Source organism: Blautia sp. DFI.1.216, from assembly GCF_020594215.1.
Classification (GTDB): domain Bacteria; phylum Bacillota; class Clostridia; order Lachnospirales; family Lachnospiraceae; genus Blautia_A; species Blautia_A wexlerae.
The window spans coordinates 1-115343 of sequence record NZ_JAJDML010000006.1; the positions used below are offsets into that span (position 1 = coordinate 1).

General features: G+C 40.7%; 102 protein-coding genes and 1 pseudogene (1 of these 103 running past the window's edge). 12 read left to right on the top strand and 91 right to left on the bottom strand.

Going from position 1 to position 115343, the window contains the following annotated elements:
• Positions 1 to 99 precede the first annotated feature (99 nt).
• The 4 genes from malQ to LJE11_RS03620 form a co-directional block, all read right to left on the bottom strand.
• On the bottom strand, positions 100 to 1572 hold the full coding sequence (malQ, locus tag LJE11_RS03605; protein WP_173700694.1) for a 4-alpha-glucanotransferase: 1473 nt from the start codon (positions 1570 to 1572) through the stop codon (positions 100 to 102).
• A 375-nt stretch (positions 1573 to 1947) separates the two neighbouring features.
• Positions 1948 to 2475, bottom strand: coding sequence for a ribosome hibernation-promoting factor, HPF/YfiA family (gene hpf, locus LJE11_RS03610; protein ID WP_008706266.1), 528 nt, complete (start codon positions 2473 to 2475; stop codon positions 1948 to 1950).
• A 202-nt stretch (positions 2476 to 2677) separates the two neighbouring features.
• Positions 2678 to 3445, bottom strand: coding sequence for a phosphoribosylformimino-5-aminoimidazole carboxamide ribotide isomerase (gene hisA, locus LJE11_RS03615; RefSeq protein ID WP_008706264.1), 768 nt, complete (start codon positions 3443 to 3445; stop codon positions 2678 to 2680).
• A 279-nt stretch (positions 3446 to 3724) separates the two neighbouring features.
• Positions 3725 to 4237 (bottom strand): hypothetical protein, encoded by a 513-nt coding sequence (locus LJE11_RS03620; protein ID WP_055060079.1) that lies wholly within the window; start codon positions 4235 to 4237, stop codon positions 3725 to 3727.
• A 407-nt stretch (positions 4238 to 4644) separates the two neighbouring features.
• Here LJE11_RS03620 and LJE11_RS03625 point away from each other — a divergent pair, with 407 nt between their 5' ends.
• Entirely contained in the window at positions 4645 to 5904 is a 1260-nt protein-coding gene (locus tag LJE11_RS03625; RefSeq protein ID WP_227295538.1) for a D-alanyl-D-alanine carboxypeptidase, read from the top strand.
• Positions 5905 to 6051: 147 nt separating this feature from the next.
• Here the strand turns inward: LJE11_RS03625 and dapB are convergent, their stop codons facing one another.
• The 4 genes from dapB to LJE11_RS03645 all read right to left on the bottom strand — a co-directional run bounded on the left by dapB (position 6052) and on the right by LJE11_RS03645 (position 9440).
• Complete coding sequence (gene dapB / locus LJE11_RS03630; protein WP_055150696.1) at positions 6052 to 6813, bottom strand: 4-hydroxy-tetrahydrodipicolinate reductase; 762 nt, start codon at positions 6811 to 6813, stop codon at positions 6052 to 6054.
• Positions 6814 to 6878: 65 nt separating this feature from the next.
• Positions 6879 to 7772 (bottom strand): 4-hydroxy-tetrahydrodipicolinate synthase, encoded by an 894-nt coding sequence (gene dapA / locus LJE11_RS03635; protein WP_008706258.1) that lies wholly within the window; start codon positions 7770 to 7772, stop codon positions 6879 to 6881.
• Between the two features lie 79 nt (positions 7773 to 7851).
• The gene (locus LJE11_RS03640; RefSeq protein WP_022381314.1) at positions 7852 to 8343 is read right to left on the bottom strand and encodes a cob(I)yrinic acid a,c-diamide adenosyltransferase; all 492 of its coding nucleotides are present in this window, start codon (positions 8341 to 8343) and stop codon (positions 7852 to 7854) included.
• Between the two features lie 470 nt (positions 8344 to 8813).
• Positions 8814 to 9440: a single-stranded DNA-binding protein gene (locus tag LJE11_RS03645; RefSeq protein ID WP_008706256.1), complete on the bottom strand. Its 627-nt coding sequence runs from the start codon at positions 9438 to 9440 to the stop codon at positions 8814 to 8816.
• A 425-nt stretch (positions 9441 to 9865) separates the two neighbouring features.
• On the opposite strand from LJE11_RS03645, the gene typA reads away from it, so the two are divergent.
• On the top strand, positions 9866 to 11698 hold the full coding sequence (typA, locus tag LJE11_RS03650; protein ID WP_055053769.1) for a translational GTPase TypA: 1833 nt from the start codon (positions 9866 to 9868) through the stop codon (positions 11696 to 11698).
• 504 nt (positions 11699 to 12202) lie between these two features.
• The gene (adhE, locus tag LJE11_RS03655; RefSeq protein ID WP_227295540.1) at positions 12203 to 14860 is read left to right on the top strand and encodes a bifunctional acetaldehyde-CoA/alcohol dehydrogenase; all 2658 of its coding nucleotides are present in this window, start codon (positions 12203 to 12205) and stop codon (positions 14858 to 14860) included.
• Between the two features lie 89 nt (positions 14861 to 14949).
• Here the strand turns inward: adhE and LJE11_RS03660 are convergent, their stop codons facing one another.
• From LJE11_RS03660 to LJE11_RS03690, 7 genes and pseudogenes are all read right to left on the bottom strand, one after another.
• The gene (locus tag LJE11_RS03660) at positions 14950 to 16038 is read right to left on the bottom strand and encodes a class II aldolase/adducin family protein (RefSeq protein WP_227295542.1); all 1089 of its coding nucleotides are present in this window, start codon (positions 16036 to 16038) and stop codon (positions 14950 to 14952) included.
• An 80-nt stretch (positions 16039 to 16118) separates the two neighbouring features.
• The gene (gene cls / locus LJE11_RS03665; RefSeq protein WP_055053772.1) at positions 16119 to 17678 is read right to left on the bottom strand and encodes a cardiolipin synthase; all 1560 of its coding nucleotides are present in this window, start codon (positions 17676 to 17678) and stop codon (positions 16119 to 16121) included.
• 117 nt (positions 17679 to 17795) lie between these two features.
• Positions 17796 to 18860 carry an FUSC family protein gene (locus LJE11_RS03670; RefSeq protein WP_055053773.1) on the bottom strand — a complete coding sequence of 355 codons (1065 nt, stop codon included), beginning with the start codon at positions 18858 to 18860 and terminating at the stop codon, positions 17796 to 17798.
• Between the two features lie 101 nt (positions 18861 to 18961).
• Positions 18962 to 19477 carry a flavodoxin family protein BilS gene (gene bilS / locus LJE11_RS03675; protein ID WP_161275848.1) on the bottom strand — a complete coding sequence of 172 codons (516 nt, stop codon included), beginning with the start codon at positions 19475 to 19477 and terminating at the stop codon, positions 18962 to 18964.
• Positions 19478 to 19585: 108 nt separating this feature from the next.
• Positions 19586 to 19975 (bottom strand): hypothetical protein, encoded by a 390-nt coding sequence (locus tag LJE11_RS03680; RefSeq protein WP_227295544.1) that lies wholly within the window; start codon positions 19973 to 19975, stop codon positions 19586 to 19588.
• A gap of 135 nt (positions 19976 to 20110) precedes the next feature.
• Positions 20111 to 20215: pseudogene (locus LJE11_RS03685) on the bottom strand (VOC family protein); the annotation flags it as partial.
• An 80-nt stretch (positions 20216 to 20295) separates the two neighbouring features.
• Entirely contained in the window at positions 20296 to 21912 is a 1617-nt protein-coding gene (locus LJE11_RS03690) for a mannitol dehydrogenase family protein (RefSeq protein WP_227295546.1), read from the bottom strand.
• A 281-nt stretch (positions 21913 to 22193) separates the two neighbouring features.
• On the opposite strand from LJE11_RS03690, the gene LJE11_RS03695 reads away from it, so the two are divergent.
• Positions 22194 to 23327 (top strand): ROK family transcriptional regulator, encoded by a 1134-nt coding sequence (locus LJE11_RS03695; RefSeq protein WP_227295548.1) that lies wholly within the window; start codon positions 22194 to 22196, stop codon positions 23325 to 23327.
• 162 nt (positions 23328 to 23489) lie between these two features.
• Here the strand turns inward: LJE11_RS03695 and LJE11_RS03700 are convergent, their stop codons facing one another.
• The 18 genes from LJE11_RS03700 to LJE11_RS03785 all read right to left on the bottom strand — a co-directional run bounded on the left by LJE11_RS03700 (position 23490) and on the right by LJE11_RS03785 (position 44186).
• Positions 23490 to 24482 (bottom strand): Fic family protein, encoded by a 993-nt coding sequence (locus tag LJE11_RS03700; protein ID WP_227295552.1) that lies wholly within the window; start codon positions 24480 to 24482, stop codon positions 23490 to 23492.
• 83 nt (positions 24483 to 24565) lie between these two features.
• Positions 24566 to 24820, bottom strand: coding sequence for a hypothetical protein (locus tag LJE11_RS03705; protein ID WP_062808330.1), 255 nt, complete (start codon positions 24818 to 24820; stop codon positions 24566 to 24568).
• A 206-nt stretch (positions 24821 to 25026) separates the two neighbouring features.
• Entirely contained in the window at positions 25027 to 26835 is a 1809-nt protein-coding gene (locus LJE11_RS03710; protein WP_227295555.1) for a Na/Pi cotransporter family protein, read from the bottom strand.
• A 420-nt stretch (positions 26836 to 27255) separates the two neighbouring features.
• Entirely contained in the window at positions 27256 to 28584 is a 1329-nt protein-coding gene (locus LJE11_RS20035) for a sedoheptulokinase (protein ID WP_227295557.1), read from the bottom strand.
• Positions 28581 to 29768 (bottom strand): pyridoxal phosphate-dependent aminotransferase, encoded by a 1188-nt coding sequence (locus tag LJE11_RS03720; RefSeq protein ID WP_120062013.1) that lies wholly within the window; start codon positions 29766 to 29768, stop codon positions 28581 to 28583. Before LJE11_RS03720 ends, LJE11_RS20035 begins: the two co-directional genes overlap by 4 nt.
• 713 nt (positions 29769 to 30481) lie before the next feature.
• The gene (gene atpC / locus LJE11_RS03725) at positions 30482 to 30883 is read right to left on the bottom strand and encodes an ATP synthase F1 subunit epsilon (protein WP_008704958.1); all 402 of its coding nucleotides are present in this window, start codon (positions 30881 to 30883) and stop codon (positions 30482 to 30484) included.
• Positions 30884 to 30898: 15 nt separating this feature from the next.
• Entirely contained in the window at positions 30899 to 32293 is a 1395-nt protein-coding gene (gene atpD, locus LJE11_RS03730; RefSeq protein ID WP_008704959.1) for a F0F1 ATP synthase subunit beta, read from the bottom strand.
• Positions 32294 to 32324: 31 nt separating this feature from the next.
• On the bottom strand, positions 32325 to 33182 hold the full coding sequence (atpG, locus tag LJE11_RS03735) for an ATP synthase F1 subunit gamma (protein WP_055150651.1): 858 nt from the start codon (positions 33180 to 33182) through the stop codon (positions 32325 to 32327).
• Positions 33183 to 33202: 20 nt separating this feature from the next.
• Positions 33203 to 34732: a F0F1 ATP synthase subunit alpha gene (atpA, locus tag LJE11_RS03740; RefSeq protein ID WP_055201088.1), complete on the bottom strand. Its 1530-nt coding sequence runs from the start codon at positions 34730 to 34732 to the stop codon at positions 33203 to 33205.
• A gap of 124 nt (positions 34733 to 34856) precedes the next feature.
• The gene (atpH, locus tag LJE11_RS03745) at positions 34857 to 35396 is read right to left on the bottom strand and encodes an ATP synthase F1 subunit delta (protein WP_055053787.1); all 540 of its coding nucleotides are present in this window, start codon (positions 35394 to 35396) and stop codon (positions 34857 to 34859) included.
• Entirely contained in the window at positions 35393 to 35896 is a 504-nt protein-coding gene (gene atpF / locus LJE11_RS03750; RefSeq protein ID WP_008704967.1) for a F0F1 ATP synthase subunit B, read from the bottom strand. The genes atpH and atpF overlap by 4 nt, the downstream gene beginning before the upstream one ends.
• 118 nt (positions 35897 to 36014) lie before the next feature.
• Positions 36015 to 36293, bottom strand: coding sequence for an ATP synthase F0 subunit C (gene atpE, locus LJE11_RS03755; RefSeq protein WP_008704968.1), 279 nt, complete (start codon positions 36291 to 36293; stop codon positions 36015 to 36017).
• 130 nt (positions 36294 to 36423) lie between these two features.
• Positions 36424 to 37182 carry a F0F1 ATP synthase subunit A gene (locus tag LJE11_RS03760; RefSeq protein WP_020993166.1) on the bottom strand — a complete coding sequence of 253 codons (759 nt, stop codon included), beginning with the start codon at positions 37180 to 37182 and terminating at the stop codon, positions 36424 to 36426.
• A 56-nt stretch (positions 37183 to 37238) separates the two neighbouring features.
• Complete coding sequence (locus LJE11_RS03765) at positions 37239 to 37655, bottom strand: hypothetical protein (RefSeq protein WP_008704972.1); 417 nt, start codon at positions 37653 to 37655, stop codon at positions 37239 to 37241.
• A gap of 27 nt (positions 37656 to 37682) precedes the next feature.
• A complete protein-coding gene (locus tag LJE11_RS03770) occupies positions 37683 to 37952 on the bottom strand; it encodes an AtpZ/AtpI family protein (RefSeq protein ID WP_022380878.1) in 270 nt (89 codons plus the stop codon).
• 486 nt (positions 37953 to 38438) lie between these two features.
• Positions 38439 to 39548: a substrate-binding domain-containing protein gene (locus LJE11_RS03775; protein ID WP_008704974.1), complete on the bottom strand. Its 1110-nt coding sequence runs from the start codon at positions 39546 to 39548 to the stop codon at positions 38439 to 38441.
• A 279-nt stretch (positions 39549 to 39827) separates the two neighbouring features.
• Positions 39828 to 40529: an RluA family pseudouridine synthase gene (locus tag LJE11_RS03780; protein WP_022380879.1), complete on the bottom strand. Its 702-nt coding sequence runs from the start codon at positions 40527 to 40529 to the stop codon at positions 39828 to 39830.
• A gap of 1398 nt (positions 40530 to 41927) precedes the next feature.
• Positions 41928 to 44186, bottom strand: a complete 2259-nt coding sequence (locus LJE11_RS03785) for a hydratase (RefSeq protein WP_227295559.1) — start codon at positions 44184 to 44186, stop codon at positions 41928 to 41930.
• Positions 44187 to 44496: 310 nt separating this feature from the next.
• On the opposite strand from LJE11_RS03785, the gene LJE11_RS03790 reads away from it, so the two are divergent.
• The gene (locus LJE11_RS03790; protein WP_022380881.1) at positions 44497 to 44769 is read left to right on the top strand and encodes a hypothetical protein; all 273 of its coding nucleotides are present in this window, start codon (positions 44497 to 44499) and stop codon (positions 44767 to 44769) included.
• A 99-nt stretch (positions 44770 to 44868) separates the two neighbouring features.
• Here LJE11_RS03790 and LJE11_RS03795 read toward each other — a convergent pair whose 3' ends face one another.
• The 5 genes from LJE11_RS03795 to LJE11_RS03815 all read right to left on the bottom strand — a co-directional run bounded on the left by LJE11_RS03795 (position 44869) and on the right by LJE11_RS03815 (position 51062).
• Entirely contained in the window at positions 44869 to 45465 is a 597-nt protein-coding gene (locus tag LJE11_RS03795) for a hypothetical protein (RefSeq protein ID WP_025577784.1), read from the bottom strand.
• Between the two features lie 148 nt (positions 45466 to 45613).
• A complete protein-coding gene (locus LJE11_RS03800; RefSeq protein WP_118575535.1) occupies positions 45614 to 46984 on the bottom strand; it encodes a UDP-N-acetylmuramoyl-tripeptide--D-alanyl-D-alanine ligase in 1371 nt (456 codons plus the stop codon).
• Positions 46985 to 47069: 85 nt separating this feature from the next.
• Positions 47070 to 48122, bottom strand: a complete 1053-nt coding sequence (locus LJE11_RS03805; RefSeq protein ID WP_008705012.1) for a D-alanine--D-alanine ligase family protein — start codon at positions 48120 to 48122, stop codon at positions 47070 to 47072.
• Between the two features lie 12 nt (positions 48123 to 48134).
• Positions 48135 to 49514 carry a L,D-transpeptidase family protein gene (locus LJE11_RS03810; RefSeq protein WP_227295561.1) on the bottom strand — a complete coding sequence of 460 codons (1380 nt, stop codon included), beginning with the start codon at positions 49512 to 49514 and terminating at the stop codon, positions 48135 to 48137.
• A 258-nt stretch (positions 49515 to 49772) separates the two neighbouring features.
• Entirely contained in the window at positions 49773 to 51062 is a 1290-nt protein-coding gene (locus tag LJE11_RS03815; protein WP_227295562.1) for an aminotransferase, read from the bottom strand.
• Positions 51063 to 51573: 511 nt separating this feature from the next.
• Between LJE11_RS03815 and LJE11_RS03820 the strand changes: the two genes are divergently transcribed.
• Positions 51574 to 51720, top strand: a complete 147-nt coding sequence (locus LJE11_RS03820; protein WP_161280697.1) for a hypothetical protein — start codon at positions 51574 to 51576, stop codon at positions 51718 to 51720.
• On the opposite strand, the gene LJE11_RS03825 is transcribed toward LJE11_RS03820, so the two are convergent.
• From LJE11_RS03825 to LJE11_RS03910, 18 genes are all read right to left on the bottom strand, one after another.
• The gene (locus LJE11_RS03825; protein ID WP_161280699.1) at positions 51705 to 53033 is read right to left on the bottom strand and encodes a phosphodiester glycosidase family protein; all 1329 of its coding nucleotides are present in this window, start codon (positions 53031 to 53033) and stop codon (positions 51705 to 51707) included. The two genes, LJE11_RS03820 and LJE11_RS03825, sit on opposite strands and share 16 nt — an antisense overlap.
• 62 nt (positions 53034 to 53095) lie before the next feature.
• The gene (locus tag LJE11_RS03830; protein ID WP_226840077.1) at positions 53096 to 54073 is read right to left on the bottom strand and encodes a DUF2971 domain-containing protein; all 978 of its coding nucleotides are present in this window, start codon (positions 54071 to 54073) and stop codon (positions 53096 to 53098) included.
• 270 nt (positions 54074 to 54343) lie between these two features.
• Positions 54344 to 54529, bottom strand: coding sequence for a hypothetical protein (locus tag LJE11_RS03835; RefSeq protein WP_020993174.1), 186 nt, complete (start codon positions 54527 to 54529; stop codon positions 54344 to 54346).
• A gap of 117 nt (positions 54530 to 54646) precedes the next feature.
• Entirely contained in the window at positions 54647 to 55510 is an 864-nt protein-coding gene (locus LJE11_RS03840; protein WP_081017093.1) for a YitT family protein, read from the bottom strand.
• A gap of 136 nt (positions 55511 to 55646) precedes the next feature.
• A complete protein-coding gene (locus LJE11_RS03845) occupies positions 55647 to 56504 on the bottom strand; it encodes a class I SAM-dependent methyltransferase (RefSeq protein WP_118568989.1) in 858 nt (285 codons plus the stop codon).
• Between the two features lie 678 nt (positions 56505 to 57182).
• On the bottom strand, positions 57183 to 58205 hold the full coding sequence (locus tag LJE11_RS03850) for an ABC transporter permease subunit (RefSeq protein WP_008705029.1): 1023 nt from the start codon (positions 58203 to 58205) through the stop codon (positions 57183 to 57185).
• The gene (locus LJE11_RS03855; protein ID WP_008705030.1) at positions 58205 to 59260 is read right to left on the bottom strand and encodes an ABC transporter permease; all 1056 of its coding nucleotides are present in this window, start codon (positions 59258 to 59260) and stop codon (positions 58205 to 58207) included. Before LJE11_RS03855 ends, LJE11_RS03850 begins: the two co-directional genes overlap by 1 nt.
• Complete coding sequence (locus tag LJE11_RS03860) at positions 59260 to 60780, bottom strand: sugar ABC transporter ATP-binding protein (protein ID WP_008705031.1); 1521 nt, start codon at positions 60778 to 60780, stop codon at positions 59260 to 59262. The genes LJE11_RS03855 and LJE11_RS03860 overlap by 1 nt, the downstream gene beginning before the upstream one ends.
• Positions 60781 to 60969: 189 nt before the next feature.
• Positions 60970 to 62028, bottom strand: coding sequence for an ABC transporter substrate-binding protein (locus LJE11_RS03865; protein ID WP_227295564.1), 1059 nt, complete (start codon positions 62026 to 62028; stop codon positions 60970 to 60972).
• Between the two features lie 403 nt (positions 62029 to 62431).
• A complete protein-coding gene (locus LJE11_RS03870) occupies positions 62432 to 63883 on the bottom strand; it encodes a sensor histidine kinase (RefSeq protein ID WP_022381287.1) in 1452 nt (483 codons plus the stop codon).
• Positions 63884 to 63886: 3 nt separating this feature from the next.
• Positions 63887 to 65533 (bottom strand): response regulator, encoded by a 1647-nt coding sequence (locus LJE11_RS03875; RefSeq protein ID WP_227295566.1) that lies wholly within the window; start codon positions 65531 to 65533, stop codon positions 63887 to 63889.
• 262 nt (positions 65534 to 65795) lie between these two features.
• On the bottom strand, positions 65796 to 67145 hold the full coding sequence (locus LJE11_RS03880; protein WP_008705038.1) for a radical SAM protein: 1350 nt from the start codon (positions 67143 to 67145) through the stop codon (positions 65796 to 65798).
• Positions 67146 to 67218: 73 nt separating this feature from the next.
• Positions 67219 to 67800, bottom strand: a complete 582-nt coding sequence (locus LJE11_RS03885; protein WP_055060025.1) for an HdeD family acid-resistance protein — start codon at positions 67798 to 67800, stop codon at positions 67219 to 67221.
• A 255-nt stretch (positions 67801 to 68055) separates the two neighbouring features.
• Complete coding sequence (locus tag LJE11_RS03890; protein WP_022381285.1) at positions 68056 to 68613, bottom strand: TetR/AcrR family transcriptional regulator C-terminal domain-containing protein; 558 nt, start codon at positions 68611 to 68613, stop codon at positions 68056 to 68058.
• Positions 68614 to 68810: 197 nt separating this feature from the next.
• A complete protein-coding gene (locus tag LJE11_RS03895) occupies positions 68811 to 71576 on the bottom strand; it encodes a glycoside hydrolase family 3 protein (protein ID WP_195565304.1) in 2766 nt (921 codons plus the stop codon).
• Between the two features lie 162 nt (positions 71577 to 71738).
• The gene (locus LJE11_RS03900) at positions 71739 to 72629 is read right to left on the bottom strand and encodes a carbohydrate ABC transporter permease (protein ID WP_008705044.1); all 891 of its coding nucleotides are present in this window, start codon (positions 72627 to 72629) and stop codon (positions 71739 to 71741) included.
• 10 nt (positions 72630 to 72639) lie between these two features.
• Complete coding sequence (locus LJE11_RS03905) at positions 72640 to 73545, bottom strand: ABC transporter permease (RefSeq protein ID WP_025577755.1); 906 nt, start codon at positions 73543 to 73545, stop codon at positions 72640 to 72642.
• 62 nt (positions 73546 to 73607) lie between these two features.
• A complete protein-coding gene (locus tag LJE11_RS03910; protein WP_008705054.1) occupies positions 73608 to 75086 on the bottom strand; it encodes an ABC transporter substrate-binding protein in 1479 nt (492 codons plus the stop codon).
• 255 nt (positions 75087 to 75341) lie between these two features.
• On the opposite strand from LJE11_RS03910, the gene LJE11_RS03915 reads away from it, so the two are divergent.
• Together LJE11_RS03915 and LJE11_RS03920 are read left to right on the top strand one after the other, a co-directional pair.
• On the top strand, positions 75342 to 77075 hold the full coding sequence (locus LJE11_RS03915; protein ID WP_055053800.1) for a sensor histidine kinase: 1734 nt from the start codon (positions 75342 to 75344) through the stop codon (positions 77073 to 77075).
• Positions 77076 to 77111: 36 nt separating this feature from the next.
• A complete protein-coding gene (locus tag LJE11_RS03920; RefSeq protein ID WP_215680418.1) occupies positions 77112 to 78695 on the top strand; it encodes a response regulator transcription factor in 1584 nt (527 codons plus the stop codon).
• 68 nt (positions 78696 to 78763) lie between these two features.
• Here the strand turns inward: LJE11_RS03920 and LJE11_RS03925 are convergent, their stop codons facing one another.
• From LJE11_RS03925 to LJE11_RS03950, 6 genes are all read right to left on the bottom strand, one after another.
• On the bottom strand, positions 78764 to 80431 hold the full coding sequence (locus LJE11_RS03925; RefSeq protein ID WP_025577749.1) for a sensor histidine kinase: 1668 nt from the start codon (positions 80429 to 80431) through the stop codon (positions 78764 to 78766).
• A 160-nt stretch (positions 80432 to 80591) separates the two neighbouring features.
• Entirely contained in the window at positions 80592 to 81263 is a 672-nt protein-coding gene (phoU, locus tag LJE11_RS03930) for a phosphate signaling complex protein PhoU (protein WP_118633563.1), read from the bottom strand.
• Positions 81264 to 81265: 2 nt separating this feature from the next.
• Positions 81266 to 82024: a phosphate ABC transporter ATP-binding protein PstB gene (gene pstB / locus LJE11_RS03935; protein ID WP_022381180.1), complete on the bottom strand. Its 759-nt coding sequence runs from the start codon at positions 82022 to 82024 to the stop codon at positions 81266 to 81268.
• Positions 82025 to 82029: 5 nt separating this feature from the next.
• A complete protein-coding gene (gene pstA, locus LJE11_RS03940) occupies positions 82030 to 82935 on the bottom strand; it encodes a phosphate ABC transporter permease PstA (protein ID WP_008705064.1) in 906 nt (301 codons plus the stop codon).
• Positions 82925 to 83782: a phosphate ABC transporter permease subunit PstC gene (pstC, locus tag LJE11_RS03945; RefSeq protein WP_008705066.1), complete on the bottom strand. Its 858-nt coding sequence runs from the start codon at positions 83780 to 83782 to the stop codon at positions 82925 to 82927. The genes pstA and pstC overlap by 11 nt, the downstream gene beginning before the upstream one ends.
• 146 nt (positions 83783 to 83928) lie before the next feature.
• Positions 83929 to 84792 carry a substrate-binding domain-containing protein gene (locus LJE11_RS03950; RefSeq protein WP_008705068.1) on the bottom strand — a complete coding sequence of 288 codons (864 nt, stop codon included), beginning with the start codon at positions 84790 to 84792 and terminating at the stop codon, positions 83929 to 83931.
• A gap of 317 nt (positions 84793 to 85109) precedes the next feature.
• On the opposite strand from LJE11_RS03950, the gene LJE11_RS03955 reads away from it, so the two are divergent.
• The gene (locus tag LJE11_RS03955; RefSeq protein WP_118411261.1) at positions 85110 to 85502 is read left to right on the top strand and encodes a C-GCAxxG-C-C family protein; all 393 of its coding nucleotides are present in this window, start codon (positions 85110 to 85112) and stop codon (positions 85500 to 85502) included.
• A 129-nt stretch (positions 85503 to 85631) separates the two neighbouring features.
• On the opposite strand, the gene LJE11_RS03960 is transcribed toward LJE11_RS03955, so the two are convergent.
• Complete coding sequence (locus tag LJE11_RS03960) at positions 85632 to 86603, bottom strand: Rpn family recombination-promoting nuclease/putative transposase (RefSeq protein WP_227295567.1); 972 nt, start codon at positions 86601 to 86603, stop codon at positions 85632 to 85634.
• A gap of 196 nt (positions 86604 to 86799) precedes the next feature.
• Between LJE11_RS03960 and LJE11_RS03965 the strand changes: the two genes are divergently transcribed.
• On the top strand, positions 86800 to 87159 hold the full coding sequence (locus LJE11_RS03965) for an arsenate reductase family protein (protein ID WP_173699908.1): 360 nt from the start codon (positions 86800 to 86802) through the stop codon (positions 87157 to 87159).
• 18 nt (positions 87160 to 87177) lie between these two features.
• On the opposite strand, the gene tnpA is transcribed toward LJE11_RS03965, so the two are convergent.
• The 9 genes from tnpA to LJE11_RS04010 form a co-directional block, all read right to left on the bottom strand.
• Positions 87178 to 87324: an IS66 family insertion sequence element accessory protein TnpA gene (gene tnpA / locus LJE11_RS03970; protein ID WP_173681315.1), complete on the bottom strand. Its 147-nt coding sequence runs from the start codon at positions 87322 to 87324 to the stop codon at positions 87178 to 87180.
• Between the two features lie 384 nt (positions 87325 to 87708).
• On the bottom strand, positions 87709 to 88629 hold the full coding sequence (locus LJE11_RS03975) for a sugar phosphate isomerase/epimerase family protein (protein WP_173681314.1): 921 nt from the start codon (positions 88627 to 88629) through the stop codon (positions 87709 to 87711).
• Between the two features lie 13 nt (positions 88630 to 88642).
• A complete protein-coding gene (locus tag LJE11_RS03980) occupies positions 88643 to 89680 on the bottom strand; it encodes a Gfo/Idh/MocA family protein (protein ID WP_173681313.1) in 1038 nt (345 codons plus the stop codon).
• Between the two features lie 20 nt (positions 89681 to 89700).
• Complete coding sequence (locus LJE11_RS03985; RefSeq protein ID WP_119243580.1) at positions 89701 to 90537, bottom strand: sugar phosphate isomerase/epimerase family protein; 837 nt, start codon at positions 90535 to 90537, stop codon at positions 89701 to 89703.
• Positions 90538 to 90563: 26 nt separating this feature from the next.
• On the bottom strand, positions 90564 to 91586 hold the full coding sequence (locus tag LJE11_RS03990; protein WP_173681312.1) for a zinc-dependent alcohol dehydrogenase: 1023 nt from the start codon (positions 91584 to 91586) through the stop codon (positions 90564 to 90566).
• A 53-nt stretch (positions 91587 to 91639) separates the two neighbouring features.
• Positions 91640 to 92614, bottom strand: a complete 975-nt coding sequence (locus LJE11_RS03995; RefSeq protein ID WP_118411244.1) for an ABC transporter permease — start codon at positions 92612 to 92614, stop codon at positions 91640 to 91642.
• An 8-nt stretch (positions 92615 to 92622) separates the two neighbouring features.
• Positions 92623 to 94119 carry a sugar ABC transporter ATP-binding protein gene (locus LJE11_RS04000; RefSeq protein WP_173699914.1) on the bottom strand — a complete coding sequence of 499 codons (1497 nt, stop codon included), beginning with the start codon at positions 94117 to 94119 and terminating at the stop codon, positions 92623 to 92625.
• A 129-nt stretch (positions 94120 to 94248) separates the two neighbouring features.
• Positions 94249 to 95193: a sugar ABC transporter substrate-binding protein gene (locus LJE11_RS04005; RefSeq protein WP_118411242.1), complete on the bottom strand. Its 945-nt coding sequence runs from the start codon at positions 95191 to 95193 to the stop codon at positions 94249 to 94251.
• A 24-nt stretch (positions 95194 to 95217) separates the two neighbouring features.
• Complete coding sequence (locus LJE11_RS04010) at positions 95218 to 96036, bottom strand: sugar phosphate isomerase/epimerase family protein (RefSeq protein ID WP_118411241.1); 819 nt, start codon at positions 96034 to 96036, stop codon at positions 95218 to 95220.
• Between the two features lie 289 nt (positions 96037 to 96325).
• Between LJE11_RS04010 and LJE11_RS04015 the strand changes: the two genes are divergently transcribed.
• Positions 96326 to 97381, top strand: coding sequence for a LacI family DNA-binding transcriptional regulator (locus LJE11_RS04015; RefSeq protein WP_118411240.1), 1056 nt, complete (start codon positions 96326 to 96328; stop codon positions 97379 to 97381).
• A gap of 65 nt (positions 97382 to 97446) precedes the next feature.
• Here LJE11_RS04015 and LJE11_RS04020 read toward each other — a convergent pair whose 3' ends face one another.
• Positions 97447 to 97647, bottom strand: coding sequence for a hypothetical protein (locus LJE11_RS04020; RefSeq protein WP_119243584.1), 201 nt, complete (start codon positions 97645 to 97647; stop codon positions 97447 to 97449).
• A gap of 278 nt (positions 97648 to 97925) precedes the next feature.
• On the opposite strand from LJE11_RS04020, the gene LJE11_RS04025 reads away from it, so the two are divergent.
• Entirely contained in the window at positions 97926 to 98717 is a 792-nt protein-coding gene (locus LJE11_RS04025) for a carbon-nitrogen hydrolase family protein (RefSeq protein ID WP_227295577.1), read from the top strand.
• Positions 98718 to 98729: 12 nt separating this feature from the next.
• Here the strand turns inward: LJE11_RS04025 and LJE11_RS04030 are convergent, their stop codons facing one another.
• The 18 genes from LJE11_RS04030 to LJE11_RS04115 form a co-directional block, all read right to left on the bottom strand.
• Entirely contained in the window at positions 98730 to 99014 is a 285-nt protein-coding gene (locus LJE11_RS04030) for an alpha/beta hydrolase (protein ID WP_118411238.1), read from the bottom strand.
• Positions 99015 to 99224: 210 nt separating this feature from the next.
• Entirely contained in the window at positions 99225 to 100928 is a 1704-nt protein-coding gene (locus LJE11_RS04035) for an AAA family ATPase (RefSeq protein WP_118411237.1), read from the bottom strand.
• Positions 100929 to 101129: 201 nt separating this feature from the next.
• The gene (locus LJE11_RS04040; protein WP_118411236.1) at positions 101130 to 101981 is read right to left on the bottom strand and encodes an urease accessory protein UreD; all 852 of its coding nucleotides are present in this window, start codon (positions 101979 to 101981) and stop codon (positions 101130 to 101132) included.
• 9 nt (positions 101982 to 101990) lie between these two features.
• Positions 101991 to 102599 carry an urease accessory protein UreG gene (gene ureG, locus LJE11_RS04045; RefSeq protein ID WP_021925795.1) on the bottom strand — a complete coding sequence of 203 codons (609 nt, stop codon included), beginning with the start codon at positions 102597 to 102599 and terminating at the stop codon, positions 101991 to 101993.
• 150 nt (positions 102600 to 102749) lie between these two features.
• Positions 102750 to 103442, bottom strand: a complete 693-nt coding sequence (locus tag LJE11_RS04050; protein ID WP_119243585.1) for an urease accessory protein UreF — start codon at positions 103440 to 103442, stop codon at positions 102750 to 102752.
• Positions 103443 to 103490: 48 nt separating this feature from the next.
• Positions 103491 to 103967, bottom strand: coding sequence for an urease accessory protein UreE (locus LJE11_RS04055; protein ID WP_173700941.1), 477 nt, complete (start codon positions 103965 to 103967; stop codon positions 103491 to 103493).
• Between the two features lie 49 nt (positions 103968 to 104016).
• Entirely contained in the window at positions 104017 to 104523 is a 507-nt protein-coding gene (locus LJE11_RS04060) for an AmiS/UreI family transporter (protein WP_227295568.1), read from the bottom strand.
• 258 nt (positions 104524 to 104781) lie between these two features.
• Positions 104782 to 106503 carry an urease subunit beta gene (gene ureB, locus LJE11_RS04065; protein ID WP_008705097.1) on the bottom strand — a complete coding sequence of 574 codons (1722 nt, stop codon included), beginning with the start codon at positions 106501 to 106503 and terminating at the stop codon, positions 104782 to 104784.
• A gap of 12 nt (positions 106504 to 106515) precedes the next feature.
• Positions 106516 to 106875, bottom strand: coding sequence for an urease subunit beta (gene ureB, locus LJE11_RS04070; RefSeq protein ID WP_019163039.1), 360 nt, complete (start codon positions 106873 to 106875; stop codon positions 106516 to 106518).
• 14 nt (positions 106876 to 106889) lie between these two features.
• The gene (ureA, locus tag LJE11_RS04075) at positions 106890 to 107192 is read right to left on the bottom strand and encodes an urease subunit gamma (protein ID WP_008705098.1); all 303 of its coding nucleotides are present in this window, start codon (positions 107190 to 107192) and stop codon (positions 106890 to 106892) included.
• 238 nt (positions 107193 to 107430) lie between these two features.
• Positions 107431 to 108153, bottom strand: a complete 723-nt coding sequence (locus LJE11_RS04080) for an amino acid ABC transporter ATP-binding protein (RefSeq protein WP_173700942.1) — start codon at positions 108151 to 108153, stop codon at positions 107431 to 107433.
• Positions 108146 to 109627, bottom strand: coding sequence for an ABC transporter permease subunit (locus tag LJE11_RS04085; protein WP_173700943.1), 1482 nt, complete (start codon positions 109625 to 109627; stop codon positions 108146 to 108148). The genes LJE11_RS04080 and LJE11_RS04085 overlap by 8 nt, the downstream gene beginning before the upstream one ends.
• Positions 109628 to 109651: 24 nt before the next feature.
• On the bottom strand, positions 109652 to 110488 hold the full coding sequence (locus LJE11_RS04090; RefSeq protein ID WP_173704180.1) for a sugar phosphate isomerase/epimerase family protein: 837 nt from the start codon (positions 110486 to 110488) through the stop codon (positions 109652 to 109654).
• 66 nt (positions 110489 to 110554) lie between these two features.
• Entirely contained in the window at positions 110555 to 111541 is a 987-nt protein-coding gene (locus tag LJE11_RS04095) for an SIS domain-containing protein (protein WP_227295569.1), read from the bottom strand.
• Between the two features lie 143 nt (positions 111542 to 111684).
• On the bottom strand, positions 111685 to 112545 hold the full coding sequence (locus tag LJE11_RS04100; RefSeq protein WP_025577722.1) for a PfkB family carbohydrate kinase: 861 nt from the start codon (positions 112543 to 112545) through the stop codon (positions 111685 to 111687).
• A gap of 59 nt (positions 112546 to 112604) precedes the next feature.
• Positions 112605 to 113576, bottom strand: coding sequence for an SIS domain-containing protein (locus tag LJE11_RS04105; protein ID WP_025577721.1), 972 nt, complete (start codon positions 113574 to 113576; stop codon positions 112605 to 112607).
• Between the two features lie 36 nt (positions 113577 to 113612).
• Positions 113613 to 115034, bottom strand: coding sequence for a YfcC family protein (locus LJE11_RS04110; RefSeq protein ID WP_227295570.1), 1422 nt, complete (start codon positions 115032 to 115034; stop codon positions 113613 to 113615).
• A 35-nt stretch (positions 115035 to 115069) separates the two neighbouring features.
• A protein-coding gene (locus LJE11_RS04115) for an amidohydrolase family protein (RefSeq protein ID WP_227295571.1) crosses the window boundary here: on the bottom strand, positions 115070 to 115343 show its end. 1298 nt of this gene lie beyond the right edge of the window; 274 of the gene's 1572 nt are visible here — the last part of the coding sequence; the start codon falls outside the window, past its right edge; the stop codon is at positions 115070 to 115072.

Consider the following 115343-nt stretch of genomic DNA (forward strand, 5'->3'; position numbering starts at 1 on the left):
TTGCCTGCGGCAATGGAATTTTGGCTTGTATGTCTCGGGATTTTGGCATATTCATACCAAAACACCTCGCGGGATAGTGGTGTGTGAACAGTAACAAATTTATCGCTTTGTATCCACGATCAGTCTGCCAAATTTCTGCAGTTCCTTTTTGGCCTGTATAAAATCCGGTAAATGCCACTCCCAGTTCGGAGAACCAATGGTTCCCGGTGTGTTGATATGGCCCTCTTTTCCAAGTCCAAGAATATCTGCCAACGGAATGATCGCATATTCTGCCTGATTCTGCATGGTATACTGGAGAAATCTGTCCTTGACAGAGCCCTGTGATGCTCCCGCCTTCTTTAACATCCTGCGGATTTTTCTTCTGGCTGCGGCACTCATATTTCCATACCACTGCATGATCGTATCATTGTCATGCGTTCCTGTGTAAAAAATCATGTTTTCCACATCATGGAAGGTATCTCGGGCATATTTTCCACCTGTTTCTATGGAGAAGATCAGAATCTTCATTCCCTTCAGATGATAATGATCTTTCAGCATCAGAACCTCCGGACGAAGCAGCCCCAGATCCTCTGCTACCAGATCTAATCCCGGAATTTCTTTCTGAAGTGTATCAATGACCTCATATCCCGGTGCCTCGATCCATTCACCGTCAATAGCAGTCGGGCAGTCTGCCGGAATTTTCCAGTATGTATCAAATGCCCGGAAATGGTCGATCCTTATAATATCAAACAATTTGTTGCTATAGCCGATTCTGTCCACCCAGAATCTGTAATCCTGTTCCTTCATATGCTCCCAGTCATAGATCGGATTTCCCCATCTCTGCCCTGTAGCACTGAAATAATCAGGCGGTACTCCGGCGATGAAGATCGGACGTCCATCTGTATCAAGAAGAAAGTTATCTTTTCCACCCCATACGTCTACAGAATCCTGTCCCACATAGAAAGGAACATCTCCCATAATCTGGATTCCGGCATCGTTTGCAGCCTTCTTCACCTTCATCCACTGTGTGTAGAAAATATACTGAAGAAACATCTGATACTGTGCCTCTGTCTCCACCTCTGCCGGTAACTTCTGTCTGTTCTCCGGCCAGGTTCTGTATTCTTTCGGCCAGTCATTCCAGCATTCTCCGTTATTTGCTTTCTTTAATGCGCGGAACACACCATACTCATATACCCATTCCTGTGAAGCAAATTCTTTATATGCTGTTTCTTCCTGTCCCTTTTTCTCTGTAAAAACATCAAACGCAGTTCTTAAGAAAGGCTCTCTGTACTGGCGGACAGCCTCATAATCTACTCTTGTAGCTCTCTTCTGAAATTCCTTTGGATGTTCCTTTAACAGACCTTCCTCTGCAAGCGCATCAAGACTGATATACAACTCATCCCCTGCACAGGAGGAATATGGCTGGTATGGGGAATTACCATAGCCAACCGGATTCAGTGGCAGTATCTGCCATATCGTTACATGATTCTCCTTTAATAACTCGATAAATTGGAATGCAGATTCTCCAAGTTCTCCGGCACCAATACGGGACGGAAGTGCGGAAACTGGCATTAATACTCCGGCTTTTCTCATGATTTTTGTGCTCCTTCCTTCTTTTTACACTTCTTCATTTATAAAATTTCGGTAACTATTCTTCAGCAATCCATTCCAACAGAACGTTCCACCAGAATATACAAGTCAATATTCCATTGCCGCAGACAATCCGGAATGAATTTCAACTTGTAATTTTTTAACTGCTGAACAGTTACAAATTTCATAATATCTTTTGATATTTTAACATATTTAGGCCACTGCGTCAAAGCATTCCTTATGCGCTAAAGGTATATATTTTTCCTGACAAAAAAGCTCCCTTACAGGGGGCATTTTGTCTCTCTGTAAGGAAGCTTTTCTTTATGAAAACTTTTTTATGGCTGTCTATGTTTCATATTTTTGATCTTATAAGCAGATTTAGAATTCCGGTTCGATCAGACCGTAAGTATTGCCTTTACGTTTGTAAACTACATTTACCTGCTCTGTCTCTGCATTGTAGAATACAAAGAAATTATGTCCGAGCAGTTCCATCTGTACGCATGCATCTTCCGGATACATTGGTTTGATTCCGAATTTCTTGGTACGGATGATCTTAACTTCTTCATCCTCATCGTAGTCCTTGTCCAGATATGCTTTCTGGAAGTTGGCTGCTGCCTGCTGTTTGTCTACGATTTTATTTTTGTACTTGCGAAGCTGACGTTCAATGACTTCCTCTACCAGATCGATTGATACATACATGTCATTGCTTACCTGTTCGGAACGAATGATATTTCCTTTTACAGGGATTGTCACTTCAATTTTCTGTCTTTCTTTTTCAACACTTAAAGTTACTACAACTTCGGTGTCAGGAGTGAAATACCTTTCCAGTTTACTGAGCTTGTCCTGGACTGCTGTCTTAAGACCTTCTGTAACTGTAATATTTTTTCCGCTGATGATAAACTTCATGCTTCCATCCCCTTTGCTGTTTGATGAATCTATTATAACACACATTTTTGAATTTTAACACTATTTTATTAAAATTTCACATTTTTTCTGTTTACTTCAGAAATAACTTTAAAGTTCCTTTGTCATTATGGGGAAATAGCAAAAATTCTGTAATTGTTCTGTACATTTTCACTGTGATTCCTGAGATTACTATAAAAATTAGTTAAAGTTTAATCAGTTCTGAGAATGAAATATTTCCGCCAAAAAGATCCAATGCACTGCCTACTGTGACATCCAGTCTGTCTTTTCCATATTTTCGCAGATCCTCAATATCCTTCATGGAGCCAACTCCACCTGCGTAAGTAACCGGATTTCCTTTATACTCCCCCAGCAGAGATGCAAGTTCTGTTTCAACTCCACGTGCCTTTCCTTCCACATCTACTGCATGGACCAGAAACTCATCGCAGTAACTTCCCAGTTCTTTCATAATATCCAGTGTCATAGTGACATCTGTAAATTTCTGCCAGCGGTCTGTCACAATATAGTATTTTCCATCTTTTCTGCGACAGCTCAGGTCAAGAACCAGTTTCTCTTTTCCCACAGTCTCTTTCATTTTGTTCAGATTTTCCCAGGAAATCCTTCCATCTTTAAATACATAAGATGTAACGATTACATGACTGGCACCTGCACTAAGATATTCCCCTGCATTTTCCGGGTTCACTCCTCCGCCGATCTGTAATCCTCCCGGATAAGTATGTAATGCAAGAATCGCCTGTTCTTTTGTTGATTCATAGTATGGGGAGTCATGACCATTTAACAGAATTACATGTCCTCCTTTTATCCCTGCCTTCTTATATAATTCTGCATAGAAAGATGCATCCTGCTCAGATACAAAATTCTCACTTGCCTGATCCTGTACGTCCGTAAGGCTTCCACCTACAATCTGCTTTACTTTTCCATTATGTATATCAATACATGGGCGAAATTTCATAAAATCCATACCTCCATATCCGTTATATGTACTCTCAGAATCTTTTTGTACTTATAGCAAGCCTCTTAAATTAATGCATTTGAAACAGTTCAGCAGAGTGCGAAAGACAAGGAAGACGTTCACAGTAACGGATTTCACGCTCTGATGAGCTGAATCAATATGCATTATTTACAATGATTGCTATAGTTAGATGCAAAAACAAATACAATAAAACTTCGGGAGTACACTATTTAAATTTTACCGATTTAACACGATAATACCATAAATTATTCCTGATGTCTATCTTCCTTCTGCCGCATTGCCAACAGCATCACCCACATCTTCTACAGCATTACCTACCCCTTCGCCCAGATCTTTGACGCTGTTTCCCAGTTCACCGGATACTGTGCCGTCACCGTTGTTGTTTTCATCAATTCTGGTATTATCTGCAGTGTTATCTGTTGCATTGCTATTCTGTTTTGTCTCATTTTCTGCAGCTTCATCCTCTGCGGCAGTTCCATTGTCTGTGACGGTTCCACCATTATTTACATTATTATCTGCCGCATTGTTTCCTGATGTGCTATTTCCATTTGTATTGTTTTCTCCTGCGTTATTTTCCATGTTATCATCGTTTGCAGCATTATTATCCGTCATATTTTCTTCGTTTGTGTCTGCCTCATCAGCTGCTTTATTTGCATTCCCACATGCTGTGAACATGCATAGTGACATAATAAGTGCTGTACCTGTCAGAATCTTTTTTACCTTTATTCCCATATTCATCTCCTGTTCCCGGAAAGCATTCTGCCGGTCCATGCAGCAGAACCTCTCCGTCTTTTCATGTTTTTATATTATGTTTTTAATATGTACCAAAAACTCAATACTATTCTGGAAAAAATTTACTTTTCATGCTATGATTTAAATAACACAAAACAGATTACTCCGTACATATATACTCCTACAATCTAGTGTACCGACAAGTTGATTTCTCGAACAATCTTGCGTCTAAATTTCTTATTTCCGCGTTGTCGTCGGTCGCCGTAGCCACCGCTACGCCTCCTTCCTCCGCCTTGAAATAAGAAAATTTATCCTGCAAGATTGTTTCAAGAATCAACTTGTCGGCACACTAGCGCATTGCCATAGCAGGATTTCACTCATTGATGAGATGGATTGACTGCAGTATTTTACGGAATATCTATAACTCATATTTACAGGGGGTTATCATGAAAAGAAAAAGGAACCATTCACTTCGCGGCTCTGTTTTCATATTTCTGGCTGCACTTTTCCTGCTGTTTACCTGCAGTGTTTCTACTATCTATGCATCCACACTTCAGAAACCTGATATCGCAGCATCGGGAAAATTTGTAAAAGACGGCGATTACTGGATTTACCGCTATGATGATAAAACCATCGCCAAAAATGTATTTCTGAAAATTGACAAAAAGATCTATTATTTTAACAAACTCGGACACCGCTGGTGCAGCTGGCATACGATCAAAGGCAAAAATTATTATTTCGGAACCAGATCTCAGGGATATCTGATAAAGAATTCTCTTATCAAATATAAAGGAAATTATTACTATGTCGGTAAAGACGGTGCCATGGTTACCGGATGGTACACTGACAAATCCGGAAAGAAATACTATTTTGGCAAAGACGGAAAAGCAGTTACAGGAAAACACAAAATCAAGGGAACTTACTATTACTTTAACCAGAATGGTACTGTCACCCACACCGGATTAAATTATTCCCTTTCCTCTGACTGTGCACTTCTCATGAATGCAGATACCGGTCAGATTATTTATGGCAAAAATGAAAATGTTGCTCATGCCAACGCCAGCACAACCAAGATTATGACCTGTATCCTTGCACTTGAAAACTGCAAATTAAACGAAAAAGTAAAGTTCTCCCCTTACGCAGCATCTATTGAACCCAGCAAGCTTTATGCAAATGCAGGAGAAATATTTTATCTGAAAGATCTGCTTTATTCCCTGATGCTTCCCTCCCACAACGACACCGCAGTTGCCATTGCCGAACACGTCAGCGGTTCCACTGCAAAGTTTGTTAAATTAATGAATAAAAAAGCAGCAGAGATCGGATGTACGAATACACATTTCGCAACCCCAAATGGTCTGGATGCAGGGTATAACCATTACACAACAGCTTCTGACCTGGCAAAAATTGCCCAGTATGCGATCAAAAAGCCTATGTTCCGCAAACTGGTGAGCACCGGCTATTATTCTTTCTCTAATCTCAACACCGGCAGAAGCTATTCTATCGGCACCACCAACGCCCTGCTCGGCAATGTTCCGGGAGTTCAGGGTATGAAAACAGGCTATACCAACAAAGCAGGCTATTGTTTTGTCGGACTTTCTTATTCCGCAAGGGGAAACACCTATATTTCTGTTGTCCTGGGTGCAGATTCATCTTCTGCCCGCTGGCAGGATTCCAGAACATTGCTGACTTACGCATATAATCATTGATCAGAATTATTATAGCAGCATACAGGCCAATATTACAAAAAAGGAAAGTGTTCTGAAACATCAGATACACTTTCCTTTTATATATTTTATTTCACTGCTATGAAGATACTGAAAATTACCAGTTATCAATTTTTACTGCATTCCTGATTATTTTGCACTGATAACATCGCTCATATCATATCTTCCTGCCGGTTTGCCTGCAAGGAATTTCGCAGCTTCAACAGCACCCTTTCCAAATACAGCTTTGGAATATGCAGTATGCTTAAATTCAATCACTTCATCCGGACCTGCGAAGATCACTTCGTGTTCTCCTACGATTGTTCCACCGCGGACTGCTGAGATACCGATTTCCTTATCATCTCGCATCTCACGTCTCTGGCTGCGGTCATAGATATAATGATACTGGTTATCCATTGCCTCATTAATGCTGTCAGCCAGTGCAAGTGCTGTTCCGCTTGGTGCATCCAGTTTCAGTCTGTGATGCTTCTCAACAATCTCCATGTCAAATCCTGCTGTTGCCAGAACCTTTGCCGCATTCTGAAGCAGTTTCATCAGAGTATTGATTCCAAGAGACATATTTGCAGATTTCAGAACTGCGACATTCTTAGATGTCTCTTCCACCTTTGCGAGCTGCTTCTCGCTTAAACCGGTTGTACATAATACAACCGGGAGTTTGCGTTTCTCACAGTAAGCAAGAAGTGCATCTGTTGCTTTTGCAGAAGAGAAGTCGATAAGGGCATCTGCCTCTACCTGACATTCTTCCATATTTGTATATACAGGGTAGCTGTTCTTTCCCTGATCTGCCACATCGATACCTGCTACGATCTCAGCATCCGGATCCTTCTCCACAAGTCCGGAGATTACCTGACCCATGTGACCGTTACAGCCATGCATAATAATCTTTACCATTTGTCTATTCCTCTCAATTCCAGTATATCGGCAAGTTGATTTTCCGAACAATCCTGCGGTTATATTTATGCAAGTTTAATTCCGAAATTCTTCAGTTCTTCTGCGAGTTTTGCCTTGTTTGCATCTTCCATCTCGGATAATGGCATACGAAGTGGTCCCACTTCTTTACCCATCAGATTCAGAGCTGCTTTCACCGGAATCGGGTTTACTTCACTGAACAGTGCATGAATTAACGGGATTGCCTTTAACTGGATTTCTGCTGCACCCTTTGTATCTCCTTCAAGGAATTTCATAACCATATCATGTGTTTCCTTAGGAGCTACATTAGAAAGTACGGAAATTACTCCAAGTCCGCCAAGTGAAAGGATCGGAAGTACCTGATCATCATTTCCGGAGTAGAGTTCAATGCAGCCATCAGCCATGGACATCATGGTTGCAATCTGTGAAAGATCTCCGCTTGCTGCTTTGATACCAACAATATTCTTAACATTTTTAGCCAGAGCTACTGCTGTTGCAGGCTGAATGTTACAACCTGTACGGCTCGGAACATTGTACATAATGATTGGTGTTTCCGGAACTGCCTCTGCAATAGCTGTATAATGAGCGATCAGTCCTTTCTGAGTCGCCTTGTTATAATATGGAGTCACTATAAGAAGTGCATCTGCACCGTAAGAAGCAGCCTCCTTTGACATCATAATTGCAGTTTCCGTACAGTTGGAACCTGTACCTGCGATAACCGGAACACGTTTGTTTACCTTGTCGATTGCAAACTTAATTGTCTTAAGATGCTCTCCATGCGTCATCGTTGATGATTCTCCTGTTGTTCCGCAGATAATGATCGCATCTGTACTGTTTGCAATCTGATACTCCAGAAGTTCCTCCAGTTTATCATAATTAACCTTACCATCTTCATACATAGGGGTTACGATCGCAACACCTGCACCTTTAAAAATTGCCATTTGCCTTCCTCCTTTATTCTTCTGTAATTTCCATACAGATTACTGTCCATTCATAAACAATAATCAGGTTTTATACACCTTATACAATCTCTGTTGTCAGTGTAGTTATGCTGTCTGCATATTTACGCAGGCTGTCCGGTAACGTCCGTCCCGTAAGCAGAATATGCATACTCTCGTCCTTCATCTTCAGGATATCACCGATTGCCTCTGCAGTGGTGATCCCGTAATCCGGAAGTGCAAGAATCTCATCTAGGAGCAGAAAATCGCATTCCTGCGTTGCGATCACTTTGCGCGCAAAATTCAAAGCATTAAGAATATTGGTTTTCTCCTCTGCCTTCTCCTGCTCATTCAGTTCCTCATATCCTTCATCATGCTTCTCAAAACGGAATATCTTAATATCCAGATTATCCAGTTCCGCCAGAAAATCCAGTTCCCTGCGCTCTCTTCCTTTCAGAAACTGAATAATAATGACGCTTTTACCCTGTGCGGAAGCTCTCAGACACTGACCGATCGCCAGAGTTGTCTTTCCCTTTCCCCCGCCACAGTAAACCTCTGTAAATTCTTTTTCCATAACAAACAATTCCTCTTATCGTTATTGAAATTGTACCTTCTTCTCTGTGTCATTACAGACATGATAAACAGCAGTCTGTTTTCGACTTCTGCGATGAGCTTCCGGCATATTCACGCCGGAATGCTTCGTGGAACAGCAGGCTGCCATAGTTATCTGAATACGCTTATATTACCGCAGTTTATGAAGAATTGCAAGTGTTACTGTTTACAGTAATCGTTACTGTTCACTCCGTTCTCAGCAACACGCTTCGCGATGCAAAAAATATGAACCTCCTTGCGCAAAGCCCAAGGAGTATCGTTTGCTTTGCAAACTCAATTTATGCTAATCGCATAAATTCGCGCGGTATGTCTCGGGTTTTCTGTGACCTTCGCTCACAAAAAACACCTCGCGGGATATCACCAGTGAACAGTAACCACTCCGTTCACAGTAACGTGGCCAAAATTCATTCCAAATTGCCTGCGGCAATGGAATTATTCCATATATTCCAGCTTGCTTACAGATACTTCATACGCAACTCTCTTCTCTGTTTCATTTTCCCCGATCCGTTTCATATATTCTCTGCTCTGGATACGTCCCCAGATCAGGACATGACCGCCAACTTCAAACGCAGATGCATAGCGGGCATTTCTGCCCCAGCAGATGCATGGTATGTAATCTGATTTTCCATACGGACGATTTACTGCCAGCAGCACATCCGCAATTTCTCTTCCAAGAGGAGTTTTACGGTACACCGGAGGCTTACAGATATATCCGTCCAGAAAAATCTGATTTACCGGAACTGTTTCATCCTCTTCTTCCACAAACTTCAGTTCTCTGCTAAATACTGAAAGCACGAGACGGTTGTGCTTCTCCTCATGGCGGTTATATGAGCGGAACTGTCCATGGATTTCCACATATTCTCCGATATAATCCTGCGTTACATCCACTAGCCGTTCAGAAACCATCACCGGAATTCTGTCTTCCGAATCACTGAGCCTTTTGACCAGCAGCTCAGTCATATAGAAGCCTTCTCCAAAGACCTGATGACTGAATGTAAAGCCTGCTGCAATTTTGCCCATCATAGATACCTGATTGTTTTCAATAATTTTATCTGCCATAATGTGGTTCTCCTTCCCTGTAGAGCACCTGTGTCAGAATCCCTGCCTGCAGTGCAGACCGTAAATCGTCTCTGCTTTTTCAACGATCCCGCATATGCTCCTCTGTACCTTGTATTGTTCTTTATAAGGTTATGTACAGGCATTCTCATTTAGAACCAGAATCTGCAAAAATAAAAAAAATTATTTTAACACCTTGTAATCTGGCGAAAATGTGGTAAACTGAAAATTCGGGTAACTTATTGAAGAAAAAAACACATAATAATAGGAACAAATTCATCTGCAAGATTATATCGTGCTTGAAAAATGCTTTTGCAGCAAAATAATCCTGCTGATAACACATGAATATTAACAATTCCGGTAACTGTTCAGCCAGTGTGCCGAACAGTTACCCATTCAAAGCTTAAAGAGGAAAGGAAAATCATTTTATGAGAACAAAACGTGAAGATGTCCGTAACGTAGCCATTATCGCACACGTTGACCATGGTAAAACTACTCTGGTTGACCAGCTTCTGAAACAGAGCGGTGTATTCCGTGAGAATCAGGAAGTTCAGGAACGTGTCATGGACTCTAATGATATCGAACGTGAACGTGGTATCACTATTTTATCCAAGAACACAGCTGTTCATTACAAAAATACAAAAATCAACATCATTGACACACCAGGACATGCTGATTTCGGCGGCGAGGTAGAACGTGTACTTAAGATGGTAGACGGTGTTATTCTTCTCGTTGATGCTTTCGAAGGTGCTATGCCTCAGACAAAATTCGTTCTTAAGAAAGCACTGGAACTTGACCTTCATGTAATCGTATGTATCAACAAGATCGACCGTCCGGAAGCCCGTCCGGATGAAGTTGTAGATGAGGTTCTGGAACTTCTTATGGATCTTGGTGCTTCTGATGAACAGCTTGACTGTCCGTTCCTGTATGCTTCTGCCAAAGCAGGACATGCTGTGATCGACTTAAACGACACTCCTAAGGATATGGCTCCGTTATTTGAAGCAATCCTGAAATATATCCCGGCTCCGGAAGGAGATCCGGAGGCAGATACTCAGGTTCTGATCAGCACGATTGATTACAATGAATACGTTGGACGTATCGGTGTTGGTAAAGTTGAAAACGGTACAATCGCTGTTAACCAGGAACTGACTCTGTTAAACCATCATGATCTGGACAAACGTAAGAAAGTTAAGATCAGCAAGCTCTACGAGTTTGACGGTCTGAACAAAGTTGAAGTAAAAGAGGCCACTATCGGTGCTATCGTTGCTATTTCCGGTATCGCAGATATCCATATCGGTGATACTCTCTGCGCAGGAGATAATCCGGAAGCTATTCCTTTCCAGAAGATTTCCGAGCCTACTATTGCCATGAACTTCATCGTAAATGACAGTCCGCTGGCCGGTCAGGAAGGTAAATACATTACCTCCCGTCATCTTCGTGACCGTCTCTACCGTGAGCTCAACACAGATGTCAGCCTTCGTGTAGAAGACACTGATACAACTGAGGCATTTAAAGTTTCCGGACGTGGAGAACTTCATCTGTCTGTCCTGATTGAAAACATGAGACGTGAAGGTTATGAATTCGCAGTAAGTAAACCGGAAGTTCTGTATAAAACAGACGAGCGTGGCAAGAAGCTTGAGCCTATGGAAATTGCTTATGTAGATGTTCCGGAAGAATTTTCCGGTACTGTAATCCAGAAGCTGAGCGAACGTAAAGGTGAACTGCAGGGTATGAGTACTGCCAGTGACGGTACTGTCCGTCTGGAATTCCACATTCCTTCCCGTGGACTGATCGGATTCCGCGGTGAGTTCCTTACTTCCACCAAGGGTACCGGCATCATCAATACTATGTTTGACGGATATGCTCCTTACAAGGGAGATTTCCAGTACAGAAAGCAGGGATCTCTGATCGCTTTCGAGGCTGGTGAAGCTGTTACTTATGGTCTGTTCGCAGCCCAGGAGCGTGGTACTCTGTTTATCGGACCTGGTGCAAAGGTTTACAGCGGTATGGTTATCGGACAGAATGGTAAAGCCGAAGATATCGAGCTGAACGTATGCAAGACAAAACATCTGACTAACACACGTTCTTCTTCCGCTGATGATGCACTGAAATTAACTCCACCAAGAGTTCTCAGTCTGGAACAGGCCATCGATTTCATCGACCAGGATGAACTCCTTGAGGTTACACCGGAGTCTCTCCGTATCCGTAAGAGACTTCTGGATTCCAGAGAACGTAAGAGAGCCGCTTTCAGAAAAGCCTGAAACAAATAGAAACTTAAGAAAAATTAAGCCCCGCAGATTTTGCGGGGCTTAATTTTTCTTAATCATTACTGTTCACTCCGTTCACAGTAACTCTTAATCTCCTGCAAACATATGGAAAAACATAAATCCTTCTACAAATTATATTGTTATATTTTCACGAAATCCTCAGTTAGTATTTGTTAACTTTTTCATATGCTTTGTAATTGACAAATGATTAACAAAGTCATATAATAGCATCATCGAGGTTGTTAATTTATTAACGTTATTTTTTTAACTTTCTCTCAGTTGCCAACAGAACATATATTGTTAAATTTTTCTCATATATTCTGACAATTGATATTTTATTCACATTATTTACGTGATTATGCACAATTTTCACCACACTATTTCGTTATGCTCATATTAATGTTACTGTTGACCGAATAATCAGTTTATTTGTATAATAAAAACATAACAGGTCACGGTAAATACTTTTAACGAAAACACAAACAGGAGGATTCCCAAATGGCAAAAAAAGAGAACACTATCCCAACCATCATCGACACCCCTGAAGCCCTTACTGCAAAGATTGCAGCCATGAAAGAGGCACAGAAGATTTTCGCAACATTTACCCAGGAGCAGGTAGATAAGATTTTTAAAGCTGCCGCTACTGCTGCTGACAAAGCACGTATCCCGCTTGCTAAAAATGCTGTTGAAGAAACAGGAATGGGTATTGTAGAAGATAAGGTTATCAAGAACCATTACGCAGCCGAATATGTATACAACGCATATAAGAATACCAGAACCTGCGGTGTGATTGAAGAAGATACTGCTTACGGTATTAAGAAAATAGCTGAGCCGATTGGTCTGATTGCTGCTGTTATTCCTACAACCAACCCAACATCTACTGCAATCTTCAAAACTCTGATTGCACTGAAAACACGTAATGCAATCATCATCAGTCCGCATCCCCGCGCAAAGAAATGTACCATTGAGGCTGCAAAGGTTGTTCTGGAGGCTGCTGTAGAAGCCGGTGCACCGGAGGGAATCATCGGATGGATTGATGTTCCAAGTCTTGATCTGACAAATCAGGTTATGCGTGAAGCAGACATCATCCTTGCCACAGGTGGTCCCGGAATGGTTAAGGCTGCCTATTCTTCCGGAAAACCTGCTTTAGGTGTAGGTCCCGGAAATACTCCTGTTATCATTGATGACAGTGCAGATATCCGTCTGGCAGTTAACTCCATCATCCATTCCAAGACCTTTGACAATGGTATGATCTGTGCTTCCGAACAGTCTGTAACTGTTCTTGAGAGCATTTATAAGAAAGTAAAAGAAGAATTCCTTTACAGAGGATGTTACTTCCTGAAACCGGATGAATTAGAGAAAGTAAGAAAAACTATCCTTATCAATGGCGCATTGAATGCAAAGATCGTAGGCCAGAAGGCTGCCACTATCGCTGAGATGGCCGGTGTTGCAGTTCCTCCTGAAACAAAGATTCTGATCGGTGAAGTTGAATCTGTAGACATCAGCGAAGAATTCGCACATGAGAAGCTTTCCCCTGTACTTGCCATGTACAAGGCCAAGACCTTTGACGAAGCGATTGCCAAAGCTGAACAGCTTGTAGCTGACGGCGGTTATGGACATACCTCCGCTCTCTACATTGACACAAGAGAAAAGGAAAAAATGGAAAAACACGCAGCAGCTATGAAGACCTGCCGTATCCTCATCAATACTCCATCTTCTCAGGGCGGTATCGGCGACCTTTACAACTTCAAACTTGTTCCGTCCCTGACTTTGGGCTGCGGTTCCTGGGGTGGCAACTCCGTATCTGAGAACGTAGGTGTAAAACATCTCATTAACATCAAGACCGTTGCTGAAAGGAGAGAAAATATGCTCTGGATTAGAACACCGGAAAAAGTTTATTTCAAAAAAGGCTGCCTGCCGGTTGCTCTGGATGAACTTGGCACTGTTATGCACAAGAAACGCTGCTTTATCGTAACAGACTCTTTCCTTTATAAGAATGGATATACTAAAAAGATCGAAGATAAATTAGATCAGATGGGAATCGTACATACCTGCTTCTACGATGTAGAGCCAGATCCATCTCTCGCTTCTGCAAGAGCCGGTGCTGCTGCAATGAGAATGTTCGAGCCTGACTGCATTATCGCAATGGGCGGTGGTTCCGCAATGGATGCCGGCAAGATCATGTGGGTTCTCTATGAAAATCCGGACGCCAACTTTGATGATATGGCTATGGACTTTATGGATATCCGTAAGAGAATCTTCACATTCCCGCATATGGGTAAGAAAGCTTACTTTATAGCTGTTCCAACATCTTCCGGTACAGGTTCCGAGGTAACACCTTTTGCTATCATTACTGATAAGACTACAGGTATCAAATGGCCTCTGGCTGATTATGAATTAATGCCTGACATGGCTATTGTTGATACAGATAATATGATGAGCGCACCTAAGGGACTGACCTGTGCTTCCGGTATCGACGTTATGACTCATGCACTTGAAGCCTATGCTTCCATGATGGCATCTGATTATACAGATGGTCTTGCATTAAATGCGATCAAACTGGTATTTAACTATCTGCCACGTGCATACAAAGATGGTTCTGATGTAGAAGCAAGACAGCATATGGCAAATGCTTCCTGCATGGCTGGTATGGCTTTCGCAAATGCATTCCTTGGCGTAAACCACTCTCTTGCTCATAAGCTGGGAGCTTTCCATCATATTCCACACGGTATTGCAAATGCTCTGGTTCTGCTTCATGTTCTGCGCTATAATGCAGCCGAAGTTCCGGCTAAGATGGGTACCTTCCCACAGTATCAGTATCCGCACACACTTGCACGTTACGCTGAGATTGGCCGTTCTGTAGGTCTGACAGGCAAGAACGACAGCGAAGTATTTGAAAAGCTTCTCCAAAAACTGCAGGAACTGATGGATACTATTGAGATCAAACATACGATCAGGGAATACGGCGTAGACGAGAAGTACTTCCTTGAAACTCTGGACGAAATGACCGAACAGGCATTTAACGACCAGTGTACCGGTGCCAATCCAAGATATCCATTAATGTCTGAACTGAAAGAAATCTATCTGAAAGCTTACTATGGTGAGGGAAATATTCCTGAATCCGGGAAAGCCAAAGAGAAAAAAGAAGAGAAATAAGATTTGCTGAAAATAAACCTTTTCCTTTAAAAATATAGTGTTTAAACCAACAAAATGGGGCTGTCAAAAAAAGACAGCCCCTTATTATATTATTTCTTACTGCGATATGCTTCTGCTTCCCAATGTGTGATAAAGTATGTAATATCATCCGTCATATGAAGCGGACCGCCAAAGCTTTCTGCATATACTGCAAGCTTAATGGCATCTTTTACAAGAAGCTGTGCTTTTGCAGCTTTTCCCTTATCATCTTCCATGATAAAGGCACCGACTCCCTGTACCAGGATCAGTCTTGGCTCTTTGTCATTCTCTGCCATAAATGCATCCAGCGCAGCTTTTGCCTGGTCAATATCCTCTACAAATAACGGATATGGTCCGCAATATACAATGTGATCCGGTGTAAACGGCTTCAGAAGCGGTGCAGCCGCTGCCTTATCTTTTACGAAGTTATCAGCTTCTGCTACAGGTACAACTTCTACTGCATGTCCCAGTAACCGGGAAAGCTTCTCTGCTGCCTGTTCTTTTTCAGATGTAACAGCATCACTGACATCAGCAGTTCTCTTTACCTGTTTCTCTAATTTACTGATCACGCCGTCAAATAATGCTCCAATTTCCTCTACAGTATTTGCTGCAACGAAAATTCCATGATTCTGGAGCAGAAGAACCTGAACATCTTTTCCGTATTCTTCTTTATAAGCATTCATTTTCTCATAGCAGATACGTGCAAGCGTATATCCGGGTTTGCAGATATCGATCCAGAGTACATCTTTTCCAAGGATCTGTTCGCTGAGTTCCTTTGCGCCTTTTCCGCAGGTCAGTCCATTGACAAGTGTAGGATGAACATGCAGTACATAAGTATAGGCAAATAAGTTATGAAGCAGTGCTTCTACACTTGGACGTTTTGTTTTGTCAGCATCTGTTACTGCAGCCATAACATCTGCAAGATACAGCGATTCACGTTTGACATCGTCTTCCGGATAATCTGTTTTCATGATCTCATTCAAACGTGCTCTGCTCATTTCCACAAATTCCTCTGCCTTAATTGTGGCAAGCTGTGTACCGGAGCCTTTTACATACAATGTGGTGTCGTCTTTTACAGAAGTATTGCCACCGCCTGCAAGAACATAGGCAGGGTTGCTTCCATAAGTATTTGACATTTTTACTAAGGTTGAAAGATCCATAGTTAAAATTCCTCCCATATTTATAATAGTTTTGCTGTTCCCCATTCCATTGTACACGATATTCTGCTTTTTTCCAAGTGTTATAATAATCCCGCAAATAACCTCATAAACAGCTGTCCCAATCGCAGATATGCGCTGCGTCCGGTACTGTACTGTTCTGTGACTTCACGGCATTCATCCATTGTTGCTGCAAGATCATTTCGGATATCCAGAACTGCCTGGCAGTCTGCCATAAAGCAGCCGTTTTCAAAATGATGATACAGACTTCTGTAATCCAGATTTATGGTTCCGCAGGTTGCCATACAGTCATCTGCCACACTTATCTTTGCATGACAGAAACCAGGTGTCCATTCATAGATACGCACTCCATGCTTCACCAGTCCATGGTAAAAGGATCGTGTGATATTGTAGATCATCTTTTTATCCGGAATACCAGGTGTGATGATCCTCACGTCTACCCCGCGCTTGGCAGCCAGACACAGAGCATGGCTCATTTCATCTGTGATGATCAGGTACGGAGTCATAAACCAGCAATATTTTTCTGCTTTGTTCACCATACTGATATACACCTCTTCGCCTACCTGTTCATGGTCCATAGGACTGTCCGCATAAGGCTGGATAAAGCCTGTCTGCTTTGCCTGATAATCTGTCTGAACCAGAAATCCGGTAAAATCACTGTCATTTTTATCCTTATCACTGACAGCATTCCACATCTCCAGGAATGTTACTGTCAGGGAACGGACTGCCTCCCCCTCCAGACGGATACCTGTATCCTTCCACTGTCCATAAGGATGTGTGAAATTAAAATATTCGTTGGCAAGGTTGTAACCGCCGGTAAATCCCACTTTTCCATCGATTACTGTGATCTTGCGGTGATCCCGGTTATTCAGGAACACATTCAGACCCGGAGTAAAAGGGTTGAACACTCTGCAATGGATTCCCACATTTTCCATTTTCTTAATGAAGTCTGTATTGATAAACCCAATGGAACCCATGTCGTCATAAAATACTCTGACTTCTACGCCTGCCTTTACGCGGTCTTCCAGAACTCTCTGGATTTTATGCCAGGCCTGTGCATCCTCAATGGCATGATATTCCATAAAAATGAATTTCTCTGCCTTTGCCAGATCTGCCAGCTGAGCCTCCAGCCCTTTGACTGCCTCATCATAATAAATAACATCTGTATTCTGATAGACCGGATAGGAGGCATTTTTCTGTATATAATCAGAAATATTGCCTGCCTTCGGGATTTTCCTGCCAAGCGTTTCCCTGCACTCACTGTCATTGGGAAGCAACGGCAGAAGTTCCCTGTCGATCTGGTCATAACGCTCCCGCATTTTACGGGTACCGCCATTGAGACCAATCAGTAAGTACAATCCCACTCCCAAGATAGGGAATACAAGGATCAAAATAACCCAGGGCATTTTCATAGATGAAGTCTGGTCTGACGCATACAGCTTAAGAACCAGTACACCTGCAAGAAGCCTTGTTATCAGATTGATAATCTCCGCATATTGATTCAGCTTTGTGATCATAGCAATGATAAAAGCTGCTTCCAGTAAAATACATACTGCGGAAAAGCATAATCGTTTTACACCATTTTTCGTTTTCGCCCTGCCTTCCAGGGTATCCTGTTTCATATTCTTTCTCTCTCCCTCTGTCATTGTACGTTAATATTCACTCTATTCCCAGAACACATATCAGACGGATAAAATCATCCGCTTTTTTACTTGCTTATAACCGCTCCGCAGTTTCAGTCAGGAAAGATTTTCTGCACATTTATTTGTGCCTATATACTCTGCTACTTTATCTGTTACTTTATTGCAGATTACCGTATAAGCTGCTCCCAGGACATTGGCACCTATACGAAGTGCTATTGCTGCCGGCATTCCGAAGATCCCTGCTGCAATAGACAACGCTCCAAATGTATTAAATGCAGTCTGCCACGGATATCCTGCTGAATATCCAACTCCGATTCCTCCGATCATTCCGATGTACGGATACATAGATTTAGGAAGTATCAGATACAGCACAATAAACAGCAGACAGCCCACAACATTAAACATTCCTCTGCTCACAGACCTTGGGATACAGTCCTCTGTAAAAGGCAGACATACGGACATACAGGCGATTCCTGCCCACATTGCTCTGGGAAGTCCCAGAAGATTCATAAACAGCATTGCGCTGGATACGATCAGTGTCAGTTTCACATACCATCTGCTTCTTGCTGACTTAAGATCAAATTCCCGGAACAAATCCAGGAAGGTTCTTCGATAGGCTCTGTTTCTCTGGTTCTTATAGAAGACGATCATACAGATCACCATTCCCACCAACAAGCCGATCACACGGAAGGTGTATTCCTTTCCTGTCACATCATAGCCCAGAAGCAGCAAATAGCCCAGAACAAAGGTAGAATGATTGTACATGATCACATTATGACAGCCCAGTATCATCAGCAGTAAAATACACACAGCATTCACTGCAAACGCGGCTAACGGAGGCACTATATTTGCCAGACGGGGTCCTGCCATAAGAATACCGAAGATCCCTGCAATGGAAAGCAGTCCATGTGTTGTCCTGATCCCGAAATCTGCCTGCCGTAGCACAAGCACTGCCAGCAGAACAGTAACACCAACTACACTGTTGCTGCTCCCTGTAAGCTTGCTGTACATGCTTACCACTGCCACACAGAATGCCATGACCAGATACACTTTAAAGTTATAGATCAGAATGTGCCGTCTTTTCTCTTTTGGGTCTGTGGTGCTTCTGATCAGCTGTTTGGAGCCGGTCGAACTCAATTGTAATTCCTGATAAAATGTCATATCTCGTTACCTCTCTTTCGCGAAAATCTATAAAAATTTATGAATTACCTTTTTTAGTAACGAGCACTATACCGCAGTTCCCTCTGTTAGTCAAGACTTAATTATTTTTCCAGGTCTCTTCTGATTATTTCTTCCAGCCTGTCCAGATCCTCATTGTCAGGATGAGATAACGCCCTGTCAAAATTCTGGATCAGTTCATCCAGGTTTGGTGCATGATCCGGCTTCTCTTTCATCTTTACGTATCTGTCCCTGACTGACTGGGGCATTTTCCCCTGACACATAAATTCTCCCATCACTGTATTACTCTCATCCACAGATTCCTTAACTTTCCCGAGAACCTGTTGGAAATAGGCTTCACTGCCTCCGAAACCTGCTGTTCCAAACAGAAAGATTTTTTTATTTCTCAGGCTCTTTAACAGTTCAAGTGCTGCAGGATCTGCATTCCCTATATCTGTCCAGAATCCAATGTATAATATGTCGGAAGAAAAAGCCTTCGCTCCTTCTGTTCCAAAATAGTCACAGTTTTCCTCAGGCAATACCTCCCTGATCTTCTCCGCAAGCTTCTTTGTGTTCCCTGTTTTACTGCTGTATATAATCGAGTATCTTTGTATTCCCATGCTGTCTCTTGCTCCTTTTTTTGTTTTATGCACTCTCGGAGTCTTCCTTGTATTTGCTTTTGCAAAAAGATTCCGAAAGTACATTTTTATCTGCGTTATTTATATCAGTTATAAATCCTCGTCCGACACTCCATCCCGGAACATTTTCAGTAGTTCTTCCAGACTTTCTCTCAGCTTCTCATTCTTATTATACTGAATCAGTACCACCGTAACAATGGCAGACAGAATCATGCATCTGCGGATCAGTTTTCGGATGCGGATACATCTCTTTACATCTTTTCGTCCCTTTTCATAGAGTTTCTCTGCCATCCTGTCAGCTCTGGCATCTTTGCAGGCAATATAATCATCAATCACCTGCTTATCCTCCTCACAGATATCCAGATTCTCATACTGATTCCTCAGCTCCTCAAGTTCTGCATTATTCTGTCTGATCACTGTATCTTTGCGGTTAATTCTCTCAGCTGCACTTCGGCTCATTCTCTCTGTTCGCTTATTCATGATAAAAACTCCTTTCGTTTATTTTTTATTATTTCCTATTTTAAACTTTTCTCAGGCTTTTCTCAATAAAATATTGAAAACAAAAAGCACCTGCTTTGACAGATGCTTTTTCTCGCTGAATTTAACCGCCTGACTTTATAAGTACTGGCTGAACTCAACCTTCTCTTTATTCGGTTCCTCAATTGTAAAGAACTTTACCCCGTTTTCCCAGAAAGGAAGAAAATGAACAAGATCATTGGTCGGAATTCCAATATGCTGTTCTTTTAAATTCATTTTCATTTTCCTCCTGATAGTCCGTTATAATATTCATCTGCTGAAAATCATCTAACATATTTATGTATTGTTGCTCTTACAGCTCCAGGTCCTGCAATCATCTCGCGGAACATATCCTCAACCTTCTCTCCCACACCGTCTTTGTAAAGGTCAGTGAAGAACAGACGCTCATTGGAAAGAATTGGTTTTAACTGATCCTTAAATGTTTCAGGTTTACCTACTACAATATCCTTAAATTGTTCCTGCAGTTCCTCATTCATTGGATCTGGTGCAAGTTCAAATTTGTTTCCTTCATCATCTACACCAAGCATATATCTGAGCCATCCTGCAATTCCCAGCGGAATGGCTGTCAGTCTGGAAGCATCTCCGAATTTCTGTACATATGCTTTGATTGTTTCGCCGAAACGGATGCCAACCATCTGAGATACGTCTACTGCCAGACGAAGGTTTGTATCTCCCAGATATTCATTTGGAAAACGATCGTTGAAGAGCTCATCAACAAATGCCTGCGGAGAAAGGATTCCAGGGTCAGCAACTACCGGAAGACCTTCATCATAAGCAATCATACGTGCCATTTTCATCATATCTTCATTTGTATTAAGCATATGCGCAAACAGATCATATCCAAGAACTACTCCCAGCGGACCTGTAGCAGAATGAACCGGATTCAGACATACTGTTACTTTCATACGTTCAGAAAGGTTAACTGTATTTCTGTCTGCCATATATACACCGAAACCTTTTTCCAGAGCCGGACGTCCGTTAGGGAAGCTGTCCTCTATTACCAGATACTGCGGTTTCTCAGCATTGACAAATGGTGCAATGTATGTCTTCTTACCTGTAATCACCGGCTGCATGTTCTCAACACCCAGCTTCTCAAGGTCTGCTGCAATCTGCTCGCTTGGACGAGGTGTGATCTTATCGATCATTGTCCATGGAAAAGCAACTACTTGTTCATCGCTTACATAGTTTACAAATCCCTCATCAACAAATCCTGCTTTCTTCCACTCTTCTGTCATTGTCAGTACTGACTCGCGAAGCTTTGCACCGTTCTGTGAGCAGTTATCCATGGAAACCAGTGCGATCGGATATTTGCCTGCTTTATATCTTTCATAAAGCATTGCAACCAGAACTGCCATGGCACCAGCCGCTTTGTCCGGACCATTCTTAATATCTGCCTCTACAAACGGGAACCATGTTCCGTCGGCTTTCTGTAATGCATAGCCTTTCTCTGTAATCGTAAAGGAAACCATCTGCAGGGATTTGTTTGTGAAGATTTCTTTCAGGCGTTTCCACTGTGCTGCATTAGAAGACTGTGCCTTCACTGCTTCTGCAAAAGCTCCGACTACTTTATACTCACGGGTTCCATCCCCATGCAGGATCACGCTTAATCCCAGATTGTCATATGGATCATAAATCTTATCTACTACATCATAATCAAAAGTTTCCACACAGGTAATCCCACGATCCAGAACTCCCTCTTCCAGAAGACCATCTGCAATTCCACCGATAAACACACGGAAAATATTTCCGATACCAAAGTGAACCCATACCGGATTCTCCTTTGCATTCTCAGAGGCAGCCTCTACATCATAACCCGGAAGAGCGATTCCTGCCTTTTTCCATGCTTCCTGTTCCTTGATTCCATTGATTGATAATTTCATGTTATATCCTCCTTATTTGTCTTATTCGATACTTATTGTTTGTTGTTATGTTTTTTACTTACGTTTATATCTTAACTGTAAGTTGAGTATATATCTTTTCTTTTAAAAAATCCATTGACAGAAATTCTAATTTTCAAACAACTTTTTTGTCTATTTTACTATAGTGTGCTGACAAATTGATGTTGCTGATCGTGCCGGATATTTTTATTGTTTTTTTTTCGTTCTATGCTACAATAAAACTGAAACTTAACATTATCTTGTAACATAATCAGGAGAATATTATGGGTGAAAAGGGATTGACCAACATTAGTCTCAAGAAAATAAATAAATCAAAGGTTTACCAGTACATTTACAGAAAAAAAACGACCTCCAAGCTACAGATCGTTCAGGAACTGCAGATGGGTTTATCCACTGTCAGTCAGAACCTGAATCTTCTGGAACAGGAAGGTCTTATTGAAAAAAATGGTTTCTTTGAATCCACCGGTGGAAGAAAGGCAAACGCCCTTCAGATTGTATCAGATTTTAAAATTTCCATTGGTATCGGTATTTTAAAAGGGATGTTTCATATTACTGCTGTAGATTTATATGGAAATGCTTTCTATACAGACACCATTCCGCTTCCATATTCCAACACACCAGATTACTATAAACAGGTTACTGACGCAGTAAAGGAATTCATCTCATCGCGCCAGTATGACAATGACAAAGTTCTTGGCATCTCCATTGCCACACAGGGTATCACATCCCCGGATCATACCACTGTACTATATGGAGATATCATGAATAACGCAGGCATGAAACTGGATGATTTTTCCAGATATCTTCCTTATCCCTGTTATCTGGAACATGATTCGAAATCAGCTGCGTTCCTTGAATTATGGAATCATCCGGAGCTTGACAGTGCTGTTATCATCCTGCTGAACCGAAATCTGGGCGGCGGCATCATTACCAATCATCAGATTCATCAGGGGATCTCCATGCACAGCGGAACTCTTGAACATATATGTATTAATCCCGACGGCCCACTTTGCTACTGCGGCAGCCGTGGCTGCCTGGAAACCTACTGCTCTGCCAATGCACTGGAACAGGCTGCAGGTATTCCTGCCAAAGAATTTTTCCCTCTTCTGCGCGAAAAAAAATCTCCCCAGATCATACAGATCTGGAAAGATTTTTTAAACCATCTGGCATTTGCCATGAAGAATCTTAACCTTGTTATCGATGCACCGATCATCCTCAGCGGATATCTGGCACCTTATTTTACAGAAGAAGATATTGAATATCTGGCAAAGCATCTCCATACAGCCGCACCATTCATACTGGATAAAACACAGATTCTGGTCGGTACCAACGGACAATATACACCGGCAATCGGAGCGGCTCTGCATTATGTAGAGAAATTTATTCAATCCATTTAACTATAGCAATTCTTATAAATAATGCAATCAAGACAGTTCAGCAGAGTGCGAAAGACAAGAAAGATATCTGATGCAGGACTTCACACTATGATAGGCTGGATTGCTTGCAGTATTTTATGGAATTGCTATAGATTGCTATAAATCAGATAAGCTTCCTGCTATTCATACTTTCATATATCGCTGATTTCTGCTATTCGGTTTATCTGGTAATGTCATTTGGATCAAATTCATCTCAAGTGCGGGTTGCAAATAATTTCTGCGGAATCCATCTCTGGACTTTAACCCCAGTTTTTCCATAAGTGTTTTTCTTGTATAAGGCGTATCATACTCCATAATTTCAAGCATTTTCCTGACAGTTTCTGAAAACTGTTCATTTTCTTCATTCATCTGAAGCGAAATATCTTCCAGAATCCTGTCTATCTGTGACAACATAAACTCTATAAAAATGGTAGATTCTCCTGAAACATGACATCTGACAATTGCATCATAATATTCATCCTGAAATTTTTCAATCTGACTTTCGATTGGAATAAACTCAAATACATGTTTCCATTTAGACAAAATAGCAGTGTGCCATAATCTTGCCATTCTTCCGTTACCATCAGCAAATGGATGAATAAAGACAAACTCATAATGAAATACACTGCTCATAATCAATGGATGAACACTATTCCTTGATTTCTTCATCCATTCAAACAGTTCATCCATAAGCTGCGGTACAAATTGCGCCGGAGGTGCCATAAAAATGCATTCATCTCCATTAAAAACTCCCTCTTCTCCATGGCGAAACTCCCCACATTCTTCCACAAGATATTTTGTCATAATCCCATGAAATTTCTTTAAATCTTTTATACTATAGGGATTAATTTCCGAAAGGCTTTCATACGCCGCATATGCATTTTTAACTTCCTGTATTTCTTTCTGTTCCCCCAGTACAAGCCTGCCATTAATTACATCCCTAACCTGCCCCAGAGAAAGAGAATTCGCTTCTATTTTTAAAGATGAATGAATAGATTTAATTCGGTTATTCTTTCTCAGGTGCGGTTTCGTTTCCAGACTTCTGATTGCCGTGATTCGCCCTATTTTTTCAGAAATTGAAGACACATATGATAATATCTCATTTGTTATTGTAAATGGCGGTTTATATTCTCCCACAAAAACACCTCCAGAATTTCCGTTATCTTGCACACTATCTTGCACACTTTTTTGCATACTTTCTTCTTCAGGATAGATTCCGTCTACTTCAGTGCTGTCAGAATCCCCATTGCATTGTCGTAATCTTTCTCTCCGACCATGATTTCATACAATGTTTTATCTGTTCCAAAGTTCCCACCCATGCTGCGGACGATTCCCCTGCCCGGGGCTGTCATTTTTTCTTCGTGGTTAACTCTCTTTGTTTTGTATTTGATTTTCTTTGAATCTAAGGCTTTACAATACTGCTCATATTTGTCCCTGGATGCACCGAGATAAACTGTTCTGCTGTCGAATAACATAATTACTTCCTCCTTTGGGGTTGTTGTGTTTGCAAAAATGATCCTGCCTGCCGGCTCCTTTGCCTGCGCACTCCAAAGCGTATTCGAAAAATCATTCCCACCATCTGCACGCCCGGCAACTATAACGAAAAAACAGCAGACATCCGTTTCCAGATCATCTGCTGTCATTATATCATATATATTTATTGCTTTGTAGTATAAAAGTATTATTCTACTTCTTCTGGTTCCATGCTTCGCATGTGTTCCTCGTTCTTTACGATTTCATACTTCTGGCGATATTCCTTGAAGTATGTATAATATTCCACGCTGTCAGATGGGTAAATCTTGGAATCATGGATATGCATATCCGGATTCTCGTCTCCGCTCTTAAGGAGAGCTACCATTGCACTTGCACAATGTGCTGCAATACGGTTAAAGCTGTTGAGAATGTCTGTATATACAGTTCCCTCTTCCAGTCCGCAATTGCCGTTACTCAGACGCTCTACATGATGCATCTTCAGCTCATTGCATAAGGATGTGATAATCATTCCAAGAGGTGCAACTCTCTGTGCCATCTCTTTGTCATCATTGAGGAACGCACGACAGGTAAGGTTAATCTCCTCACGAACTGCTTCCATTACTACATTCAGCTCATCCCAGGCTTCCTGTGAGAAGTTAGTGTGATTATCATGCATTTCACTGGACATATAGGCAATGTAGGATGCATGGTCACCGATTCTCTCAAAGTCATTGATGGTATGAAGATAAAGGGATGCCTGCCTTGTCTGGGCACTGTTCATCTCATGCTTTGTGAGCTTCATCAGATAGTCACCAAGACGGCTCTCATATTTATCGATCAGGTTCTCTTTTCTCTGTACCTTGTCAAATTTATCCTGCTGATATTCATTCAGAAGGTTCATGGCACGGTTGACATTCTTGCGAAGTTTCCTTGCCATACCGCTCATGGCACGATGACACTGTCCGATCGCAAGTGCAGGATAGTTCAGGAGACGTTCTTCCAGAAGATCGAAGTCTGCCTCGTCCTCCAGTTCCTCTGCACTGTCTTTTACAAGCCAGCACACCAGCTGTTCAATCTTCGGTATGAACGGGAAGAGAACACATACTGTTGCCACACGGAATACAGTATTCAGTAAAGCAATGGAAACCGGTGACATGATCATATCCATAAATCCGAAATGTACGATAGCATTTATCGTATAAAAGATCACAGACCAGAGAATCAGACCAAACAGGTCGTTGATCAGGTAAACAAGTGCTGTACGTTTACCATTTTTATTCGCACCGATTGCTGAAATCAGAACCGGACAGGCAGCACCTACACCGATACCAAGAACGATCGGGAATGCACTGGAAAATGTCAGGATACCTGTTACAGATAACGCCTGCAATACACCGACTGTGGCAGATGCACTCTGCAACACTGCGGTAAATGCAATACCTACCAGAATACCTATCAGCGGGTTGGAAAACATTGTCAGCATGTTTGTAAATGTGGGGCTGTCCTTCAGTGGTGAAACAGCACCGCTCATTGTCTGCATACCTGTCATCAGGATTGCAAAACCAAGCATGATATTACCGATATTTTTATGCACGGAACGCTTACATGCCATGCGAAGGATAATACCAATAATCGCTACTACTGCTGAAATTGTTGCTGTAGATAAAATCTTCGCAATTCCGTTCTTTCCGTCAATATAAGAAAGACAGAGGATCCATCCGGTAATACTGGTTCCGATATTGGCTCCCATGATAATACCGATGGCCTGTTTCAGTTTCATCATACCTGAGTTAACAAAACCAATGACCATAACGGTTGTGGCAGAAGAAGACTGAATCACGCTGGTAACACCAGTACCCAGAGCAACTCCCTTCAGCGGTGTGTTTGTCATTCGATACAGGAAAGCTTCCAGCTTATTTCCGGCAACCATTTTCAGGCCGTCGCCCATCAATGACATACCGAACAGGAATAACGCTACTCCGCTCAGTAATGACAATATCATTGAAAAAATTCCCATTATTTTCTCCTTTGTCGTCTGCCTGATTTCCCACCTCATCTCAGAAAATCGGCGCATAATGTAAGCAGGTTATTTTACCTGTTTCTAATCAGAATTTAACCTGCTTTTTACTTTTCCATTCTTATTATGTCACGTCCGGGAGATTATTACAATAATTGTTTTTTCAAAAATTGCATTTTTTCCATAGCGTTTAAAATGCTGTCTTTTTTTTCCTGATTTTTTTTGCAGTTTTCATAAAATTTTCCGGCATGCTCCAAAATATATCAGAACATGTCGAAAAATAACATACAATAAATCGGACAGTAAAGAAGGAGCTGTCTATTTTCAGGACAGCCCCTTTCCTCAAATTCCAGTATTAAAATCAATTGGTTATTCACAATTCACTGCTTCATTTTATTATCTGGGGGAGTTGCTATAGTTCTACATACTACTGCTCATTGCCGCTCCTGTCGCAGCTTCCTCTTCACATTCTGCCAGAACAAGTTCTGCCTTGAACATATCTTCAATCATTTCACACAGTACCGGATTTTTTCTCAGTCCATTCCCTGAACCAATCATGCGCCTGATCTTTATGCCGGTTCCTTTCTGAATAGTCATATACATCTGATACAATTCTGTGCTCATTCCCTTCAGAACACCATAGCAGAAATCTTCAGGCGTAAAGTTTTCGGAACACATCTGAGTAATACTGCCGCTTTTTTCCGGCTCTACCCGCGTACCGTCAAATGTTGTTTCAACTTTAATCTTTCGACTTTCAGTTCTTTCACTATTCTGGTCTCTCCCTGTTCTTGCCATCTTTTCCATTACTTTGTATAATGGCTGCTCCTGTCCGGTCGCTTCTTTTACAATTTTTCGGAAAAACTGTTCCAGAAGCGCATATGCCTTGCCGCCACACAGAGATGCTCCTGCAAGCAGATACTTCCTATTTAGGAAAGGTCTCGCCTCAATTCCATCTCCCGAAAAATACTGACTGGAAAGAACAGAAATCTGTCCGCCGGTTCCCATATTGACCAGTAATATATTCTCCTCATCACCTGCTGCTCCAAGGAAGCTTGCCTGGTTGTCTCCGATTGCTGTTGTAACTGTCCGTCCTCTGTATGTACCCAATTTTTCTATTCCCGTACAGACATCAGGCAGCCAATTTACGTCCACTCCCATTTCAGCCAGTTTTTCTTTTTCAAAGCACATCTTATGGCTGTCAAAGAATCCAAAACCTGCCGCATTGCTCACATGTACCAATGGTTTTTTACGCCCTGTCAAATACATTCCAAAATAATCCATGATCGTACAGAAGCTCAAAGCCGAATCCGGAACCAGATTATGTCTGATATTATAAATGTGTGTGACAAGCCCATATCCTGAAGCAGCATGGATTTGACATCTTTCCCGGATTTCTTCTGTTAAAGGAATCTGATCCCCATCGTAGATACTTCCTCTGGCATCCTGCCATGTATATAACGGACTGACACAATTTCCTTCTTTGTCAACATAGACAATTCCATGCATCTGCCCTGTGAGCCCAATCCGCTCAACATGCGGATACTTCTCCAGGAAATAATCCAGCAGATTCACTGCTCTTTCTACAATTTCTTTTGCATACTGTATTCTTTCCCATTCATTTCCGGTTTCGATAAAGCAACCGTTCTCTACAGTTTTTGCCTCCAGAATCTTTGCCTGTCCGTTTTCCTCTTTTTCCAGAACAACACCGCTTATCGTTGTTGTCCCAATGTCAATCCCCGCCGTTTTCACAGTCCAAACTCTTCTGCCAGTTTCTTAAACTCCGGCAGGGAATTAATGATAGTATCATAAGATACACAATAAGCCAGTCTCACATAACCCGGGCAGGCAAAGGAACTTCCCGGAACCATGAGAATATTATATTTCTTTCCAGCTTCGCAGAACGCTTTTTCATCTGCTACCGGTGATTTCACAAAGAGGTAGAATGCACCCTGGGGTTTGATGCACTCGAATCCGCATTCTTTCAATCCGTTATATAAAGCCAGACGGTTCTTATCATATGCAGCTACATCCACTTCTGCATCTACACATTTGGCAATCACCTTCTGCATCAGGGATGGGGCGTTGACACATCCGATGGTACGATTGGCAATAGCCGCAGCAGTGATAAGTTCTTCACTGCCATCTGCTTCATCCGGAATTACCAGATAACCGATACGCTCTCCCGGAAGGGACAGAGATTTACTGTAAGAGTAGCCAACAATGGTATTGTCATAATATTTTGTCAAATACGGAACCTCTACACCGTCATAAGCCAGCTCTCTGTATGGCTCGTCAGAGATCAGATAAATCACACTTCCAAATTCCTGCTGTTTTTTCTCAAGAATTACTGCCAGCTTCTTAATAGTTTCTTCGGAATATACAACACCAGTGGGGTTGTGAGGTGTATTTACGATCACTGCTCTTGTCTTTGCTGTAATCTTCTGCTCAAACTCCTCAAGATTCGGTTGGAATGTGGTTGTATCCGGAGAGATTTCCACAAGCTTGCCATCAAAATTGCGCACATATGCACCATATTCCAGAAAATATGGTGCAAAAACAATCACTTCTTCCTCTGGATTCAGGATCGTCTTGAAAATCACATTCAGACCGCTGGCTGCTCCAACTGTCATAATCAGATTCTTCGCCGCAAATTTAGTTCCAAAGCGGCGATTCAGAGATTCCGCAATCGTCTGGCGCACATCCTCAAATCCTGCATTACTCATATAACCATGAAGCACTGTCGGCTCCACTTCGTTCACCAGATCAATAATAGCCTCCTTCACACACTCCGGTGCCGGAACGCTCGGATTCCCAAGACTGAAATCATAAACTTTGTCCGCCCCATAGATGGCTCTGAGACGGTTTCCCTCCTCAAACATCATACGAATGGCTGAATTATTTTTTACATAAGGTTTCATTTTTTCTGCTATCATAACATATTCGCTCCTGTCCAAATAATCCCGGCAAACCGCCGCAATTCAAAATAATATCGCAACTGCCTACTTTCTTGTCTCTTACTGTCGCATAATCTATTTCTATTTTAACCTCATCGTGGTAAAGTGTCAATGTGTGACAATATACTATGTTTCATCTTTTTAACCGAATCGTTGCCGTTCGCTCCGCTTACAGTAATGTAGCCAAAATTCCAGATTACCCACGTCAATGGAATATAGGCTTGTGTGTATCGGGATTTTGGCATATTCATGCCCCAAAAACACCCCGCGGGATAATAGCGCATGAACAGCAACACCAAATCAAATAAGTCCCTGCCAGTGTGTTTAAAATCTCCAACTACCAGCATAGAAAAATAATTTATTTCATGTGCATTTGCAGGATATTTAGATATTCTTAGCTGGTCAAAATCTGCGTTATGAGAAAAATGACACACTGTCTGAGCGAAGCGAGTTTGTGGCATTTTTCTCATGCCTTTAGCAGATTTTGAGCAGCTTAGAATATCTTAATGTCCGAAACCGCACATGAAATAAATTATTTTTCTATGCGTCCCTTTTCTATGCGTCCCTCCTTCAAATCCCTCCCTCAAATTCTTCCCACTATATCCCCCCCCCAAAAAACATATCACAAACAAAAAAGACCGACAGTCTCCCCTCCCGGATTTCCTGTCAGTCTTTTAATAACTCTTATTTTCTCAGCTCTTCACACTCAAACGCACCAACGCCCTCTGCAGTTTAGCCTCCACAATCTTATAATCATGATCGCTCAAACCACCTTTGGCAATCATCTCCTCAGCTCTTTTCTTAGCTTCCTGTGCGCGCTGCTCATCGATATCCTCTTTCCACTCCCAGGTAGTTGCAAGGACACGGCACTTTCCGTTCATAACAGAAAGCATTCCCCCAATACAGGCTGCGGTCCGTCTGCTGCCGTCTTCCATTACCACACTGGCTTCGCCCATTCCCAGGGCAGTACAGTAATTACAGTGTCTGGCAAGAATAGCCAGATCACCGCTGACAGTTCTGCAGATCACACGCTCCACATTGCCTTCAAAGAGTAATCCGTCCGGTGTTCCGATTCTCAACGGGAAAGTACTCATAGGACATTTCCCCCTTTACTGATTTTTGGCTTTTTCAAACACTTCATCGATGGTTCCCACAAACAGGAAATAACTCTCAGGAATGTCATCACACTCACCGTTAAGGATCATCCTGAATCCTCTCAGCGTCTCCTTCAGCGGAACATATTTGCCAGGCATACCTGTAAACTGTTCTGCTACAGAGAAGCTCTGTGACAGGAATCTCTGAACCTTACGGGCACGGCTTACAGTACGTTTGTCTTCCTCTGACAACTCATCCATACCCATGATGGCAATAATGTCCTGAAGCTCTTTGTAACGCTGAAGAACTCTCTGTACTGATCTGGCAATCTCATAATGCTCTGTTCCTACGATTTCAGGAGAAAGGATACGGCTTGTGGAATCCAGAGGATCAACAGCCGGATAAATACCCTGGCTGGAGATCTCACGGGAAAGTACAGTTGTTGCATCCAGATGTGAGAATGTAGTTGCAGGAGCCGGGTCAGTCAGGTCATCGGCAGGCACATATACAGCCTGTACAGATGTGATGGAGCCCTTTCTTGTAGAAGTAATTCGTTCCTGCAGGTTACCCATTTCAGTTGCCAGTGTAGGTTGATAACCTACGGCTGAAGGCATACGTCCCAGAAGCGCAGACACCTCGGAACCTGCCTGTGTAAAACGGAAAATATTGTCAATAAAGAGGAGCACATCCTGGTTCTTCTCATCACGGAAGTATTCCGCCATGGTAAGTCCGGAAAGTCCAACTCTCATACGTGCTCCGGGCGGCTCGTTCATCTGACCGTAAACCAGAGCAGTCTTGTCAATAACTCCACTTTCTTTCATTTCATTGTAAAGGTCATTTCCCTCACGTGTACGCTCTCCTACACCTGTAAATACGGAAAGTCCGCCGTGTGCAGTTGCTACGTTGTGGATCAGCTCCATGATAAGAACTGTTTTTCCTACACCTGCACCACCGAAAAGACCAATCTTACCACCCTTTGCATAAGGACAGATCAGGTCAACGACCTTGATACCTGTCTCCAGGATTTCTGTTGCAGGCATCTGTTCTTCATAAGAAGGAGCCTGACGATGGATAGACCAGCGTTCCTTTGCCTCCGGTGCCGGAAGATTATCTACCGGATCACCCAGAAGGTTAAATACTCGTCCCAGACATTCTTCACCTACAGGAACAGAAATGGGACCGCCTGTATCCAGAGCTTTGGCACCGCGCACCAGACCGTCAGTAGAATTCATGGCAATACATCTTACCACATCATCACCAACCTGCTGTGCAACCTCGGCAACCAGCTTTGCGCCATCATTATCAATCTCTATGGCATTGAGAAGAGGAGGCAGTTCATCGTGCGCAAAGCGGATATCCAGTACCGGACCGATAACCTGCACTACCTCGCCAATGTGTTTTTCACTCATGTTAGTAATCTCCTATCTGTTGGAAATTATATTAAAGACCTTCTGCACCTGCAACAATCTCCGTGATCTCCTGCGTGATGCTGGCCTGACGTGCCCTGTTGTAATACAGATTGAGCTGATCGATCATCTCTTCCGCATTACTTGTGGCTGCATCCATAGCCATACGTCTGGCCGCCAGTTCACTTGCAGTACTTTCGCAGATACCGCCATAAACCAGACCTGCCAGATATTCCGGAACAATGGCATCAAATACTGTCTCTCCGTCCGGTTCATAGAGGATCAGATTCTTCGTCTCTATCTTACCGCCACTTTCCTCTCTGATATCAGTCATAGGAAGCATGGAAAATACCTCCGGCTGCTGGGAAAGCATGGAATTAAAGACAGTATAACATAATTCAATATGGCCAAAGGTTCCTTTGCGAAATTCTGTACAGAGCATATTTGCCATCTCAAAACAATCCGCTACAGAAATACTTCCTGCCTCTGCAAACTGTTCTGTCAGAGCTTCTATCCCTCTCTGGCGGAAATATTCCACTGCTTTCTTTCCAACCGGCAGAACCATGTAGTCCTTACCCTCAGCAGACGCCTCCAGACATTTAAAAAGATTGGTGTTATAACCACCTGCAAGTCCTCTGTCACCTGCGATCACTACATAGCAGGTTTTATTGTTGGAAGACTCTTTCGCATAAACGGATGAGAAATCTGTATTCTCCCTTGCAATCTCTTTCAATGTCTCATGAAGTTCTGTAAAGTACGGACGGCATACCTCTGCACGTTCCTTTGCCTTACGCAGTTTGGAGGATGCTACAAGCTCCATGGCCTTGGTAATCTGCATGGTACTCTGTACACTCTTGATACGCAGCTTTACCGCTTTCATATTCGAAGCCATACGATACCCTCCTAATCACTTTATTTCTCAGGTCTTGTATTCAGGAAGTTCTCTGTATACGCATCCAGTACGCTGCGAAGCTTCTGCTCTGTTTCCTGCTCCAGCTTACCTGTTGAGCGAATCTCCTGCATAACCTCTACACCTGCTGCATCTGTATCCAGATAGGTATATAATCCTGATTCATATACATTTACGTCTTCCACTTTTACTGATTCCAGAACACCCTTTGTAACCGCATAAAGGATCGCAACCTGCTTCTCTACAGGAACCGGTGCATTCTGGTTCTGTTTCAGAACTTCCACAATACGTGCACCCTGTTCCAGACGTGCCTTTGTATCAGCATCCAGATCAGAACCAAACTGTGCGAAGCTCTGCAGCTCACGGTACTGGGAATAAATCAGTTTCAGTGTTCCTGCTACCTTCTTCATTGCCTTAATCTGCGCATCACCACCAACTCGTGATACGGAGATACCCGGGTTTACAGCAGGCATGATTCCTGAATGGAATAACTCTGTCTCCAGGAAAATCTGTCCATCTGTAATAGAAATAACGTTAGTAGGAATATAGGCAGATACGTCACCTGCCTGTGTTTCAATGATCGGCAGTGCTGTCATGGAACCGCCGCCATGTTCATCGTCCAGCTTCGCTGCACGTTCCAGAAGTCTGGAATGCAGATAGAAAACATCACCCGGATATGCCTCACGTCCAGGCGGACGACGGATCAGCAGGGAAAGTGCACGGTATGCAACTGCATGCTTACTTAAATCATCATAGATGATCAGCACATCTTTTCCCTTATTCATAAAGTATTCACCCATTGCACATCCGGAATACGGTGCGATATACTGCAGCGGGCTTGACTCAGATGCTGTAGCTGCCACAACGATAGTATAATCCATTGCGCCGTTTCTGGTCAGGTTCTCTACTAATGTAGCTACTGTGGAACGCTTCTGTCCAATGGCTACATAGATACAGATCACATCTTTTCCCTTCTGGTTAATAATGGTATCTGTAGCAATTGTAGTTTTACCGGTCTGACGGTCACCAATGATCAATTCTCGCTGTCCACGTCCGATAGGGATCATAGAGTCGATGGCTTTGATACCGGTCTGAAGAGGCTGATATACAGATCTTCTCTCACAGATTCCTGGTGCCTTGCTCTCGATTGGCCGGAATTCTTTTGTATCAATCGGGCCTGCTCCGTCAATTGGCTGTCCCAGTGCATTTACAACACGTCCAACCATGGCGTCGCCTACAGGTACAGACACGACCTTGCCTGTACGCTTTACGGTCTGACCCTCACCAATGTTCTCATCTGAACCAAAGATTACGATGGAGACACTGTTCTCCTCCAGGTTCTGTGCCATACCAAAGCTTCCGTCCTCAAATTCCAGAAGCTCTCCTGACATACAGTTTACCAGTCCGCTGGCTCTGGCAATACCGTCACCAACCATAAGGATCGTACCTGTCTCGTTCTGTTGAATGACATTTTCGTAATATTTTATCTGGCTTCGGATGACCTTGGATATTTCCTCAGGTTTTAATTGCATGTTTCCATTCCATCCTTTTATATTCTATTATTTTGCGCTGTCTGAATTCAGAAATTTAAAGATTTTTCATATCCATATGTCAAATACCCATACAGTACGATTCTCAAATCCGGAATCCAGTTCCTTATACTACCAATTCATTCAGTTTCTTCGAAATACCGGAAATACGGCTCTGTACTGTACCGTCAAGCTGTACGCCCTCCAGTTCCACGCGAAGTCCGCCAAGAACGGATGCATCTGTTTTCTGAACCAGATACACTTTCTTTCCACTTAGCTTCTCAAGCTTCGCTTTCAGAGCTTCCATCTGAGTATCACTGAGCTTCACTGCACTGGTAACCACGGCTTCTGCAATTCCATGTGCACTGTTGTAGCGTCTGATAAACTCTTCGCAGCATCCGGCAAACTCTCTCAGAATCTTGCGTTCACACAATAATTTCAGGAAATTCACCAGATATCTCTCTGCCTGCCCTCCGAAAGCCTCTTCAATCATCTTAAGTCTCTCGTCTTCAGGAATCGCCGGTTCTCCCAGCAATTTCAAATATCCCGGATTTTCCCTGAAAATCTGTCTGACTGCGATCATCTGCTCCATGATCTGTCCATCGAGCTTTTCTTCAGCGGCAAGGTCATACAGACTTCCGCCGTAAACTCTGGCAGTTTTTGTCATGATGCCTCACCTACATTCTCAATAAACTCATCAATCAGTTTTGCATGATCCTCTTCACTAATTTCGCGCTCGATCACTTTTCCGGCAATCTCAACAGCCATACCGCCGATTTCTCCCTTGATCTCGTTGACTGCCTTACGTTTCTCCTGGGCAATGTCTTTCTCTGCCTTCTCTTTCATGGCAGTTACCTGACTGGAAGCCTCCTTAAGCATCTCTTCACTCTGGATAGCGGCTGTTTTCTGAGCTGTCATCACAATGTCATTTGCCCTATTCTTGGCTTCCTGCATATTCTTTTCATATTCTGCCTTCATTGCCTGAGCTTCTTCCTTTGCCTTCACTGCATCCTGGATCTGGGCATCCGCTTTCGCTTTGCGCTTTTCCAGCATCTCATTGATGGGCTTGAAGAGGAAACGTTTGATCAGATATACCTGAATAAAAAGGTTGCAAATCGTCGCTATAAAATTCCACGGCACAATTCCAACTAATTCCTGTACCTGCATGTTTGTAACCTCCTGTCTGTATTTATGCGGATCATTCTCCGGCTGTTGCCGGAATTATCCACAGGTTCCATATCAGATGCCGCTTAATCTGTGATATTCGACATCTCAGCTGTTTTTATCAGCTCAGGAAGTTCATGAACATACCAGGTGCAACGAAGATAAGCAACAGACCGGTTACGAAACCGTAGATACCTGTTGTCTCTGCGATGGCACATCCAAGAAGCATGGTAGAAGTAACATCACCCTTGCACTCAGGCTGGCGTCCGATTGCCTCCAGCGCCTTTGCTACTGCGTTACCTTCACCAATACCAGGTCCGATACCTGCGATCAGCGCACATCCTGCTCCAATTGCACATCCTGCTAATGCGATACCTTTTGCCAATAACTGAAAATCCATATTAAAACCCTCCTGTTAAATAATAATCTGCAGCTTTTCCCCTTTGCTGCGGTATTAATTTTTCTGCTGTATTTCAGCATTCTTTGCGGTTACCACCGCTGCCGTTTTGCTCCGGCAAATCATGTTTCTGCTACTCTTCTGCTGCATTTGCAATATACATTACAGTCAGCATACAGAAGATAAACGCCTGCATAACTCCTGAGAACCAGTCAAAATAGACCGACGTTATCGCAGGTACACCGACATCAAGAATCGGTATCTTTGACAGTACATCTCCCAGTGCACCCGGGATCAGGCCCAGAAGCGCGGAACTTGCGACTGCCAGTGCCCCATAGATCAGGCCATTGATTACCACACCGGAAAGGATATTTCCGAAATGACGACACGCCATACTGACAGGTGTAGCCAGCTCAGAAAGAATATTAAACGGTGTCATAACTGCGATCGGAGTTGTAAATCCTTTCAGATAACCGCCAAATCCGCTGGTCTTTATCTTCTGTGCTGTGATCATAATGAAAACCACAACTGCCCAGGCAGCCTCAGTAGAAAGGTCTGCTGTAGGGCTTCGAAGTCCGATCAGACTGATCAGGTTGGAAACCACACTGGTTGCAAAAAGTGCTGCAACAAATGGTATCAGGTATCTGAATTTCTCACCCATATTTCCGATTACAAAGCTGTTGGCCTTCTCTACAATGAGCTCTGCCACAGCCTGACGTTTGGAAATGTTCTCTTCTTTCAGATCATGTGTCAGCCAGATACACAAACCTGTTATGAGTATCATAACAATCCAGCTTACCACCATTGTCTCACTGATCCTTAATGGTCCGAGAACAGGCACATCAATGGGTAATGTAAAGAATATCCTTGCCCCGCTGATATCCAATTCCATACTCTTTATTCACCTCCTGTCTCTCCCGGTACTGTTCCGGTTTGATATAGAAATACCTATTTGTTAGTATGAAAAATTCCTGCAATTTTAATTCCTGTTCCGGGAAATAAAAGAGGAACGATTCCTGCCACAAAATGAAAACAGGGTGCCACGATTGCCAAGATCACCCACAACATCTGGATCAGCATTCTCTGGGAGTAACTTGCTTTGATCCTCATTCTCGCTGTGTCCTCATCTGTTGCTGCAGCTGCTTTCTGCACTGCAAGTCCCATAAAAAAGAAATTAAGGACTGCCACACATCCTCCCACTGCCCCTCCAAGAAACACCGTATAATCAAACGGTACCTTCTGTGGCATGAAAGCATGCAGCACTCCAAACACGATCCACATCAAAATCAGCCCGATTCCGGTGATGGCAGCTACCTTCCCGGTTTCCTTCTTTACGGCAGGCTGAACATTATCCATAATACTCATATAAATCTCCCTTTCGTTTCTGTATCATTACAGGTGTCTGTTAAACGATACTTTATTTTTCTTCTTTTTGTTCTCTTTCTTCTGCTGTCTGTTAATAGAAAGATAAAATTTATATGCCACTGTCCCGGAACCTCCAAGACCAAAGAAAAAACCGGGGATATATACCCATCCGCCAGCTCCGGTCTTAGAAACAATCAGCCAGCATACTGCCAGACATATCAGGACAGGGGTTATGAGAGACAGTCCAAGCTGCGACAACATGGTGACATTTCTGATGATCTCTGACCATTGTTTCATCCTCTTCTCCTTTTTGCTTAATTTTTGTATATATTTTCAAGAATTTATAGTCAAATTTTACCATATATCCTTTAAAATTACAATCTCATTAGATAATTTTATCAAATATTTTTCATCCATCCAATATTTTTTTGTTATTTTTATATCGTGTATGTGATTATATCATCAATATAAATCTTTTTATACAGTCAAAGCTTCTGATTTGTTTATATTTTTATTTCAAAGAAGAAGAAATATAAATAAGGAGCCTGCCCGGAGAGCTTTTTTGTGTCATAGAACATTACGGAGTAATATTCTATAACACAAAAAAAGCACGAAAACAACTCATCACTGTTTTCATGCTTCTTCTTTCGTATATAATTCTGCTTTATATATAAGTTCTGTATTACCGGTCTGTCCCAGCAGACACATTCCTCTTATAGAAAATCCTCTTAATTAATGCATTTGAGACCCTGTACATCCTCCCGGAGCGTTTATCTTTAATTCTTATTCTGTATATAAATATCCACTATAATCCGGATCATCCAGACAGTCTGCATCGATCCATGCCGGATTGCTCAGTACATTTTTCTCGATCACAACAGATTTCTTCGGTGCCGTTGTTTCAACTGCTGCCCAGATTGTCTGGTATCCCATAGCATAAGGTTGCTGGGAAACACAGCCAATCTCTTCTCCATTACGGATTGCTTCCTGCTGCTTAGTAGTTGCATCAACCCCTACCAGAGCCGGTGCATCATGCTCATCACTCTTCTCCAGATTCAGATACATCTCCGTAATATCTGCATTGGTACAGAATACACCATCCAGTGTGGGATATTTTTCCAGAACTTCCTTCATGGAAGCCTCCATATCATCTACCTGATCAGAATAAATGGTTTCCACAACTTCAATGTCTCCGTACTTCCCGATATTATTCATAAATCCTTCTACACGATCCTGAACACTCTTTGTCTTCTGCTGTGCGGAAAAAACCGCAACCTTTCCCATCTTTCCGAGTGCACTGCCAAGCTGATAAGCAGCCATCTTTCCTACCTGCACATTATCGGTTCCCCGATATGCCTTCACCAGTTTTTTCTCGGCTACATTAGAATCAAATGCTATAACCGGAATTCCATTTTCCTTTGCAGCTTCAAGCTGTGCCTCACAGGAATCCATGTCACTTGCCGAAATACAAAGAACATCCGGATTCTCTGCGATAACAGCATCTATTGTATTAATCTGAGTTTCTACGTCCTCTTCATTATCAGGGCCTTCAAAAGTCATGGTAATCTGGTCATCTTTTTTATAACCATATGCTTTATTAATTTCCTTTACCGCATCTTCCATGCCTTTCTTAACCATCTTCCAGTATTCGCCCTTGACACATTTGCTTACCACTGCGATCCTTGAACCGGCATGGATTTTTATATCTGTATCAATCTCCGGAATCAGCGGACTCTCATCCTCTTCCTTCACCGCTTCTGCCTCTGAATCGGATTCTTCGATAGCGTCTGCCACCAACGGCTGGATTGTCTCTTCCACCTCCGCTCTGCTGCATCCTGTCAGCATTGCCAGTCCTGTCATTAAACTTATCGCTGCTGCCGCCGCTCTTTTCATTTTAATTTCCTCTTCCTTTCAGTGCTATACTGCACATTACAGCAATTTCATAAAATAATGTATAATTTCTGTCAACTAAAAAATCGATATCTGCTCAGTACTCTCACAGAATAATTAACATCGAACAATTACCTGTAGCGATCCTCTTAAATGCATTATTTACGAGAATTGCTATAAACCTTATAACTGCATATTACTTTCTACATTATACACACTTTACGAAATTCGTCCAGAGATTTTACACATTTTTCACTTTTATACATCAAAAATTACGCTATATCAATGTCTTTTGAATGCCATACCTGCAGGCTGCACCTGAAACTCCAACTGTTTCTTTGTCACCGGATGCTGAAATCCCAGTTTTGCAGAACAGAGAGCCAACGGTTCCTGACTATTCTGACCGGGATTATACTTTCTGTCACCAACCAAAGGCATTCCGGCATGCGCCATCTGCACACGAATCTGATGATGCCTGCCTGTATCCAGATCGATCCGAATCAGATTTCTTTCGCCACAATCCTGTGCATCTTCCTTATTTTTCCAGGTTTCCAGGACTTCATAAGACAATATCGCCTTTTTTGCTCCGGAAGTTCCTCCCTCAACCACTGCAGAGCTGTTGGTCCTGCCATCCTTCTTCAGCCAGTCCACCAGTTTTGCACTCTTCACTTTCACTGTTCCTTCTGTAACTGCAAGATAAGTCTTCTTTATTTTTCCCGCTGTCATCTGTCTGCTGAGATCTGCTGCTGCCTTCGGATTCAGGGCAAATACAAGAACCCCCTCCACCGGCTGATCCAGGCGATGGATAATACCCAGATACGGCATCTTACCCGGAACCTTCTGAGCAATATAATTCTTCAAGAGGCTCTCCATATCCATATTGCCAACCCGCGCATTCTGAACTGCAAGCCCTGCCGGTTTGTGACAGACCAGAATATCTTTATCTTCATATAAAATATAATCTCTGATATCTTTTATCCACATAAAAAAACTCTCCTTTTCATGGAGAGTATATCCTAAAATTCCATTTCACGCAATAAACGAATATATATATGAATACAATTTGAAAACGGTCATCACTTTTTACTTTTCCTGATTTCAAAAATGATGACCGCTTCAATGTTCTTCGTTATTCAATTTATTTTCCTCTTAGTATTCTTTCTATAATAAAATAATATGTTATTTACAAACTACTTTATAAGTTCACTATTAAATTTTTCTATGTTTATTTAAAATTCCTATTCTGTTTCCTGCTCATAATCCATATGTACTGTTTATAATCTGATTCATTCCTGCTTTTATGCTTTTATGATATCAGTTATTCAGTTCATCGGAACTTACTTAGAAAGTTTTATAGATTTTAAATTATAATTTCACGTATTATAATTTATTTTTCATTTATGAAATATCGGATACACTTTTTCATTATTTTTCGTGCTAAGCAATCATAAACCTAACTTCTTAAATTCACAACTGTTTAATTTTCTTATGTGCTTTTCATATTTATCGAACATTAATGGCAGATGTTCTGAATTATGTAAAGTATCACTGAAAAAGTACCTTAATATTTCTCTCAATATCCTGTAATTTTATATACCGGATATTCTTCTGATGCAGGATTTCAAACCATATACTTAAACTTCTATATGCCTCTCAAAACATCGTTCTTACCTTCAGTTTATCTGTTACCTGAACCTCTGCTTTCAGGCTAACTACTGAGATAAGGGTTATGCTCTTCCGGTAAATATTTCTTTACACATTTACCAAAATCCCTGTATCAGGTCTGCAACAGATATTCAATATAAGTTATCGCTTCTATAATACCTTTGATACATTCCTTCCTTATTAATCAGACTGTGCGTATGCTCTTATATTATATAAGGAAAATATTTTTTTATAATCTCCGTATCAGGTCTTTCTTGCAGGAAATGCGATACCCGTTACTCTTATATTGATGAAGTTATAAATTCTTTCCCAATGGAATCACCCGAACCTTTCTTTTATTTTCATCCTTTTCATTGGAACATTTATATATGCTATGAATTGAATGAATTTCTTTGATTGTTTAATTCGTTTCCTTGTTTCTTTTGATGGTGTTATAATAACACTCTTGTTATTATTTGTCAATACATTTTTGCATTTTATTTCAATATTTTCTATTTATTTTTGTCTTATTTGCACTAATTTTATAATATTTTTATTTATTTGATAATTTTCAGACTATTTCACTTTCTTCGATGCAGTACGTTGCTGCCCGGGGCTCTATTATATCCACGAATCGCTCCGCTGCAAAGCAGTTCCCGCAATTCTCATAATTTCATAAACAATAAAGATGCAGCTACTCCCAACCTAAAGAGAGGATAGCTGCATCTTCATCACTTCCTATTTTCGATTATAATTAATCAGGCATCCCTTAAGGATAATCTCACGCTCATCATCCGTAAGCTCCCCAAGAGCCACTTCAAACTCCTTCAGTCCCTCAGCACCGACAACATATCCCCGGATCACATCATCCTTTTCTTCCACTGCCTTACGAATCTGTGGGAAGAACAGATAATCTCCGTTTGCAAACGGAAGCTCCCCTTCTTTAATCAGGAATGGAAGCATACCCCAGTTGATCAGATTGGAACGGTACCTCTTTGTCGCATACTCATTGGCGATATTTGCCCATCCGCCAAGCACTTTCTGACAGGAAGCAGCCTGCTCACGCGCAGAACCATCACCTGGTTTCACTGCAAAGATCGTACTTCCCACACCAAGATTTTCCTTGCTTACATTCGGATAATCCTTTTTGATCACATCCATTACAGGTTTCATCTCCTGTAATGCCTCAACCGGACATTTTCCTTCCTGAATAGCCTTCTGAGCTTTCTGAACTTCTTTCGCACGTCCTACATAAGCAGGATCTTTTCTGGAAAGTGTAAACTCAGCCAGTCCAAGTGGATTGGAACGATAAGAAGATGTCTCACCGGATGGGATCAGTTCATCTGTTGTAGTAACCGGATCATGGATCTCAGAAACAACCTTCACGATCAGATTCTCCGGAAGTGCAGCCATCTCCGGCCAGTCCTTAATATTCGGACCAAACTGGATCTCTACACCTGGATCAGCTATACCCTTGCTGTCAAATACACGATTGTCATAAATTGTCTTATCAAAGAAATATTTCTGTCCTGTATAACCACCCGTATAATCCTCTGCTGAAGTCAGGAAACCTTTGTTTGCTGCAGTTGCCGCAATAGAACGTGCGTCCATAAGTGCAACAGAAGAAATCTGGCCATTCTGGATTTTGGAACCTTCGCGGTTCGGGAAGTTTCTGGTCGTATGACGGATACTGAATGCATTATTTGCAGGAGTATCCCCTGCACCAAAGCAAGGTCCGCAAAAAGCAGTCTTCACAACAGCTCCCGTTTCAAGAAGTCCTGCCAGAACGCCATTCTTAGCCAGTTCCATATAAATCGGAGTACTTGCCGGATATACACTCAATGTGAAGGCATCTGCACCAATGCTCTTGCCTTTAAGGATATCAGCTGCTGCACAGATATTTTCAAATCCACCACCTGCACATCCTGCGATGATTCCCTGTTCTACATAAAGTTTACCATCAATTACTTTGTCTCTTAATGTATATGGAACTTTTCCATCAAGGCTGATCTGTGCTTTTTTCTCAACATCTGCCAGAATATCATCCAGATTTGCTTTCAGTTCATCAATTGTATATGTATTGCTTGGATGGAATGGCATAGCGATCATTGGTCTGATCTCACTCAGATCAATCTCTACACAGCCATCATAGTATGCTGTTTCACCTGGTTTCAGTTCTTTGTAATCTTCACTTCTGCCATGGATCTCATAGAATTCCTGAATCTTCTCATCTGTCTGCCAGATAGAGGAAAGACAGGTGGTCTCTGTTGTCATTACATCTACACCAATTCGGAAATCAGCACTTAAATTTGCAACACCGGGTCCTACAAATTCCATAACTTTATTCTTCACATATCCGTTTGCAAAAACCTTGCCAATAATCGCAAGCGCAACGTCCTGAGGACCTACGCCCGGACGAGGAGAACCGGTAAGATAAATGGCAACGACGCCTGGCATATTGATATCATAAGTCTGGGAAAGAAGCTGCTTTACAAGCTCCGGTCCGCCCTCACCCATTGCCATGGTTCCCAGTGCGCCATATCGTGTATGGCTGTCTGAACCGAGGATCATTTTACCGCCTGCTGCAAGCATTTCTCTTGCAAACTGATGGATAACCGCCTGATGGGGCGGTACATATACGCCGCCATATTTCTTGGCACAGGTAAGTCCAAACATATGATCATCTTCATTAATAGTTCCGCCTACGGCACAGAGTGAATTATGGCAGTTTGTCAGTACATATGGCACCGGAAATTTCTCAAGGCCTGAAGCACGTGCAGTCTGGATAATTCCGACAAAAGTGATATCATGAGAAGTCAGTTTATCAAATTTAATCTGAAGTTTCTCCATATTTCCGGAAGTATTGTGTGCTTTCAGAATTGAATAGGCAATTGTACTCTTTGCAGCTTCCTCTTTGGAAACAGGAAAATCTGCCTGATTCTCCGGAACAATCTTCTGACCATTCAGCAAATACACACCGGTATCGTATAATTTCATAATGTCTCCTCCATTCTGTTTTTTTGCATATCACAAATGCAGTTATGGAACTCACCTTATCCACACCAGTCTTCAAATTTCCAGATGAAAACTGATTTTCTCCTGAACCGGCACTTTGACACGCTAATTTATGGAAATTTAGGTTTTATTATAGAATATTCCACCGGAATAATCAAGCCTAAGACTATAAGTATTTTGCTGTTGCTTTTCACTTTCTTTACTTTCCCGCAAAAATCCGCTATACTGGGAATCACTTAGAAAATGAGATTTCTGCCGCCTGTGGCAGTTCTGACAGGGAGGTATTACCGATATGTTCCGTTTATGGGGAAAAATATGGAAAGATAATCATTTACTGAAAGATACTGTAATCTGCGATGACTCCGAAGATACGCGGACCCACAAGATTTTTCGTGGTCTGGAAAGTATCTGTTATGAAATGGATCTGGGAAACCCAATCTGGCTGGAATCTACAGTCAGACATTTTAAGAAACATGGAAAAGCCAGATTTTATCAGGATAATTTTATAGAGCAGATTGATTTTGATTATCTGGAGATCCAGGTAATTGAAGAGGATGACGAATAATAAATTATTCTGTCTTAAAATGTGTACAGGATCAGAAACTTTACATTGCCATATTGTTTCTGATCCTGTGTGTCTCATTTGCAGTGAATTTTCATGTCTTTATTTCATAAATTCTCTTATGATTTCTCTCATAATCTCATCTTCCTCGGGTGTAAGCATTCCGCTGAAATGGCTTCCTGCTGCTGCAGTCTGGCGGATACTGTCCGCAATATGTTCAACGATTTCCTCTTTTACAGCTTCGTCAGCCTTCTCCGGCACCGGCACTTCTTCTACCCATGTGCGGGCATGTTCCACATAATCAGAAAAAGAATTCATCAGAAGTTCTTCTCTGTATGTAAAATCCAGCGCCTGTCTCAGCAAAAGCAATGCTGTCGGAATGATCGCAGCCACATAAAGATATGCCAGCGGCATTCCGTCCCATCGTGCATCTTTGGAATACAGGAAAAAAGCCAGTCCAAGAAAAGCGATACAGAAAAGTGACGGATACCAGACAAACCGGTTCATACGGTTCAACAGCCTGTCTCTTGTTTTCCAAAGATTTGTCCATTTCTCTTTGAGATTTGATTTAACCTCTGTATTTTTTCTGATCATTCTTCGGTAGGTAAGATGTGTGGTCAGCATCCCCAGTGCTCCCAGTCCGCCCATTAACATCATGGCATACAGCAGGAAATGCAGTTCCATAACTTTCTCCAGCATAACATCCTCCTCACTTGAACAGATAAGACTATCTGCTTCGCTGCCTGCTCATAAACTGACAGGATTATTATACTGCTGTTTCCGGTATCATGGAACTAAAATCGCTCATCAAATTCTCTCATAAAAAGACAAAAATGTCTCGAAGTGTTTACATATTTTCCAGTTTCGTAACTACCTCTTCAAACTTCATAAAATGGGAAGCTTTCACAAGAATAGTGTCACCATCCTGTACATAACCTTCCAGATGCTCCAGCAGACTTTCTCTGTCCGGCTCATAGATTACTTTCAGGTCCGGATTTGTCCGCTGTGCTCTCTCTGCCATATTTCTGCACAGTTTACCTGTACAGATAAGAACATCAATATCACATTTTCCGGCATGCTCTCCTACCTCCTCATGAAGCTGAACTTCATTCTCTCCAAGTTCACCCATATCGCCAAGGACTGCTATTCTGCGTCCTGCACCATCCTGCAGAACATCCAGAGAGGCTTTCATGGACATGGGATTTGCATTATAGCAGTCATCTACGATCAGAAATTTATCTGTTTCGATCATTCTGAAACGACCGCTGATCGGCTCCAGGCTCTCGATTCCGGCTTTAATCTGCTCAGTTGTAAGTCCATAAATATTTCCAACTGCAGCTGCTGCCAGCGCATTATATACCATATGGCGCCCCGGCATCGGGATATCAACTGTAAATGCAGTATCCCCCAGATGAATGGTGCAGGTCATTCCCTTTAACCCTCTGCTTACAATCTTATCACCGTAAACCTGACATTCACTACTCATTCCGAAAAATACAGGTTTTATCTTTTCATATTCTTTTACTGTGATAAGCTTGTCATCATCGCCATTTAATACAATATGTCCCTCCGGTCTGAGGAATTTAAAAATCTCTGTCTTTGCTTTCAGAACACCATTTCTGTCTCCCAGATTCTCCAGATGGCAGGTACCGATATTCGTGATCACGCAGGTGTCCGGTCTTGCAATCTGCGCAAGTCTGGTCATCTCACCGAAATCACTGATTCCCATTTCCAGAACTGCAATTTCATCTTCATCACGCAGACGAAAAACTGTGAGAGGCAGACCAAGTTCATTGTTAAAGTTGCCCTGTGTTTTCAGAGTATGGTATTTCTGGTTCAGAACAGATGCGATCACTTCTTTTGTACTTGTCTTACCAACACTTCCTGTAATTCCCACAACCGGGATCTGAAGCTGCTTTAAATAAAACTCTGCAATATCTTTCACTGCCTGAAGAGAAGATTCTACTGCGATATAAGGAAAATCAGCGTTATCAAGCACCCGTTCCGACAAGGTTGCCAGTGCCCCTGCTTCCATTACCTGTGGGATAAATTTATGGGCATCTACACGTTCCCCCACAATAGGTACAAACAGACATCCTTCTTCTGCTTTTCTGCTGTCTGTGATAACAGACATTACTTCTTCCTGTAATTTATCAGCCGGACCATAATAAGTACCGCCGCATACGCGGGCGATATTTTCAAGAGTTAAGTTTTTCATAATATTTTTTGTATCTTCTTTCCTGTTATAGCAATTCTCTTAATAATGCATCTATAACAATTCTATAAATTACTGCAGACACGCTCTATAGTGTGAAATCCTGCGTCGGATATTTTTTCATGGAAACTTCAATCAGTTTCTCACATAAAGTCGGATAGTCGATTCCCAGAACTTTTGCCTCCTGCGGAATCAGACTGGTTGGTGTCATTCCGGGAAGAGTATTTGCTTCCAGACAATACATATCTCCATTCTCCTTCATCATGAAATCAAGACGGCAGTATCCTTCCATAAACAGAGCTTTGGCTCCTGCTTCCGCATAATGCTGCATTTTCTCTGTGAGTTCCGGTGAAATTTCGGCAGGACAGGTCTCAATCGTAGAGCCGGCCTGATATTTATTTTTATAATCATAGAATCCCTGAAGCGGAGCAATTTCGATGATCGGATAAGCTTTTCCGTCCACAACCGCTACTGAAAATTCACGTCCTTTTATATATTCTTCGACCACGACTTCATTTTCATAAGAATAAGCGTCTTTGAGAGCCTGCTCATATTCGGCCTGATCATTCACAATATAAACACCTACACTGGAACCGCCACAGCAGGTTTTTACAACTACAGGAAATTCCATTCCAAGTGCTTTCAGATCTGTGGTCATTTCTTCTTTTACCATAGACACTCCCCGCGGTGTTGGTACATTATTCATCAGGAACATCTGCTTGGTGATTCCCTTATCCATTGCCAGGGCACTGCTTAAATATCCGGTTCCTGTATATTTGATTCCCATCAGGTCAAATGTTGCCTGTACTTTTCCATCTTCTCCGTTCGCACCATGAAGTCCCAGGAAAACAATGTCAGCCGCCTCGCAGAGTTTCAGCACGTTTGGTCCGAAGAAGCTTCTTCTCTCTTTTTTCATCTGTTCAATCCTGTCGTTAAATGCTGACATATATTCTGATGCTGCGTCCACATCATACTCTGACGGAAACGGATTCTCCCGGTCCACATTCTCAATGCCGCAAAAAATATCCACAAGAATCGCCTGATGTCCTTTCTGTCGTAATGCCTTACATATTCCTGTTCCTGATGTAATGGAAACAGTACGTTCTGTACTTGTTCCCCCCGCTAATACTACAATCTTCATCATTTTTCTCCTTTATTCATAAATAACAACCGGTGTGTTCTTCTCAACATTGCTGAAAATGATCTGCACCTGATCGGATGGTGCACAGATGCTTCCATGTGTGCCTTCAAATTCATAAAGCTGTCCTCCGAAATCCATTCTCCATGGAGCATCACTGATCCCCAGATTTCCATCGAATGGGATCCAGTAATTTACAGCAGAAGGATAGTCCTCTCCGTTCACTGTACATCCGCTCTTCATTTCACCTGTTGTATAACATCCCACAGGAGTTGCACAGTTGGGCACGAATGGATTTCCGGATACGATCTGCGCATCCGCAGTCGGCGTTCCATCTTTATAGAATACCATTCTCTGGGCCGTCAGGTCAATCTCTATATACGTATATCCGATATCATTTGTTTTCCTGACCAGACCTTCATGGGAATAAACAGGTTCTCTGACCTGGGTTTCTCCGTTTTTTATCAGTTCTGTAAGTTCTTTCAGCTCCGCTTTCTGATCGATCTGCCAGCCATAATTCCCTCCGCTGACAGTAATCTCACGACCATCATATGTATTAAATGTTCTCTCTGTTCCAACCGTATCATATTTAGCCGCCAGTTCACTGATATATGCTTCTATCTGTTTTTTGTCAAGTGTATAAAGACCGTTTTCATCTGTTGTGAGCCAGTTTTTGATCATATCTCTGTCTACTGTCTCTGTGCAATCGTCAAAATCATAGGTTATCACTACATCCGTAAGTTTGTTTATCAGGTCACAATTCTTCGTCAGAGTTTCATCACTCTGATAAACTTTCGGTTCTTTGTAGCATCCATCTGCTTCCAGATCAACCGGCGTTCGTCCTGTGACAAGAGCATCTATAATATCCTGACTTGTTTTTTCTGGTTTCAGTGCAGTTCCCTCCTGCTCAGGAACAATTACAAACTTATCGTCTTTCTCTTCTATATGAGCATCCGAAGGCTCTGTCATATTCTCCTGTTGCATACATTTCAGTTCGGAAATGACAGCCTCTGTCTTCTGCTCATCATATTTAATGGAGGAGGACACCTCATAATTCCTGTGCTGATCAAAAGCAAGAAACCATGTAAAACGATCCTGATTTCTGATCAGTTTATCAACACTTCCATCTGAGTCATAGGAAAGTCCCGCCTGTTTTGCTGTGATACTTTCCTGTCCGTTATTTCTGGTGTCAATAGTAAGAACATATGCTCCCACCTTCTGCGTAAGCAATTCTTCTGACTGGGATACTGTCATATAGGAACAGTTGAATCCGTTTACCATTGATCCCGGTAAGAAATGCTCTGTGAAATAGTATACACCATATCCATATACTCCGGCAGTCAGCAGGAGCAAGATTATGATCAGGGTGATCATGATTTTCTTTCTGCTGCTCACGACATCCTCTCCTTTCTTTTTTATAAACAGCAACCGCCCGGCAAGAAATTATGCCGGGCAGTTTTATTATCACATTATTTATCCAGAAAGTAAATACGATTATTCTCTTTTATGCGTTTTCCAGTAGTGTTACTGTTCACTCCGTTCACAGTAACACGCTTCGCGATGCACAGAATTTATGCTAATTGCATAAATTCGCGCGGTATGTCTCGGGTTTTCTGTGATCTTCGCTCACAAAAAACACCTCGCGGGATATTATCAGCGAACAGTAGCCAGTAGTTTCTCTACACTTGTAAGTTTAACACAGAGTACGAACACTTCTGCTGCTTTTCCAAGATCCTCAGGAGTCGGGAAGCTTGGTGCAATACGGATATTGGAGTCTTTCGGATCTTTTCCATATGGATAAGTTGCGCCTGCTCCTGTAAGTACAACACCTGCTTCTTTTGCCTTGGCAACAATAGCTTTTGCACATCCTTCCATTGAATCAAAGGAAATGAAGTATCCACCATGTGGTTTTGTCCACTCGCCGATTCCAAGACCGCCAAGTTCTCTGTCCAGTGTGTTAAGGACCATTTCAAATTTCGGACGGAGAATTGCCGCATGTTTTCTCATGTGTTCATGAAGACCGTCGATATTTTTGAAGAATTTTACATGACGTAACTGGTTTAATTTGTCATGTCCGATTGTCTGGATCTGCATGTAGCTGCGGAAATCTTCCAGGTTTGCTTTGGAAGCTGCAACTGCTGCAATACCGGAACCCGGGAAGCTGACTTTTGATGTTGATGTAAATTTATATACAAGATCAGGATTTCCTGCTTTTGCACATGCTTCAAGGATTTCTACAAGGAAGTCCTGATTGTCATCATAGAGATGATGAATGCTGTATGCGTTATCCCAGTAGATACGGAAATCAGGTGCTGCTGGTTTCAGATGCGCAAAGCGCTCTACTGTTTCTGCTGAATAAGTATATCCCTGTGGGTTGGAGTATTTCGGCACACACCAGATTCCTTTGATGGATGCGTCTTCACTGACAAGCTTCTCTACCATATCCATGTCCGGTCCCTGTGGTGTCATTGGCACGTTGATCATTTCGATTCCGAAGAATTCTGTGATCTTGAAATGGCGGTCATATCCCGGTACAGGACAGAGGAATTTTACCTTATCAAGTTTGCACCATGGGGTATTTCCCATTACACCCTGTGTCATAGAACGTGCAATACTGTCAAACATAACGTTTAAGCTTGAGTTTCCGTAGATGATGATGTGGTCCGGATCTACCTCGGACATTTCTCCAAGGAGGCGTTTAGCTTCCGGGATTCCGTCGATAACACCGTAGTTACGGCAGTCTACTCCTGTTTCACACTTGAGGTCTGAATCGCTGCCTAATACGTTCATTAATCCCATTGAGAGATCGAGCTGGTCTGCTGACGGTTTTCCACGTGACATATCGAGAGCTAAGCCCTTTGCTTTGATATCTGCGTATTCTTTATCCAGCTGTGCTTTGAGTGTAAGCAGTTCTTCTTTGCTCATGTCGCTGTATTTTTTCATAATATTCCTCCTTGTTCTGCCATGGAAGGATGTCCCTTTTTCCGTATAGGGCAATCATTTGTTTTTCCTACGGCAACAGTTTTTTTGCTTTTTACATTTTAGTATGGTAAAGTAGGGTTGTCAAGTGTTTTTATGGAATTGTTAATATTTTACCAAAACAATCGTTACTGTTCCCTCTGTTCTCAGTAACGTAACCCAAATTCATTCCGGATTGCCGTAACATCTTTCTCTGATACTTATAACAAGCCTCGTAAATAATCAGCCAAAAAGCAAGTCGAAATCCCTCGAAAGTTTCGGCTTGCTTTTTTGAGTGTGACAGCGTATATTTAAATCAGTTAACAGATCTTTTAACTGTCTTAATTGTTCTTGTCAGGTCATCCTGATATCTTTTTATTACTCCTTATACAACATCCATTTTTATCCAAGTCAGTGAATGAGACAAGTCAGGCGGATAAAATCATCTGCTTCGCTGCTCAGTTCATAACCGAATGACTGTGAAAGGAGGTCATCCATGTCTATGTTTATCCACGCAATTATCATAATCCTGCTTGCTGTGCTGGCTATGGGAATCGGGCTGCTGATTCTTGTGTGCTGGGCTTTGGCAGCATGTGCAAGCAGACGGGATTCTTATCTGGAAAAGGATTATCGGGTGAAATAAAGGAAGTCTGCGCATGGACGCTGAGTATTGCCGATAAGTTTGTTCATTACTTTTCCATTAAAGTACAGGGTTGCAGAACCGCCTCCATCCAGGTTGTAAGCATAAGTACAGCCGTAGGATTTGAAAATATCCACCATATCCCAGTGATTAAGACCATTATAGCTGCCGGTATCTGTTACAAGGAGTACATAATCGTTGGGCTTTACCATTCCTACCGCTGTACGTGGATAATATTTTTCTGTTTCAGCCCATGGAAGCTGGGCTTCGCCATCTTTAATAAGAACCGGACCAAAATTATATGTATCTTTTACACCGGCTGCAAGAAGATTTTTTCCCATAAGTCCCTGTGCCGGAGTATAGATGGTTCCGTCTTTCTTTACTGCCATGACTGAATAACTGGTCATGTAATCACCATAGATAATCCCGTTTTTGATGCACATACCAAGGGGGGATGGTTTTCCTGTACCATAGTCGAAAGCACTGCCGTTTACTCCGATAATGCCTCCATTTGAGGATACTGCATCAGAAGTTGTCTGTCGGGATCCGCCATAAGTTCCGTTGGAGAGGGCGGATTTCAGCTGTTTGGCACTGGCTGTCTTTATATGCGCTACCCAGTAGGAAATTCCATGGACTGATTTGCGTTTAAGTTTAATATTAAGAGTGCTGCTTTTGTATTCGTAAGTATTGCCGCTTTGAGTAACTGTTGGTTTAGTATTTGTCGGTTTAGTATCTGAAGATTTTACACGCTGCCCTTTGCTGTTTACATAATATTTACCTATCCAGGTATTTTTTGCCATCACTCCTGTTTTCTTGCTGAAATAGTAATAATATTTTCCTATCTTCTGCCAGCCCTTTGCCATGGTGGAATTGCTGAGGAAATAGTATTTTTTTCCATCCTGAGTAAGCCACTGCCTGGCAATTGCCACGCCGGATTCATTGAAATAATAGGTATATTTATCACCTGTTGCCCAGCGATTGCGGAACATGGCACCATTTTTGCGATTGTAATAGTATTTATTACCGGAACGCTTCATCCACCCGGTGAAACGTTTGCCGTTGGCAATACTGTAGTAATAATAACCTTTATACTTAAAAGAACCGCAGATCAGACGCCCCTTTGAATTATAAAAATAGTAATCTCCGTTTATTTTCTGCCATCCCGTTTTCTTCGATGTGATGCTGACGGAGGTTCTGTCCTGTTTCACATATGTAGCTGCATTTACGGTAACTGCACGCATACTGATGCCTGCTGTCAGAAATAATGCCAGTATCAGAAATACCGCCACTTTTCTGAATGGTAATTTTCTTTTCATGTCTTTCATCTGCCTTTCCATGATGTCTGATATGCCCATATAAGGGAATTGCTATAAATATATTACCGATATGTCCCCTGCGATTTCTTTACCCGACAATTCGACAGACCGAGCGTTGTCAGATAATATTCCATGTCTCTCTCTGACATCAGACACTTTGGCCCTATAACGAGTTCCTTTATCAGCTGGTCAAGGCAATCTGAAAAATCAAAATCCACATAAGATATCAGCTGACTTTCTTTTACATAGTAGGAATAGTTATATAAACGTGCACCGAGAGAAAGTTCAACTTCTCTTCCCATCAGAAACTGTTTCGGCGAAAACTCGCACAATCGGATTTCGCTTTCCTCTCTGAAAAACGGATTTTTCATGTAAACAGATTCCTGAAATAATTTCAAAAACTTTTTCTCAAAACAGTTCATGACTTTATCCAGTACTTCTATTTCATAATCCTGCTTTTCCTCAATGCTTTCCCGACATTGTTCTTCTTTCTGTAATATCTTCTCGATTTCATCAACCAATTCATGCACTATCTGATGTACAACTTCTCTCTGCTCTGTTTCAGAATAACTGATCTTATGTAATGACACAATTGACGGCTTTGAAATCTCCGGAGAAACCGTTACAACTTCTTTTAATACATCCAGGTCAAATCCGATGGCAGCTCCGCGCCCGTCATCCGCATATCCCCGCCACTGACTGAGCAGATCATTCTGATACGAAAAACAGGTTACATAATATCTGAAGTCTGCATGATTTTCATTGAAAAATTCATCTGTAAACAGTTTCACATATCCCATCAATCTCTCTGATGAAATCTTTGATCTGAATAAATCTGAAGCATTTTCATAAGCTCTTTTAAATTCTGCGTCATAATACCTGCAGATCCAGCTGATCTCCATGGAATCATTGGATTTCAGGATATTTGTCAGACGGAGGGAACGATTTTTCAAAATAGAATTCAATGATTCTAAACTGCAATAGTGATATACGATCATATTTTTTTCTTCTCCTGTAAATAATTGTTCTTTTGTAACCATTCAACATTCTGCCATCCCCAAAAAAATTCTATAGCAAAGTTCATCAGCAAAAGAACTTACGGAAAGTTTATATCAGTAAGTAACAGAATTATTATATCAGATACATCTTATGAATCTGTAAACTTATAGCAACCCTCGTAAATAATGCATATTGATTAAGAGGCTTGCTATAGAAAAACATTGCTTATACTTATAATATAATAACTGTTTTTTATAAAGAAATCCCCATCCACTGTTTATTATTTTGCAGCAGATAGGGATATGTTGAGGTTAATAGTTATATGCCCCCTCGTAAGCATTGCACCTGTCTAATTTCCGTGACTGATTCTGACAGGAACTGCATCTGTCGCAGAACTCCTGCTCATAACAGGTGGAACAGGCGCATGTCCTGCAGGCTTTGCGGTCATAGCCTGAGGTATTGCCGTGAGGAAGTGTGCTTTCTGTTGCATTACCCATATATATCACCCTCCTTGTGTGCCGGTTACTGTTCATCCAATTTTAAGTACAAACTCCATGAACGAACAGATTCCTTATATCCTGTATTATACGCTCACAGAAAGGGAATACAAGTAATTAATAATCTGTTTTCTGGTAAAATCTTCCGTTTATGTAATCGGTTTTGATAATATTTACAAAAGCCTTCGGATCGATCTCATGTACCTTCTTTACCAGATATTTTGCTTCTTCTGTAGAGACTACAGAATAGATCATACTGGTCTTCTCGTCTGTGTAACATCCGGTACCTTCAAAACGTGTCGCCGTATGATTGGTAAGTTTGAAAATCTCCTCATAAATCTGATACGGCTCCTTCGTGATAATGAACAGCGTATGCTTCTTATATCTCTGATGCAGCATCTGAATCACCTGAGTAGAAGTAAACTGGAAGATAATAGAGTAAAGCGCTCTGTCCCATCCAAAGAGCAAACCTGCCACTGTCAGGATCACTGCATTTCCACACAGAATATAATTCCAGATATCCCTGCCATTTTTCTCGGAAAAATAAATCGCAATAAAGTCCGTTCCACCTGTACTGGTATTACCGATCAGACAGAGACTGATACAGAAGCCATTGATCAAACCGCCAAAGATACTGATCAGCAATGTATCATAAGTGATCGGCTGACTGGGAATAATATCCGTAAGCAGACCGGAAAGCACGATCACACAGACAGAACTTATCGTAAATTTCTTTCCGATAAATTTCAGACCAATAAATACAGGAATAGAGTTCAGCAGTACATTAATCAGCGTATACGGAACTGCAATCCCCATAAATGTCTGAAAAATGTTCTGGAGCAGCAGAGTAAGTCCTGTAAATCCTCCCGGAAAAAGACCGCCTGCACGAACAAATGTCTTAATATTCAACGCCATGATCGTTGCAGCCAGAACCGCACAGCCGTAACGCTTGGCTTCATGTTTTAAATTAAGTTCCTTCATAATCACGTTTCCTCCCATCTCGCCAAACAGTTCAAATTGAACTCATGTGAAATTGCTTTTCACAATCTCTGCAGAAGACTTAACTGATTCGGCTAAAAAGCAGTTTTCCGTCAATGACAAACAAAAGGAAACCTTTCTACGCCTCCCATCTTCCAGAAGCACCACATGGAAGAACCAGTCCGTTAGAGCTTACCGGAAGCCCGATCTCCTGAGAGTCCACATGCCCGCCGAACTTTTTCAATTCAGTAGACAACATATAAGTAAGAACTGCCGGTGCCAGACCTGTTGTATAAGAATTTATCAGGAAAAACAAAGGCTCATCGCTGAGAATCTTTGTACACAGCTTAATCAGGTCATGGATACAATCCTCAATCTTCCAGATCTCCCCCTTCGGTCCACGTCCATAAGAAGGCGGATCCATAATGATCGCATCATAATGATTCCCTCTGCGGATCTCACGCTCAACAAACTTCACACAGTCATCTACCAGCCAGCGGATCGGAGCATCTCCCAGACCGGAAGCAACCGCATTCTCCTTTGCCCAGGTAACCATACCCTTAGAAGCATCCACATGAGTAACAGAAGCTCCCGCTGCCGCTGCCGCCAGAGTCGCACCACCTGTATATGCAAAAAGATTCAACACCTTCACCGGACGTCCCGCATTGCGGATCTTATTGCCAAACCAGTCCCAATTCACAGCCTGCTCCGGAAAAAGCCCGGTATGCTTAAAACTAAAAGGTTTCAAATTAAAGGTAAGTCCCTTATAATGAATATCCCACTGCTGGGGCAAATCAAAAAACTCCCATTCACCGCCGCCCTTCTTACTTCTGTGATAATGCCCGTTCATATGCTTCCAGCCCTTATTTACCTTCGGCGTATCCCATATAACCTGCGGATCCGGCCTCACCAGAAGATAATCCCCCCAACGCTCCAGCTTCTCCCCACAGGAAGTATCAATAACCTCATAATCTTTCCATCCATCTGCAATCCACATTGTATAATAATCCTCCTAAAATAAACGCATAATAAATTACGATTGTACTACATATCCAACCATTAGTAAAGCCACATTTCTCACATAATTTCAATAATATCAAGATCAAAATCCCCTTTAACCTTAACATCATTCATTGTTTAAAGTATAAAATAAAACTCCCCCCATGGCAAGCAAACCATCATAATTCACAGTTATAAACAAATAAAGCATTACTGTTCACTCCGTTCTCAATAACACGCTTCGCAGGATATTACTAGCGAACAATAATAATAAAGTATCGATACTCACGTTCAAGTTAATAACATCATCCTCTTCGCAACCTGCCCATACCCCAATATCTTCTCCACAGTTTATCAGAAATTTACTTGCTTCGCTCTAAATCGTTGCCAGTACCCAGCGCGAAACAGCATCTCTCTGTGGGTGAATCTGGAGGGGGCTTAGTAACTCTTAGGCGGAGAAAATCCGCGTTATGAAGAAAAACAGCAACCTGTCTGAGCGAAGTCGGAGGCGGAGCGAGTTTTGCGTTTTTCTTCATGCTTTTAGCGGATTTCCTCCACCTTAGAGTTACTTAACCCCCGGAACTGAACCCACAGAGAGATGCTGTTTCGCGCGTCCCTCTACAAAAAAACAAGCCAAGACTCCCAAAAGTCTCAGCTTGTTTCATAATACAACCACTTATTTCGCTTTCTTCTTCATAGAAGCCACAACAGACTGAATAACAATAAAGAAACAAAGCAACGCAGAAAGAATAATTCTTGTCCACCAGCTTGACAAAGTACCCTGAGTAGTAATCAAACTGGAAATCGTACCCTTAATCAACACACCAAACAAAGTACCAATCGGAGTACCAACACCACCTGAAAGAAGCGTACCACCAATAACCGCTGATGAAATTGCATCCATCTCAAGACCCTTTGCCTGCTCAACGAAACCTGCACAACTGTTCAAACAGAACAGGAAGCCACCAAGGCCTGCAAGAAAACCATCCAGAACATAAGCATTAAAAATAGTTTTCTTAACATTCAGACCCATCATTAATGCACTCTGACGGCTACCGCCGATTGCATAAAGCTTACGTCCAAACTTACGATATTTCAGAAGAACCGCGATCAGAATTACAACAATCAGAGCAATCACAACTGTCGGCGGAATATAAGCCGGAATAAATTTACCCTTCTTACTGGTTGAACCAAAAGGCATATAGAAACGGTAATTTGCCCATTTCAGGAATAACTCATTCTTGATAGAAATCATATCAGTACTGATGATAGCTGTCAGACCACGTCCGAAGAACATACCTGCCAGAGTAACGATGAATGGCTGGATATCCAGATAAGCTACCAGGAAGCCCTGAACAATACCAAAAGCAACACCAATAAGCAGTGCAACTAAAACTGCTGCATATGCGTTCACACCTTTGTTCTCCATAAGGTCTGCAAGAACCATACATACAAGTGCAGTAACAGAACCTACGGAAATATCAATACCACCGGTGATCATAACGATTGTAAGACCACACGCAATAACCAGAAGACCCGCATTAGATACAAACAGGTTCAGAAACATCTGAGGTTTTGCAAAACCTTTATCAGCAAAAACAATCATACCTGCAACATACATTACTACAAATAATGCGATTGTGATCAGAAGCAGGAAGCCATTTCCCGTTATTTTCTTTTTCTGTACATTTGCTTTCATTACTTCTGACCTCCTTCTGCTGCCACACTTCTTTTAGCCTTTAAGTTGGCAATATATTTCTTAAATACATCACTCTGCAGTGTAACGATGATAACAACTACGATTGCCTTATAAACAGGAAGCTGGTCTGCTTTTACGTTCATCGCATAGAGTGTTGTGGTCAGAGCCTGAATAGTGTAGGCACCGATTACGGAACCGATCAGGCTGAATTTACCACCACCAAGGAAGTTTCCGCCAAGCGCAACTGCAAGGATGGCATCCATTTCCAGGTTAAGACCAATGTTGTTTGCATCTGCAGAGTAGATACGGCTGGATGCCACAATACCGGCAATACCAGCCAGTACACCACAGATAACATAGGTAAGGAATTTAATCATCGTAGAATTTAATCCCACAAGACGAGCTGCCTTTCCATTGATACCAACACTTTCAATGTAAAGCCCAAGAGCAGTCTTCTTCAAAATCAGGTACACAATAACAACTGTAATGATCGCAAAGAAAATAGGTGTAGGAATCGGGCATTTTCCAATATATCCACCAGCCATCTTAAAGGAATCCACACGAATATAAGTAATCTGTCCGTTTGTGATCAGCTGAGCAATACCACGACCGGCTGTGTAAAGGATCAGAGTTGCAACCATTGGCTGAATATTCAGCTTGGAAACCAGAAATCCATTAAATGCACCACATAATGCAGATGCAAGAAGTGCTGCGATAACAGCCAGGATCACAGGATTCTGGTAATCATTTACAGAAACCTGTCCGCCGGAAAGAATCTGACAGCAGACAGCCGCTGCAACTGCCATGATTGCACCAACACTGATATCCTGTCCACCGGAAGCTGCTGTTACCAGTGTCATACCGATTGCAAGGATAACCAGCTCTGAAGCACGGTTAATAACATCAACAATGTAACCATAGAGTACACCGTTTCGGATTGATACATTAAAGAAATCCGGTGTTCTGATCACATTCAGCAAAAGTACTGCGATCAGACACACAATAGGAAGAAACAGACGTGCACTTGTTATTTTCTTTAATTTACTCTTATTCATTATTTATCGTCACCTCCGGCAATAGCTTTCATAACTCCGCTCTGGGAAAGTTCATCCTCTTCCAGCTCCCCTACCTTCTGGCCATCACGAAGAACTGCCATACGGGAGCAGGTGCGGAGCATTTCCTCAACCTCTGAGGAGATAAATGTAACTGCCATTCCCTGATCCGCAAGATCAAGAACCAGTTTCTGAATCTCTGTCTTAGTACCGATATCAATACCTCTGGTCGGCTCATCCAGAATCAGATAATCCGGATTAGTCAGAAGCCATCTTCCAAGGATAACCTTCTGCTGGTTACCACCGGACAGACTCTTAATCGGAGTTTCACGACTTGCTGTCTTAATCTGCAGTAATTTAATATACTTATCAGCAGCATCCTCCATTTCTTTCTTGCTTAATGGATGGAACATACCGCGTTTAGCCTGGAGCGCTATAATAATATTTTCTCTTACAGAAAGATCTGCAATAATACCTTCTGCCTTTCTGTCTTCCGGAAGATATGCCATACCAAGTTTCATGGCATCCAGCGGAGTATTGATCTTTACTTCTTTTCCCTTTACTTTTAAAGTTCCTGTATCAGCTTTATCCGCACCATAAATTGCACGAACCAATTCAGAACGTCCGGAACCCAGAAGTCCGGTAAGACCAATAACCTCACCTTTATTGATGGTAATATCAAACGGTTTGATCGTTCCCTTATGAGATAATCCTTTTGCCTCGATTACAGGTTCTGCATCTGTGATTCTCTTGTCTTTATGATCGCCTTTAATATCTGCAAGATCATCAAAATCCTTACCCATCATCTTGGCAACCAGCATTACTCTCGGAAGATCTTTCGTCTCATATTCCCCAACAAGTTCACCATTACGAAGAACTGTAATCCTGTCGCAGACTGCATATACCTGCTCAAGGAAATGCGTAACAAAGATAATACCTACACCTTCGTCACGAAGTCTTCTCATAAGTACAAACAGCTTTTCAACTTCATCATCATCCAGTGAAGATGTCGGTTCATCGAGAATCAGTACCTGGCACTTCATGTCCACTGCACGGGCAATTGCGATCATCTGCTGAATCGCAATGGAACATTCATCCAGCATCTGTGTTGGCGGCACATGAATGTCCAGGCTCTCAAGAAGTTTTCCTGAGCGCTCATTCATCTGCTTCCAATCAATCATCCCCATCTTTCTCGGTTCTCTGCCAATAAAAAGGTTCTCAGCTACAGTCAGGTTGGGACAAAGGTTTACCTCCTGATATACTGTACTGATACCATTTGCCTGCGCTTCCTGAGGCGAGTGGTTAATAATGGCATTACTGTTTCCAGCCATATGAATTGTTCCACTTTCAAATTCATGTACACCGGTCAGCACCTTAATCAGTGTTGATTTACCTGCACCATTCTCCCCCATCAGTGCGTGGATTTCGCCCTTTCGAAGGGTAAAGTCCACATGGGAAAGGGCACGGACTCCTGTAAAGTTTTTGCTGATATCACGCATTTCCAATACTACATTTTGTTCCATATTCTTTCCACCTGCTTTCTAAACTGGTTTACCCCTCATTTACTGAAAAGCTTCAGTAAAGCGGGTATCTGTAAATCATTTCGGCATAAAGAGAGCGTGATTCATAAATCCGGGTTTCTCCGAATTATGAACCACGCTCCGGATTGTTTATATTTCTTCTATTACACGTCTATTATATGTTGTCAAAAATTAGTATGCACGTCCGTCAATAATTTCCTGTGTGATAGGTGTTACGTCATATTCGCCCTCTTCATCAAGACTGTTTACAGCTTTAACTTTATCAACTGTATCATCTGTAGCAAAGATTTCTTCATCTACATAGTTCAGTTTTTCAACTTCTTCACCAGCTTCAAGAGCTTTGATCAGTTCTTCTGCACGTGGTCCGTGTAATGGGTTACACTCAACATCGCATGCGATCTTGCCGGCTAATGTATCTGTTAAACCAGCATTTGTTGTATCAAAAGACATAACCATGATTTCACCGTTTGCGATATCAGATCCTACTGTTTTACCAGCTGCTTCGATAGCATCGATAGCACCGAATGCTTCGTTATCGTTCTCGCAGTATACAACATTAATATTGTCATACTGTTTCAGCATGGACTCCATAACTTCCTGTCCTTTAGCCTGTGTGAATTCACCGGACTGCTGAGCAAGTAAGTTCCATCCATAGTTGTCAACACCTTCTTCAAGGCCTTTAGAACGTCCAATCTGAGCTGTAGATCCGATTGTACCCTGGATATCAACGATGTTAACATCTTTTGCATCGATTCCCTTAGCTGCTGTGTATGCATTCAGCCATTCAGCTGCTTTTCTTCCTTCGAGTAAGGAGTCAGTTCCGATCCATGTTGTATATAAGCTGTCATCAGATACATCAACCATACGGTCTACGATGATTACAGGAATATCAGCATCTTTAGCTTCCTGGAGAACTGTATCCCAACCTGTCTCTGTTACAGGAGCTAAAAGAATGTAATCAACTTCCTGCTGGATGAAGTTACGGATTGCTGTTAACTGATTTTCCTGTTTCTGCTGTGCATCGTCAAAGATTAATTCATATCCGTTCTCTTCGCTGAATGTGGATTTCATGGATTCTGTATTAGCTGTACGCCAGTCAGATTCAGCACCTACCTGTGAGAAACCAACTGTGATTGTGTCGTCCGCTGCTGCTACACCCACTGCCGGAACAACGCTCATACCGCATACCATTGTTGCTGTTAATAAAGCTGACACTATTTTTTTCTTCATTTTGTAAATCCTCCCGATTCATTTAAGATGTCTTTATTATAGTAAAAATCCAGGAAAATTCCATAGAATATTTTCCGCAAAAAGTTTATTCTTCTATCATATTTTGTTCACAATTTATACAAGGTTTGTTTTTTTATTGTGGAAGTTGGATTTTTTATTGTGCATTATAAATATAGAAACAAATTATCATCTGTCTTTTATATTCACTTTGCACAATTCAGCATTAGTCGACATAATTCATACATTCCATTATTTGGCAGACCTTCGTAAGTCTCTATCAGCAGGCCATAAAACTGTTATTGGATATGAATAAACAATAAAATAATTGACTTTATCCACCTGAATACATAACAAAAGCTGCATATCTGTTAAGATTCTTAACTTCATGCAGCTTTTTCTTTGTTTATCTTGAATTGTTATCCCGGTTAATTTTTTTCGCCATATACACTTCCATAACCGTACCTTCTCCCTCTGTAGAAGAAATCTTCAGTCCATAACCCGGACCATAATAAAGTACAATTCTCTCTGACACCGCAGCAAGTCCGAACCCGGCACGTTCACCGGTGCGGATGGCTTCCTGTACTTCATAAAGACGTTCCGGTGTCATTCCCTGACCATTGTCAGTCACTCTCAGCATCATATCATCTCCCAGATTGAATCCTTCAATAAGAATCTTACCTTTTCCACGCTTATTCTTAATTCCATGATAAAGAGCATTCTCCGCTAACGGCTGCAAAGTAAGCTTCGGCACCATCACTTCATCCAGTTCCGGCGGAATATTAATCTCAAATTCCATAATATCCCTGTATCTTGACTGCTGAATCTCCAGATAACTCAATGTGTGGCGTTTCTCTTCCGACAGCGGAATGATATCCTTCCCCTTCGAAAGCGAAGTGCGGAAAAAAACAGACAGACTTGTGATCATATCCACTGCATCCTGCTGCATACCACCCTCCACCAGCCACACAATAGTGTCCAGTGTATTATACAGAAAATGCGGATTTACCTGTGCCTGGATCAGCTGCAGCTCCGTCATATGCTGTACCTCCTGCTCCTTACGCACATTCTCAAGAAGCCCTTCAATCCTTCCTGCCATCTTTCTGGTACCGGCATCAAGCTCCTGGATTTCAACACTGTCGGCAGATACTACATTAATAGTTTTGTACTCTCCTTTTCCAACCTTCTTAATATTATGGAGAATTTCAGAAATCGGTTTGGTAATGCTGTATGTCAGACGAAAAGAACGCCGCAGCAGAATAGCCGTAGCAACCAAAATCGCCGCACACATAGTGATGATCGTCAGACGTACATTTCCAGCCAGTTGAGACTCTATCTGCACCAGTTCCGTCGCCTCCTGATAAATATAATTCTGCATTTCTTTCTCAAAGAGCGTGGTCAGGATTTCTGTATTATTTGCCACAAATTCCTGTCGTTCCTGATAATTCTTTATCTCAAGAAGCTGATTCATCCGTTTCTTAAGATTCTCCAGATAGTTAGTCAGATATTTCAGAGAACGCAGGCTTTCCTTCTTTGATGTGGTTTTCTTCAGACTCTCCACAGTACTGATTGCCTTGTCTACCTGCTCTGTCGGCAGCCCGTCCTTACCTTTTCGCCCGATAGTCACATAATAGATATCCATATCCACTTCATCTTTAAAGCTCATATCATTATTGGAATTTCTATAGTTTGCATTATATTCCGAACTCACCGCCAGATTATTAGACAACTGATTATATTCATTTGTATAATGCCAGAAAAAAACAAGAAGCACTATGATCAGAATTGTCATAGGGATCATAGTGCTCAGAAGCATCCACTTCATCTTTGTTTCCAGCTTCTCCTGTTTCTGCTTCATGAATCAGACTTCTCCTCTCGTCTTACGATACTCACTCGGAGTCATTCCCTGAGTTTTCTTAAAAAGATAGCTGAAGTAATGCGCATCCTTATATCCCACTTCCCCTGCAATCTCACTGGAACGTTTGGAAGTACAGCGAAGCAGCTCCTTTGCCTTGTCCATGCGAAGCGAAGTCAGATACTCAATAAATGTCTGTCCCATATTCTGACTGAAAAGCGCGCTGAAATGATTGGCACTCACATTCGCCGCATGCGCCACTCTATTCAGAGAAATCTCTTCATCCATATAATGTCCATCTATAAAATCTATTGCCTGCTTCAACACACTTCTGTTCTGACTGCCTGCATTTTCATCACGGATTGCAATGGCCCGTTTCAGGACTTCCTCTGCATATGCAACAGAAGCTTCTGTAGACTGGCTTGTCTTCTTCACAACATCATCTGTCTCTTCTCTGGACAATTCCGTATCATCATATCCAATTTTCTTAAGAAATGACAGTACAGAAAAACGCACATTCAAAACCACATAATTACGGAACACCAGTGATTCCATCGGTTCCCTGCCAATAGCATGGAAATAATCATGGACAAAACTGTCTACTTCATCTTCCAGACCACTGCTTAAAAATTTCTGAAGGATTTCCGGATTCAGGGCATTGATATTCACATTCTTAAGCTGAACAGCTTCTGTTTTTGAAGTATCTGCTGAATTCCCCTTTACCTGCTCAAGCATATTGTAATAAAGAATATGTCCGTCATACAGATAACGGAATGCATAAGTTCTTGCCGCCGTGTGATAACTCTGCTTAATTTTGCTCAGACGGTCTGCCTCCTCGCCGACTGCCACAAACCAGTCCACATTTGCTCTGGTTTCTTCCATGATCTTCTGAATTGTTTCCACACATTCGCATGTATTCTTCTTTATCGTGTCTCGCTGCCCCTTGACCAGAATCGCATAACTGAACACCTGATGTCTGAAAAGCATCGCAACCGGATGACCGAGGAAATAATTCTCAATCTTCTTATGTACTTCTGCCTCCCAGTCTGAATATCCTTCCGACGAATTATAACTGCTGTCTGAAGCATCCGGTGTAAAAATCAGAATATTATAAGCCTCTGCCACAATATCAAGATTCAAACGATCTGCTCTCCGATAAATCTCTTCCAAATCAAAGTCCGCTCTCACCAGAGATTCAAAGAAATCACGGCTCGCATTCCTCTCATACTCCTGCATCTCCAGTTTGAATTTCTCATAATATTCCTTCTGCGTCTTCTCATGTTCATAACGATTATGAATCTCCTCCAGACGCTCAATAAATGCATTCTTAGTAATTGGCTTCAACAGATAATCCTCCACACCAATATTGATCGCCTGCTTCGCATAGTTAAAGTCATCATAGCCACTAAGAATCACAATCTTAATGTCCGGCAACTCCTTCTTCACCAATTTACATAATGTCAGACCATCCATAAACGGCATCTTAATATCAGTGATCAGAAGATCCGGTTTGCTCTTTAATATCAACGGCAGTGCCATCTCCCCATCAGATGCTTCTCCTGCCAGTTCAAACCCATACTGCTCCCAGGGAATCATTTTCTTAATCATCTCCCTGATCACAACTTCATCCTCTACTAAAAAAGTTTTTAACATCCCTACCACTCTCTCATACTAAAAAATCTACAGCCATCCTCTTAAATACATTATTTACGAGAACTTCTACATATCCATCATACAGGTTAACACCATAACTTTAATACATGTCGCACACTCAGGCAAGTTATTTTTTAAATGCTTCGCGCGTCCCCTTTCAAAGACGAGAAAGTTCCCCATCCGGACAGGGGATGACCGGACAGGGAACTTTCTCTGATAACTTTGGCTAAATTTTGAGTTAATATTTTTTCTTATTATTAAGTTACTTATTTTTTACAGGAAATAATTCCTCAGCTTTCGGTGCCCAATGTTCTGCATAAGCATCACATTTCGCACAAAGATGCTCCACAGACTCCGGAGACTGCAAATCTGTAGACTTCGCACCGGATTCTTCAACCATCTTACGAAGCTTCTGCGGATTCTCAAGCATCGGGCATGGACGAAGCATATTTTCATTAAACGGCTGACCGTCATGATATGCCATGAAAATCGGACTCTTCAATGCTTCCAGCAGAGTATTTTCATAAATATTTGCATTAGAATAATGGATAAATACACATGGGTCTACATCACCATTCGCATTAATATGAAGGTAACGTCTTCCTCCTGCAATACATCCTCCTACATACTGCGCATCATTCTGGAAATCCATTCCAAAAATAGCTTTTGTAGAACGATACTCTCTGATCTTGTGATACATCTTCTCACGCTGCTGTGGATTCGGCATTAATTCTACTACAGCGTCATTACCTGTCGGCATATAATGGAAAAACCATACAAATAATGCACCACAGTCAATAATGTGATCGAAAAATTCCTCGCTGCTTACACTGTCCACATTTGCAGAAGTATAACAGGTAGATACACCAAACGGAAGTTTATGAGCTTTCAGAAGTTCCATTGCATGCATAACTTTCTGATATACACCTTCTCCACGACGTCCGTCGTTTGCTTCCTCAGAACCTTCCAGGCTGATTGCCGGAACAAAGTTCTTAACACGAAGCATTTCCTGGCAGAACTCTTCGTCGATCAGTGTACCATTTGTAAAGGAAAGGAACTCGCAGTCCGGATATTTCTCACAGATACGCATCAGGTCCTTCTTGCGGACCAGCGGTTCACCACCTGTATATATGTACATATAAGTTCCCATTTTTCTGCCCTGCTCTACAATAGAACAGATGGTATCAAAATCAAGATTCAGTTTGTGACCATACTCTGCTGCCCAGCATCCTGTACAGTGCAGATTACAGGCACTTGTAGGATCAAGAAGGATTGCCCATGGAACATTGCAGTTGTTCTCTTCTGCTGTTTCTTCCTGAAGTGCACTTCCCTTTAAGCTGGCATTGATAATAAAGTTTGTAAAGAATGCTTCACGTACTCCTGGATCCAGCTCATAAATCCTCAGGATCAGTTTATACCAGTTGCTGTCCTTATTCTGGATTGCATTACGGATTGCATTTCTCTGTGACTCATACCAGCCATCCGGTACAAATTTATCTACAAGTTCCATCAGTTTCGGTATATTTACTTCCGGGTCCTTCTCCAGATAACCCAGACCTGTCTTAACTGCTGCTGCAAGTGCAGCCTGTTTTGCTTTGTCCATTAATTTCATGTGATTGCTCCTCCTTGTTGTGATGTGATATATATATAAACACCTGTGTATCAGGTATATTTTTATTATTTTATCAATATTCATCCATATCTATGATATCCTGTTTCTGGTTTTTAATAATTTTTACAGTGTAAATCGCCACACAAAGATTCAGAATTCCCTCAAACAGAACCGAAACACCAACCAGGATCATCATGATCTCTGCTGTCTCAAACGGCCTTATCAAAAGTAAAAATCCCAGAACACCGGTCAGAATCGCTACCAGGAGAATTCTCCACCAGAGATTCAGCCCGAATTTCTTTGCATCTATCGACATCTGAATTTTAAATAATGCATCCGCAAGGATCAGAAGTCCAAAGATTCCAAAGATCAGATTCACCACTACGTTCCTGCGTACTATAATAATAATTCCTACTGCTGCCAGCAGCACTCCAAAGGCAAGATCAAACTGAAATGCCAGACAATAGATATCTCTGGAAAAATATCCCAGAATCTTTATCAATCCGTATACAATAAGCATAATCCCTACTGCTGTACAGAAAACTGCCATCGAACAATCCGGCCAGATAATCAGACAGGCACCCAGAACCATAAATAATACAGACATAATAATATAACCATTCTTGGCTAATTTTAACTGCTTCAGTGCATCCATCCTATTGCTCCTCCCTTCTGAAATATACCCGAACCTGTGACTGTCAGGCTCTTGTTTTCATCTCTTTATGGCTGCTATTATAGCTGTGATTTTTTTAACAATAAATAGACAAAAAAAAGCCCATGTCCAAAAAACAGACATAAGCTTAATTTTGTATAATATGAAAATTGAAGGAATTACCTATAACGCTTCTCTCAGATAATACATTTAAGAGAATTGCTATAATAAATATCAGGAACAACAGGTATTTTCACTCTATTCTGATCTGTTCAATACCGCATGTAGCTCCGGGTGCTTTTCAAAAAGCCGGGAAGCCTGACGCATTTCTTCTCCAAAATCAGATTTCAGATTATTATCCAGCCACTCCATCAGAAATCCCATAAACAGACACTTATAATATTGAATCAGAATCCGGATTTCTCCCTCATCAAGATCAAACTGATCTGCATTTTTCCGAAAATATTCCATAATAATATAGTTGGAAATCTCATTCATATAAAAAAGGAACGTATCTTTTTTCACTGATCTGTAAACATTAAACATAACCTTTCTGTTATTTCTCACCAGATCTGCCATTTCTTCCATACATTCCAGAATAGAGGCTCTGTCCTGTGGGTGTTCCAGAATCTCATCCCACTTCTTTTTCAAAATAAACTCCACTACATCCGGAATATCCTTAAAATGATAATAAAAAGTATTTCTGTTTACACCACATCGTTCCACGATATCCTTCACCGTAATCTTAGACATGGGCTTTTCATCCAGCAATTCTGTAAAAGTCTTTGCAATAATTTCCTTTGTAAAACCTGACATATTATCTTTTCCTCATCACTCTTAACACTGTTCTAATCATCAGTAACACTTTTCCTCTGAACAGCCCGCTCCGCATTAAAAAAGTCCACAGATAACCACTTTTATAAAGCAATTATCACTCATCTTTCGCAGGTTCTGAGTATTTTCATAATTATGCCATAAAGGATATAGTTTTGCAAGCGTTTCTAAAATTGGTCTTACCTATTCGGAGTCAGCACAATTTCTTTAATTTCAAGATTATCCGCACCATAATAAAATTTGATATAGTGATTATGACCAAATCCCATATTCAGGATGCGGCTTTCTTCTACCCATTTTCCATTGGTTCCCTGTACTGAAACAGTCATCTTATGAATATTATCCAAAAATACAGAAACCGGAAGCTGAGCCAGCTCACCAAGATCAGATTTCAAAGTAAACTTCATTGTGAAATCACCCATGAACTCGTTAGTCACAGCAATCACATCTGCCTTTCCCTTTGCAGGATGTAATAATGCACCGTCAATTACAATTTTCTGTGTCACCGAATCACTTTCAATACTTACCAGACTTCCGGCATCCACATCGTCCTCTTCCTTTGTATTCATAGCCTCCAGCTCTTCTTTACATATTCTGTCTGTCAACAATAAAACAGAAGGACTTTTTAACAGAAATCCCAGGATATTGGCTGCATTCCTCTGCAATTCTCCCACAGTAATTTTTCCTGCATGAAGCATTTCCTCCACATCGTCATTCTCCGGATTGGACTTCGCATCACTCACTACCATATAAATATCATTCTGGGCAGCTACCATAGGAGCTTTCGCAGTTACCTCTGCCTGATGACCCTCATAATTGGACTTCGCCCACCAGTCAGTCATGACAATACCCTGAAATCCCCACTCTTTTCTCAGAATGGTTGTACACAGATCATAGCTACCTGCAGTCCAGAGCCCATTTACACTTCCATAAGTAGTCATTACAGAACGTGCACCCCCCTCCTTTACTGCAATCTCAAATCCCTTCAGATAGATTTCTCTCAGACATCTCTCAGACATAACAGAATCAGAAGTACTTCGTCCCACTTCCTGATTATTTCCACAGAAATGCTTAATCGTACTTCCAATTCCGGATTTAGCCATTGCCTTCACCTGAGCCGCACAAATTCTTCCTGTGAGAAGCGGATCCTCAGAAATATATTCAAAATTTCGACCATTCAGTGGATTCCTGTGAATATTCATACCTGGTCCCAGCAGGGAATCAATCTTATTTAGTCGAAGTTCCCTCCCTGTCATTTCATACAGCTCACCCACAAGCTCCGTATTAAAAGTACAGCCCAGCAAAGTTCCATTTGGCAGAGAAAACGCTTTCGTACCGCAATCCATACGAATCCCTGACGGCCCATCCGCGCAGCATCCCACCGGGATTCCAAGAGCCTTCAAAGACTCTGTCACACCGCCAAATGCAGCTGCAGTTCCAGCAGTGACCTTTGGACTGCACATTCCTTCACCGCGGAACATGGCAATCAGATCCGCCTCACTGATCTGTGCCACAAACTCATCCATAGAAACTTTTTTATCCAGTACATCTGCCAGCTTATAGCCTTTATCTCCCGTATACTCCAGAGTCTTCGGCATTCTTTCCTCTCTGCGTTTATGTGGATCTGCTGTGCGGACAGGAACCTCTTCTGTTACTGCCTGATAAGTTCCATCCGCTCTCAGAACGGCTTTCATTCTCCGGAATTTCTCAATCGGTGCATATGCCTCCTGTAACTGTTCTATTACACGTAATTCTTCTTTGTAAATTCCTGCTGATTTCGCACTTCTTACATCACTGCCTGCAAAAATTTCATAAGTTCCCTCTTCCAGAACATAACAGGATTTGTGTCCTGTCACTCCACTGTCATCATAAGAGGCCATATCATATTTGGGAATGATGATAACAAGTTCTTCTTTTTCACCCGGTGCCAGTTCCCGGGTTTTTGCAAATCCGATCAGCTTTCTTGCCGGATTTCCAAGTTTACCCTGCGGTGCTTTTACATAAACCTGTACAACCTCTTTGCCCCTCACATCACCGATATTGGTAACCGTCGCAGCCACTGTGAGTTCATCCTCAGTATTCTTAAAAATCTCCGCCTTTGTCTCAAAATTCGTATAGGACAAACCATATCCAAACGGATACAGCACCTTATCCTTCGCAAATGTCTCAAAATAACGATAACCCACATAAATATCTTCCTTATAATAATTCTTATATGGATCACCAAAATTCTCCGTAGACGGATAATACTCAATCCTCTCAGCAATGGTATCTGTCAGCTTCCCACATGCACACACTTTACCGGTCAGCACATCAGCCACACCATTGCCACCTTCCTGACCACCCTGCCATGCATACAGCACAGCCTGAGGATGATATTTCTCCACCCAACTCATATCAATAATATTTCCAACATTCAGCACCACAACTGTGCACTTACTCACCTCACAGACCCGGCAGATCAAATCCTCCTCCGTCTCCGTCAGACAATAGCTTCCCGGATTCGTATTATTATCCTGATCTTCACCTGCAGTTCTTCCTATAATAATAAGCGAAACATCGTTGCTACGTGCGCAGTCCAGCATTTCCTCTGTAACTTCCATCTCTTTCTGAGACCATGGAACACGACCCCATCCCTGACCTTCATCATAAGGATTCTCTTTAATCCAGTTTGCATAAATACCCAGCAGTTTCTCATCCAGTTGAATCTCTTTACACTCCTTCAGCGCATCCAGAATTCCCACTACATATCTCGTATTCACCAGACCGCCGGAACCAAGTCCGCTTTTATAATAATGAAATGCCATGCGGCCAAAAACAGCCACACTCTCTCCCTCTCTCAAAGGAAGTGCCTGCTTCTCATTCTCCAGAAGTACACATCCCTCTGCGGCTGCCTGTCTCGCCAGTGTTGCATATTTCTCTAAATCCAATTTATAATCGTTCATGTTTTATCCTTTCTTTCTGAGAACAACATCTCTCAAGCGATGCAATGATCGTTCCGACCGTTTTTCCCCAATACTTTCTATTCCCCATCTTATCAGAAAAAATCTTTGCTGAAAACACTAAATATTTACAGGAAAATAATCCACCTTTCCTTCAAAACATCTTCAGCCTTTTACGGCACCAAGCGCGATACCTTTGGTAAAATATCTCTGTAAAAACGGATACAGGCATAAAATCGGTAGCATTGCAACAAACGCTATTGCCATTCTGACAGATGCAGATGGAATATCTGCAATTGCAACAGTTGACGCACCAGAAGCATTCTGTGTCAGTGCTGTCAAATCTGAAATCATCTTATTCAGAAGGTTCTGAATGCCATATAACTTCGTATCTCTAATATAGTACAGACCATTTGTCCAGTCATTCCAGTATCCTAATCCGGAAAGCAGACCCATGGCAATAAGAATGGGTTTACCCAGTGGCAATACAATTTTGAAAAAAATCTGGAATTGACTTGCACCGTCAATCTGAGCTGCTTCAAAAAGTGCATCCGGAATACTGGTTGCAAAGAATGTACGAATCAGCATAACATTCATGGCACTCATCAGAAGTCCCGGCACAATATATGCAAGCAGTGTGTTATTGATATGGAAAATTCCTGTATACATGAGATATGTAGGAACCAGTCCACCATTAAATAACATTGTAAAAAATATGTAGAAATTCAGGATTCTTTTTCCTGGAAGATTTTTCAGGGAAAGCGGATACGCCAACAATGCAGACATTGCCACATTAATACTGGTTCCTATTACAGTGACCAGTATTGTAATTCCATATGCCCTGAATACATTTGCAGCATTATCCCAGATAAACTTATAGGCATGAATACTGAACTCTTTTGGAAAAAAGGAATATCCATCTCTAACCAGAGCACTTTCAGAGGTAATAGATGACATAAATAACAAGATAAACGGCAATACAATACAGATTGTAACCAGTATCATGACCGTATGTGCCAATCGTTCAAATCTTTTTGCACTTTTGCTTCTAACCATTTTTTACCTCCTAGAACATTGCATTTTCAGGGCTTAATTTGCGCACAACCACATTTGCCAGCAGTACACAGGCAAATCCGACAATGGACTGATAAAAGCCTGCCGCTGAAGCCATTCCGATATTTCCGGACTGAAGCAGTGCCCTGTATACATAAGTATCGATTACATTGGTGGTATCATAAAGCTGACCGGAATTTTGTGTAACCTGATAGAATAATCCAAAATCAGAATAGAAAATTCTTCCAATGTTTAACAGTGTCAAAGTGATTACAGACGGCATGATCGATGGAAGTGTAATGTATCGGATCTGTTTCCACTTTGAAGCTCCATCCAGTTCTGCAGCCTCATAAAAAGAAGGATCAATTCCGGAAATACTGGAAATATAAATCAGGCATCCATATCCTACACCTTTCCATGTATTTACGATAACCAGGATCACAGGCCAATATTTGGATTCTGAATACCAATTAATTGCTTCTTTCCCGAAAAACGGAAGAATTGTCTTATTCAGCATTCCATTGTCCCCACTGAAAAAGGCAAAAGTGATATAACTTACAATTACAATAGACATAAGAAACGGCAGTAAAATTGCACTTTGATAAATTGTTTTGCATGCCTTGCTCCGAATATCACAGATAAAGATGGCAAATGCAATTCCCAGAATCAGGTTGATGATAATAAATACAATATTATAAAGCAACGTATTTCTTGTAATCGTCCACGCATCATTAAACAGATAAGTAAAATTGCTGAGACCGGCCCATGGGCTGCCAAAGATTCCATCTACCACGTTGTAATTTTTGAAAGCAACCACAAGTCCTGCCATCGGCATATAATTATTGATAAAAAGATAAATCAGCCCCGGTGCCATCATCAGATAAAGCGGTGCCCATCTTTTAAATTTTGCTTTTTTCATAAATTTTCCTTTCAATTATCTGGAATATAACAGGGGATGCATAGCGGCATCCCCTGTCTGTGTTATTTATTCTCTTCCAGCCACTTGTCCAGCTGTTCCTGTTTGGTGCTGATCACTTTCTCAATTCCTGCTTTCTTCAGTTCCTCAATAAATTTCGGAAGTGTTTCTTCAGGATCTACTGTACCAGAACCAAGAGCAGCTGCATATTTTGCTTTTACATTACTCAGTGCAGCCAGTTCGTTTGCAACACTTGTAGAATCATAGGTAAATCCGAATGCTTTTGATTTGATTGCACTCTCATTCAGTGCCTTTGTTTCATCCCAGATATCTGGTGAATCACCCTCCCAGATATGCATTTTAAACTGGTCAAATAACTGCCATCCTTCTGCCAGATGATACGTGTTGCTGTCATCTTTTCCATCCGGATAGTTAATGATATTATTTTCAGCATCTACAACTTCGTAATCAACACCTTCTTCCCCCCAGTTCAACAGGTTCAGAATATCTGCATTTCCATATAAATAATCCAGACACTGCATTGTTTTATCTTTATCAGCAGAACTTGAACTGATGCCATAAGTCAGGTAAGAAATTTGTGCAGTGCCAGCCCATGGTTCGGAAATCGGAGCAATCTCCATCTCTGTTCCGCAAAGTAAAGCGGCACGGGTATCATATCCTGGTTTGTTTGGTGCAAGGTAAGAAAAAGCGGCACCTGCTTTTACCTGATTCTCCGCACTCTCTGTTGTGGTTGCAGCATCTTTGGACAAATAACCTTTTTGCTGCCAGTCATACATTGTTTCTACAAACTCTTTATATTCATCTGTCTCATAATAATCTACAACTGTCGTGTCCTGACCATGATCCATCAATACACCAAATCCATCAGTAAGTGTATCATTCATTTCATATTTGGTATCCGGTGTTGCACTGTTATTGCTTGCCATCATGACCATATCTGGATATTTTTCTTTCACAGTTGCATAAACGTCAGTCAAATCTTTATAATCTGTGATAGAAGATACATCAATTCCACACTCATCCAGAATATCTTTTCGCATAATAACAGATGACTGGCAGAACCATTCGCGTCCTGTTGTCACACCGTATACATAATTTCCGATATTTGCTGCTTTCGCAGTATCACCAAGCAGTTCTTTAATATTATTGCCATATTTGTCGATATATTCAGACATGTCAATAACCTGCTTCGCATTCACCATGGAATTAACCTGTTCCACCAGGATTGGTACAATGTCCATCTTTTCTCCACCGGATAGAATCAGCTTCATTGTTTCCGCATAGGCACCCCAGCTGATCGGTTCGATATCGAGTTCCATATTGATATCTTTCTTCATAATCTCATTGATTTTCTTCTCGATGCGATCTGTATCTTCCTCCTTATCTCCAATATAAGCCATTGTAACTGTATAAGTCTCATCAGAAGAATCTTTAGCCTCTTTTGAACCGGAATCACCACAGGCAGTCAGCCCCATAGAAGCCAGTACCATAGCCATTCCCGCTGCAATCACTTTCTTATTCATCCTTTTACCTCAATTCTTTTCCTTTTTAATTTTTTTTGATGTATACATCTCTCTGTCTGATGTTTCTCATTATACAGATTTTCCAGTATTTTAATAGTAAAATAACGACCTCACACTTTCCGAAATCCGATTTCTTTTTTCATAGCTTGTCTCTTTTGTTGTATCAAAAGGTCGGAATATTATTATCTTTTTATCGGATTTTTGTTATAATTGTTTTCATCATAATGATTTTATAATATTTCAGGAGGTATTTATATGTATTCCAGACATCGTGTTGCCGGATACTCCATTGATCATGTCATAAAATTTTTGTTTTTTCTGTTGGTTCCGGTTGTAATCCTGGATATCATGATCAGCTGTTTTGTCATTTTTTCCATGCGTTCCCAAAGTATTCAGTCCCTGCAAGATACAACATCCCTTTATGCTTCGCAAATCGACACCGCACATATTTCCATCAATCGCTATTTAATCCGGCTCCTGACTGAAAATGACGATGCAGATACTCTGTTGGAAACACAGGACAAACTGGAATTCATTTCATCCGCAGAACGAGTTCATAATAATATTGATATTTTTCTGGAATCTTTTGAAAAAGGATATCAGATTTTTCTATATAATTCAGAGAATGAACGGATGTATCGTCCTACAGAAATTTTTCAGACACTTACTCAGAATCAGCTCGTACTGCTGAACAAGCATCTAATCCAAAAAATAACTGCGCCCAAAACAAGTTTCTACACGGATGCCTGGGAAGTACTAATGTTCGGAAAGAACGTATATTTTTACAAATCCTTTCATACAGGCTCCCACTACGCCTGCTGTTTTATTCCTGCTGACAATATCATTCAGCCACTAAAAAACATAATTAAAGAAAAAGACGGTTTCATTTCTCTTACCTCGCAAAACGGAACCGTACTTACTAATAAAGAACTGCTGAAGCAACACCATATTGAATTTTCAAGAAAAAGCAATTCCGATTCTTACGAGACTTATAATAAGGGAAATAATCTGATTATCAGCGGTGCTCTGATTATGGGTGCTTTTTATCCTCAGATTATTCTCAGCAAATTCAGGGCTTATGAAAAAATAATCCTGCTTCAGTTTATTCTTGTACTGGCAGTCCTTCTGGTCGCAGTTATCCTGTTTACTTCCATTTTCTATATGAAGAAACACGTTCTGACTCCGATCAAGCTCTTTTTAGAAAATCTGGCACATCTGGATGATTCTGCAGAAACCATCAGTTTAAAAGACACCAATCTTCTCGAACTTGAGCAGGCGAACTCCCAGTTCAAAAATCTGATGCGCCAGATCAAAAAACTGAAAATTGACATTTACGAAAAAGAACTGGAAAAACAAAAAACAATGATGAATTATCTTCAGCTACAGATCCGTCCTCACTTTTTTCTGAACTGTCTGAATACCATTTACAGTATGGCACAGACGCAGCTTTACGAAGAGATCATGAAAATGTCTATGATTACTTCCAACTATTTTCGATATATTTTCCAGAACACCCAGGATCTTGTTCCTGTAAAAAATGAACTGGAACATATAAAAAATTATATGGAAATCCAAAAGATGCGTTACGGAGATACGTTCTCCTATGAAATTCACGCAGAAGAAGGTACAGAAAACATACGAATCCCACCAATTCTGATCCAGACCTTTATAGAAAACGCCATCAAACACTCCAATACTTTTGATGACCCCATAATCATACGCACAGACATCGCCTGGATGACTGCCGGCGGAAATTCACATGAAAATATTCAGATTCAGGTCATGGACACTGGATGCGGATTCTCGGAAGACATCCTGCAATCCCTAAATTCTGCTATTCCTCTGGAACCTCAAAATGGTCACCGTATTGGAATTACCAATGCCATCCAACGTCTGAATCTGCTGTACGGTCAGGGAGAAGCGGTCATTACTTTCTCAAACCTCCCGTCTGGGGGTGCCTGCGTAACCATCCTTCTCCCTGCAATCTGATCCAATTCTCTGCCTAATTTATGAAAGGAAAGTTTTATGAACGCATTATTAGTTGATGATGACCGCTTTGTTGTAGCGGCCCTTGAGAAAAAAATAAACTGGGAGCAACTAACAATCACAGAAGTACTCACTGCTTTCAATATCCGTCAAGCTCAGAAAATCATAGAAAAAAACTCCATCGATATCTGTGTTTGCGATATCGAAATGCCCGGCGGTTCTGGTCTTGATCTTCTTTCCTGGGTCCGGGAATCAGGAAAAGAAATACAATTTATTTTCCTGACCAGCTATGCGGATTTTGATTACGCAAAAAAAGCTATCGAACTGTCCTCCCTCGATTACCAGCTAAAACCTATAGACTTTGATACTTTATCCCATATTCTGGAAAAAGCAGTTTCTAAAGTCAGAAAGAATGCTGCGCTCACCCAGACAAAAGCAGACAGTCAGAAATGGAAAGATAATTACCGCTATATTGTAGATTTATTCTGGAAAGAACTTTTTGCCACCACTCTGTTTCGTGAACCTTCTCTTCTTGAAACAGAATTAAGAAAAAAAGATCTTTCCTATACAGCAGATGACCTCTTCATTCCTGTTTTGTTCCGGCTTTATCCACTCTCCGGCCAGATAATGCCCATGGAGTCTTCCATGGTAGATTTTTCTTTCCAGAATATTACAGCCGAAACCTTTCAGAAATCCTGCATTCTCTATGAGTCTATAGTGATACTGAACACCTTTGAATACGTTGTCATACTTTCTGGATTGCAACTGGAACAAATCCGTCAGCCATTTACAGAAAATCTACTAACACTGTTCAAAAATCTTCAGAGTTTTCTGCACTGTGAAATTGCATGCGGCATTGCACCAGAGGTTTCCCTGACAGAACTGCCTGAAACTCTTACCAGACTACGTGAAATGAGAGAATCCAACCTTAACTCCGTAAATAAACCACTTTTTCTGCAAGATTTTGTTCCCAGCACAACTTCCTACATCCCTCCATCACTGGAAGTAATCAATACTTTTCTGGAACAAAAACAGGCAGACGCAGCTTTACAGAATATCGAAAATTACCTGTCCAAATACATTCAGGCCAGTGGTATCACCAAAAATTTTCTTCTGCATCTGAGACTTGATATCGAACAAATTGTTTTTTCCTATCTACATAAAAACGGAATCGAAGCACACACTCTATTTTCTTCAGAAGAAAGAGACGAACTGATCACAAAATCTCTGGACGCTGTACCATATATGTTTAATTATCTGCGCTATCTGATACAACGCGCCGTAGAATACAATAGCTTCGTCAACGAAAAAGACTCCGTCGTTGATATTGTACTCAACTATATCCATCAGCACTACTCCGAAGATATCTCACGTACCATGCTGGCTGATATGGTTTATCTCAATCCAGATTATCTGGCACGACTTTTCAAAAAACAAACGCAGACCTCTATCATCAATTACATCACCACCTATCGGTTAGAAAAAGCAAAAGAGCTTCTGCTCAACCCTGACATCCCGGTTGGAACAGTTGCTTTGAAAGTCGGCTATGGAAATTATTCCTACTTTTCCAAACTGTTTAAAGATGTGGTCGGCTGCACCCCCAATGAATATCGAAAAAAATAAAAAGGTTCTTTCTACGGTATAATTTAGAGGGGCTGTCAAACTGACATCCCCTCTGTATCTATTCTATTTTATTCCTTATGCACTTTCAGAAATTTCATAGTAATTTCCGTTCCACTTCCTTCTTCACTTCTCAGCACAATACTTCCATTCAAAGTGCTGACCGCATGCTTCACAATAGAAAGTCCCAGTCCGGTACCTCCAATCTCTTTGGAATGACTTTTATCCACTCTGTAAAATCTCTCAAAAACTCTATCCTGATCTTCCTTTGGAATTCCCACACCTGTATCCTTGACTACAATCTGTATCTCATGTGCAGTCTGAGTCAGAAAAATGCTTACACTTCCATCATTTCGGTTATACTTAATGGCATTATCGCAGACATTATAAACTGCCTCTTCTAGAAGTGTCCGAACTGCTTCCATCTTCATACTGTCCCCACAGATATAAAGATGCACATTCATGCTCTGTGCTTTCTCCTTCAGACTTTCAAAGGCATTCTTACAAACCTGATAAACATCCACCAGTTCCCAGGTGTAGGATGTTTTTTCCTCGTCAAGCTGGGAAATCTGGATCACATCCTCAACCAGCTGAAGCAGTCTCTGGGATTCCTTATAAATACGCCCTGCAAACTTGGGAATATCCTCACATTTCACCAGACCGCCCTGCATGATCTCCGCAAATCCTGAAATAGAAGTCAGAGGAGTCTTCAGCTCATGAGAGACATTTGCCGAAAACTCTCTCCGCAGATTCTCCCTCTCAAGCTTCTCTGTCACATTCACAAGCAGGATCACAGCACCTTCTGTTTTTTGTCCACGTACCACAGGATTGGCAATCAACTGGATATCGCTTCCATTTAATTTCAATATCAGTTCCGCATGTTCTCCGCTGAGAACCTGCTCGATCGCATGTCTGAAATCTTCCGCACGATCCAGACAGTAAACACTTTCTCCCTGACATACTTTATCTACCCGGAACAGATTCCATGCACTGGAATTGGCAGAAAGAATCATGGTATACCTATCAATCACGATCAGACCTTCCTGCATATTTTCTGTAATAAGAGAGAATTCTTCCTGCTGCTGTTTTGCCAGTTCCAGCTGCTTCTGGATTTGCCGGTTCTGTTTATGGATTTTACCTAAAAGCGGAGAAAGCTCCTCGTAAATCTTATTCTCCTCCGGATGCTCCAGATCCAGCTCATTCACAGGTTTTACGATCCTTTTTGATATCACAGATGCCATGATTCCTGATAGAATCAGCATCAGAAATAAGAGTCCACATAAGGGAAGAAGAAGATTTTCAACCAGTGCCAGCACAGAATCCTGAGTGCCTGAAACTCTCAGCACAGTTCCATCCTTCAGACGCAGTGCATAATAAATTGTTTTCTCAGAAAGTGTATCCGAATACCTGGAACATTCTCCTGCACCATATTTCTCTGCTTTCTGAAATTCAGTTCTGTTCTTATGATTTTGCATTTCATCTGCATCAGCCTTATTATCAAAAAGCACAGTTCCATCCTTATTAATATAAGTAATCCTTGAGCTCTTATCCTTTACATTCTTCAGATAATCTGTTCCCTGCTGCTCCACACCATATGCCAGATAAGCAGCTTCCTTAGACAGCTCTTTGCGCATCTGTCCGTCAAAATTGCTGTAAAGGATTCCCATTACAGCAGCCAGTCCCACAGTCAGAACCAATGCACATACAAACATTATAGATTTAAAGATTTTTTTTGTCACTTCTCTTCACTTCCCCTTTTTATTTAATACCTCAGGCAGATATCGGTCTCCGATTGAGATATATAATAACTCAAATATCCGCAAACGGTTCCCGCCTGCGGATATAAAAAGCCCTGCTTCCAAATAATTATATTCAAAATCAGAGACTTTCTCTATTCAATTAATTATTCAGATAATCCTGATGCTCATTATTTCTGTGCTGTCCTGTGATGGAATATTCTACCCATTCAGCAATATTCACTGCGTGATCACCAATACGTTCAAAGTACTTTGCAGTCATAAGAAGATCCAGCCCTGTCTTGGCATCCAAATTTCCTCCGTAAATCATATCTGCAAGCTTCTCTTTGATCTCGTTAAACGCATCATCCACCACATCATCTCTGTCAATGACATTTCTGCACAGCTCCAGATCACTCTTTACAAAAGCATCCACGCTCTCAGTTACCATACGCACAGTGTCTTCCGCCATCTGTGTGATAGTCTCCGGGATCGCAGTGGTATTCTTTGCAACATATAAAGACAGATCTGCAATATCTGCTGCCTGGTCACCGATACGTTCCATATCAGAAACCATCTTCAATGCTGCAGATATCTCTCTTAAATCTCTTGCAACCGGGTGCTGATGGAGCAGAAGACTCAGGCACAGATTCTCAATCTCTCTTTCCTTGGCATCAATATCTCTGTCCGTCTCAAAAACCTGGCGGGCAATCTCTTCATTCTGTACCTTCTGGATTGCTTTTGCAGAGAATGAAATTGCTTTCTCACAATAGCTTCCCAGTGTGATAAGCTGAATGTGCAGTTCCTCCAGCTGTCTTTCGAAATACTTTGACATAATCAACCAAACCTTCCTGTAATATAATCCTCTGTACGCTTGTCAGAAGGCATAGAGAACAGTTTATCAGTATCATCAAACTCAACTACTTCTCCCAGAAGGAAGAAAGCTGTTTTATCAGAAATACGTGTAGCCTGCTGCATATTATGAGTTACCATAACAATGGTATAATCCTTCTTTAACTCCATCGCCAGCTCCTCGATCTTGGAAGTTGAGATAGGGTCAAGTGCGGATGTAGGCTCATCCATCAGAAGTACCTCCGGCTGAACTGCCAGTGCTCTGGCAATGCAAAGTCTCTGCTGCTGACCACCGGACATACCCAATGCGCTTTTCTTTAATCTGTCTTTTACTTCATCCCAGATTGCCGCATCACGGAGAGATTTCTCCACAATATCGTCCAGCTTAGACTTGGAACGGATTCCATGGGTTCTCGGTCCATATGCAATGTTATCATAAATGCTCATAGGGAAAGGATTAGGCTTCTGGAATACCATTCCCACTCTTTTTCTCAGGAGATTCACATCCATATCTCCGTAAATATCTTCACCGTCAAGCTGTACCTTACCGGTGATCACACATCCCTCAACAAGGTCATTCATACGGTTTAAAGATTTCAGAAGTGTAGATTTACCGCAGCCACTCGGTCCGATAAAAGCTGTGATTTCTTTCTCCGGAATTGCCATGTTTATATTCTTCAGCGCATGAAACTTTCCGTAATGTAAGTTCATATTTTCAACTGTTATTTTTTCATTTCCACTCATTTTTCTTATCCTTTCGCAATTCGTTTGGCAACTGCTCCGGACAGGAAATTGATTACAAGAACAAATGCCAGAATAACAACTGCTGTCGCAGATGCCTGATTCATATGAAGACCTTCACCTGACAGCACATACATATGAAGTGCCAGAGTACGTCCGGAACCCATCAGGTTCTTCGGAACCTCTGCAACTGTACCTGCTGTATAGATCAGGGCTGCTGTCTCACCGATCACACGTCCGATGGCCAGGATCACACCTGCCAGAATACCAGGTACTGCTGATGGCAGAACAATGGTGAAAATGGTACGAAGTTTACCTGCTCCAAGTCCGAAGCTGGCTTCACGATAAGAATCAGGGACAGACTTCAGGGCTTCTTCCGCAGTACGCATGATCAAAGGAAGAATCATGATCACCAGTGTGAAAGCACCGGACAGAAGTGAAAGTCCCCAATGCAGTGCTGTTACGAAAAACAGCATACCGAAAAGACCATATACAATAGAAGGAATTCCTGAAAGTGTTTCTGCCGTAATACGGATCACATTTACAAGCTTACTTCCTTTTTTCGCATATTCTACCAGATAGATGGCTGCAAAGATTCCCAGCGGTGCTGCGATTACAAGTGAAACAACCGTCAGGATGAATGTGTTGATCAGAGAAGGAAGTAAGGAAAGATTCTCTGAATTATAAGTTAAACTGAACAAGTCTGTTGACAGATACGGTACGCCCTTGACCAGAATATATCCGATCAGAAAGAACAGTAATGCAAATGTCAGGACTGCACCTAAAAGGGTAAGCAATGCAAGAACACCTGATCCCGGATGCTTAATGTATGCCTTCATCTGATCTGAGAAAGAAGACTCATTCTGCTTTTTTTCTTTAGACAAATCAATTGCCGCTGCTGTATCAATTTGCATGTTCTGCCCTCCTGTTCAGTAAAGAAAGACTCAGGTTAATGATAAGAATAAAGATAAATAACACAACTGCTGTTGCGATCAGAGCTTCTCTGTGAAGACCTGTTGCATAACCCATCTCAGTGACGATATTTGCAGTCATTGTACGGACACCTTTTAGGATTCCCTGTGGCATTCTCGGCTGGTTACCTGCAACCATTACAACTGCCATTGTCTCACCGATCGCACGACCGATTCCAAGTACTACTGCTGCCAGAATACCTGATTTTGCTGCCGGAAGCATGACAAAAAAGATGCTTCTCTCCTTGGTTGCTCCCAGTGCCAGTGAACCTTCGTAATAACTCTCAGGTACGCTGCGGATCGCAGATTCCGTAACTCCGATGATAGTCGGCAGGATCATCATTCCAAGCAGAACACAGGCTGCCAGCATACTGGTTCCTGTTCCGCCGAAAATCTGTCTGATCAGAGGAACAATGAGAATCAGGCCAAAGAAACCATACACAATAGAAGGTACACCTGCCATCAATTCAATTCCTGATTTCAATGGTCTGTAAATTTTCTTCGGGCAGTAACGTGCCATAAAAACAGAAGTAAAGAGTGCAATCGGCACACCCAGGAGAATGGCACCTGCAGTTACATAGATACTTGCTACGATCATTGGAAGGATTCCAAAAATATCATTTGACGGCTTCCACTTTGTTCCCAGCAGGAACTTCAGCGGACCGATTTTCCCGATAGCCGGGACACCATTTGCAAACAGAAATGCACAGATCAGAAACACTGCCAGCACTGAAGTACAGGCTGCGATCAGAAATACACATTTCATTGCTTTTTCTTTAAAGTGGTTCATTCATTACACCTTTCTTTCCCTGTATCAAAAATCATAACCGGTCACTTCTACAGTAATTCTTAAAATATGATTTTCGACATACAAACAGCCCGCCTGCTGTATTATTTCATTCACAGGCGAACTGCTCTGAAACTAAATCTGTTACATTATTTAGCAAGATCTTCCCATGTAGTAGTCTCGCCTGTGTATACAGCCTTTACCTGATCGCTTGTAAGTTCATCAACATCATTGTCTTTGTTTACGATGACTGCGATACCATCTCTTGCGATAACTGTAGCTGTAAGACCAAGGTCTTTCTCTTCATCCTTCAGGTCACGGGATGCCATACCGATATCTGCTGTTCCTTCTGCTGCCATGTTTACACCTGTTGTGGAATCACTCTGCTGAACTTCTACAGTTACGTCTTTGTTTACTGCTTCATAGCCTTCTGCAAGTTTCTCCATAACCGGTGTTACTGAAGAAGAACCTGCAACTACTACTTTACCGGAAACTCCGTCTGCTGCTTCATAAGCCTTTGCATCTGCTGCTTCTTTGATATATCCGTTGTCCTCTACAATCTTCTGTCCGTCAGAGCTCATGATGTAGTTTACGAAATCCTTTGCTGCATCGCTTTCTTTATCAGATGTAAGGATGTTGAATGGACGTGCGATTTTGTAAGAATCATTGGAAACATTATCTACAGTAGCTTCTACACCGTCGATCTTAACTGCCTTTACTGTATCATCCAGAGAACCAAGGGAAATATAACCGATTGCATTCTCATCACCTGCAACTGTTGTCATCATAACAGATGTGCTGTTTGTTACACTGGCTTCATCTGTAGTCATATCTACTTTCTCGCCGTCTTTTTCTTCTTCAATTCCAAACAGTTCTACGAATGCTCCACGTGTACCGGAACCATCCTCACGGGATACAACTGTGATGTCTCCGCTTGCTGCACTTACGATTGTTGTAAAAGCTGTTGCTCCGATAACTGCTGCTGTAAGGATTGTTGCTATTTTTTTCTTCATGATAATTTTCTCCTCTTCCCATGAGCCATGTTTTTAATATAAAGTGAAAGGCTCATTTCCTTTTTAATATTTTTATGTTTTATAACTTGTTGCCTCATTTACAAGTGCTATTATAGAAATCCAAAGTTAAATGTAAAACCACGCTAAAGTAAAATCTTTGTAAATTGAAAATTTTTGTGAAGGTTGTAAAAACAGGCTCCAGGTGCTATCATAAACTATATCTTTAAATCCCCACCCACTGCTTATTGCTTTTCGCAATTAAATCAGTGGACTTACTTGATTCGTTTAAAATTTATACACAGGAGGATTTTTTATATATGGAAAATTTAAGATGTGAAAAAGCAGTAGAAAAGAAACATAACGGCTATAACTGTGCACAGGCTGTGGCCTGTTCTTTCTGTAAAGAGGCATCTATGGATGAGGATACACTCAAAAAGATCACACAGGGATTCGGTGCAGGACTTGGCACCATGGCCGGTACATGCGGAGCAATCTCCGGTGCTGCAGTTGTAGCAGGACTTATTAACCAGGACAAAGCCGGAACCTCTCAGACTGTTCGCTCTGTCATGAATCAGTTTAAACAGCAGAATGGAACTGTAATATGTAAAGACTTAAAGGGTGTAGAAACCGGAAAGGTACTCCGTTCCTGTGATGACTGTGTCAGAGATGCGGTAAAATTCCTGGAAGACGCATTAAAATCAGAAAATTGATTTCAGGCAGATATTCACAATACATAAATACCAACGCAAAAGAGGCTATACACTCATAACGTGCATAGCCTCTCTCAATTTCAAATTTTCTCAGTTCCCTATTAACTTTATATCAGTAAGTTTCTTTTACTACCTGTTCACAGTCATCTGCTGTTCCTGAACTTTTTTTATTTCCTCCAGAGACAGATTCAGCATCTCAGCAACCTCTTCCGGAGTTTTTCCACTCATAAGAGCTCCAAGAATCATTCCCTCATGGCGTCCTTGTTGTATTCCTTTTTGTTCTCCTGTACGCATTCCTTTTTCATAAATCCTATCTCCAAATCCTGTCATTTTGCTCGCCTCCTTCTGAAATGGTTCTGACCATTTTATATGTGAATATTTTTGTATCCTGTTTATATCACCGTCAAATATTCCGTTCAAATACTCAAATATTCCGTTTTCTTCTGGTTCTTTTCCCTGTCGGATCATAATTACCGTTAAGAGATCATATTCATCCTCTGGTTCATCTGCTATCCCTATGATATCCTTCTTCGAAAAAGAATATTCCGTCAACGTATTTTGCAGTTTCTTTGGCACATCCTCCGCACAGATCCATATGGAATAACATTTCTCCAATTTTGAATAATCCGTGGTCTGTGTAATCATACTTAGCTGGGAGGAAAGGTCTCTGGCTACATAATATACTGCACGTTTTAATATAGGATATGACGGATTACTTGGTCGGTAGCTTTTCTGTGCTTCCATATCAATATGTAAATTCACTCTTATCTTCTCTGTAGATAATTTAGGATTTATTATTTTAAACCGAATATCAAATCGTACCAGCTTCTCCACCAGAGACGACAATTCACTGTCTTCCTTTGTTAATCTCAAATCCCTTTCTATGTTTGGTATATCACTTACGAAATCATCTTTTGTAATAGAAGAAATATCTAAACACTGTAGAATTTCTTCCTGTGAGCACGTTTTAAACTCCGACACTGTCATCTGCAGGATAGGAACAATAATCTCTTTATTACTCATAAGCTGTTTCATTCCTGCATCATACTCTGCGCCAGTCACTCCAGACGTATATACGTCCATCTTCGTCTCATCACGCATGATTTCTCCTCTCCGGGGAACTGAGACTGTTTTTTCTTTTGTATATGGATATATTAACATGAAAACCTGAACCTTACAATTCTTCCATAACATTCTCTTGCAAAATCGCCCTTTCCAATTTATGATATATCTATCTGGAACAATAATGGAGGAAGTAATTACCTGTAAATAGTTACGATAAATCTATACGAGGAGAATGTCTATGAAAGTTTTAGTTTACCGCAAATGCAGTACCTGCATGAAAGCTCTGAAATGGCTGGATGAACACAATATCAGTTATGAAGAACGGGCTATTAAAGAAGAAAATCCTACCTATGAAGAATTAAAAGAATGGTACACCAAAAGTGGTCTTCCACTGAAGAAATTCTTTAATACAAGTGGGATGCTCTATAAGGAAATGGGATTGAAAGATAAGTTAAAAGATATGTCTGAAGATGAACAGCTGAAGCTTCTTGCCACAGACGGAATGCTGGTGAAACGACCGCTGGTAATCGGGGATGACTTTGTACTTACCGGATTCAGGGAGAAAGAATGGATTGAGGCTATGCACGTGTGATGTGCATAGCCTCTCCTTTCATTTTCTTCGTATCTGATAATAAAAGTTGCTTATATGGATATGATGTTCCTGGCACCAGCATTTATCAGAAAGGCCACTGGACCGGCATTCCTGGATCAGATCCAGCCATTCTTTATCTGTACGTCTTGGATTTCTTTTAGGCATAAAAATTCAACTCCTGTTTTTTATTTGGAGTGGGATTAGCACAGGTACCAGAAGAACTGAAGTGAAATGGTCCTAAGTGCAAAAAACTGGAAAGGTTATAGAGATACCACTCCTTAGAGGGATTATCTCATAAATTTAGGATACTGAAAAACCGGTGGATTATTCATCGCTTACCTTCAACACGACTGGTCACCCAAAAGCATTGGAGGCTCGCTACAAGGCTCACTGGCGATTACCTTGACCAGACTTTCACTGGCAAACTGATAACAGCTTGCAGAACACACGACTTTCACTCTTTAGGAACGTGCGCCGCCAGGCGCACATAGAAAATTTAAAAAGGCTACTGCACACTTTATAGTGCAATAGCCTTTTTACTCATTTTAATTAAATTACAAAATTTCTCAGATATTTTGTGCTAATTTTAACAGATTTTATCTTTTCATCCAGCGAAGCTTCAAAAGCACGGTCTTCTATTTCTATGCAACCATATCCATCAAACTGAATGTCTGTTAATGCTGAAACATATTTTGCCCAGTTTACATCCCCTAAGCCAGGGATCTTAGGTGTCATATAATCCAAAGGATATGCCATTACTCCGGCTTCCTTCAATTTATCCTCATAGACTTTTATATCTTTAAAATGTACATGAAAAATCTTATCTTTAAATTCATATAACGGCTTGATATAATCCATTTTTTGCCAGATAAAATGGGATGGGTCATAATTGATACCTAACATAGGACTGTCCAAAATTTCAAATACTTTTCGCCAGATTACAGGTGAGGTCATTAAATTTTGTCCACCTGGCCATTGATCTTGTCCAAATAACATCGGGCAGTTTTCAATTGCTATTTTTACATTTTCCTGTTCAGCTAATTTCAATATTGGCGGCCAAATTTCTCTCATAAGCTGCAAATTGTCTTCAACATTCTTACTTTGGTCACGTCCTATAAAAGTCGTTACCATATTGACACCTAATTTTGCTGACGCACAAATTACCTTTTTTAAATGTGATACTGCACGGTTTCTTTTCTCAATATCTCCATCCATAGTATTCGGGTAATAAGCCAAAGAAGAAGTTTCGATTTTTTTCTTCTTTGCATAATCCAGGATATGACAACAATATGCTTCATCTGTTAAGACTTTTTCGACATTTATGTGACTCACGCCAGCATATCTTCGCTCTGCTTTTTCCACAGGCCAACATGCAACTTCCACACATTCCAGTCCTGCATCTGCCACCAGATCAATTAATTTTTCATAATCGACATCGTCGTATATGGCACTTACTAATCCTAATTTCATTTTATTCCCTCATTCACTGTCTGATTTTCACTGTATGACCACATTCAGAAGCTTCTATACTTGCGAAAACTGCTCTCATTGCGGATAATACACTTTTTCCACTAATTACAGGTTCTTCATTTTTAACAATAGATTCTACAAATGCATCAATAATTCCAGATTTTGTCTGATTATCATTAGTCTGAATCTTATCAATATCATATAATACTTTTTCAACATCTTTCGTAATGATTTCAATAGCAAATTTGGGATTGGAATATATTTTCATAATTCCCTCTGTTCCATAAAGTACCGTAGAATTGTCTTCTTCTCCATAATAAGACCAACTTGCTGTCATCGTTCCTACAATTCCGTTGTTCATTGTATATATGCAGATTGCATTATCGTCCACCCCGATAAAGTTACCTGCTGCATCTTTTTTATCTAGTGTTCCAACGAATGCTCTTGTCTCCGCTACTGTTGTATCCAACAAATACTGTATCAGATCAGTTTTATGAATTCCTAAATCAGCCATTGCTCCCATTGCAGCTCTTTTTTTATCAAAAAACCAACTGGATTTTCCAGGATCTATGCTCCATGTCTCAGGTCCGCAATGTCCAAAGGTTGTTTTAAATGTTCTGACTGTTCCAATTGCACCATCTGCAATTAATTGTTTTGCCTTCACATGTGCCTTTGCAAGTCTCTGATTCTGACCAATCATAAGAAACTTTCCATTTTCAGACGCTGCTTTTACCATTTTCTCACAGTCTTCCAATGTCGTTGCCATTGGTTTTTCGCAAAGAACATGTTTTCCACAATTTAATGCCTGAATAGAGATTTCCGCATGGGCATTATTTGCCACACAGATACTAACTGCATCAATTTGTTGATCTGCTAATAATTCTTCTACTGAAGAATATGCTGTTGCATCATATTGACTGGCAATTTCAGATGCTCTTTCAAAATTCAGATCATATACTCCGATAATCTTACAGTCTTTGTTTCCTGCATATTCAGGAAGATGTCTGGTCTGTGCAATTTTCCCACACCCTATTACGCCTATTCTTACCATATTTTCCCCCTCCGGTTTTATCAGACACTTTTCTCCAGTGTCTTCATATAGTTGATTGCCTGTTCCGCATATTTATCCATCAAATGAGACTTTGTTTCAAGATCTCCGGACTCATATGGATTGGCTAATCTCGGCATAAATTCCATGGTCAATGGTCCTTTATAACCGATATCTCGGAGCACATAAAACATTTCCTTAAAATCTGTCTTTCCAAGTCCTGCTGCCTCACGTGTATTATCTGCAATATGTACATGAATCAGCCGATCTGCAATCATTCTCAGGCTTGCTCCAATATTATTTTCTTCCAAACTCATATGAAACATATCTGCCATAATCCAGACAGCCGGATGATTCATTTCACATACAAATTTGTATGCTTTTGTTAAAGTATTCAAAAAGTATGTTTCATATCGGTTGATGGCTTCTATTGCAAGTTTTACATTTTTAGATGCAGCATAATCTGCAGCAATTTTCAGATTCTTTTTTGCATTTTCCCACATTTCATCATATGTATAGCCTTCCGGAAGCGCAACTCTTCCCACAGGAGAAGGCACCACAATTATATAAGGAGCACCCACTTTGACAGCAAAATCAACGCTGTCTTTAATATATTGGATCGCTGTATTTGCACACTCCGGATCTCTGGATGTCAGATCTCTTTCTTCTGGAAAGATACCACACAACGATGTGCATTCCATTTCGTATTTTTTTAATAACGAAACCATTCTTTCCTGATCAATTGTATACGGCTCTGCTGCAAATTCTATTCCATCATAACCATTTTTTTTCAGTCTCTGAAAACTGTATTCTATATCTTCGTTTCCTACAATCCATTGTGTCATGCTATATTTATACATAACCTTTTCACCTCGACTTTGTGCTTTTAGTTCTCATCCGGATATAAGATAACCTCTAAACCAACACCTTTTCTCATAGCATCCAGTCCCTCTGCGAATTTAGACATCGGGAGCTTATGTGTGATTATCTTTTCAACAGGAATGATTCCTGCTTCCAGTGTCTTTACCGTTCTGGACATAATATAGTTTCCGATATAGTTACCAAAAATGCTCAATCCTTTTGACACAATATCGTTTTGGCAAATTGTTTCATTTACAGCTCCGTTCTGACCCATTAATACAATTCGTCCACCTTTACATGTATTTACAATTGCATCATTAATCAAAACACCCACTGCATCTACAGAAATGTCTACGCCGCGTCCACTTGTAATTTTAGCAATTTCTTCAGCAAGATTCTGTTTTGTTGGGTCAATAATAATGTCTGCTCCGCAATCCATTGCATATTTTGCTCTATATTCTGAAGGTTCTGAAACAATGATTTTTCCTGCACCATTTGCTTTCATCAGCATAATGAAATACAGTCCAATTGGACCACCGCCAAGAATTAATACCGTTTCTCCCGGGAGAACTCTAACCCAATCCATAGCTCCCATTACACATTTTACCGGCTCAGCAAAGATTGCCAGATCTTTATCCATATCATCTGGAATTTTCGTTAATGCTACTTCTGGAGCAACAAAATATTTTGCAAACACTCCATCACAGGTTACACCCATTACTTTTTCATTTTCACACATGTTTGCTTTTCCCTGTCGGCATGATTCACAGTATCCGCATGGAATATTCGGTACCAGAACTACTCTGTCTCCTACTTTCAGTCCTTCTACACCATCTCCGATTTCTCTTACAGTTCCTACACACTCATGTCCAAGGATACTTCCCTTTGTTCCAATAAATCCAGGAGGGTTTCCAAGTACATGCACATCTGTACCACAAATACTTGCTGCTTCTACTTCTACCAATACATCATTTACTTTTTTAATTTCAGGTACTGATCTTTCTTCATATGTCCAAGTTGCTAAATCTTTAAATACAATCGCTTTCATTTTTTTGTCACAGTAATTTCTACTGTATCCTCCTCTCTGTAAATAATCACAAATTAATTTGTAGCTGCATTGCGGTTATCCATAATAACTGCCGCAAGTATAATGATTCCCTTAATTACTTTTTGCCAATAGCTGGATACATTTATCATAGTAAGTCCATTTGTCAGTACTCCGATAATCAGCACACCCAGGACAACTCCCCAAAGTTTGCCTTTTCCTCCAGACATACTGGTTCCTCCCAGCACAACCGCTGTAATAACATCCATTTCTGACCCTTCGCCTGTTGCCGGTAATCCACCGCCAAGTCTTCCTGCCAGAATGATTGCCGCAAATCCATTTAAAAATCCGGCAATTACGTATACAGTAATGCGAATTTTGTCTACATTGATTCCTGACCATTTTGCAGCCTGTGCATTTCCTCCACATGAATAAATATATCTTCCAAATCGTGTATGTTTTACCAAAATCATTCCCAAAATTAAAACAATGATCATAAAAATAACTGGAAGCGGAATCAGATTAAACACATAGCCTGTACCTAAAAATGTAAATTTCGGGTTTGTTACACCTATTGGTGATCCTCCTGTAATAATATATGCAAATCCCCTGCATATACTCATTGTAGCTAATGTTGTAATAAATGCTGGTACACGAAATTTTGCTGTGAAAATTCCATTGAACAGTCCAATTGCAATTCCGAGTGCTAAGGCTACAATTAACGTTAAACATGTACTTTCTGTTGTTTTAAATACAATTGCACTAATAACGCCTATAAACGCATACATTGAACCTACTGACAGATCAATATCCCCTAAAAGAATGATCATGAACATACCTAGGGAAGATATTCCGGTAATGGAAACCTGTCTGAGCACATTAATCATATTTGAAGTAGTAAAAAAGTTTTGCGTCATAAAGGCAAAAATTATCAATTCTGCCGCTAATAGCAGCACAAGTGTCAGCTGTCGTATCATTTCAACTCTTATTGATACTCCGCTTTCTGTTTTTCTATTCGTTTTATTATTCATTTTTTCCCTCAACTTATCGCAGCATGCATTATTTTTTCCTGGTCATAATCCTTCGTCTGACCATCTAATGTTATCTTTCCATCGTGCATAACAATGACTCTGTGACTTACTCTTAAGATTTCCGGAAGATCTGATGAAATCATTATGATACTAACACCCTGATCTGCCAGTTTTCTCATAATATCATAGATTTCTGCCTTGGCTTTTACATCAACGCCTCTCGTTGGCTCATCCAGAATCAGCACATCCAAGTCTAATGACAGCCATTTTGAAATCACCACTTTTTGCTGATTTCCACCACTTAATCTTCCTACAATCTGTTGTCCTCCACGTGTCGCTATCGACAGCGCATTGATATAATGATCTGTGATTTGTGCTTCTTCTCGATCTGATTTCAGCAGCCAGGGCAAATCTTTTAATTTTACAACTGTCAAATTATCCTGCACATTATGCTTTAGAACCAGTCCCAGCTGTTTACGATCTTCTGGTACCATTCCTATTTTATTATTGATTGCATCTTTTGCTGACTTAAGATTTAATACTTTACCATCTTTTTTTATTGTTCCACATGGACTTCTGTCAATGCCAAACAAAACTCTTGCCAGTTCTGTCCTTCCGGCACCTACCAATCCAAATATACCAGTAATTTCACCTTTATATGCTTTGAAACTTATAGGGTCTTTATACTTTGAAGTGATCACATTTTCTGCTTCAAGTACAATTTCACGATTTTCATCTATTTTATATTCTGAATAACTTTCTTTAAATTCTCGCCCTATCATCAATTGAATCAGTTTTTGTTCAGTAGTATCTTTAATATTTAGAGTGTCGATTTTTTCACCGTCTCTAAATACTGTTACTCTGTCTCCGATTTCAAATATCTCTTCCATTCTATGAGAAATATAAATAATGCTGATACCTTCTTTTTTCAGTTTAGCGATCAGCTTAAAGAGCGTTCTTACTTCTCTTTCTGAAAGACTTGACGTAGGCTCATCCAATATAATGATTTTTGCATTATGTGACAGACATTTTGCAATTTCTACACATTGTTTCTGTGCTGTAGAAAGATTTTCAACAAGCTCTGTTGGTGGTGCATCAATCTCCACCATTTCCATCCATTTCAGAGCATCCTGATTCATTTTATTCCAATCAATAAGTCCTTTTTTCACCGGTTCATAGCCCATAAATATATTTTCGGCTATCGTCATATTTTCCATCAGGTTGAATTCCTGAAATACCATGCTTATTCCTTTTTCCAATGCCATTTTAGGATTTGAAAAAGCAATTTCTTCCAAATTTCCTTTTCCGTCATCCAGGTATATGTTTCCTTTATCCTGTTGGTAAACACCCGTTATAATCTTCATTAAAGTCGACTTTCCAGCTCCATTTTCTCCCATAAGAATATGTGTCTCTGCACTGTCTAATTCAAAATCGACATTTTTCAAGATTGGTACATGGGAAAATGATTTGGAGATTCCGGTAGCTTTTAATATTGTTTTTTTCACTTTTTCGTCCCTCAAGCTATATTTTGATAATCTGTGGTCAGATTCCAACTGCCCACAGATCATCTGTTATATATTTTGTTCTAAACAAGGAAGGAAACTTTTATTCTGAAGAATGTAGCATACCTTCTTTTATTTGTTCAGATATTCCTCATTTCTTTCAATAATTTCTGCGCAATTATCTGCAGTTACTAATTCACATTCAATTGCAATATCTTCCACCTTTTCTCCGTCAAGATATTTTACTGCATTCTCAAGAGCTTTATATCCCATTGTATATGGATCCTGAGAAACTGTAGCAACCAGGTTAGTTCCATTCTGGATAGCTTCCATAACTTCCCCATCTGTATCAACTGCAACTACATTAATATCTGAACGATTTAATGACTGTGTCGCTGCATATGCTCCCAGTGCCATTTCAGCGTTTGCGCCCCATACAAATTTGATATCACCATTTGCCTGAATGATACTTTCTGTTGCTGCCAGAGATGAACTTCTGTCTGCATTACAATCCTGTTCTGAAACAATTTTTATATTAGGATACTTTTCTTCCATTTTATCTTTGAATCCTTTTGCTCTGTCAGCAGTTGCAGATGCTGCCGGCCATGTCAGAATTGCAATCTCGCCTTCTCCATTCATTTCAGTTCCTATATAATCTGCTGCAATCTCTCCAATGCCGTAATTATCGGAGCTTACAAAACTTGCCACATCCACGCCTTCAATACCAATATCGCATGTTCCAACTGCAACACCTTTATCCTGTGCTTCTTCGATAACCGGAACAATTCCTTCTGAATTACATGGTCCTACAATGATGTAATTTGTTCCCATCTCAACAAAATTTTCTATATCTGCTACTTCCTGCTGCAGATCCCCATCTGCATATTTATAATTAAATTCAACTCCAAGATCTTTTGCTGCATCCTGCATTCCAATTGTTTTAATTTCCCAGTGTTCTACAGCACCGTATCCATGGGAAGCAGAAATAACATATCCATCTGATTCTGCTGATACTGTCATTGCTCCACATAATACCATTCCCATTGTTAACATTCCGATTACCATTTTTCTTTTCATTTTCAAGCTCTCCAATCTTTTAATTTATGAAAATAATTTTTTCAGATATGTAATAGACTCTTCTGTGTACTGATCATAGAATTCTTCCTGTACAATTCCGCTAAATGGATTTGCTGCTGCTGGTAAGAGTTCCATAGAAATCCATCCATTATAATCAATATCTTTTAATGCCTGTGCAATTTCTTCAAAATCAATATGACCTCTTCCAGGTGCTGCTCTGTTACTGTCTGCAATGTGGAGATAATACAATTTCTTTCCTACATTTCTAATTGCATCTCCCATGTTGCTTTCCTCAATGTTCATATGGAATGTGTCACCCATGACACCAACATTCTCCAGTCCTACTTCATTAACCATTTTGAGTGCCATATCAAGTTTTGTTATCAAATATGTTTCATATCGATTCCATGCTTCTAATGTAAGACGAATATTATTCTTTAAAGCATATTCTCCGGCTTCCTTCAGTCCTTCTACTGCCCATTTCCAAGCTGTTTCAAATGGTGCATCAGCGTCAATTTTCATATTCGCTGTCACCTGTGTACTAATTGATTTTGCTCCAATCGCAACAGAAAAATCCACGCACTTCTTCATATATTCTACTGCCTGTTTTCTGATTACTGGATCATCTGAAACAAAATCTCTTTCATTTGTAAAAATTGCACAGATAGAACTGGCTTCAATATTATTCTCTTTCAAAAGTCTGCAGATTTCAGCTGTATCAAATTGATCTGGTTCACCTACAAAATCTACACCATCATAGCCAAATTTTGCCAGTCGTCTGATTCCGTCTGCAATATTCTCACCGGCGTATACCAGTGTGTTGTAAGAAATTTTTACGTTCATTTTCTTCCTCCTTGTTACGTTTTTCATTTCTTTGTGTAACACCATGATATATTGTTTCACTGTTTAAGTCAATCAAAATCTCGTCTCATTGTTCATTTTCGTTGTTTTATACTTTTTTTAAACTGTTTTTTTGTTTATTTTGCCGTATCATGGCACCTGTTTCATGTAACATTTTCATGTAGTTACATTTTTTTATTTCATGTAGTTACATTTTTTTTATTTATTCCTTTTACATTTTGCAATTTTATGCTATAGTAGTATTATAACTTATCAATATACGGAGGAATGTATGCAATCTAAAAAAATTACAATCCGTGATGTTGCAAAAGAGGCTAATGTATCTATTGCAACTGTATCACGCGCATTAAATAATAACTGTCATGTTAAAAAAAATACTTTGGATTCTATTTTTCAGGCAATAGAAAAACTTGGCTATCAATATGGTGAAACAAAATTATCCGATAATACACCATCTGCTTATCCTACCGGCACGCTTCCTCTTACTCAATCAGATGAGCAGACTGATAAAATTCTCCTTATGAATATTCCGGATATGTCAAATCCCTTTTATTCAAAAATTATTGACGGTGTTTTATCATCTGCAAATATGCGCTCTATGTCTGTCGTTTTTACATCGTTTAAATTTAGCTCTGATAACGTAGACAAATTTATTCATATGATTCATCGTTTAAAAGCAAATGGCGTGATTACTTTAAATAGTATTTCTCCATCAGCATTAAAGCTAATTACTTCCCATGTTCCAGTCGTACAATGTTGTGAATATTTTGACAATCCGTATGCCTCCTACGTAGGAATTGATGATTTTGCATCTACCGAACTCGCATTAAACTATTTTCTTTCAATTGGGCGAAAAAAAATAAGTATTATAAATGGACCTATTGAATTTAATTATGCAAGAATACGTCTCGCTGCATATAAATCCATTATGGCTTCTGCTAATATTGATTATCCTTCTAACTGGATTATCCAGTTGCCAGAATTAAATCATGATCTTGCTTTTACATCAATTGTGCAGGTTCTGTCTTCACCAAACCCACCAGACTGCTTTTTCGCCATTTCAGATAATCTGGCTGCTGCTGCTATAAAGGCAGTACAATACTGTAATTTAAAAGTTCCTTCAGATGTTCTTGTCATTGGATTTGATAATACAAATATTTCTCAATTGTCAACTCCATCTATTACTACGATCAAACAGCCTTGTTCTCAACTTGGATATCTTGCTTCTGAACTTCTGATTGAAAAAATCAATAATCCAGATACCGAAATTAAGCAAGTTCAACTACCCACTGAATTAATTATTCGTGAATCTACATCACAGGAATAAATACAAAAAAGACAGTGATTTCGCGCAAACATGAAATCACTGTCTTTTCTTATACATATTTTCAGTCAAAGATTCTCATAATATCCTGATATCGATTCACTACTCGATAAATCTCTACACTGTGAGCACATCTTAAATTCCGGTACTGTCATCTGCAGAATTGGAATAATAATCTCCTTATTACTCATAAGCTGTTTCATTCCCGCATCATATTCTGCACCATTTACTCCAGACGTATATACGTCTATTATTGTCTCATCACGCATGATTTCTCCTCTCCAAAGGAACTGGAACTGTTATTCTTTTGTATATAAATATATTAACATGCAAGTCTTTCTCTTGCAATTCCTTCATAATACTTATTCTATCCAAATATAATTGAAAAAGATACTACTCTGTATCATCTAATACATTTTGCAGAGCTAAAACACATGAATAATGGCTTGCAAATATGCCACAACAAATAGTAACATTTTCTTGCAAAATCCTCTTCAGCAATTTATGATAGATGTATCTAAACTGTTTTACGAAAGGTATTGCTACTATGAAGCTTGCACTCGCCCAAATATCTATGGTCTCAAATATGCAGGAGAATCTGGAAAAATCTTTGTTATTTTGTGATCAGGCAAATGGAACTGATTTACTGTTTTTCCCAGAGATTCAGCTTTCTCCATTTTTTCCTCAGTATGAAAAAAGGAACGTTGACTGCTATTGTCTTCAGCCTGATTCTGTGGAAATCTCAAAATTAAAAGAAAAAGCAGCACAGCATCACTATTATCTGTCACCTAATGTCTACCTGGAGCGTCAGGGAAAAAGATATGATACTTCCCTGTGGATTACACCCGATGGACAGTTAGCAGATACTGCCCAGATGATTCATATCGCACAGGCAAAACAGTTCTATGAACAGGACTACTACACTCCTTCCGATACAGGATTTAAAGTATTTGACACACCCTTCGGAAAAATAGGAATCGTCATCTGCTATGACAGACATCTCCCGGAAAGTATCCGCACCTGCACGCTGAAAGGAGCCGATCTGATCATTATTCCCACTGCCAACACGAAAGCAGAGCCAATGGAAATGTTTGAATGGGAAATGCGTGTCCAAGCTATGCAGAATCAGGTGTTTATTGCCATGTGTAATCGCGTCGGAAGAGAAGACGCCATGGATTTCTCCGGTGAATCACTGGTTATTCATCCAAGTGGTGATATTCTTGCAAAAGCAGATGATTCCGAACAGCTTCTCACCTGTGAGATCAATCTCCAGGAAACATCCCAATTAAGAAATAAAATACCTTATCTGAAAACACGCAGACCTGAATGTTATTTATAAGGAGGGACCTCATCATAAATCATGTGGAAATGCCGTTAAGTCTGTAGGAGGATACCATGCACATGCAGCCTGTGCTCTGCTTGATTTTTCCAGATGTTCTCCTACATCTAAACCTGAAGCATTATCCAGTGCTGCCATACATGTAAGATAACCTCCTGCCGATTCTCCCATAACGCCAATCTTTTCCTCATCAATATTGAACCTTTCTGCATAAGCTCTCAGATAACGTATAGCCGCCTTTACATCCTGAATCTGCGTTGGATATTTTCCTTCATTAGATGTACGATATTCATCCAATCACTGCTACTTTTTACCCATTGTTTCATTTCCTCCTTGTGTTTGCTTTCTGTTTGTTTATGGGTATATTTTAGCAACAAAAAAAGAGAAACTCTCTCTAAAAACGGAAACGGCACATTTTAATGACCTTATTATAAACAAATTTCTTTTCTTTTTCTGTCCAGGTCAAAAAAATTAATACTTTTTTTGACCTGGACAGAAGACAAACTCTTACTCTGCCAATAACACCTTACATCTTTTCTTATAACAGGCAATTCCATATTTTACAACATTCTCCATACCATCCCCAAGTAGTGCTGCCTCATAATGCTTTTCCTCAATCTGTTGGATTGCCTTATTGCAGGCAGAATCAAATGCTGCATCTTCTGCATATTTGATTTCCACTACAATACCAGTCCGGCTCTCTGGAACTTCAATAAGAATGTCACTGTATCCTTCTCCGGACTCTGCGTTAGATTTCACCAGCCAGTTTTCCTTATATCTGAGAAGTCCCAGAATCATTCCATGGTAAAAATTCTCCTTTTTCTCTCTGCCAGATGTGTCCCGAATACTGATAGTATTCCAGAGATATTCATTCAGAAGCTTTTCAATTTTCACAGCGTCTTTCTGTGGAAAAGCCTGACAGAAAGCTTCCAGTGTCCCTGTATCCTTCCTTGATGACTTACGGAACCATTCCCGAATCTGCGTTATAAATAATTCTCTGATTTCTCTGTTAGGAATTGCCAGACGATATTTCCTACCGTCTACTCTGCCTCTCTGAGTCAGATAACCGGTAGTAAATAATACGCTCCACAGATTTTCTATCGACTGATCCAGCTCACTATAGGTCAGTTCCTGATGAATCTCTTTTATAACCTCGTCACCTGCAATCAGGCTCTCAACCTCATTTTTCGTAACACTGTCTGCTTTGTCAATCAAACGACGTACAATGGCATTTCCGCTGGTATTAGACCAATAATTCTGAGGATATGCATCTTCATCTGCCCGCAGATCGTCACAGAAATTAATCACATCCCAAGGACAATATACATCCGTTTTTCCAAAACGATAACCGTCATACCATTCTTTCATTGTTTCATAATGTTCTTCCAGATCATAATATGCCAGCATTTCTTTAACTTCTTTGTCTGTAAAACCGAAATATTCGTCAAACTGTGCATTTGTAATTGTAAGTGTTTTCAGATTATTAAGTCCTGTAAAAATACTTTCTTTTGAAATCCTCAGACATCCCGTCAGCACTGCAAAGTACAGACTCGGATTCGTTTTTAAAGCATTTCCAAACATTACACGAAGAAGCGATACCATCTGATCATAGTACCCATACTGAAACGCTTTATCCAGAGGAACATCATATTCATCTATAAGAAGAATTACGTTTTTTCCATAATGCCTGCAAAGTAAGTCTGACAAAGTTTTCAGACTGGTACCCAATACATCATTTGTCATGGCAAAAAGACTGCCTGTACCTTTTCCTATTTCTGTAAGCTGCTGATAAATGTCTTTATCTTTATCAGATAGTCTGTCACTTTCCAGAAGAAATCCGAAGCGCAAAGCTTCCTGTCCTATAATATATTTCATTGCTGCCAAAGCTTCCTGAAATGTCTGTCCCTCTACGCCTTTAAGGCTAATAGAAATCACCGGAAACTGCCCCATATATTCCTGGCACAGTTCTTTTTCCTCTGAGATCTTCAGACCATCAAACAGTGTCTTATCACAACCAATTTCAAAAAATGTCTGCAGCATAGACATATTGAGACTTTTTCCAAATCGTCTCGGTCGGGTAAACAAATTTACTTCTGCCCAATTTTTCAAAAGCTCGACCAACAGACCTGTTTTATCTATATAGTAAAAGTCATGCTGAACCAGTTTGTTAAAAGAATCGACTCCTACCGGCAGTTTCTTTTTATTGCTCATCTGTTTACACTCCTCTCTGAAAATGGTACTGTTCACTCCATGCCCAGCAACCTAAAAATACATTTCTTCCATTCATTCTTTTCCTTATCTTAACATCCCCAAAAGACAATAGCAAGGATTCTATTTTAGTAGCTTCAACTACAAAAAAGAGATCGTTACTGTTCACTCCGTTCACGGTAACGTAGCCACTGGGACGGAAAGTCATTCATTCATAACCGATTTATGATTTATCTGGCAGGAAGTATAGATTTCCTTAATTTTCTCAGCTATCTGCTGTAATTTCTGGGCACGATGTCCGAAGATTCTCAATGCCAGATCACCCGTAGTCAGGCGGGTAACACCGCCGTCTACTTCTGAATCTTCATCCAGAATCTGCCAGATCTTTTCCTTCAGTTCTGATGTTCTATCCAGACCATCCGCGTCACCTCTGTCACATAGTTTAGACAGAAACAGGTTTGCCATATGTGTGAAACCCTCGTACAACCCGATTCCTTCCATCGGCATTTTGCCCGGTTCATATCTGGTGTTGTCTCTGTAGATCAGTTTTTCTCCCCGGTACAGCAATACCTTTGAGGAAAATCTGCGATACTGAAATCGTTCCTCATGTGCATTTCGACCACAGGAAATGATCTCCAGCAAAAACAATTTCGAAGTTTCATCTTCCAGATGAATCGTCATTTTGCTGTCAAAAGCAGACTGTGCAAAAGGGATTACAGGCTGAGGATAATAGTATAATGCAGCATTTTTATCTACCTGCACTTCTATGGTACGGCTGGCAGAGCCTTCATCCATCTTGTGAATCTTCTCGAAAGACTGGGACAGAATCTCCAGGTCTGCACCTTCTTTTACATGGTAGGAAAATTCCTGTGAATCTCCTGCCATGATTCCGGCAGATGCGCAGAGAGGCATGATCTGGATTCCTCCATTTTCCTTTTCAAAAGGTGTCATGATCTTGTATGGTGCTGTAAAAGACAGGTCTTCCAGAATGGTTTTTCCATCTTTCAGTGCGGCGCAGGCACTGATACGGGAAACTTTTCCAAATTTGTTATCCATAGGCTTTCTTTACATTCCTTCTAAGAGTACATTCTTCTTAATCCATTCCACTACTTTATCCACGTTCTCATCTCCGCGGATATTTGTGAACTGGAATGGTCTGTCACCGCGCATTTTTCTGGAGTCTCTTTCCATTACTTCGAGACTTGCACCTACATATGGAGCCAGGTCGATCTTGTTGATGACAAGGAGATCAGAGCGTGTGATTCCAGGACCGCCTTTACGTGGAATCTTATCTCCTTCTGCTACATCAATGACGAAGATGGTTGCATCTACCAGTTCCGGACTGAATGTTGCAGACAGATTATCTCCACCACTTTCGATGAAAAGAAGTTCAATATCAGGGAAACGCTCCATCATCTCATCTACTGCTTCCAGATTCATGGAAGCGTCTTCGCGGATCGCTGTATGAGGACAGCCGCCTGTTTCCACACCAATGATACGCTCTACCGGAAGAACACTGTTCTTTGCCAGAAACTGTGCGTCTTCCTTTGTATAAATATCGTTTGTGATGACGCCGATGCTGTAATCTTTTGCCATCTTTCTTGACAATGCTTCAATAAGTGCTGTTTTTCCGGAACCTACAGGTCCGGCAACTCCGATTTTTACATATGACATACCGATTTCCTCTTTTCTACTTTACTTGTTGATAGCTTCTTATAATCTGTTCGCTAATTTTCCACATATAAATTTTTAAGATTTCATATTATGCACATGATTCTATTTCTATTCACATTTTAGCCTGGAAAAACTAATGTCAGATTCAAACTACGACATATATAACCTGGAATAGAGTTTCTCATGCTGGATTCCTCTGATATCAAATCCCGGCGCAGAGAGACACATATCTTCTTCACTTCTTGTCATCACATCTTTTAATATCTCGTCAAATTCTCCATAACAGCCACTTAGCAGCTGCTGCCCGGATGTCTGACTCAATGGAATTGTTTTTACACAGTTTGTCACAATAGCTGAGGTCTGTGCATAGAGATAATGCGTTAAGGCTTTCTCCAGCGGAATCTGCATTTCTGCGCAGAAAACTCCGTAAATACAGCAATGATTTACTGCTTTTCCTTTTCGTGCATCCAGATATTCTCTGAAAATCCCGTTTTCACTGATGGATAATCCAAGTTTCTCAATGGTTTTTGCGAAACGGGAACCCATTTTTCTGGCTGCCTCTCTCTGCTCCATAGGAATTCTTGATGCTTCCAGAAGTTCTTCCAGATATAGAAGTTCTTTCAGGTCTTTTTTCTCAGCCGCTTCATAGGCTAGTCTGGCTGCCAGAAGCTCTGTGTATGCAAGATTCCATTTGATTTTGTGCGTAATATATTCTCTGGCTGTGTCTACATCGTGGACAATTCCCCGCTGGATATAAGTCTCCAGTCCCTGTGAATGAGAATAGCCTCCGATTGGAAATAACGCATCATTTACCTGCAGTAAATAAAATTGTTTTTCTGACATGAAGAACCTCCATAATAATTCATTTGCATATTGATTATCCAGATAAATTTAGTGATGATGATTATGAATACTTGCAGAAATCCTCCTGTCGAAATCCAGCTTCAACACTTCTTTCTCTGCCTGAACTCCATGGATTTTCTGAAGCATAACAAGCATTGGCTCATTATAAATCGTGATAAACGTATCATTCTCTCCCCAGAAAAGCGGTGCATGTCTGTTTCCGATTTCGTAGCAGACTTTTGCAGACATTTTCTCATGTCCCGGAGTCAGAGAAACACGGATAACTTCGCATGGCGGTGTATTTATCACTACAAGCTTCTCATTATCTGCGTAGATCACATCATCCTGATACAGACCTCTGGCGAGAATGGAATCGTCCATGCGGATTCCCACTTCTGTTCCTTTGTCTGTTATTTTTTTATGTATTTTCTTAAATGCTTCGTGCCATTCAATATCTACATATTCTATTGTTTTTCCTGTAGTATCAAAGTCATGAAGCTTTCCCAAAACCTGTTCACACAGCATTATTTTCGACCTCCTGAATCCGATAAAAATTTCTTATCAGATTTATTTTTTACCAAATCTGAAGTAACATCATAACTCCAGGGACCCATGCAGTTACGATTCCTTCAAATACCTGAAGATATGGAACGAATTTTCCCAGTTTTTTTCCGCAGATATCTTCTACGAAAGCAGTTCCCCAGAGAATTGCCCACAGATACCAGATTGCTGCCCAGCGCAGATCCGATGTGATTCCCAGTGCAGTGCTTCCTGTAAATCCCTCGATTGTACCGAAGATCACCGCATTGATGGCTACAAAAGTAGAAAACCATGCAAATGGGATCGGGCTTGCTTTCAGGAATTTACTCAGGGCTACGAAAAGATAGGTAAAGCAGAACAGCAGTCCTGTTCCTGCTGCATAATAATTGCCCTGCACCAGATTGACAAAGTTAATAAATAAAGAAAGACCACCTGTAAAGATGTTCATAATGGCGGTTGATTTTCCGTCTACATTGTATAAAGAACACATACCGTTGTTGATCAGTACGATTCCTACGAATAAAAGACAAACTCCTAACATAATATTCTCTCCTCTCCTGCTTCTTCAGTATATTTTTCTGTTTATATTTCGCAAGTGGAAATACTTTTATTCAACACTCATAACAAGATGAATAAATCCAGCTTATTTTCATATAAAAATCAGAATTTTATACTGACAGGACTGTCATTATATTGTTTGGTAAGTTCTTATAAAAGTTCTCACAAAACTTCATAAATAACAGTCCTGCGAATATCATTTTTATGATCAGATAACCAGAATGTAATGGTTTAAAGTTGTTTAGAACAGACTGTAAAGCTGTGTCAGCGGAAGCTTCTCTGCCGGTTTGGAAGTGATCTCTTCACCGTCAACAGTAACCTTATATGTCTCCGGATCTACAGTCAGTTCCGGTGTTCTGTCGTTAAATACCATATCTTTTTTGCTGATATTTCTGCATCCCTTTACAGGTACTACAGTTTTCTCAAGACCGTATTTCTCTTTTACATTCTCATCCATGGCAGCCTGGGATACAAAGGTCAGGCAAGCTTCATTCTTAGCTTTTCCATGAGCTGCAAACATTGGCTGATAGAGAACCGGCTGTGTTGTCGGAATGGATGCATTTGCATCGCCCATCTTAGATGCAATGATCATACCGCCTTTGATGATAATATCCGGTTTTGCACCAAAGAATACTGGATTCCAGAGAACGAGGTCTGCGAATTTACCTTCTTCCACAGAGCCCACATACTGGGAAATACCGTGTGTGATCGCCGGATTGATGGTATATTTGGAGATATAACGTTTTACACGGAAGTTGTCATTGTCATGTCCTGCATCTTCCGGAAGTGCACCTCTCTCATCTTTCATCTTGCTTGCTGTCTGCCAGGTACGTGTGATAACCTCACCTACACGTCCCATAGCCTGAGAGTCAGAGCTCATCATACTGAAGATACCCATATCATGAAGAACATCCTCTGCTGCGATTGTCTCAGGACGGATTCGGGAATCTGCAAATGCAACATCTTCCGGGATTCTCTTGTCAAGATGATGGCAGACCATCAGCATATCCAGATGCTCATCCAGAGTGTTTACTGTATATGGCATTGTTGGGTTTGTGGAGGATGGCAGTACGTTCGGAGCTGCTGCTGCGCGGATGATATCCGGTGCATGTCCACCGCCTGCACCCTCTGTATGATAAGTGTGGATGGTTCTGCCGCCGATGGCTGCAAGTGTATCTTCCACACATCCACCTTCATTTAATGTGTCTGTATGGATGGCAACCTGTACATCATATTCATCTGCCACATTCAGACAGTGATTGATAACTGCAGGTGTTGCCCCCCAGTCCTCATGGATCTTCAGTCCCATAGCTCCAGCCTTAACCTGCTCAATGAGAGGAGCTTCGTCTGAGCAGTTACCTTTTCCAAGGAAGCCTAAGTTCATCGGGTATTCCTCGGCTGCCTTTAACATCATTTTTAAGTTCCATGGTCCAGGTGTACAGGTAGTTGCGTTTGTACCGTCTGCAGGGCCTGTACCACCTCCGATCATAGTAGTTACACCACTGTATAATGCACAGTCGATCTGCTGTGGGCTGATGAAATGGATATGGGTATCAATTCCACCTGCAGTTACGATCATTCCCTCTCCTGCAAGTGCTTCTGTAGATGCACCCACTGTCATTCCAGGTGTGACGCCATCCATGATGTCCGGATTTCCGGCTTTACCGATTCCTGCGATTTTGCCGTCTTTGATACCGATATCTGCTTTTACGATTCCTGTAGAGTCTACGATCAATGCATTGGTAATTACCAGATCCAGATCTCCGTCTTTGCTGCAGGTTTTTACAGACTGTCCCATACCGTCACGGATTGTCTTGCCGCCGCCGAACTTTACTTCGTCTCCATAGGTTGTATAATCTTTTTCTACCTCGATCACAAGGCTTGTATCTGCCAGACGTACCTTATCTCCTGTAGTCGGGCCATACATTGCCGCATATTTGCTTCCGGAAATTTTTGTACTCATTATTGTCCCTCCTTACAGAAATCCTTTTAATTTCGCAGTTTCCATGGATGCTGCTTTTGTATCGTCAGTTGCCTGGGCGCGGGTAAGGTCATTCAGTCCGAATACTCTCTGTCTGCCGCCCATTTCTGTAAGCTGAACCTCTTTTTCTTCACCCGGCTCAAATCTTACAGATGTTCCTGAAGGAATGTCCAGATGATATCCATAGGCTTTTTCCCTGTCAAAAGAAAGGCATTTATTTACTTCAAAGAAGTGAAAATGAGAACCGACCTGAACCGGTCTGTCGCCTTTGTTTGCCACTGTTACTGTCACTGTTTTCTTGCCTTCATTAAGTGTGATCTCACGATCTGCGGCCATAATTTCACCGATCTTCATGCTCATTCTCCTCCTTACTGAATTGGATTATGTACTGTCACAAGCTTGGTTCCATCCGGGAATGTTGCCTCTACCTGAACTTCACCGATCATATCAGCAACACCATCCATTACGTCATCCTTTGTAAGAATCTTGGTTCCAAGCTGCATCAGCTCTACTACTGTTTTACCATCTCTTGCAAGCTCCAGGAGTTCAGAACTGATATACGCAAGTGCCTCCACGTAATTCAGTTTCAGACCTCTTTCCTTTCTCTCTTTTGCAAGATTTCCTGCCATATGAAGCATTAATTTTTCCTGTTCTTTGGGATTCAGCCTCATGATATTCCTCCTCTCGAATTGTGCGGATTATAATATGCAAAAATCCTCGTAGTACGCAAAAAAAGAGCAGACAATGGGATTCTTTCTCAGACCCCATTGTCTGCTCTTTGCACGAAAATTTTTATATAGGGGATTATAACTTGTGTTTCTTTGACGGTCAAGATGTTTTTTGTGAACTTTTTGTTTCTTTTTTACATTACACCAACCATAACACTATCTTCTTTTTGTAACTCGAATTTTATAAAACTTTAGCAAGAAATTCTTTCGTTCTCTTATGTTGTGGCTTTTCAAATACTTTTTCTGGAGAACCGTCTTCTAATATAACTCCCTGATCAAAAAACAATACCCTGTCACTCACTTCTCTGGCGAATCCCATTTCATGGGTAACTATAAGCATTGTAATTCCCTCTCCTGCCAATTTCTTCATTACATCAAGTACTTCTCCTACCATTTCAGGATCTAATGCTGAAGTTGGTTCATCAAATAAAAGAATTTCAGGGTTCATAGCCAGTGCTCTTATAATCGCAACCCTTTGTTTTTGACCTCCGGAAAGCTTTGATGGATAAGATAATGCTTTCTTCTCCAATCCAATTTTTTTTAACAGTCCTATTGCTTTTTCATCTGCTTCCTCTTTTTTCCATTTTCCTAATCTTACAGGTGCAAGAGTTATATTTTTCAGCACTGTCATATTGGGAAATAAATTAAAATGCTGAAATACCATTCCTACATTTTCTCGATATTTATCAATATCTTTCCTTTTTTCCAGAATACTCTCCCCTCGTATAATAATTTCTCCTTCATCTGGTACCTCCAGAAGATTCAGGCATCTCAAAAAAGTAGATTTTCCAGATCCTGAAGGGCCAATAATACAGACACATTCACCTTTTCGTATTTCTATATTAATACCCTTGAGAACCTGCACATTTCCAAAAGATTTTTTCAGATTATGTACACTAATCACTTTGTCTCATTCTCCTTTCCATCTTTTCGAGAAATATAGAGAGTATTTTCACAATCAGATAATACATAATTCCAGCAGTTATCAATGGTATAAACATCTGATATGTTCTTGACGAAACATAACTGGAAGCTTTGGTAAGATCCATAATACCTACATATCCCAAAATGGAAGTCTCTTTAATCAACTGTATAAATTCATTTCCCATTGCAGGCAGAATATTTTTTAAAGCCTGTGGAATAATAATAAATCTCATTGTATCTTTATATCCAAGTCCCAGAGATCTTCCGGCTTCCTGCTGTCCTTTATCAACTGCCATAATTCCGGCACGTATCACCTCAGACACGTAGGCACCACTGTTGATCCCAAAGCTCACAACTGCTGCCACATATCCCAACCGACTGTGAAAGACAGCAAAATACACGATCATCAATTGTAATACCGAAGGGGTTCCACGAATCACATCTACATATATATGGATAATCCTCGACAATACAGTTTCTTTTTTCTTACGGTCAGCATTCAATTTTATCATTGCTGCCATTAATCCAATCACAGTTCCCAAAAGTACTGACATGATTGAAACCAAGATCGTAACCTGTAGTCCATTCAGGTAATATTTCCAACGGTTATCCTGCAGAAAAATAAATTTGAAAGTTCCAATTATTCCTGTGTTATCTGCTATCTGAACTTGCGTTGTATCATTTTCTCCTGAGAAAAATTTTTCATAAATCTGGTCATATTCTCCATTATCTTTTAACTTTTTCAGTCCCTCATTTACTGTATTTAAAAGTTCTGCATTTCCTTTTTCAATACAATACACTGTATCCTCTTCCGTTCCATCCACTTTCTGATAAACAATATCATCGTTCTGTCTGCAGTAAATCTCTGCCATAATAGTATCAATTAGTACAGCATTTACACCTCCGTTTTTCAGTTCCATTACTGCACTTGCAGCGTTCTTAAAGCGGACAACTGTTGCATTTTCAACAACACCATAGTCTGTATTCTCTCCGGATACAATGAAATCACTCTGGGATCCTTCCAAAACTGCTACTCTTTTCCCGGATAATCCAGCAAAATCATACAAAGGTGTTTTCTGACTGCTTACAATACTCTGGGATCCCGTATAATAAACATCCGAAAAATCTACACTTTTTTCCCTTTCTTTTGTTGGTCCTATCGCTGCTGCAATAATTTGAATATTTCCGGTTTCCATAGAACCAACCAAAGAATCAAAGGGCATATCTTTCCATTCCAATTCCAGATTTTCTTCTTGGGCAATTGCTTCCAGAAGTTCATAATCAAAACCCGTGAGATTTCCATCACTGTCCAGATATTCAAACGGTGCATATTCTGCATTCGTTCCGACAGTTATCTTTTCCTTAGCATAGACACTCTGCGTTCTACATGCACATAAGAAAAACAGAGTAAGCATGATGCATGAAAAAATTTTTATTCTCATTTTATCACTCATAGCTGGTCTCCTATAATATGAGTTTTAGCGTATAAATGTTTCATATGCTTTCATATTCCGTTTATCTGCCCTAGCCGGATCTTTAAAATAGTCAAATTCTGTAATTTCCTGTCCCAGATATCCCTTATATCCATGACGATTGATTGCCTTCAGAAACTCCTCAAGATTATGCGTTCCATCCCCCCAAATCAGATGGCCATAAGGATTTCCATCAATAAAATGCATGTGGATAATATCATCTCCAAGTATATCAAACCATTGATCAATTGTTTCACCGGCAACTCCCATTGCTGTGGTATCAATCATCGCTTTCAGATTTGGATGATTTACTTCATCCAGCATTCTTTTTACATCATATACCGTAGTAGCAAGGTTGGATTCCTGCGGACGAAGAGATTCCATTGCCAGTCGGATATTTTTTGTTTTGGCATATTCTGCCAGAACAGACAGCATTTCCCTTGAACGTTTCCAGGCTTCCTCCCTGTCTTCATTCCAATATCCCCATCCTGAATTGATTGCCATTGTTTCTACACCCAATTCTTCACCGGCATCCAGAGCTTTCTTAAAATATGCCATACTTTTTTCAAACTGCTCTTTTTCCTGTGCAGCGAACTGATATTGGTATGTACAATTTTCCGGTGTAATCACCTTCACAGTCAAATCTCTTTCATCAAGAAGTTTTCTGACATGTTTACAGTCAGAATATTCTATATAGCTTAAAAAGAAATGCGGTGTTCCAGGCCATAACTCAATTGTTTTAAATCCGGCTTCTTTTTGTGCATCAAGAAAATATTCCAATGAATAAAATAAATAATGAATATTCATACCTGCCAATTGTTCTCTGTTGATTAATTTCTCCATTTTATCCTCCATGCTTTCTTCTGTTACCTGTTCACAGCTCAATAATACCCATATAATTTCACTTTCCTATTTTTCCAGTTTACTACCCATATATCTATGAAAATCAGGATCTGACGGAATATTCAAATCTATCTTTCTTGCCCGTGATGTCATAACAAACAACATTTGTACAGGCAGAATATATTCCAGAATTGAAAACTCAGGATCATCTGTAAATTTACAGTTCAGTATATATTTTATATTTTCATCTACCTGTTTGGAATTAATCCCAAATAAACAGTAACCCTGCTTTGTATAATAATCGAACAATTTTTCCATTCGATTTCTTTCATAACCATTAGGTGGAAAAATATATAAAAAGTTAGTTTTTGAAGTGACAGCATTATACATACCATGCATAAATTCTTCTGCCTCATATCCCCTCACCGGAAATCTGCAGGTCTCAGAAAATTTTAATATTCCCTCCAGCAGCAAACTCCTCATTTTATTACCGGAAATAAGTATCATATCTTCATTATCTTTTAGTTTCTCTGATATTTCTGAGCACCAGAGTTTGCTTATCTGCAGAATATTTTTCATATTCTTTATTACAACATCTATTCGCTTTTTATAGTTTTCAGCTTCTTTTTTTGTAATCCTTCCAATGCTTTCGGCAGTATCAATAATCCATATCATCAAAGTCAATACTGTTGCCGTAAAACCTTTGGTTGTTGCACCAGCATCTTCATAACCACATTCAATATATATGTTAGCATCTGCATGTCTGGTAATTTCCGTATCATATTCACCGGTCATTGAAATTGTGGCAATACCGCGCTCTCTAACATCGTCCAGTGCCTTTATGACTGCTGCACTGGTTCCTTGTTGTGAAATTCCTGTTACCACTGCGCTTTTTGAAATAAATTCATAATCCTCTATAAGCATTACTGGGTATACAGGTGTAACCCGTATACCCAGTAATTTCTTTGCAAAATCGGCTACAGCTACTGCTGCATTATAAGAAGATCCTGAACCTGTCAGGTAAATTTCTGATATTTTCTTATCTTTCAGCACTCTGTTGCTGTCCTCAAGAATTTCCTTCTTATGTTCCAATATGTATTGCAGGATATCAGGAGTTTCATATATGTAATCCATTGCATTTCCATGGTACAGCATATATTTTCTCCTCTTTATCTTTCACTTTATATATTATATTTCTAATCCTCGTATGGTTTTCCGTATCCAAAAGCACCATTGAGTGTACATACATGTGCTGCAAATTTAGAAGCTTCTTTTAAAGAAGTACGGATTGCTTCCTGTCTGTCAGTTCCTCTTTTCAGCTGATCAATATAACAATCCATAAAAGAAGTCAGAAAAGAATCTCCGGCACCCATTGTATCTACCACATTGTCAATAAGTGTTGCCGGCTGTGTATAAAACTGTTCACCATCATACATAATGCAGCCTTTAGAGCCTCTGGTAAGAGATACCAGCTCTGGTCCCAGGGAATGAATAAATTTCAGATGTTCTTTTGCTGCTTCATCATCTCCGTCAAAAGAACAAAATGCATATGTAATGTATGGTGCATATTTTTCATAATATTCTTTGGAAGAGTCATCAGAAAAATCGAAGGAAATTTTTATACCAGCCTCTTTCATAACTTTCAGCTGTGATTCTGTATAGCAATAATTTCCCGTATGCACAAAATCAAATTCTTTCATATATTCAAGGTCAAAACGGTCAAGAATATACGGAGTCTTTCCTCTTACTCCACCTTCATTATAATCCCCAAATATACGGTCTCCATCACGAAGTGTACATTTAGACCATCCGTTTTCTCCTACCAACTGTTTGCACTTTACAGTTTCAATTCCAAGTTCATTTAATACTGAAATTACAAATTCTGCAATGTCATCACTTCCAAAATATCCCATATATGCAGCTCTCTCTACACCAAACATTTTGGAATATGCACACAGATTTACACAATTCCCGCCTGGATACATCATATGAGAATGTTCATACAGATCAACTACATTATCACCAAATCCCAATACTTTTGTATTATACTTTACCATTTTTCTTCTCCTTTTTTATCTGGCAGATTCATATCTGCCAGACTTGTTACGAAAGAATATTAATATTCTACAACACCCATGTATCTTCTCATATCAAGAGGATGTCTTCTCTTGTCCTGTAAACCTGTACGATATGCTACTGACATTGCATAGAATACCATTGGGCAGAAATATTCATTTACGCTTTCGTCAATTGCATCAATTCCCAGTTCCTTAGCATCAATTACTTCATATTTCTTTCCATATTTTTTCAGGAAAGTAAGTGCTCGTTCATCCATAACTCTGGCTGCACCTGTTCCCATAAGAAGAATGTAGAGATGGTCTTCATCTGTGCATTCGAATGGTCCATGGAAATATTCGCCGGAATGCAGATAGCAGCAATCCATCCACTGCATTTCCTGAAGAGAACAGATAGAGAAACCATATGCCTGTGAATAAGAAGCACCAGAGCCCATAATATAAAGGAACGGCTCTTCAAAATATTTCTCAGCAAATACCCATGTACGGTTCTGTACTTTCTTTACTGCTGCACGGACAATACCGTCAGCTTTTTCAAGTCCATCCAGTACAGCTTCATATTTTGTATAAGATGGCTCCTGTAACTTCATCAGTTCATTAAGAACACGCATTACAATTCCCTGCGGTCTTTCTTTTTCATTTGTATCATCTTCCCAGCTATATACGACTGGATTCATATCTTCCTGTGCACAGATAGAATTTGGATTATGTGTCATGGTAATCACTGCTGCACCACGTTCTTTGGCAAGTTTCGCTGCATTTACAGTTTCATTTGTATTACCACCATGAGAGCAAAGAATTACAAGTGCACCCTTTTTCAGAAATTTGGATGGGGATACAATCAACTCTTTTGCTGTAAGCCAATGAGAGTGCATAGTTTCTGATTCTGCATTGATAAAATAGAATCCTGGATAAAGATCTACTAAAGAACCTCCACATGCTGTAAAAAATACATCATTAATCTGTCCCTGCTCTTCATAGATTTTTTTGATTAATTCTTCTGGTCTGTTCATTTTAATAATCTCCTTTTATTTATATTTTATAGTTTTCTATAATCCTGCTGAAATTGTACAGAATACAATTGCTATAACCGCCATGATCAAAAACATTTTCCAGATAGTTTTCCACCACTGTCCAAATGAAATCTTGCAGATTGCAAGCCCCGCTACTGTTGTTCCTGCTACCGGACTCATAAGGTTTGTCAACTGATTTCCATACTGTAAAGCTGTAACTGCCGCTTCCGGATTTACACCATGAAGGTCACATAAAGGTGCCATGATTGGCATAGATAATGCTGCCAGTCCTGAGGAGGACGGTACTAACAATGTCAGTAAAGACTGAACCACATACATCACTGCCGAGAAAACAACATTATTGGATTTTTCTACCAGTCCACTTAATGCATTTAAAATAGTATCAATAATCATTCCATCCTGCGCAATTACCATGATTCCACTGCAAAAACCAATTACCATAGCTGCAAATGCAATATCCTTTACACCATTGATAAACTCTTCTGCTATTTCTGTTTCATTCATACCACCAAAGATTCCCATCAGGATTCCCATTCCCAGAAAACACATGGATAATTCATTCATATACCAGCCATTTTTTACAAGTCCTACTACCACTATAACCATTCCGATCACAAAAGTGATGAGCACCAACTTCTGACGAATTGTCATTTCCTGATTAAAATCAATATCCGTATTCATTTCTTTTTTCTTGATCAAATCATCCTGATACGTAATAGACTTTTCAGGATTTTTCTTAATCTTAAATGCTCTCCAGGTTACAAAAGCAATAACCAAAGCCATCATAATCACAAACTGGAGCATTCTAAATACCAGCTGTGGATTTCCCTGAATCCCGGCAATGCCCTGTGCAATCAATACACAAAACGGATTTACTGTAGATGCGGCATAACCAACTGTTGCAGATAAGCAGACTGTCATAAAAGTAGTCATGGAATCATATCCCATTGCAAACATAATTGGCATGATCAACAAATAAAATGGAATCAACTCATCTGACATTCCAAAGGTACTTCCACCCAATCCAAAAAGAACCATTAGAATCGGTATGATCAGAATTTCTTTTGCTCCAAGTTTTTTCACAATCTTCTGAATTCCCATATTCAGTGCATTAGTCTTGGCCATAATCTGAAATACACCGCCGATAATAAAGACAAATGCAAGAACCTCTACCATCTGTTGAATTCCTTTTCCAGGTGCCATAAGTACCTGAGCAATTCCCTGTCTTAAATTTGTTCCATCTTCAAGAACTTTATCTACCGAATGATAAGTTCCTGCTACTGCTACACTTCTTTCTCCTGCAGAAGTTTCCATTACCTTTCGTTCAAACTCACCACTTGGAAGAATCCATGTAAGTATTGCCACTACAATGATCAGGAAAAAAATCAATGTGAGCACATGTGGCATATGAAGTTTGAATTTTTTCTTTTCTTCCATTTTACCTTCCCCTTTTCTTATTGTTTTCTGTCAGATCAATTTTTTTCTGTCTGACTATTTTCTGTAAAAACGGTTCTTCCGTCCATGATTGTCATTACAACCCTTGCATCCCTGGCATCTACCGGATTAATTTCAAGTAAATTTCTGTCAAACACAGTAATATCTGCCAGTTTCCCTTCTTCTAACGTTCCAAGTACTTCTTCCATACCCAGATTTTTCTGTCCACCGATTGTCCATGCTTTCAGAAGTTCCGGTACAGTAAGAGTATTTTCTGATTGAAATGCTTCAGCACGTCCATCCATGTATCCT

Bases quoted from the DNA above. Each gene is read 5' to 3' on its own strand.
- malQ (WP_173700694.1), bottom strand. From the start codon at position 1,572: ATGAGAAAAGCCGGAGTATTAATGCCAGTTTCCGCACTTCCGTCCCGT.
- hpf (WP_008706266.1), bottom strand. From the start codon at position 2,475: ATGAAGTTTATCATCAGCGGAAAAAATATTACAGTTACAGAAGGTCTT.
- hisA (WP_008706264.1), bottom strand. From the start codon at position 3,445: ATGAAATTTCGCCCATGTATTGATATACATAATGGAAAAGTAAAGCAG.
- LJE11_RS03620 (WP_055060079.1), bottom strand. From the start codon at position 4,237: ATGGACCGGCAGAATGCTTTCCGGGAACAGGAGATGAATATGGGAATA.
- LJE11_RS03625 (WP_227295538.1), top strand. From the start codon at position 4,645: ATGAAAAGAAAAAGGAACCATTCACTTCGCGGCTCTGTTTTCATATTT.
- dapB (WP_055150696.1), bottom strand. From the start codon at position 6,813: ATGGTAAAGATTATTATGCATGGCTGTAACGGTCACATGGGTCAGGTA.
- dapA (WP_008706258.1), bottom strand. From the start codon at position 7,772: ATGGCAATTTTTAAAGGTGCAGGTGTTGCGATCGTAACCCCTATGTAT.
- LJE11_RS03640 (WP_022381314.1), bottom strand. From the start codon at position 8,343: ATGGAAAAAGAATTTACAGAGGTTTACTGTGGCGGGGGAAAGGGAAAG.
- LJE11_RS03645 (WP_008706256.1), bottom strand. From the start codon at position 9,440: ATGGCAGATAAAATTATTGAAAACAATCAGGTATCTATGATGGGCAAA.
- typA (WP_055053769.1), top strand. From the start codon at position 9,866: ATGAGAACAAAACGTGAAGATGTCCGTAACGTAGCCATTATCGCACAC.
- adhE (WP_227295540.1), top strand. From the start codon at position 12,203: ATGGCAAAAAAAGAGAACACTATCCCAACCATCATCGACACCCCTGAA.
- LJE11_RS03660 (WP_227295542.1), bottom strand. From the start codon at position 16,038: ATGGATCTTTCAACCTTAGTAAAAATGTCAAATACTTATGGAAGCAAC.
- cls (WP_055053772.1), bottom strand. From the start codon at position 17,678: ATGAAACAGGATACCCTGGAAGGCAGGGCGAAAACGAAAAATGGTGTA.
- LJE11_RS03670 (WP_055053773.1), bottom strand. From the start codon at position 18,860: ATGACATTTTATCAGGAATTACAATTGAGTTCGACCGGCTCCAAACAG.
- bilS (WP_161275848.1), bottom strand. From the start codon at position 19,477: ATGGGAATACAAAGATACTCGATTATATACAGCAGTAAAACAGGGAAC.
- LJE11_RS03680 (WP_227295544.1), bottom strand. From the start codon at position 19,975: ATGAATAAGCGAACAGAGAGAATGAGCCGAAGTGCAGCTGAGAGAATT.
- LJE11_RS03690 (WP_227295546.1), bottom strand. From the start codon at position 21,912: ATGAAATTATCAATCAATGGAATCAAGGAACAGGAAGCATGGAAAAAG.
- LJE11_RS03695 (WP_227295548.1), top strand. From the start codon at position 22,194: ATGGGTGAAAAGGGATTGACCAACATTAGTCTCAAGAAAATAAATAAA.
- LJE11_RS03705 (WP_062808330.1), bottom strand. From the start codon at position 24,820: ATGTTATTCGACAGCAGAACAGTTTATCTCGGTGCATCCAGGGACAAA.
- LJE11_RS03710 (WP_227295555.1), bottom strand. From the start codon at position 26,835: ATGGGAATTTTTTCAATGATATTGTCATTACTGAGCGGAGTAGCGTTA.
- LJE11_RS03720 (WP_120062013.1), bottom strand. From the start codon at position 29,768: ATGATAGCAGAAAAAATGAAACCTTATGTAAAAAATAATTCAGCCATT.
- atpC (WP_008704958.1), bottom strand. From the start codon at position 30,883: ATGAGTACTTTCCCGTTGAGAATCGGAACACCGGACGGATTACTCTTT.
- atpD (WP_008704959.1), bottom strand. From the start codon at position 32,293: ATGAGTGAAAAACACATTGGCGAGGTAGTGCAGGTTATCGGTCCGGTA.
- atpG (WP_055150651.1), bottom strand. From the start codon at position 33,182: ATGGCTTCGAATATGAAAGCGGTAAAGCTGCGTATCAAGAGTGTACAG.
- atpA (WP_055201088.1), bottom strand. From the start codon at position 34,732: ATGCAATTAAAACCTGAGGAAATATCCAAGGTCATCCGAAGCCAGATA.
- atpH (WP_055053787.1), bottom strand. From the start codon at position 35,396: ATGACAAAAACTGCCAGAGTTTACGGCGGAAGTCTGTATGACCTTGCC.
- atpF (WP_008704967.1), bottom strand. From the start codon at position 35,896: ATGCAGGTACAGGAATTAGTTGGAATTGTGCCGTGGAATTTTATAGCG.
- atpE (WP_008704968.1), bottom strand. From the start codon at position 36,293: ATGGATTTTCAGTTATTGGCAAAAGGTATCGCATTAGCAGGATGTGCA.
- LJE11_RS03760 (WP_020993166.1), bottom strand. From the start codon at position 37,182: ATGGAATTGGATATCAGCGGGGCAAGGATATTCTTTACATTACCCATT.
- LJE11_RS03765 (WP_008704972.1), bottom strand. From the start codon at position 37,655: ATGAGTATTATGGATAATGTTCAGCCTGCCGTAAAGAAGGAAACCGGG.
- LJE11_RS03770 (WP_022380878.1), bottom strand. From the start codon at position 37,952: ATGAAACAATGGTCAGAGATCATCAGAAATGTCACCATGTTGTCGCAG.
- LJE11_RS03775 (WP_008704974.1), bottom strand. From the start codon at position 39,548: ATGAAAAGAGCGGCGGCAGCAGCGATAAGTTTAATGACAGGACTGGCA.
- LJE11_RS03780 (WP_022380879.1), bottom strand. From the start codon at position 40,529: ATGTGGATAAAAGATATCAGAGATTATATTTTATATGAAGATAAAGAT.
- LJE11_RS03785 (WP_227295559.1), bottom strand. From the start codon at position 44,186: ATGAAATTATACGATACCGGTGTGTATTTGCTGAATGGTCAGAAGATT.
- LJE11_RS03790 (WP_022380881.1), top strand. From the start codon at position 44,497: ATGTTCCGTTTATGGGGAAAAATATGGAAAGATAATCATTTACTGAAA.
- LJE11_RS03795 (WP_025577784.1), bottom strand. From the start codon at position 45,465: ATGCTGGAGAAAGTTATGGAACTGCATTTCCTGCTGTATGCCATGATG.
- LJE11_RS03800 (WP_118575535.1), bottom strand. From the start codon at position 46,984: ATGAAAAACTTAACTCTTGAAAATATCGCCCGCGTATGCGGCGGTACT.
- LJE11_RS03805 (WP_008705012.1), bottom strand. From the start codon at position 48,122: ATGAAGATTGTAGTATTAGCGGGGGGAACAAGTACAGAACGTACTGTT.
- LJE11_RS03815 (WP_227295562.1), bottom strand. From the start codon at position 51,062: ATGAAAAAATACAGCGACATGAGCAAAGAAGAACTGCTTACACTCAAA.
- LJE11_RS03820 (WP_161280697.1), top strand. From the start codon at position 51,574: ATGTCTATGTTTATCCACGCAATTATCATAATCCTGCTTGCTGTGCTG.
- LJE11_RS03825 (WP_161280699.1), bottom strand. From the start codon at position 53,033: ATGAAAAGAAAATTACCATTCAGAAAAGTGGCGGTATTTCTGATACTG.
- LJE11_RS03830 (WP_226840077.1), bottom strand. From the start codon at position 54,073: ATGGTTACAAAAGAACAATTATTTACAGGAGAAGAAAAAAATATGATC.
- LJE11_RS03835 (WP_020993174.1), bottom strand. From the start codon at position 54,529: ATGGGTAATGCAACAGAAAGCACACTTCCTCACGGCAATACCTCAGGC.
- LJE11_RS03840 (WP_081017093.1), bottom strand. From the start codon at position 55,510: ATGAAGGAACTTAATTTAAAACATGAAGCCAAGCGTTACGGCTGTGCG.
- LJE11_RS03845 (WP_118568989.1), bottom strand. From the start codon at position 56,504: ATGTGGATTGCAGATGGATGGAAAGATTATGAGGTTATTGATACTTCC.
- LJE11_RS03850 (WP_008705029.1), bottom strand. From the start codon at position 58,205: ATGAAAGCAAATGTACAGAAAAAGAAAATAACGGGAAATGGCTTCCTG.
- LJE11_RS03855 (WP_008705030.1), bottom strand. From the start codon at position 59,260: ATGAATAAGAGTAAATTAAAGAAAATAACAAGTGCACGTCTGTTTCTT.
- LJE11_RS03860 (WP_008705031.1), bottom strand. From the start codon at position 60,780: ATGGAACAAAATGTAGTATTGGAAATGCGTGATATCAGCAAAAACTTT.
- LJE11_RS03865 (WP_227295564.1), bottom strand. From the start codon at position 62,028: ATGAAGAAAAAAATAGTGTCAGCTTTATTAACAGCAACAATGGTATGC.
- LJE11_RS03870 (WP_022381287.1), bottom strand. From the start codon at position 63,883: ATGAAGCAGAAACAGGAGAAGCTGGAAACAAAGATGAAGTGGATGCTT.
- LJE11_RS03875 (WP_227295566.1), bottom strand. From the start codon at position 65,533: ATGTTAAAAACTTTTTTAGTAGAGGATGAAGTTGTGATCAGGGAGATG.
- LJE11_RS03880 (WP_008705038.1), bottom strand. From the start codon at position 67,145: ATGAAATTAATGGACAAAGCAAAACAGGCTGCACTTGCAGCAGCAGTT.
- LJE11_RS03885 (WP_055060025.1), bottom strand. From the start codon at position 67,800: ATGGATGCACTGAAGCAGTTAAAATTAGCCAAGAATGGTTATATTATT.
- LJE11_RS03890 (WP_022381285.1), bottom strand. From the start codon at position 68,613: ATGTCAGGTTTTACAAAGGAAATTATTGCAAAGACTTTTACAGAATTG.
- LJE11_RS03895 (WP_195565304.1), bottom strand. From the start codon at position 71,576: ATGAACGATTATAAATTGGATTTAGAGAAATATGCAACACTGGCGAGA.
- LJE11_RS03900 (WP_008705044.1), bottom strand. From the start codon at position 72,629: ATGGTTAGAAGCAAAAGTGCAAAAAGATTTGAACGATTGGCACATACG.
- LJE11_RS03905 (WP_025577755.1), bottom strand. From the start codon at position 73,545: ATGAAAAAAGCAAAATTTAAAAGATGGGCACCGCTTTATCTGATGATG.
- LJE11_RS03910 (WP_008705054.1), bottom strand. From the start codon at position 75,086: ATGAATAAGAAAGTGATTGCAGCGGGAATGGCTATGGTACTGGCTTCT.
- LJE11_RS03915 (WP_055053800.1), top strand. From the start codon at position 75,342: ATGTATTCCAGACATCGTGTTGCCGGATACTCCATTGATCATGTCATA.
- LJE11_RS03920 (WP_215680418.1), top strand. From the start codon at position 77,112: ATGAACGCATTATTAGTTGATGATGACCGCTTTGTTGTAGCGGCCCTT.
- phoU (WP_118633563.1), bottom strand. From the start codon at position 81,263: ATGTCAAAGTATTTCGAAAGACAGCTGGAGGAACTGCACATTCAGCTT.
- pstB (WP_022381180.1), bottom strand. From the start codon at position 82,024: ATGAGTGGAAATGAAAAAATAACAGTTGAAAATATGAACTTACATTAC.
- pstA (WP_008705064.1), bottom strand. From the start codon at position 82,935: ATGCAAATTGATACAGCAGCGGCAATTGATTTGTCTAAAGAAAAAAAG.
- pstC (WP_008705066.1), bottom strand. From the start codon at position 83,782: ATGAACCACTTTAAAGAAAAAGCAATGAAATGTGTATTTCTGATCGCA.
- LJE11_RS03950 (WP_008705068.1), bottom strand. From the start codon at position 84,792: ATGAAGAAAAAAATAGCAACAATCCTTACAGCAGCAGTTATCGGAGCA.
- LJE11_RS03955 (WP_118411261.1), top strand. From the start codon at position 85,110: ATGGAAAATTTAAGATGTGAAAAAGCAGTAGAAAAGAAACATAACGGC.
- LJE11_RS03960 (WP_227295567.1), bottom strand. From the start codon at position 86,603: ATGCGTGATGAGACGAAGATGGACGTATATACGTCTGGAGTGACTGGC.
- LJE11_RS03965 (WP_173699908.1), top strand. From the start codon at position 86,800: ATGTCTATGAAAGTTTTAGTTTACCGCAAATGCAGTACCTGCATGAAA.
- tnpA (WP_173681315.1), bottom strand. From the start codon at position 87,324: ATGCCTAAAAGAAATCCAAGACGTACAGATAAAGAATGGCTGGATCTG.
- LJE11_RS03975 (WP_173681314.1), bottom strand. From the start codon at position 88,629: ATGAAATTAGGATTAGTAAGTGCCATATACGACGATGTCGATTATGAA.
- LJE11_RS03980 (WP_173681313.1), bottom strand. From the start codon at position 89,680: ATGGTAAGAATAGGCGTAATAGGGTGTGGGAAAATTGCACAGACCAGA.
- LJE11_RS03985 (WP_119243580.1), bottom strand. From the start codon at position 90,537: ATGTATAAATATAGCATGACACAATGGATTGTAGGAAACGAAGATATA.
- LJE11_RS03990 (WP_173681312.1), bottom strand. From the start codon at position 91,586: ATGAAAGCGATTGTATTTAAAGATTTAGCAACTTGGACATATGAAGAA.
- LJE11_RS03995 (WP_118411244.1), bottom strand. From the start codon at position 92,614: ATGAATAATAAAACGAATAGAAAAACAGAAAGCGGAGTATCAATAAGA.
- LJE11_RS04005 (WP_118411242.1), bottom strand. From the start codon at position 95,193: ATGAAAAGAAAAATGGTAATCGGAATGTTAACAATGGGAATGGTATTA.
- LJE11_RS04010 (WP_118411241.1), bottom strand. From the start codon at position 96,036: ATGAACGTAAAAATTTCTTACAACACACTGGTATACGCCGGTGAGAAT.
- LJE11_RS04015 (WP_118411240.1), top strand. From the start codon at position 96,326: ATGCAATCTAAAAAAATTACAATCCGTGATGTTGCAAAAGAGGCTAAT.
- LJE11_RS04020 (WP_119243584.1), bottom strand. From the start codon at position 97,647: ATGCGTGATGAGACAATAATAGACGTATATACGTCTGGAGTAAATGGT.
- LJE11_RS04025 (WP_227295577.1), top strand. From the start codon at position 97,926: ATGAAGCTTGCACTCGCCCAAATATCTATGGTCTCAAATATGCAGGAG.
- LJE11_RS04035 (WP_118411237.1), bottom strand. From the start codon at position 100,928: ATGAGCAATAAAAAGAAACTGCCGGTAGGAGTCGATTCTTTTAACAAA.
- LJE11_RS04040 (WP_118411236.1), bottom strand. From the start codon at position 101,981: ATGGATAACAAATTTGGAAAAGTTTCCCGTATCAGTGCCTGCGCCGCA.
- ureG (WP_021925795.1), bottom strand. From the start codon at position 102,599: ATGTCATATGTAAAAATCGGAGTTGCCGGACCTGTAGGTTCCGGAAAA.
- LJE11_RS04050 (WP_119243585.1), bottom strand. From the start codon at position 103,442: ATGTCAGAAAAACAATTTTATTTACTGCAGGTAAATGATGCGTTATTT.
- LJE11_RS04055 (WP_173700941.1), bottom strand. From the start codon at position 103,967: ATGCTGTGTGAACAGGTTTTGGGAAAGCTTCATGACTTTGATACTACA.
- LJE11_RS04060 (WP_227295568.1), bottom strand. From the start codon at position 104,523: ATGTTAGGAGTTTGTCTTTTATTCGTAGGAATCGTACTGATCAACAAC.
- ureB (WP_008705097.1), bottom strand. From the start codon at position 106,503: ATGAGTACAAAAATTTCCGGAAGCAAATATGCGGCAATGTATGGCCCG.
- ureB (WP_019163039.1), bottom strand. From the start codon at position 106,875: ATGAAGATCGGTGAAATTATGGCCGCAGATCGTGAGATCACACTTAAT.
- ureA (WP_008705098.1), bottom strand. From the start codon at position 107,192: ATGAGGCTGAATCCCAAAGAACAGGAAAAATTAATGCTTCATATGGCA.
- LJE11_RS04085 (WP_173700943.1), bottom strand. From the start codon at position 109,627: ATGAGTGATAAAATGAGAATAAAAATTTTTTCATGCATCATGCTTACT.
- LJE11_RS04090 (WP_173704180.1), bottom strand. From the start codon at position 110,488: ATGGAGAAATTAATCAACAGAGAACAATTGGCAGGTATGAATATTCAT.
- LJE11_RS04100 (WP_025577722.1), bottom strand. From the start codon at position 112,545: ATGGTAAAGTATAATACAAAAGTATTGGGATTTGGTGATAATGTAGTT.
- LJE11_RS04105 (WP_025577721.1), bottom strand. From the start codon at position 113,576: ATGAACAGACCAGAAGAATTAATCAAAAAAATCTATGAAGAGCAGGGA.
- LJE11_RS04110 (WP_227295570.1), bottom strand. From the start codon at position 115,034: ATGGAAGAAAAGAAAAAATTCAAACTTCATATGCCACATGTGCTCACA.